At 34.8% G+C, this 115343-nt stretch carries 105 protein-coding genes, 1 tRNA gene and 2 pseudogenes (1 of these 108 only partly in view); 59 read left to right on the forward strand and 49 right to left on the reverse strand.

The annotated features are described in order from the left end of the window. A protein-coding gene (locus tag ACQ76T_RS06165; protein WP_431342449.1) for a PA2169 family four-helix-bundle protein crosses the window boundary here: on the reverse strand, positions 1-322 show its 5' portion. 131 nt of this gene lie to the left of the window's left edge; only the first 322 of its 453 coding nucleotides appear in the window; the start codon lies at positions 320-322; its stop codon lies off the left edge, out of view. A gap of 356 nt (positions 323-678) precedes the next feature. Between ACQ76T_RS06165 and ACQ76T_RS06170 the strand changes: the two genes are divergently transcribed. From ACQ76T_RS06170 to ACQ76T_RS06185, 4 genes and pseudogenes are all read left to right on the forward strand, one after another. Then, positions 679-942: a hypothetical protein gene (locus ACQ76T_RS06170; protein WP_431342450.1), complete on the forward strand. Its 264-nt coding sequence runs from the start codon at positions 679-681 to the stop codon at positions 940-942. 48 nt (positions 943-990) lie between these two features. Next, on the forward strand, positions 991-1128 hold the full coding sequence (locus ACQ76T_RS06175; RefSeq protein ID WP_431342451.1) for a hypothetical protein: 138 nt from the start codon (positions 991-993) through the stop codon (positions 1126-1128). 74 nt (positions 1129-1202) lie between these two features. Beyond that, positions 1203-1426: pseudogene (locus tag ACQ76T_RS06180) on the forward strand (cold-shock protein). Positions 1427-1716: 290 nt separating this feature from the next. Next, on the forward strand, positions 1717-1935 hold the full coding sequence (locus tag ACQ76T_RS06185; protein WP_431343722.1) for a hypothetical protein: 219 nt from the start codon (positions 1717-1719) through the stop codon (positions 1933-1935). Between the two features lie 225 nt (positions 1936-2160). On the opposite strand, the gene ACQ76T_RS06190 is transcribed toward ACQ76T_RS06185, so the two are convergent. The 4 genes from ACQ76T_RS06190 to ACQ76T_RS06205 all read right to left on the reverse strand — a co-directional run bounded on the left by ACQ76T_RS06190 (position 2161) and on the right by ACQ76T_RS06205 (position 3544). Next, complete coding sequence (locus tag ACQ76T_RS06190; RefSeq protein WP_431342452.1) at positions 2161-2424, reverse strand: heme oxygenase; 264 nt, start codon at positions 2422-2424, stop codon at positions 2161-2163. 154 nt (positions 2425-2578) lie between these two features. Next, complete coding sequence (locus ACQ76T_RS06195; protein ID WP_431342453.1) at positions 2579-2899, reverse strand: cupin domain-containing protein; 321 nt, start codon at positions 2897-2899, stop codon at positions 2579-2581. 126 nt (positions 2900-3025) lie between these two features. Beyond that, positions 3026-3244, reverse strand: a complete 219-nt coding sequence (locus tag ACQ76T_RS06200; RefSeq protein ID WP_431342454.1) for a hypothetical protein — start codon at positions 3242-3244, stop codon at positions 3026-3028. A 168-nt stretch (positions 3245-3412) separates the two neighbouring features. Then, entirely contained in the window at positions 3413-3544 is a 132-nt protein-coding gene (locus ACQ76T_RS06205; protein ID WP_431342455.1) for a hypothetical protein, read from the reverse strand. A 131-nt stretch (positions 3545-3675) separates the two neighbouring features. On the opposite strand from ACQ76T_RS06205, the gene ACQ76T_RS06210 reads away from it, so the two are divergent. The 5 genes from ACQ76T_RS06210 (at position 3676) to ACQ76T_RS06230 (ending at position 7245) form a co-directional block, all read left to right on the forward strand. Further along, positions 3676-4131 (forward strand): hypothetical protein, encoded by a 456-nt coding sequence (locus ACQ76T_RS06210; RefSeq protein WP_431342456.1) that lies wholly within the window; start codon positions 3676-3678, stop codon positions 4129-4131. A 76-nt stretch (positions 4132-4207) separates the two neighbouring features. Beyond that, on the forward strand, positions 4208-4405 hold the full coding sequence (locus ACQ76T_RS06215; RefSeq protein ID WP_431342457.1) for a helix-turn-helix domain-containing protein: 198 nt from the start codon (positions 4208-4210) through the stop codon (positions 4403-4405). A gap of 574 nt (positions 4406-4979) precedes the next feature. Then, positions 4980-5138 (forward strand): hypothetical protein, encoded by a 159-nt coding sequence (locus tag ACQ76T_RS06220; protein WP_431342458.1) that lies wholly within the window; start codon positions 4980-4982, stop codon positions 5136-5138. A gap of 167 nt (positions 5139-5305) precedes the next feature. Further along, on the forward strand, positions 5306-5800 hold the full coding sequence (locus ACQ76T_RS06225) for a CinA family protein (protein WP_431342459.1): 495 nt from the start codon (positions 5306-5308) through the stop codon (positions 5798-5800). 275 nt (positions 5801-6075) lie between these two features. Further along, positions 6076-7245 carry a DUF3945 domain-containing protein gene (locus ACQ76T_RS06230; RefSeq protein ID WP_431342460.1) on the forward strand — a complete coding sequence of 390 codons (1170 nt, stop codon included), beginning with the start codon at positions 6076-6078 and terminating at the stop codon, positions 7243-7245. Positions 7246-7544: 299 nt separating this feature from the next. On the opposite strand, the gene ACQ76T_RS06235 is transcribed toward ACQ76T_RS06230, so the two are convergent. Beyond that, positions 7545-9095, reverse strand: coding sequence for a T9SS type A sorting domain-containing protein (locus ACQ76T_RS06235; protein WP_431342461.1), 1551 nt, complete (start codon positions 9093-9095; stop codon positions 7545-7547). 492 nt (positions 9096-9587) lie between these two features. Here ACQ76T_RS06235 and ACQ76T_RS06240 point away from each other — a divergent pair, with 492 nt between their 5' ends. Further along, the gene (locus ACQ76T_RS06240) at positions 9588-10037 is read left to right on the forward strand and encodes a hypothetical protein (RefSeq protein WP_431342462.1); all 450 of its coding nucleotides are present in this window, start codon (positions 9588-9590) and stop codon (positions 10035-10037) included. Here ACQ76T_RS06240 and ACQ76T_RS06245 read toward each other — a convergent pair. Continuing rightward, positions 10030-11325: an AbiH family protein gene (locus ACQ76T_RS06245; RefSeq protein ID WP_431342463.1), complete on the reverse strand. Its 1296-nt coding sequence runs from the start codon at positions 11323-11325 to the stop codon at positions 10030-10032. The genes ACQ76T_RS06240 and ACQ76T_RS06245 overlap by 8 nt on opposite strands. A gap of 264 nt (positions 11326-11589) precedes the next feature. Continuing rightward, positions 11590-11715 carry a hypothetical protein gene (locus ACQ76T_RS06250; protein WP_431342464.1) on the reverse strand — a complete coding sequence of 42 codons (126 nt, stop codon included), beginning with the start codon at positions 11713-11715 and terminating at the stop codon, positions 11590-11592. A 362-nt stretch (positions 11716-12077) separates the two neighbouring features. Between ACQ76T_RS06250 and ACQ76T_RS06255 the strand changes: the two genes are divergently transcribed. The 5 genes from ACQ76T_RS06255 (at position 12078) to ACQ76T_RS06275 (ending at position 17460) form a co-directional block, all read left to right on the forward strand. Next, positions 12078-12230: a hypothetical protein gene (locus ACQ76T_RS06255; protein WP_431342465.1), complete on the forward strand. Its 153-nt coding sequence runs from the start codon at positions 12078-12080 to the stop codon at positions 12228-12230. A 70-nt stretch (positions 12231-12300) separates the two neighbouring features. Continuing rightward, positions 12301-12786: a hypothetical protein gene (locus ACQ76T_RS06260; protein WP_431342466.1), complete on the forward strand. Its 486-nt coding sequence runs from the start codon at positions 12301-12303 to the stop codon at positions 12784-12786. Positions 12787-12788: 2 nt separating this feature from the next. After that, positions 12789-13823 carry a serine/threonine-protein kinase gene (locus ACQ76T_RS06265; RefSeq protein ID WP_431342467.1) on the forward strand — a complete coding sequence of 345 codons (1035 nt, stop codon included), beginning with the start codon at positions 12789-12791 and terminating at the stop codon, positions 13821-13823. A gap of 524 nt (positions 13824-14347) precedes the next feature. Further along, on the forward strand, positions 14348-15283 hold the full coding sequence (locus ACQ76T_RS06270) for a HamA C-terminal domain-containing protein (RefSeq protein ID WP_431342468.1): 936 nt from the start codon (positions 14348-14350) through the stop codon (positions 15281-15283). Further along, positions 15280-17460 carry a DEAD/DEAH box helicase gene (locus ACQ76T_RS06275; RefSeq protein WP_431342469.1) on the forward strand — a complete coding sequence of 727 codons (2181 nt, stop codon included), beginning with the start codon at positions 15280-15282 and terminating at the stop codon, positions 17458-17460. Before ACQ76T_RS06270 ends, ACQ76T_RS06275 begins: the two co-directional genes overlap by 4 nt. A 66-nt stretch (positions 17461-17526) precedes the next feature. Here ACQ76T_RS06275 and ACQ76T_RS06280 read toward each other — a convergent pair whose 3' ends face one another. Next, positions 17527-17817 (reverse strand): hypothetical protein, encoded by a 291-nt coding sequence (locus tag ACQ76T_RS06280; RefSeq protein WP_431342470.1) that lies wholly within the window; start codon positions 17815-17817, stop codon positions 17527-17529. A gap of 210 nt (positions 17818-18027) precedes the next feature. After that, positions 18028-18279, reverse strand: coding sequence for a helix-turn-helix domain-containing protein (locus ACQ76T_RS06285; RefSeq protein ID WP_431342471.1), 252 nt, complete (start codon positions 18277-18279; stop codon positions 18028-18030). A gap of 725 nt (positions 18280-19004) precedes the next feature. On the opposite strand from ACQ76T_RS06285, the gene ACQ76T_RS06290 reads away from it, so the two are divergent. The 3 genes from ACQ76T_RS06290 to ACQ76T_RS06300 are packed head-to-tail and all read left to right on the forward strand — an operon-like array spanning position 19005 to position 26014. After that, on the forward strand, positions 19005-22124 hold the full coding sequence (locus tag ACQ76T_RS06290; RefSeq protein ID WP_431342472.1) for a SusC/RagA family TonB-linked outer membrane protein: 3120 nt from the start codon (positions 19005-19007) through the stop codon (positions 22122-22124). Positions 22125-22134: 10 nt separating this feature from the next. Continuing rightward, positions 22135-23526, forward strand: coding sequence for a RagB/SusD family nutrient uptake outer membrane protein (locus ACQ76T_RS06295; protein ID WP_431342473.1), 1392 nt, complete (start codon positions 22135-22137; stop codon positions 23524-23526). After that, complete coding sequence (locus tag ACQ76T_RS06300; RefSeq protein ID WP_431342474.1) at positions 23492-26014, forward strand: prolyl oligopeptidase family serine peptidase; 2523 nt, start codon at positions 23492-23494, stop codon at positions 26012-26014. Before ACQ76T_RS06295 ends, ACQ76T_RS06300 begins: the two co-directional genes overlap by 35 nt. 317 nt (positions 26015-26331) lie before the next feature. Here ACQ76T_RS06300 and ACQ76T_RS06305 read toward each other — a convergent pair whose 3' ends face one another. Genes ACQ76T_RS06305 through ACQ76T_RS06315 form a run of 3 tightly spaced genes read right to left on the reverse strand, consistent with a single transcriptional unit; the run spans position 26332 to position 28292 of the window. Further along, on the reverse strand, positions 26332-26592 hold the full coding sequence (locus ACQ76T_RS06305) for a DUF6520 family protein (protein WP_431342475.1): 261 nt from the start codon (positions 26590-26592) through the stop codon (positions 26332-26334). A 22-nt stretch (positions 26593-26614) separates the two neighbouring features. Beyond that, complete coding sequence (locus tag ACQ76T_RS06310; protein ID WP_431342476.1) at positions 26615-28105, reverse strand: MauE/DoxX family redox-associated membrane protein; 1491 nt, start codon at positions 28103-28105, stop codon at positions 26615-26617. Positions 28106-28121: 16 nt separating this feature from the next. Beyond that, the gene (locus tag ACQ76T_RS06315; protein WP_431342477.1) at positions 28122-28292 is read right to left on the reverse strand and encodes a hypothetical protein; all 171 of its coding nucleotides are present in this window, start codon (positions 28290-28292) and stop codon (positions 28122-28124) included. Positions 28293-28818: 526 nt separating this feature from the next. Between ACQ76T_RS06315 and ACQ76T_RS06320 the strand changes: the two genes are divergently transcribed. From ACQ76T_RS06320 to ACQ76T_RS06340, 5 genes are all read left to right on the forward strand, one after another. Further along, complete coding sequence (locus ACQ76T_RS06320) at positions 28819-30522, forward strand: helix-turn-helix domain-containing protein (RefSeq protein ID WP_431342478.1); 1704 nt, start codon at positions 28819-28821, stop codon at positions 30520-30522. Positions 30523-30598: 76 nt separating this feature from the next. Then, positions 30599-31411 (forward strand): RteC domain-containing protein, encoded by an 813-nt coding sequence (locus ACQ76T_RS06325; protein ID WP_431342479.1) that lies wholly within the window; start codon positions 30599-30601, stop codon positions 31409-31411. Positions 31412-31575: 164 nt separating this feature from the next. Beyond that, positions 31576-31869, forward strand: a complete 294-nt coding sequence (locus ACQ76T_RS06330; protein ID WP_431342480.1) for a helix-turn-helix domain-containing protein — start codon at positions 31576-31578, stop codon at positions 31867-31869. 287 nt (positions 31870-32156) lie between these two features. After that, entirely contained in the window at positions 32157-34517 is a 2361-nt protein-coding gene (locus ACQ76T_RS06335; RefSeq protein ID WP_431342481.1) for a TonB-dependent receptor, read from the forward strand. A gap of 8 nt (positions 34518-34525) precedes the next feature. Then, positions 34526-35728 (forward strand): hypothetical protein, encoded by a 1203-nt coding sequence (locus ACQ76T_RS06340; protein ID WP_431342482.1) that lies wholly within the window; start codon positions 34526-34528, stop codon positions 35726-35728. Between the two features lie 139 nt (positions 35729-35867). Here ACQ76T_RS06340 and ACQ76T_RS06345 read toward each other — a convergent pair whose 3' ends face one another. The 4 genes and pseudogenes from ACQ76T_RS06345 to ACQ76T_RS06360 all read right to left on the reverse strand — a co-directional run bounded on the left by ACQ76T_RS06345 (position 35868) and on the right by ACQ76T_RS06360 (position 40440). Next, positions 35868-37991, reverse strand: coding sequence for a TonB-dependent receptor domain-containing protein (locus ACQ76T_RS06345; RefSeq protein ID WP_431342483.1), 2124 nt, complete (start codon positions 37989-37991; stop codon positions 35868-35870). 10 nt (positions 37992-38001) lie between these two features. After that, a complete protein-coding gene (locus tag ACQ76T_RS06350) occupies positions 38002-39210 on the reverse strand; it encodes a PepSY-associated TM helix domain-containing protein (RefSeq protein ID WP_431342484.1) in 1209 nt (402 codons plus the stop codon). Between the two features lie 640 nt (positions 39211-39850). Then, positions 39851-39988 (reverse strand): annotated as a pseudogene (locus tag ACQ76T_RS06355) (PDDEXK nuclease domain-containing protein); the annotation flags it as partial. A 209-nt stretch (positions 39989-40197) separates the two neighbouring features. Beyond that, positions 40198-40440: a DUF1016 N-terminal domain-containing protein gene (locus ACQ76T_RS06360; RefSeq protein ID WP_431343723.1), complete on the reverse strand. Its 243-nt coding sequence runs from the start codon at positions 40438-40440 to the stop codon at positions 40198-40200. 850 nt (positions 40441-41290) lie between these two features. Here ACQ76T_RS06360 and ACQ76T_RS06365 point away from each other — a divergent pair. After that, positions 41291-41530 carry a DNA-binding protein gene (locus ACQ76T_RS06365; RefSeq protein WP_431342485.1) on the forward strand — a complete coding sequence of 80 codons (240 nt, stop codon included), beginning with the start codon at positions 41291-41293 and terminating at the stop codon, positions 41528-41530. Positions 41531-41874: 344 nt separating this feature from the next. Here the strand turns inward: ACQ76T_RS06365 and ACQ76T_RS06370 are convergent, their stop codons facing one another. The 8 genes from ACQ76T_RS06370 to ACQ76T_RS06405 form a co-directional block, all read right to left on the reverse strand. Further along, the gene (locus ACQ76T_RS06370) at positions 41875-43251 is read right to left on the reverse strand and encodes a site-specific integrase (RefSeq protein ID WP_431342486.1); all 1377 of its coding nucleotides are present in this window, start codon (positions 43249-43251) and stop codon (positions 41875-41877) included. A gap of 268 nt (positions 43252-43519) precedes the next feature. Beyond that, positions 43520-43593, reverse strand: a tRNA-Ala gene (locus tag ACQ76T_RS06375). A gap of 1274 nt (positions 43594-44867) precedes the next feature. Further along, entirely contained in the window at positions 44868-45446 is a 579-nt protein-coding gene (locus tag ACQ76T_RS06380) for a hypothetical protein (protein WP_431342487.1), read from the reverse strand. Continuing rightward, a complete protein-coding gene (locus ACQ76T_RS06385) occupies positions 45415-49113 on the reverse strand; it encodes a DUF6443 domain-containing protein (RefSeq protein ID WP_431342488.1) in 3699 nt (1232 codons plus the stop codon). The genes ACQ76T_RS06380 and ACQ76T_RS06385 overlap by 32 nt, the downstream gene beginning before the upstream one ends. Before the next feature lie 2 nt (positions 49114-49115). Then, positions 49116-52289 carry a hypothetical protein gene (locus ACQ76T_RS06390; protein WP_431342489.1) on the reverse strand — a complete coding sequence of 1058 codons (3174 nt, stop codon included), beginning with the start codon at positions 52287-52289 and terminating at the stop codon, positions 49116-49118. A 7-nt stretch (positions 52290-52296) separates the two neighbouring features. Then, entirely contained in the window at positions 52297-53889 is a 1593-nt protein-coding gene (locus tag ACQ76T_RS06395) for a T9SS type A sorting domain-containing protein (protein ID WP_431342490.1), read from the reverse strand. 2013 nt (positions 53890-55902) lie between these two features. Then, positions 55903-56082, reverse strand: coding sequence for a DUF2158 domain-containing protein (locus tag ACQ76T_RS06400; RefSeq protein ID WP_431342491.1), 180 nt, complete (start codon positions 56080-56082; stop codon positions 55903-55905). Between the two features lie 177 nt (positions 56083-56259). Then, positions 56260-56940 (reverse strand): hypothetical protein, encoded by a 681-nt coding sequence (locus ACQ76T_RS06405; RefSeq protein WP_431342492.1) that lies wholly within the window; start codon positions 56938-56940, stop codon positions 56260-56262. Positions 56941-57407: 467 nt separating this feature from the next. Between ACQ76T_RS06405 and ACQ76T_RS06410 the strand changes: the two genes are divergently transcribed. After that, positions 57408-57776 (forward strand): hypothetical protein, encoded by a 369-nt coding sequence (locus ACQ76T_RS06410; RefSeq protein ID WP_431342493.1) that lies wholly within the window; start codon positions 57408-57410, stop codon positions 57774-57776. Between the two features lie 37 nt (positions 57777-57813). Here the strand turns inward: ACQ76T_RS06410 and ACQ76T_RS06415 are convergent, their stop codons facing one another. Then, positions 57814-58506, reverse strand: a complete 693-nt coding sequence (locus ACQ76T_RS06415; RefSeq protein ID WP_431342494.1) for a hypothetical protein — start codon at positions 58504-58506, stop codon at positions 57814-57816. Between the two features lie 96 nt (positions 58507-58602). Here ACQ76T_RS06415 and ACQ76T_RS06420 point away from each other — a divergent pair, with 96 nt between their 5' ends. The 18 genes from ACQ76T_RS06420 (at position 58603) to ACQ76T_RS06505 (ending at position 74325) form a co-directional block, all read left to right on the forward strand. Next, positions 58603-59175 (forward strand): C40 family peptidase, encoded by a 573-nt coding sequence (locus ACQ76T_RS06420; RefSeq protein ID WP_431342495.1) that lies wholly within the window; start codon positions 58603-58605, stop codon positions 59173-59175. A 14-nt stretch (positions 59176-59189) separates the two neighbouring features. Continuing rightward, positions 59190-59519 carry a LytR/AlgR family response regulator transcription factor gene (locus ACQ76T_RS06425; RefSeq protein ID WP_431342496.1) on the forward strand — a complete coding sequence of 110 codons (330 nt, stop codon included), beginning with the start codon at positions 59190-59192 and terminating at the stop codon, positions 59517-59519. Between the two features lie 109 nt (positions 59520-59628). Further along, positions 59629-60000, forward strand: coding sequence for a DUF2255 family protein (locus ACQ76T_RS06430; protein WP_431342497.1), 372 nt, complete (start codon positions 59629-59631; stop codon positions 59998-60000). Between the two features lie 235 nt (positions 60001-60235). Next, complete coding sequence (locus tag ACQ76T_RS06435) at positions 60236-60847, forward strand: methyltransferase family protein (protein ID WP_431342498.1); 612 nt, start codon at positions 60236-60238, stop codon at positions 60845-60847. Positions 60848-60930: 83 nt separating this feature from the next. Next, positions 60931-61743 carry a 2,3,4,5-tetrahydropyridine-2,6-dicarboxylate N-succinyltransferase gene (locus tag ACQ76T_RS06440; RefSeq protein ID WP_422692281.1) on the forward strand — a complete coding sequence of 271 codons (813 nt, stop codon included), beginning with the start codon at positions 60931-60933 and terminating at the stop codon, positions 61741-61743. A 28-nt stretch (positions 61744-61771) separates the two neighbouring features. Then, positions 61772-62941 (forward strand): glycosyltransferase family 87 protein, encoded by a 1170-nt coding sequence (locus tag ACQ76T_RS06445; protein WP_431342499.1) that lies wholly within the window; start codon positions 61772-61774, stop codon positions 62939-62941. A 5-nt stretch (positions 62942-62946) separates the two neighbouring features. Further along, positions 62947-63876, forward strand: coding sequence for a glycosyltransferase family 2 protein (locus ACQ76T_RS06450; RefSeq protein ID WP_431342500.1), 930 nt, complete (start codon positions 62947-62949; stop codon positions 63874-63876). A gap of 1 nt (position 63877) precedes the next feature. After that, complete coding sequence (locus tag ACQ76T_RS06455) at positions 63878-64654, forward strand: polysaccharide deacetylase family protein (protein WP_431342501.1); 777 nt, start codon at positions 63878-63880, stop codon at positions 64652-64654. Between the two features lie 58 nt (positions 64655-64712). Then, a complete protein-coding gene (locus ACQ76T_RS06460) occupies positions 64713-65810 on the forward strand; it encodes a glycosyltransferase family 4 protein (RefSeq protein ID WP_431342502.1) in 1098 nt (365 codons plus the stop codon). A 246-nt stretch (positions 65811-66056) separates the two neighbouring features. Beyond that, positions 66057-66914: an ATP phosphoribosyltransferase gene (gene hisG / locus ACQ76T_RS06465; RefSeq protein ID WP_431342503.1), complete on the forward strand. Its 858-nt coding sequence runs from the start codon at positions 66057-66059 to the stop codon at positions 66912-66914. A gap of 25 nt (positions 66915-66939) precedes the next feature. Further along, complete coding sequence (hisD, locus tag ACQ76T_RS06470) at positions 66940-68214, forward strand: histidinol dehydrogenase (protein ID WP_431342504.1); 1275 nt, start codon at positions 66940-66942, stop codon at positions 68212-68214. A gap of 200 nt (positions 68215-68414) precedes the next feature. Continuing rightward, on the forward strand, positions 68415-69446 hold the full coding sequence (hisC, locus tag ACQ76T_RS06475) for a histidinol-phosphate transaminase (RefSeq protein ID WP_431342505.1): 1032 nt from the start codon (positions 68415-68417) through the stop codon (positions 69444-69446). Beyond that, positions 69443-70537 (forward strand): bifunctional histidinol-phosphatase/imidazoleglycerol-phosphate dehydratase HisB, encoded by a 1095-nt coding sequence (gene hisB, locus ACQ76T_RS06480; RefSeq protein ID WP_431342506.1) that lies wholly within the window; start codon positions 69443-69445, stop codon positions 70535-70537. The genes hisC and hisB overlap by 4 nt, the downstream gene beginning before the upstream one ends. Positions 70538-70539: 2 nt before the next feature. After that, positions 70540-71121: an imidazole glycerol phosphate synthase subunit HisH gene (gene hisH / locus ACQ76T_RS06485; RefSeq protein ID WP_431342507.1), complete on the forward strand. Its 582-nt coding sequence runs from the start codon at positions 70540-70542 to the stop codon at positions 71119-71121. Then, the gene (gene hisA / locus ACQ76T_RS06490) at positions 71121-71843 is read left to right on the forward strand and encodes a 1-(5-phosphoribosyl)-5-[(5-phosphoribosylamino)methylideneamino]imidazole-4-carboxamide isomerase (RefSeq protein WP_431343724.1); all 723 of its coding nucleotides are present in this window, start codon (positions 71121-71123) and stop codon (positions 71841-71843) included. The genes hisH and hisA overlap by 1 nt, the downstream gene beginning before the upstream one ends. Next, positions 71836-72588 (forward strand): imidazole glycerol phosphate synthase subunit HisF, encoded by a 753-nt coding sequence (gene hisF / locus ACQ76T_RS06495; RefSeq protein WP_431342508.1) that lies wholly within the window; start codon positions 71836-71838, stop codon positions 72586-72588. Before hisA ends, hisF begins: the two co-directional genes overlap by 8 nt. After that, entirely contained in the window at positions 72585-73172 is a 588-nt protein-coding gene (gene hisIE / locus ACQ76T_RS06500) for a bifunctional phosphoribosyl-AMP cyclohydrolase/phosphoribosyl-ATP diphosphatase HisIE (RefSeq protein ID WP_431342509.1), read from the forward strand. The genes hisF and hisIE overlap by 4 nt, the downstream gene beginning before the upstream one ends. A gap of 121 nt (positions 73173-73293) precedes the next feature. After that, entirely contained in the window at positions 73294-74325 is a 1032-nt protein-coding gene (locus ACQ76T_RS06505) for an RNA ligase family protein (protein WP_431342510.1), read from the forward strand. Between the two features lie 154 nt (positions 74326-74479). Here the strand turns inward: ACQ76T_RS06505 and ACQ76T_RS06510 are convergent, their stop codons facing one another. The 7 genes from ACQ76T_RS06510 to ACQ76T_RS06540 all read right to left on the reverse strand — a co-directional run bounded on the left by ACQ76T_RS06510 (position 74480) and on the right by ACQ76T_RS06540 (position 80900). Beyond that, a complete protein-coding gene (locus tag ACQ76T_RS06510; protein ID WP_431342511.1) occupies positions 74480-75658 on the reverse strand; it encodes a M28 family peptidase in 1179 nt (392 codons plus the stop codon). A 183-nt stretch (positions 75659-75841) separates the two neighbouring features. Beyond that, complete coding sequence (locus tag ACQ76T_RS06515) at positions 75842-77020, reverse strand: M28 family peptidase (protein ID WP_431342512.1); 1179 nt, start codon at positions 77018-77020, stop codon at positions 75842-75844. Positions 77021-77081: 61 nt separating this feature from the next. Further along, positions 77082-78260 carry a M28 family peptidase gene (locus ACQ76T_RS06520; protein WP_431342513.1) on the reverse strand — a complete coding sequence of 393 codons (1179 nt, stop codon included), beginning with the start codon at positions 78258-78260 and terminating at the stop codon, positions 77082-77084. 253 nt (positions 78261-78513) lie between these two features. Then, positions 78514-78858 (reverse strand): 50S ribosomal protein L20, encoded by a 345-nt coding sequence (gene rplT / locus ACQ76T_RS06525; protein ID WP_034694451.1) that lies wholly within the window; start codon positions 78856-78858, stop codon positions 78514-78516. A 122-nt stretch (positions 78859-78980) separates the two neighbouring features. Next, positions 78981-79178, reverse strand: coding sequence for a 50S ribosomal protein L35 (rpmI, locus tag ACQ76T_RS06530; RefSeq protein WP_034694453.1), 198 nt, complete (start codon positions 79176-79178; stop codon positions 78981-78983). 129 nt (positions 79179-79307) lie between these two features. Further along, a complete protein-coding gene (locus tag ACQ76T_RS06535) occupies positions 79308-79889 on the reverse strand; it encodes a hypothetical protein (protein ID WP_431342514.1) in 582 nt (193 codons plus the stop codon). Between the two features lie 189 nt (positions 79890-80078). Next, the gene (locus tag ACQ76T_RS06540) at positions 80079-80900 is read right to left on the reverse strand and encodes an alpha/beta fold hydrolase (RefSeq protein WP_431342515.1); all 822 of its coding nucleotides are present in this window, start codon (positions 80898-80900) and stop codon (positions 80079-80081) included. Positions 80901-81145: 245 nt separating this feature from the next. Between ACQ76T_RS06540 and ACQ76T_RS06545 the strand changes: the two genes are divergently transcribed. The 4 genes from ACQ76T_RS06545 (at position 81146) to ACQ76T_RS06560 (ending at position 86199) form a co-directional block, all read left to right on the forward strand. Next, on the forward strand, positions 81146-82627 hold the full coding sequence (locus ACQ76T_RS06545) for a hypothetical protein (RefSeq protein WP_431342516.1): 1482 nt from the start codon (positions 81146-81148) through the stop codon (positions 82625-82627). Positions 82628-82690: 63 nt separating this feature from the next. Beyond that, positions 82691-83158: an SMI1/KNR4 family protein gene (locus tag ACQ76T_RS06550; protein ID WP_431342517.1), complete on the forward strand. Its 468-nt coding sequence runs from the start codon at positions 82691-82693 to the stop codon at positions 83156-83158. A 199-nt stretch (positions 83159-83357) separates the two neighbouring features. After that, the gene (locus ACQ76T_RS06555; RefSeq protein WP_431342518.1) at positions 83358-85568 is read left to right on the forward strand and encodes a tetratricopeptide repeat-containing sensor histidine kinase; all 2211 of its coding nucleotides are present in this window, start codon (positions 83358-83360) and stop codon (positions 85566-85568) included. A 1-nt stretch (position 85569) separates the two neighbouring features. Beyond that, entirely contained in the window at positions 85570-86199 is a 630-nt protein-coding gene (locus ACQ76T_RS06560; RefSeq protein WP_431342519.1) for a response regulator, read from the forward strand. Between the two features lie 83 nt (positions 86200-86282). Here ACQ76T_RS06560 and ACQ76T_RS06565 read toward each other — a convergent pair whose 3' ends face one another. Further along, positions 86283-86849, reverse strand: a complete 567-nt coding sequence (locus ACQ76T_RS06565) for a hypothetical protein (RefSeq protein ID WP_431342520.1) — start codon at positions 86847-86849, stop codon at positions 86283-86285. 78 nt (positions 86850-86927) lie between these two features. Further along, positions 86928-88004, reverse strand: a complete 1077-nt coding sequence (locus tag ACQ76T_RS06570; RefSeq protein ID WP_431342521.1) for a resolvase — start codon at positions 88002-88004, stop codon at positions 86928-86930. Positions 88005-88162: 158 nt separating this feature from the next. On the opposite strand from ACQ76T_RS06570, the gene ACQ76T_RS06575 reads away from it, so the two are divergent. Next, positions 88163-88723, forward strand: a complete 561-nt coding sequence (locus ACQ76T_RS06575) for a hypothetical protein (protein ID WP_431342522.1) — start codon at positions 88163-88165, stop codon at positions 88721-88723. A 105-nt stretch (positions 88724-88828) separates the two neighbouring features. Here the strand turns inward: ACQ76T_RS06575 and infC are convergent, their stop codons facing one another. Then, positions 88829-89329 (reverse strand): translation initiation factor IF-3, encoded by a 501-nt coding sequence (gene infC / locus ACQ76T_RS06580; protein WP_027372223.1) that lies wholly within the window; start codon positions 89327-89329, stop codon positions 88829-88831. Between the two features lie 151 nt (positions 89330-89480). Then, complete coding sequence (gene thrS, locus ACQ76T_RS06585; RefSeq protein ID WP_431342523.1) at positions 89481-91400, reverse strand: threonine--tRNA ligase; 1920 nt, start codon at positions 91398-91400, stop codon at positions 89481-89483. 92 nt (positions 91401-91492) lie between these two features. Here thrS and ACQ76T_RS06590 point away from each other — a divergent pair, with 92 nt between their 5' ends. After that, a complete protein-coding gene (locus tag ACQ76T_RS06590) occupies positions 91493-92680 on the forward strand; it encodes a DUF4932 domain-containing protein (protein ID WP_431342524.1) in 1188 nt (395 codons plus the stop codon). A 20-nt stretch (positions 92681-92700) separates the two neighbouring features. Beyond that, the gene (locus ACQ76T_RS06595) at positions 92701-93675 is read left to right on the forward strand and encodes a dipeptidase (RefSeq protein WP_431342525.1); all 975 of its coding nucleotides are present in this window, start codon (positions 92701-92703) and stop codon (positions 93673-93675) included. A 174-nt stretch (positions 93676-93849) separates the two neighbouring features. On the opposite strand, the gene ACQ76T_RS06600 is transcribed toward ACQ76T_RS06595, so the two are convergent. Continuing rightward, entirely contained in the window at positions 93850-95394 is a 1545-nt protein-coding gene (locus ACQ76T_RS06600; RefSeq protein ID WP_431342526.1) for a hypothetical protein, read from the reverse strand. Positions 95395-95542: 148 nt separating this feature from the next. Here ACQ76T_RS06600 and ACQ76T_RS06605 point away from each other — a divergent pair, with 148 nt between their 5' ends. The 4 genes from ACQ76T_RS06605 (at position 95543) to leuB (ending at position 100051) form a co-directional block, all read left to right on the forward strand. After that, positions 95543-96706, forward strand: a complete 1164-nt coding sequence (locus tag ACQ76T_RS06605) for a 2-isopropylmalate synthase (protein ID WP_431342527.1) — start codon at positions 95543-95545, stop codon at positions 96704-96706. A gap of 28 nt (positions 96707-96734) precedes the next feature. After that, positions 96735-98123 (forward strand): 3-isopropylmalate dehydratase large subunit, encoded by a 1389-nt coding sequence (gene leuC, locus ACQ76T_RS06610; RefSeq protein ID WP_431342528.1) that lies wholly within the window; start codon positions 96735-96737, stop codon positions 98121-98123. Positions 98124-98337: 214 nt separating this feature from the next. Further along, positions 98338-98946 carry a 3-isopropylmalate dehydratase small subunit gene (leuD, locus tag ACQ76T_RS06615; RefSeq protein WP_431342529.1) on the forward strand — a complete coding sequence of 203 codons (609 nt, stop codon included), beginning with the start codon at positions 98338-98340 and terminating at the stop codon, positions 98944-98946. Beyond that, entirely contained in the window at positions 98927-100051 is a 1125-nt protein-coding gene (leuB, locus tag ACQ76T_RS06620; RefSeq protein ID WP_431342530.1) for a 3-isopropylmalate dehydrogenase, read from the forward strand. Before leuD ends, leuB begins: the two co-directional genes overlap by 20 nt. A 101-nt stretch (positions 100052-100152) precedes the next feature. Here leuB and ACQ76T_RS06625 read toward each other — a convergent pair whose 3' ends face one another. From ACQ76T_RS06625 to ACQ76T_RS06675, 11 genes are all read right to left on the reverse strand, one after another. Next, positions 100153-100338, reverse strand: a complete 186-nt coding sequence (locus ACQ76T_RS06625) for a hypothetical protein (protein WP_431342531.1) — start codon at positions 100336-100338, stop codon at positions 100153-100155. A 74-nt stretch (positions 100339-100412) separates the two neighbouring features. Beyond that, positions 100413-100559, reverse strand: a complete 147-nt coding sequence (locus tag ACQ76T_RS06630) for a hypothetical protein (RefSeq protein WP_431342532.1) — start codon at positions 100557-100559, stop codon at positions 100413-100415. A gap of 56 nt (positions 100560-100615) precedes the next feature. Continuing rightward, a complete protein-coding gene (locus tag ACQ76T_RS06635; protein WP_431342533.1) occupies positions 100616-100756 on the reverse strand; it encodes a hypothetical protein in 141 nt (46 codons plus the stop codon). A 17-nt stretch (positions 100757-100773) separates the two neighbouring features. Then, complete coding sequence (locus ACQ76T_RS06640; protein WP_431342534.1) at positions 100774-101379, reverse strand: DUF4230 domain-containing protein; 606 nt, start codon at positions 101377-101379, stop codon at positions 100774-100776. 3 nt (positions 101380-101382) lie between these two features. After that, positions 101383-101946 (reverse strand): TlpA family protein disulfide reductase, encoded by a 564-nt coding sequence (locus ACQ76T_RS06645; RefSeq protein WP_431342535.1) that lies wholly within the window; start codon positions 101944-101946, stop codon positions 101383-101385. 6 nt (positions 101947-101952) lie between these two features. After that, on the reverse strand, positions 101953-102420 hold the full coding sequence (locus ACQ76T_RS06650) for a hypothetical protein (RefSeq protein WP_431342536.1): 468 nt from the start codon (positions 102418-102420) through the stop codon (positions 101953-101955). A 98-nt stretch (positions 102421-102518) separates the two neighbouring features. After that, entirely contained in the window at positions 102519-102920 is a 402-nt protein-coding gene (locus tag ACQ76T_RS06655; protein WP_431342537.1) for an energy transducer TonB, read from the reverse strand. Beyond that, entirely contained in the window at positions 102921-103331 is a 411-nt protein-coding gene (locus tag ACQ76T_RS06660) for a hypothetical protein (protein WP_431342538.1), read from the reverse strand. Between the two features lie 11 nt (positions 103332-103342). Then, positions 103343-104059, reverse strand: coding sequence for a hypothetical protein (locus tag ACQ76T_RS06665; RefSeq protein ID WP_431342539.1), 717 nt, complete (start codon positions 104057-104059; stop codon positions 103343-103345). Between the two features lie 584 nt (positions 104060-104643). Further along, positions 104644-107577 carry a reprolysin-like metallopeptidase gene (locus ACQ76T_RS06670; protein WP_431342540.1) on the reverse strand — a complete coding sequence of 978 codons (2934 nt, stop codon included), beginning with the start codon at positions 107575-107577 and terminating at the stop codon, positions 104644-104646. A 430-nt stretch (positions 107578-108007) separates the two neighbouring features. Next, complete coding sequence (locus ACQ76T_RS06675) at positions 108008-109147, reverse strand: acyl-CoA dehydrogenase family protein (RefSeq protein WP_431342541.1); 1140 nt, start codon at positions 109145-109147, stop codon at positions 108008-108010. A gap of 191 nt (positions 109148-109338) precedes the next feature. On the opposite strand from ACQ76T_RS06675, the gene ACQ76T_RS06680 reads away from it, so the two are divergent. The 5 genes from ACQ76T_RS06680 to purF all read left to right on the forward strand — a co-directional run bounded on the left by ACQ76T_RS06680 (position 109339) and on the right by purF (position 115329). Next, positions 109339-111213, forward strand: a complete 1875-nt coding sequence (locus ACQ76T_RS06680; RefSeq protein WP_431342542.1) for an endonuclease — start codon at positions 109339-109341, stop codon at positions 111211-111213. 427 nt (positions 111214-111640) lie between these two features. Then, positions 111641-112246 (forward strand): SatD family protein, encoded by a 606-nt coding sequence (locus tag ACQ76T_RS06685; protein ID WP_431342543.1) that lies wholly within the window; start codon positions 111641-111643, stop codon positions 112244-112246. 2 nt (positions 112247-112248) lie between these two features. Continuing rightward, on the forward strand, positions 112249-112944 hold the full coding sequence (locus tag ACQ76T_RS06690; protein ID WP_431342544.1) for a DUF3307 domain-containing protein: 696 nt from the start codon (positions 112249-112251) through the stop codon (positions 112942-112944). Between the two features lie 36 nt (positions 112945-112980). After that, positions 112981-113703 carry a phosphoribosylaminoimidazolesuccinocarboxamide synthase gene (purC, locus tag ACQ76T_RS06695; protein ID WP_027372243.1) on the forward strand — a complete coding sequence of 241 codons (723 nt, stop codon included), beginning with the start codon at positions 112981-112983 and terminating at the stop codon, positions 113701-113703. Positions 113704-113829: 126 nt separating this feature from the next. Beyond that, complete coding sequence (gene purF, locus ACQ76T_RS06700; protein ID WP_431342545.1) at positions 113830-115329, forward strand: amidophosphoribosyltransferase; 1500 nt, start codon at positions 113830-113832, stop codon at positions 115327-115329. The last annotated feature ends 14 nt before the right edge of the window (positions 115330-115343 follow it).

The raw sequence follows: 115343 nt of genomic DNA on the forward strand, positions 1-115343 counted from the left end.
TAGCAGCATTTTCACCATATACAACATTTCCCAAGGTAGAACTGGCTGTATCTCCCGCAAAAGAATTCTTTACGTCAATCCATGCCCTGTGAATAGCTCCTGCTGCAGATCCTGAATGATCAGGCGTCCCGCCTTTGGCAGTAATAAGATCAGAGAGTTCATTTTTCATAGTATGAGATTGTGAAACCATTGTATTATATTCTGACCTCAGCTGAGGATAGTGATCCCATACTTTGTCCTCGACCTTAGAAAATCCTTTAATTCTGTCGTTTGTAATGTTCAGTAGATCATTCAATACTGATACTGTTTTTTCGTTGTTCATATTTTTATTTTTTAAAATGGTACTATAAGCTTTGCAACTGTTGTGCCTTAAATAATATATCAGATAAGATGTGGTACTTAAAGAAATCTTAAAATTTTGAACAGTATCTGTTAATTTTTTATTAGAAATCTACTCACCTATATTAAGGAAGTTGCTAGCTAGAGTTAGAATAAACCCTATTTGGGGAAAAGAACGAAATCATTCTCAGGGTTATAACATCTATGAGATAAAAAATCAATATGTGGTATCTATAATATAATCTTTCAGACAGATAGGCAGTATTCTTGCAATGTAAAATGAAGTTTAAATTCTGATCGCAGAAACTAACGTTTCAATCACCACTTAATAATACAGATATGACCATAACACAAGTACTTATTAATGATCTGAAAACAGATCCTCAAGAAATAAAAAGAGTTGAAGTTAAATATTCGAGAAAGGAAAAATATCAAGGGTTTATTAATTTTTTTCAACTTGTACCGCTGGAAGCTGTACTTTCTCTAAAAAAACCGATTAGTATCCATCATAGATTACATTATATTGACTTTGAAAGACTGGAAGAAATAAGTTTTTATTTCTTCGACGGCAGAATATCTGTACATAATGAAATAATAGAATAAGAAAAAACAAGAAAAGAATGTTTTTCTGAAAAATGGTACTTTATCAGAATGCCTATACTGGGACGGGGAAAAATGGCAGCCTTTGCAACGCTTATTCCGCAGCTGTTTGAAAAATATGACGGCTTACCAATTGGATTTATTGCAAAATGGAAATACGAGGGATTCACTGGTTTTTACCCGTACTAAAGTTCAGATCGTTTCACAAATAAAATCTGTAAAGTTTAAAGAAAATAATAAATAATTTTTTAATAATAATTACAATGCAACAAGGCATAGTAAAATTTTTTAATGAACCAAAAGTTTCGGATTTATTTATCGTATAGATGGGAGTAAGGACATATTTGTACATTCTTCAGGATTAGACACCAGAGCAATTCGTGAAAATGATAAAGTCGTCTTCGATATACAAAAGAGTGATAAAGGATTAAATGCTGTCAATGCTATATTGGTGTTAATTATCCTTAATATCATCTGTTTGAGATAAATATTATTTTCAATTTCAGTATTTTATTTTTTTAAAATTCAAAGTCCAGTAACCTTTGGAGTTTGAAGTATATTGTTTGAAAGAACATTGGTGTAAGTTTAATTACTGTTTATCTTCCACTATGTTCGTTTGCCTCTCACAGTGCGTGAGAGGTTTTTCAAGAAAGAATTCCAATCAGCTTAAATGTAAATACAGACAAACATGATTATCATTAACAATATTATGGATTATAAGGCTTTAGAAGAACAAGGGTTGGATTTTCTGACTGGCACATAGTAGAACAGAAGCAAATCAATAGGTTTGCAGAAGCGACTTTAGATGATCAGTGGATTCGTGTTAATGAAGAAAGGACCAAAAATGAGGATCCTTTTAAGTGTACCATTGCTCATGGCTATTTGTTACTGGTGCTAATCCCTTATTTATGGAAGCAAATTGCTGAGGTAAGGAACGTGAAAATGAAATCAATTATGGGATTGAGAATTTTAAATTTTGTCAAGCTGTATTTGTAGGTAGTGATGTAAAGTTTCAGGCAACTGTAAAATCTGTTGAAAACCTAAGAGGGACTATAAAAGTAGAGGTAGAAGCAAACTTTTAATAAGAAATCAGATTAAACCCACTTACACGGGAAACGTTATCTTTCTATATCACTTTTTTGGAAAAAAATAATAGTAATGACGGTATATTGTATTAATTATATTTATTTCTATATCTGCATGAAATTTGATTAAAACTTGTCAAATTACGTCATAGCCATTCACTCCCACTAAAAAGTAATGTTCAATTGTTTTTTGAGCTTTTTTGCACATTGATAAAAGATCATTTCCTGATGTGTTGTCGAAATTGAAGTCATCCTGGGTTTTCACGATATATTCAGTTACTATTTCGATAGTCAATAAATCAATTTCTGTTATATCGTCTTTCAACCTGTGTTTTTCTTCAAAAAAAGGAATTTTACGGAAGATAGAATCGTTAAAGCGAAAGAGATGTATTGTTTTCATTATAAAAATATTTAATAGGATAAAAAATTTAGTTTGAGGTTTTATTAAGGAAACTTATCTTTTATTTTCCTGTTGATCTTTTTTAGATAAGGTACGTTCTGAAGATCATGAGTAAATTTTTAAAATATCTTTTTCACTAAAATAAATATAGTGTTTAAATTGTTAATATCATCTTAAAGCGTTTATTTCCTTTTATCGAATGAGATTTATGGGCTGGAATAATTATACATTCACCTTTTTCCATAAAATAAGTAGCTCCGTCTATAATAATCTCGGCTTCACCTTCAATAATTTGGGCAAAAGCGTCATAAGGAGAGGTTTTTTCAGGTAATCCCTCTTTTTCATTAAATGACAAAGCACTTATGTTACCTGTGAGTTTTTCCAGTATTGTTTTGCTGACAACAGAATTCGGAATGTATTCTACAATCTGAGTTGTTATATATACTTTTGATTTCTCAAGTTCTTTATGATTCATCACGGTTGGTTTACGCATAAAAAGAGTAAAAGAGATTTTTAATAAAAGGGGATGGAACTATCTAATATTCCATCCCTTTATCCAGTTATACCTTTTTAATAGATTTTAACAGTTCTTTAAACCAATTTATGAAACATTAATTTCTTTGATAATATTGAGAACTTCTTCACGGTTTTTTCTTAATCTGTTTCCGATTCTTTCTAGCATTTCCTTTTCTTTACCTTTTTCAAGCTTCAGGTCTTGATCCGTTAATATTGAAAATTTTTCTTTCAATTGTTTTGAATGTTTAATCCAGTCTCCCGGAGTTTTGAAAAATTGGTCGCCTTTGTTGTGGTGTGTGTCCATAAAGTGGATTTTAGGGTAACTTCATTGCTACAGTACAAAGTTGGGGGTTTAATAATCTAGTGTATTATAGATTGTTTCTTTTATTTTGCACATATCACACTTTTACAAAATCGAAGTTTATTTTATGCATCTTATTGCCACTGATGAAGTAATAGTGGTTATTAAACTTTATGAAATCATTGCAAACTTAAAATACTGATATGTAATCTGAATAAGTGGTTGATTATTTGTATCTTGCGGTGTAACTACATTGAACTGATAATCCGGGCTCTTGATTCCGGTATATTCTCTTTTTTTCATTATTCAATATTCTCGGGTATATTTTTATCTCTAGTCTGATTCAAACCATGTACAAGACTGTTTTGAAAAGAAAATATAAGCCTGTTAATTTTTCCAGAGGGCAATTCAATTGTAAAAATTATTAAGCTTTTATGAGTATAAAAAAATATTTATGGATGTGGCCGTCTATGATTCCTATCCTGGCATGGCTCTTCTATGTTGGAAATACTGTTTTTTCTTCAGGATTCTACTCTGTGGTTCTTGCTTTATTTTTGATGGGTAGTGTTTTAGCTGCGGTGTATCATTCCGAAGTCATTGCCCATCGTTTAGGGGAGCCTTTTGGGACTTTACTTCTCGCATTTGCCATTACGGTTATAGAAGTAGGACTTATTATTTCTATTATGATGGGGGCGAAAGGGTTGGAAACTATTACTCTTGCCAGGGATACAGTTTTTGCCGCAGTAATGATAATCCTTACCGGAATTATCGGAAGCTGTATTGTAATAGGCTCTTTAAGATATAGAGAACGTTTAGGCATTGAAGCTTTTTCATTTCCCCACAAAATAAGCTATCCGAAAACCAGTCTGTACAGAATAGTCATGAAATGATTTCCCGAAAACAATTGTATATTCTTAATATTATCCCTGGGGATAGTCGTCTTATTGGCAAAGCACCTTTCCAAAGATGTTGAGCATAACCAACCTTTCGAATACCTTTTCTGAAGTGAAAGGAATGACCCTTCAGCATTTTATCATCATTAATAAAGTAGAAAAGGTAAAAGAATTACTGTTATATGACGGGCTCAATCTTACAGAAATCCCTTATAAACTTAATTACAGCAGTGTAGGCCATCTCTATAACCAGTTTAAAAAGATCACCTGACTATCACCCTCATTTTACAAGCAGTTGAAACAAAGACCTCTTGGAAATCTGGAAGACTTATAAAAAGTGGGATATATGTAAGAATATTTCAGATTTATATAGCTTAGTATATACTGATAAGGCCATCTTTGTAGTATAATAATCAGGAATTTATCAAATCCATTAAAGTTTTATCACCATAAAAAGTGTAATTTTTAGATTGGAAAATAGAGTGAACAGTTGAAGGTATATATCATACAAAATGCTGTTCTCCGGTATTTAAAAACATCGTAGTAGTAATTAAGACTGGAAAAGCCAATATAACCCATGATAAATTAACAAACTTAAGGATTCTCAACTTTGATAATGAGCATATTAAAATCTAGATAAAATAGTAGATCTGTTTTCAAAAGGTTTTAATTAATTAAGGATAGGAACCTATGGTTTCTGTCCTTTTTATCCATGCTGATGTGATCATGTATAATAAATACCATCAACAGAGCCCCAAAAAAGAGTTTGTCTGAATAAAAATGTGTAAGAAATTTTTTCACATACAGAACAGGCGGTTCTTCTTATTAATTCAATACAGGAAGTCATGAAAACAATACATCTTTTTCAGTTTAAAAATTCTATTACCCGAAAACTTCCTTTTTTTAGGGAAGAATGTAGATTAGATACTTTAAATGATTTAATGGCCTTTGATCTGATGAATACCGAAAAAGTGACTGAGTTCATTATTGAGGTTCAGGACTAGTTTATTTTTGAAGATATGATCAGAGAAGATCTTTTGTCAATATGCAGAAATGCAAAAGAAATGATTGAGCATTATTTTGTAACAACAATGAATGACTATGATGTTATCTGAGCATTGATTTCAACAGCGTACAAAGCTTTTTCAATCAACATTAAATAGTAAAACCCATGAAATTTCAGCAAAACTTACTTGATTATATCAGTACTTCACTCATAACAATGAATGAAACGGTTTCTATAGCAGAAAGCGTAACTTCGGGATTATTACAGCTGGCTTTTTCCCAGATGCCTTATGCAAAGCTTTTTTACAAAGGAGGAATAACAACTTTTACATTACCAGAAAAAGCTAGATTTTTAGATATCAATAGAATTGAAGTTCAGGAAAATGGTTTTGAGACCCAAAAAATGGCCGATACAATGGCTACAAAGGTTGCTGAATCATTTGGAACAGCATGGGGTATCGCTTCTACTGGTTATGCTGAATCTGTAAGAAATTCAGGATTCAAAGTGTATTCATTCTGTTCATTCAGTTACAAAGGAGAAGTCGTACTTTCCAAACAAATAGAGCTTCATAATAAGACCCAGGCATTAGATGCACAGTTATACTATACTGAGTTTATTTTAGGGTGTTATAAAAGTATATTGAATCAAATTTTAATTTAAACTTACCATTTGATGGCAGTGTAAAAGTACAGATATATATGACATACCCATTGTTAATGTTAAAGCAGGTTTTTAAGAAAAAACTTGGTTAACACTACATCTTTACTTATCATTCATTTTGAACTTTTGCCTTCCTATTGACACGGGAGGCTTTTTTATGCAGTAAGGCTGTTCAAAGACAATTGAAGTCTTTTATCTCCTGTTATTATAAAAAAGTTGCCCGGTTTTGTAATTTGAAATCCGCATAATTAAGAATGGTATGAATACAGAGACAAATGAACAGCCGGATATCAATTAAAAAGAAAGCTGATACTTTGCTGGTGTTACATCATAAAACGGGTACTGTGGGTATCGTTCAGGGATTGGGTGAGGATGGCGAATTGCATAAGGTGGACCCCAGGGAGCTGAACAATGCAGAAATAGTAAGTGTTGGTTCTAATGAAGATTCTTTTGCAGCGTTTTATGCTGGATTTTATCATCAGCTTAAAGAGCCTCTGGAGTTTTCATTTTTTAAGGTATCGGAATATGAAGCCGGGCAGACTGCTTTACACTTACAGAGGTATATTGATGACAGTTCTGATGGAGGAAAAAGGGAATTGAAAGACTATGAAATTTCTATTGAGAGCGTGGAGGCTTATAGGAGTTCTGGAGGAGAAATAAAAGGTGAAAGAGGGGAGGCTTCTAATAATTACTTATATAAACCTGAGCAGGTGAACTGGAAGATGATGGAGAAGCTGGGGCTCAGTAAAGAGATATTACAGGAACTTGGGGTTTTGGAATCTATGCTGAAAGGTTATAAAACGGATAAGTTAGTTCCGGTACATATTGATGTGGGAACAGTAAAGGGAATCATGGAAGCAAGGCTTTCTTTAAAGGCTAATGATTTTGGTGAAGTGGAACTTATGTTTCATCCTGTAAGAAGGGTGCCTGATTTCTCTATACCGTTCTTTGGGCATACATTTTCAGAAAAAGATAAAAGAAATCTTATGGATAATGGGAATATAGGAAGGGTGGTAGATTTGGTCCATAGGATTACAGGAGAGTTGGTGCCTTCACTTATTAGCAGGGATAGGCTGACTAATGAGTTGATTCAGGTTAAGACTGAGTTTGTTAGGATTCCACTGGTGATTAAAGGAGTGACGTTGGATGGACAGCAGAGAAAAATACTAAGAGAAGGAAAACCGTTGTATCTTGAAAATATGCTTTCTGCCAGAGGAACATTGTTTAATGCTGCGGTGCAGTATAATGCAGATAAAAGGTATGTGGAGTTTTTGCTGGATAAAAATGTAAGGAGATTGGGAGTAGGAGATTTCACGCAGGTTCCGGAGGTGTTCAGAGGGAAGAAGCTTAAGAAATGGCAGGTGGAGAAGTTGAATAAAGGAGAGGTAGCGTATGTGGATGGGCTGGTGGATAGGAATAGGAAGGAGTATCAGGGGGTATCTTAGGTTTGATAAAAGGATAGGGAAGTTTGAGTTTTCTTTTAGGAATTGTGGAAGGAGGAGCAGAAACAGGAGCTGGGGAAGAGTAGGAAGAGAGGGAGGGGGATTTGAAAGCCTTCTGGTGGGAAGGCTTTTGCTGTTGGGATGAAAGCAAGTGTTTAGGGGATTACAGTTTCATCCTTTATATTTCACTGCCTTTTAGGGAGCTGTTAATTTTAAATAAGGGTACTTTTTTTGATCTTTTTCATACTCTTAAAGTTAAAGAGTATAAGAATTATGTCCTAACAAAGTTAGCAACTCCAATATTACTTCTTTATCAATTTCTGAACAGAAATTTTATTTCCTGAATTGATTTGTGACCAATATACTCCTTGCTTTGAGATCGGTAGTTGCAGCTGTTCCGGAGTCTGAGAGCATCTGAAATTTTCTTTTCCATAAATAAGTTTACCAGAATAATCAAAAATACGAACGCTTACTTTGCTCTCTTTTTCACATTTTATATTAATATTGTCTGAAAAAATTGTCGGGAAAATCTTGAAGTTATCTGCTTTTTTAGACTCAACAATTCCTAAGTTATTGTATGTGTATTGTGCAAGTGCAAATTTGCTGTTGCTGGGAAAATCTGAAGAAGAAGCGAATCCTGCAAGAATTATTTTTGAATCAAAAACCAACGATGAATACGGAATATCCTGAAATCCTGAAAAATCTGTAATTACAACACCGGAATTTCCGAATTGTGTATCTAAAATCCCAGATAGATTAAATTTCATCATCGCAAAATTTTCATTACCATTGGTCGCCGAGTACGTAGAACCAACTGCGATAATATTATTTGAAGAATCTAATTTCATATTTCTCAGCTGACCTCCGATACTTGGAAGAAGTGTCTGTACAACACCGTTCGTTCCGAAAGAATTTTCAAAAGAACCATCTACATTGAATTTTATTATCGTAAAGTTATCTGAAACATTGTTATTGCTCGATGAGAACGATTCTCCGCCCAATAAAATACTTCCGTCACTTAAAACAATATTGGTATTTGACAGTGAGCTACCTATATTCGTAACATTAAAATATCTGTATCCTACGGAGGCAAATGAAGTATCCAAAGTTCCGTTTGGTAACAATCTTAATATAAACATTCTACCTTGGTTGGAGCCTGTCGTCAGCAAAAGATAGCCTGAACAAACGATTGTTCCATTTGGAGCAATATTTACGGAATTCAAATAATGGCGGTGATTAACAGGTGCAATAGTAAATAGTCCGGTATTATTAAACGTAGTATCAAATTGACCGTTCTGTAATAAACGCAAAACGTAACCTTCTGTCAATGCATTCGTGCCTCTTTTGTTACCGACCACAATTATTTTTCCGTCAGATTGCAGTTCACCGCTAAAGACATTGTCATCTGACTGAGCGCCAAAATTGATTTCCAGAATACCGTTTGTACCGAAATTTGTAACATAATTTCCATTTTCATCAACTTTACAGATGATGATGTTAAAATAGCCGTCGGTGGCAAGCTTAGTTCCGAGAATGATCATCTCGTTGTTGCTTGTCTTTAATATTTTTTCAATTGATTTAAAAGGAAGCTGTTTGATTCCGTTACTCTGAAAAGTAGTGTCAAAAGAACCGTCAGAATTGTGTCTCACAAGATAAGCGCTGGTATTGTCAGTACCTCCAACCAGTATTTTACTGTTACTCACAGCAACCATCGACCCTATTTTCTCAATATTTGAGTTTGCATTGATGTCATAAACCATTTTTCCATTGGTTCCAAAATTATTATCAAGTACCTGGGCAAAAAAGAGGTGTGCAGATGATAACAAAACAATAAATATTGCTTGATATTTCATGATTATTTATTTAACTAATTTCTGATATTTGACGATGGAGTCAGCGGTTTTATCCTGAAATTCAGCAGAATTAAACCACGCAAATATAGGTAAAAACTTCAATGAAAGAACATTGATCCCGCTTTTGAGAATGCTACCTCTTTAATCATAAAAAAGGTTGAAATATTTACTCCATCGGATAAGCCTAATGATTCCTCTATTACTTAGACCTAAAACCAGATCAATAATATTTGGTAATGATATACCTCAATGTACCAGCGCCTGAATCTTTATTAAAGATGATCATCAAATTAATTTTATAAATAAACTAATCTTTAATTTCGATACAAAATATGATATATTATAATTTAGATTGGATTATCATATAATAAACCTATTCCAAAACGCACTATACAATGGTGCATTCAAGTATATCGTTACCCAAGATTATTATTGCTGTGATTATTTCATTAATTATTGGTTTATTATGATAAAAAATATCAGTCCCAGGATATGCTTTTTGTAACATATATTACTGAGTGTAAAGGGTATTCGAGTACAAAAGATATGATAGGTTTCTATTTTGATGGGAAGAAGTATTACATGGAAGATAATTCGGAAAATGAAAATGTTTTTTATGTAATGAAAGGCAAACAAAAACAAATAGCTGATGTAAAAGCTAAAATCAATAGTCTTACCGCTGCTGAAAAAGATAGTCTTGACTCTTGGTCAAAAAGATTCTCGGAGGTATATATGCGCAAACTTAAAAACGAAGTTTACGATAGGATTTTCAGTAAAGAGAAAAATGGGATTGCCATCATTTCTGCATTTCCTACAGAAGATTATTCCTTTACAGGGGCAGAGTTTAAAATATTAAACTTCAGCAAAAAAACAATTAAGTATATCACTTTCAATTTTTATGGAAAAAATGGAGAACTAAATGTTCTCCATTTTACTATCTGAATAATGCATTTGTATATTTCTTATTTACAACTTTGTCTCGCATTGAAGCTTTATCAGTGAAATTTCTTGAAATATTTTTTATCATTTCACTATAATTATCAGTCCCATCATCTTTTTGTCGATAATATGGTTTTATTGAGGTGCAATTTTTATGCTCAAATAAAGTATTGAGTAAAGTTCTATCAGAAATACCACAAGAATGTCCAAATATAATTACTTGATAGTTATTGGAATTCATAAATTCCAATAATCTTTTATAAGAGTCACTTTCAAGATATTTCATTGATTTGATATTCTGTAAATATTCATTATCATTAAGATTTTCAATTTCCAAATAATCTTTATCAATTTCATCTCCAAAACCAAAAATTATTTTATTACCAGTTTTATTATTTAATACTCCATGAACATGAATAATATCTGTTGATATATCATTGCCAAACTCACTATCACTTGGAGGATTACTATAATGTGTTTCAGTTGATGTATAATTAAAATTTACAAATAATACTTCTTTTGGTCTATAACGGAAATAATTGAGCGAAGCCCCAGATATTAATAATTCTTTTATTTTTCTTTTTTTGTCCTTTAAACCTCCTAATGCATTATATAATCTTGTTTCTCTATCCGACAAATTAAGATCTTGAATGTGAATATTACCCTCTTCTAAATCTTTAATATTTGAATAAATGTTTTGAAAAATTTCTTCTGTTAAATGATTAATAGATGATTCAGAAAAATCTCGTAAATTAAAATCAGAATATATGACTTCATATATTGATTTTTTAAAACTCATTTCCTCAACTGTAATAGGAAAACTTTTTGAAAATATAGTTTGTATTTTAGTAAGATATTTTTCTAATAATAACTCAACAATTTTAAAATCTCTGTTCAAATCAGTTATTTTATAACGTGGAGGAGAACTAACTTTATAAGTGTTTTTAAGTAATTTATAGTATTCATTCTCAATATCAACCCAATTAAGTGAATATCTTTTTTGTGTCAAAGTATCTAAAAATTCATTTTTGAATCTTAATTTACTATTATTATATTTTAAACTTTTTAATAGAATTTCATGTTCAGACTCACCTGCAGCTGCTTCAGAATATATAAGATGAGGAACTCGATCAATAATAATACTATCGTCTTCATATTTAGTACCTCGATGTGTGTCATTTAAAACTTCCTTTCTTTTCTCAGCCCAATAATCATTAATAAAATCTCCATAGCTTGTTTTCATTCCATGAGCTAAGTCAAAACCATTCCCAATTAATATTATACGATTCATAAGTATTAGTTTTTAATAAGTAAATATAATATTTTATAAAGCTCAACCATCAATGGTATTATCTTTATCAATAACCTAACCTATTATCCTTATCATCTTTATCATTTTGAATATACATTTTGTATATCTAAAATGATATATTTAATACATTTTGTTATATATTTGCATTGTTGTTACACAACAACATGATTGACCAGAATACTTAGAAAGTTATCTAAAATAAAATACTCCTTGCATCAACAAGGAGTACTAAATAAAAGGAAATTATTTAATTTCTACATAGAAAACAAATAATCCTCCTTTTGGATGGTAAATAGTTTTACCATTCTTTTTAATTGATCTGGTAAAAACTTTTTTATAAGTTTTTCCATTTTTTTCAAAAGTTTCCATTGATCCGGATTTTTTGAATTAAACCAATTACCGAACGACTCAGGCTGCAACCTGAGTCGTTCTGATTACAAACTCAGCGTTATCGCCTGTAGAATACATCCACATCTGTATCATCAACTTTAGCAAAGATAATGAATTTAAAAATCAGTTTTACAATAGTTATTAATATATGTTGGTAACTTATGATATTTTATGGTTTAAAAACCGTTTTTATTACCATAAATAGAATTATTGGATTAGTTAAAATTGCATTATAATAATTTTTCAGTTGTCAGGATGTAATATGAATCATATATCCTAAACTTTAGACATAGTTTGTTACGAACCGATGAAGTTGCATACATATCTAAAATTCAATCATTATGAAATCATTAAAAGAATTCATCGTAGAAAATTTAGAAAATCCTACTGTTACAACTGTTCAAGAAAATGTTGAAAAACAAATTGATGAAAATGTAAATCAGAAAACTGTTCAAGAAAATATAAATTTAGAAAAAGAAACAGTAGAAAAATAATCATTACGGAAAACAGTAAATCCGATGTGAAGAATGTTTGTATATTGAAAAAACTAATAACAAATATTTCATGACAGTAATCGGTTTAAGAGTAAAATCCAATAGTAGGATTTATTGTTGCATTCTAGAAGAGTTACCAGATGGCTCACTCAACTATATTGATATTACACATCTAAAAATACCATTAGCACTTAATTGGCCAGAAGCTTTAAACTTTGTTCGTAATACAATATTGGATATTCTTCTTCAATATGAGATTAAGAAGGCAATAATAAGAATTTGTGAATTCGGTATTACTTTCAATAGTACAATAATTGAGAGGGTCTATATAGAGGGGGTATTACAAGAAACCATTGCAAGTTCTAATGTAGAAAAATATAAAGCGGGACAGATTGCTGAATTCACATCACTTTTAGGAATTAAAAGAGATGAGTTTAAGAAATATGCGCAAGCAGAATTGGATTATGAAAATATCCCAACAGAAATCAATTGGGATAAATTATCATTGGAAGAAAGAGAAACTATTTTAACTGCAAATGCTGCGCTAAATCTTTAATTATGTTTACAAACACCTTATTAAACTTCACACTTGGTAGCAGAATTGGATCTGGCGGTGAAGCTACTGTGTATAAAGCTATAGACACACAATTAAATGCTGAAATTGTAATTAAAAAGATTCCAAAAAGTAATTTTACTGACATTGATAAGTATTTTGAAGAATCACAAAAATTATATTTATCATCTCATCATAATGTTGTAAAAGTAATGTATGGCTGTCAAGATAATGATTTTATATATCTCGCTATGCCATTATATCCAAAAGGATCACTGAAATCTATAATTGATAATAAATTCTTAACATCCAGAGAAATAATTAGATATTCATTGCAATTCCTTTCAGGGTTAAACTTTATTCATTCAAAACAATTGATACATTATGATATCAAACCTGAAAATATATTAATTGACAACACCAATACTGCATCTATATCTGATTTTGGATTAGCAGAATACTTAGGTTTTTATGGATTTGCTAATATCAGAGGTACAACTAAAGAATTTGCACCCCCAGAATTATTTTCACAACCAGCACATAATATTAAATTTGATATTTATCAATCAGGATTAACTTTATTTAGAATGTGCAATGGTGATGATATCTTTTTTCAACAATTAGATGAATCTTTTACATCTAAGGGCGTTACTAATGATGGCATCTTTATCAATAATTTAATTCGTGAAAAATTTCCAATTAGAAATTATTTTTTACCACATATACCAAAAGGTATTATACAAGTGATTAGAAAAGCACTTAAAGCTGATCCAAATGAAAGATATGATTCAGTTTTAGAAATGTTGAATGATTTAAGCAAAATCAATAATAGCGATGATTGGGTATATTCAAAAACCACTAATATCGAAAAATGGGAGAAACAAAAATATTTAGTAACCTGTACATATAACGACACGAATAATAAATATACTATTGTTGCGTTAAAAAATAATAGAAGAAAGAAAGATTATTGTTTAACTTTGGATACTCAAAAACAGGCATATGATTTGTTGTATGATTGTTTGAATAATACATGGTAATGTCCTTAAGGAAAATTACATATAATTCTAAAACAAGAAATGATATTTCTAACCCTTATCATAAATTTTCTCACGAAGATTTATTAAGGTTAGCGAATATAAGTACCTTTAATGGCAATTTTGAAATTGAGAAATTACATAATGGTCGAATTAAAGTGAATGCGATTGTAAAATCAAAATCTTCAAAAAAATAATTAAAACCTTCTAAAATAGAGGGTTTTGCGTTTTTCAGCCTTAAATCTTTTTTATATATTTGTATTATTAAAATAAAAATCATTCCTAAAAGGAATGTAAAATAAATCGTGCTAATTGCATTATTGCTAACCTAAACTACCACAACGAAGTTTTCGAACTTCATCTTTAAAAGCAAATAATCTTTTACTGTTGTTTCAAATAAAATGGGTTTTCATGATCAAGATGTTTCGGGACATTTTCTAAGATAGTAGTATATGAAAGCATCTTTATGGTTTCCCGTAAAAGATTTAATTTAAAAGTTTTGTATATTTAGAGAAACTTAATAATCAGTGACTCCATTTAATTCACAAAAAATAATTACACACAAAATTAATGAAACTGAGCTTAGTACTTTTTTTGTCGGATTTGACATTAATGATACAGGAGAGATCCAGTATAGGATTAAACCATTAATTGAAAAATTGACGCATGTGATCCACGAATTTGCTTTTGGATTTCATGAGGGCGAAAGTACTGAAAATACTGAAATTTTACCTAAATTAATTGAAGCAGCCCAATCAATTTATAAAATTGATGCATTTCAAAAAGTAAAAGATCTGTGTCAAGACGGAGAGGGTCTTGGTGATGATGTTGAGGATAAGTATTTGAGAAGAGGTGAGTTTGGTGAATTGATTCTTCATTTATTACTGAGGGATTTCTATAATACGCTTCCATTATTGTCAAAAGTTTATTTTAAAGATTCATTTGGTCATACAGTACATGGATTTGATGCTGTTCATATTGACCCAAATACAAAATCACTTTGGTTAGGAGAATCAAAACTTTATAAAGATGGTAAGGCTGGTATTAGGGCTTTAATTAAAGATATAGAAGAACACTTTAAAAGTGATTATTTAAATTCTGAATTTTTGATTATATCAAAAAAATTGAAACACTTTGATAACATACCTGAAAAAGATTATTGGGTCGATTTAATGAATAAATCAACAAAACTAGTTGACCAATTGGAATCAATTAATATCCCATTACTTTGTACATATACTTGTAATTTGTTTACATCACATTATGATGAAAATAGCGATTCTTTTGTTAATGAGTATATAGAAGAAATGAGAGAACTTAAAAAGTATTTTGATGAGAATAATAATCATCCATTAAAAACAAAACTTAACATCATACTTGTTCTATTTCCTGTTCAAAATAAAATAGAGCTTGTGAAGGGCTTACATACAAAACTTTCGTTAATGCAACAATTAGGGGAATGATTGAAGATTTACTTACTGACATAACATCTAAAGAGCAATTTAATTTTGAAGAAACTTTTTTGATATACAAACTTTGTTCTGAGCTAATAATTGAAGAAGAAGAGGTTGCTCAAAAATTATTAGTTAATATTCTAGAGTCTAAAGAGAAATTTGACCCAAGCTTAAATCAAATACTAGTAGATTTAATTGAAGCTGTTGGATTTTATCCTTACATAAAAAAAGAGAACTTTGAATTAGATTCTACGGACTCTCTTATTAGAGAAATGTATCATTATTCAGATAATTTAAACAAATTTTTGCACGAAGATCAAAAACATTTACTATCGTTATTAAATACTGATAAAAATGTAATTGTTAGTGCACCAACTAGTTTTGGAAAGAGCTTGTTAATTGAAGAATTTATAGCATCTCATAAATTTAAGAATATAATAATAATTCAACCTACATTAGCTCTACTTGATGAAACTAGGAGAAAATTAAAAAAATATGATCAAAAATATAAATTGATTGTAAGGACATCCCAAGATTCATCTATAGAAAAAGGTAATATTTATCTTTTTACAGCAGAAAGAGTTAACGAATATAAAGATTTCCAGCATATTGATTTAATAATAGTGGATGAATTTTATAAGTTGAGTTCGAAAAGAGATGATGAAAGAGCAGACTCATTAAACAATGCTTTACATTTTATTTTGAAAACTTATAATAGTAAATTTTATTTACTTGGACCTAATATTGATCGAATATCTAAAGGCTTTGAAGAGAAATTTAATGCAATATTTTACAAAACAAAATCTTCTTTGGTTGATATTAAAAGTGTTGACATTTATTCTGAACATAAGGAAAAATTTGACATGCCCAGAAAGTATAAAGAATATAAAGAACAAGTTTTATTTGATTTGTTATTAGAAAATCAACATCAACAATCAATTATTTATTGTTCATCACCATCACGAGTAAGATACCTTTCAAAAAGATTTTATTCTTATCTGATTTCTAAAAACATCCAAAAGGAAAATGAAGGTCTAGATATTATTAAGTGGATTGAAGAAAATATATCTACTGACTGGAGTATGATTGATTTATTAAAATACAGGGTTGGAATCCATGATGGTGCACTGCAAAGACATATTACAACAACAATTATTGACTATTTTAATACTGGTTTATTAAACTATCTGTTTTGTACAACAACAATTATTGAAGGTGTAAATACCAGTGCTAAAAATATAGTTTTTTTTGACAGTACCAAAGGAACTAACACAAAGATAGACTACTTTGATTATTCCAACATTAAAGGCCGTGCAGGCCGTTTAATGATGCATTATACAGGAACAGTATATAATTTCAATCCAGTTCCTCCGAATGAGCAGGTTACCATAGATATTCCTTTTTATGAGCAAAACCCAATCTCCGATGAAATATTAATTAATTTGGACGATGAAGAAGTTATAGACAAATTATCTGATCAATATAAAGCAATTAAACAAATTCCTGAAAATGAAAGAAACATTATCAGGGATAATGGTGTCCAAGTTTTTGGACAGAAGAATATCATTAATCAATTAAGAAATGACTTAAATACTCAATATCATTTAATAGCTTGGAATAGATATCCAACTAAGGAACAATTAACATACGTACTAACATTAGCATGGGAAAATTTATTAAAGCCAGCTGAAACAGTAAGGCCCATGACTTTGAAAGCACTTATAACTGTTACTCAAATCTATGGTTTCAATCAGAGTATTTGGAATTTAGTAGAGAGCACATTTGAATATTTCAAGACATTGTCAAAATTTAAGGATCTTCCTGATTCTGAAATAAGGGATGAAGCTATTAGACAAAGTTTTCAAACATTAAAACATTGGTTTGAATATAAAGTTCCCAAATGGTTAGCAGTAATTGATTCATTACAAAAATTTGTCTGTTTAGAAACAGGACTTCGTCCTGGCAATTACAATTACTTTGCGAGTTTAATAGAAAATGATTTTTTAAGAGAAAATTTGACTATTTTATATGAATTTGGTATGCCAAGCTCCGCAATACGAAAACTTGAAAAATTAATTTCATCCGAAGTTTTGCAAGACGATGTTATTAAGATAATCAGGGACAATAAGCTTTTTAATAATAATATATTCATTGCTTATGAAAGAAATAAGCTAAAAGAGATATAATAATTGAAAACAAAGAGTAGATTTATATGTAATGACCACATATTAATAAGATTTGTTTCTCAAATGTTATACGTAAATATTAACGTACAATCCTACATAATTAGATGATTTGTTTTCTTTTTGTTGTTTATGTCTATAATGCCGCCATAAGAATAATATTCCAACAACTAATAAAATAATAGCAAGCCATCTTCCTGTCCATTCTATTAATCTGACAAATATGGATTTGTTATAACTTGAAAAACCTTCTAATCCACCAGAATTCCGTCTATTGAACTTTCTGCGTTTTATCCAATAGAGTATTCCAAATCCTGATAATATTGATGTAATTCCTAATATTAACAATACTGTTCCCATGATTTTAGGTTAATTCTAAGGAGTTTACAAATTTGTATTTAAATATAATATTGTAGATTAATAAAATCTTATTTTATTGGTTAAGACTTCAGATTTTATCATTGATGAAGATACAATATTTGTTTAAATGTTTTATTATTAATGTATTGTATCTTTAAAGACTATTTTCCTATTTAATTGATAAATTGAAAATTCTAACTATTCTTAGAATTAATTCTCAACTTTGTATTGTGTAATGTCAAATTCGAAATCAAATAATTCTTTTGGGTGGACTTGCAAGGCTGTTGCGAATTTTAAAATTGTTCTTAGCGTTAAATTTATTTTTCCTGATTCATATTTACTGATATCAGCCGTATCAATTCCTGTAAAAAATTCTAAATCTTGTTGAGTAAGTTTCTTTTTCGTGCGTAATACTGAAATTTGCTTTCCAATATGAATTCTCAGGTCTTTATTAATATCCATACTTGCTAATGTTTAAAGCAAAATGCAATATTTAAATAATAATATTATTGGGATATATCCCAATATTGAAAAATATCATTATATTTGTACAATAAGTTACAATAAATGTAACTTTGCGATACTTCAACGAAATATTAGAAGCTATTGCTTAGAATCTCGCTTTTGGAAACTGGTAATTTTTAACGTACGAGAAGATAAGCAGGAAGCTCACGACCTAGGCGTGGGCTCTCTTATCCGTACGTAAGGTATACCAGTGCCTCAAAAGCGGATATTGTAGAGTCCCATGCCGTTTTTTATTTTATGCAGTTCTGCTTTTCTACAATTATCTTTTTATTCTAAGCCCGCTTTACAAAATAGAGGTATACTGATACTTTACAATGGGGTGTACAATCCATTGCGGCTTTAGGGCTTTCACGGGAACACAAATTTTATTCATATTTTCAAGTTAATTTTTTTTTGATGGACTGGGACAGTAGGTTTTGCTGTTACCTCAGTTGGGCTTTTGTTCCTGGTCCATTTTTAAGATGATTAGGTGCTGTATGGAAGGAGTGTGAAGAGGAAAGGAATGATGGATCATTATAATTAATAGAATAAATACGAAGTAATAGATATGTAGGGTATAATAACCATAGAAATAGAGAAGATAAAAAGAAAAGCCCTTTCCCTGTAAGTTGACCGCTTGGCAGGAAAGAGCATTGTCTAATAAATTAAACTTATTCAAAAGTATGAAAAAAAACTTTTGCAGCCTGGGTCATGTTCAAATGGCTTTTGCGTTAGCATTGCTGGTGTCTTGCACCGCAATAGGACAGGTACGTGAAATTTCAGGTACTGTCACAGGGAAATCAGGTGCTTTAAGCGGGGTTTCGGTATTTCAGGAAGGAAAGGATCAGATAGTATTAACGGGAAGTTCAGGAGCCTATCGGATACAGGTTTCAGGGAAGAGTGCGGTACTGGTGTTCAGGTATGCTGGGTACCTGGTGAAGAGAGTGAAGGTGGGAGATAGAGGTAAGGAGGAAGGAGAAGAATGGAGCAAGGGAAATGGAAATAATGAAGTGGACAGGAGCGTGATCAATGTTTCGCTTGAATGGGATTCTGAGATTGATGATAAAGGTTCTGATAGGGGTACGGATAAGGCTTTGGTAACGGGAATTGGGGAGATTGTGCTGAATGCGGGGTATTATAAAGTTCGGGATAAAGAACGGACGGGGAGTATTGCGAAGGTTTCAGCAAAGGATATTGGGAATCAGCCGGTAGGAAACGTACTGGGAGCAGTGCAGGGGAGAATGGCCGGAGTAAGCATTACCCAGAGTGGAGGAATGCCGGGAGGTGGTTTTGATATTCAGATCCGGGGAAGGAATAGCCTGAGAACCTCTTCAAATAGTGAGATTGATGGGAATCAGCCTTTATATGTGATTGATGGGGTGCCTGTAGGAGGGGATATGAAGTCTGAGTTTTCAACTCTCGTTATTCCTTTGCGGGTTATTAATCCGTTAAATGCCATCAATCCTAATGATATTGAAAGTATTGAGATCTTAAAGGATGCGGATGCTACAGCGATATACGGCTCAAGGGGAGCGAATGGAGTCGTACTGGTGACGACGAAAAGTGGGAAATCCGGGAAAACGGAGCTGAGCCTTACCACCAATTACGGGATAAGTAAGGCCATGATTGGGCTTACTATGATGAATACAGGACAGTATCTGGGAATGCGGAAACAGGCCTATGCGAATGATGGAATCTCTGCCTATCCGGCCAATGCATATGATATCAATGGGAAATGGTCTCAGGATCGGTATACAAACTGGTCTGAGAAGCTGATTGGAAACTGGGCCGCTTCTTCATCCACTCAGCTGTCGCTGAAAGGGGGAAGTGAGACGACCAGTTTTCTGATCAGTCTGGGAAGAAATGAACAGGCTACGGTGTTTGAAAAGGATTTTAAATATGTGAGCCATACCCTTTCTGGGAATCTGTCACACCGTTCTAAAGACAGGAAATTCCAAATGACGTTTGCCAATCAGTTTTCCTTTCAGAAAAATAATGTGGTCAATGAAGATATTACCCAGAAATCACTGCTGCTGGCACCAAATGCTCCGGAGCTGTATAAACCTGATGGCAGTCTGAACTGGGAAAATAATACTTTTACCAATCCGGTAGCCGTATACAACAGTTCTTATCAGAATAAGAACATACAATTCATAAGCAGCCTTAATGCTCAGTATGAGCTGCTTCCCCATACGGTGGTTAAGTTAAACGGAGGTATTAATTACACCGCTTTTGAAGAATGGTCACTTCGACCCAATACCATTTATAATCCTTCCTTTGTGACAGGACAGTCAAGCTTTTATTCAAGTTCTTCAAAAAGTAACAATAACCGCTTTTCCTATATCGCAGAACCACAGTTAGAGTGGACCCTGAAAAGAGGAGGACATGAGCTGACAGCATTGCTGGGAGCGAGTATACAGGTGGAGGAAAATAGCAGGGAATCAATGCGGGGAAGTGGTTTTGCAAGCAATGCCTTATTACAGAATATCGGAGCTGCACAAACCAAAACCATTGCTGATCAGGTGACCACCCAGTACAGGTATGCAGCCGTATTCGGAAGACTGAACTATCAGTATAAAAACAGGTATATACTCAATATTACAGGAAGACGTGACGGGAGCAGCCGCTTTGGGGAAAACCGTAAGGTGGCATCCTTTGGAGCGTTGGGAGGAGCATGGCTGTTTTCTGAGGAACCTTTTTTTAAAGACAGTTCATGGCTGAGCTTTGGGAAATTGAGAGGAAGCTATGGGATTACAGGAAGTGATAATATCGGAGATTATCAGTATCTGGATAATTTCTCCGTGTCAACTTATATTTATAATTCAGTGACAGGACTGATTCCCTCACGACTTTATAATCCTGACTTCAGCTGGGAGAAAACCCGTAAGCTGGAAACGGCATTGGAGCTTGGATTCTTGAAGAACCGCCTGAATATGTCAGTTTCATGGTATCGTAATACGAGTTCCAATCAGCTGGTAGGCTATCAGCTTCCAGCAATTACCGGGTTTACCTCTGTACTGGCCAATATGAATGCCGTAGTGGAAAATAAAGGCTGGGAAATAGAGCTGAATGCAAGACCCATTTCCGGGGAGCTGTTAAAATGGTCATCAGGATTTAATATAAGCATTCCAAAAAATAAACTGCTCTCATTTCCTGGGCTTGAAGGATCTCCCTATGAAAACACATTTATTGTTGGGCAGCCTGTTTCGATCGTAAGGTTATATCAGCTGGAAGGTATTGATCCTGCCACAGGGCTTTACCGTTTTAAGGATTTTAATGGTGATGGTAAGATAACAGCTCCCGAAGATAATAAGGTGGTGGAAAATATAGGTGTCCGTTATTTTGGAGGCTGGAGCAATACCCTGCAGTACAGGAACTGGGATTTTTCCTTTCTGTTTCAGTTTGTAAAACAGAGAAATCTTAATTATAACAGTACAATGCCTTTGCCGGGAGGAATGTTTAACCAGCCTGTAGGGGTACTGGATGTATGGTCGCCTCAGAACCCTTCAGGAACTTATATGCCTTACAGTACCGGTACGGTAGGAGATCAGAATACGGCACAGAATAATTTCCGAAGCAGTACGGCAAGTGTTTCAGATGCCTCATTTATAAGGCTTAAAAATATTCAGCTGACCTATACCTTACCATTGAAAAGTACAGTCCTTAAAACGGTTAAAATATATTTTCAGGGACAGAATCTCCTGACATGGACGAAGTATTTTGGAATGGATCCTGAGTTTACAGTAGGAGGTTTTCTTCCTCCACTGAAAACCTATTCTTTCGGTACACAGATTAACTTTTAAAACAAAAATCATGAAACCAATTATAATGATATCTATAAGAAATATCACCGCTTTACTGATACTCCTAGGCATATTGGGAGCCTGCGAAAATATGCTCGAAGCAGATCCTCCTTCGGATCAGCTGGATGCAGCGCAGGTATTTGAAAATGTACAGACTGCAGATGCTGCATTGGCCGGGCTCTATGCCAATATATGGGACAGCTCGCCATTATCAGGCGGGACACAGGGAAGTGGAGTTCTGTTGGGAAGCTATACGGATGATCTGGTATGCTATTATACATCAGGAGAAAGCAGCGGAGCACTGGATGTTTATAATAATCTCCAGATTGCATCGAACGCCGCCATATATATGTACTGGTCATCAGCCTATAAGCAGGTCTATATGGCCAATGCCATTATAAAAGGACTGGAAAATTCAAAATCACTGCCACAGTCAGATAAAAATAGGATTAAAGGGGAAGCTCTTTTAGTGAGGTCCATCCTCTTTTTTTATCTTCAGCAGGTATTCGGTGATATACCAATGCCCTTAACTACAGATTATAAAATTAACCAGTCTCTTGGTAAAACATCTGCTTCTCAGGTGCTCTCCCAATTGGAGGTTGATCTGGAGGCAGCATCAGGGCTGTTGGCGGATGATTACAGGAATGCAGAAAGGATTTTCCCTAACCGTAAGGTGGCACAGCTTATACTGGCCAAAACTTATATGCTTGAGGAAAAATGGAGTCAGGCAGAGGATATCTTAAAGACAATATCTTCAAGTTCTCTTTATACTTTTGAATCTGATATTACCAAAGTTTTTCAAAAGTCTGGAACTCATATCTTATGGCAGCTAAAACCGAAAAATAATAATGATCCTACCAGTGAGGTCCAAACCTATTACTTTTCTGGTGCTGCTCCCACATTGTATGCTTTAAATAATGACCTTGTGAGTTCTTTTGCTTCGTTTGACAAAAGAAAGCAGAACTGGACAGTACCGGTAACCGTAGGTCAGAATACATGGTACAGAGCTGATAAGTACAAGAATAGGACAACGAACCCAACCGAGTATTCTGTCGTATTCAGAATTGAGGAAGTCTACCTTAATCTGGCAGAAGTATTGGTGATGCAAAATAAACTGACAGAGGCAGCATCGTATATCAACTTTACCAGAGTACGGGCAGGACTTTCGCCATTAACAGTTCTGACCTCAAAGGAAATGGCCCTGAGTGAAATACTTGCTGAATACCGTAAAGAGTTTTTTTGTGAAGCGGGACACCGCTTTATGGATCTTAAAAGGATAGGACGCCTCAATACACTCACCACCGTAAAACCGAATTGGAAAGAGAATCACAAGGTTTGGCCTTTACCACAGAAAGAACTTCTTCTGAATGTCAATATTAAACCACAGAATAATGGGTACTAGATGGATGATGAAACTTTTTTTTATTCTTATTTTCTGGTTGATGAAAGCTCAGTTTTCAGGCCAGAAGATGTCTGGAGACACTCTGGATACATGGATATCAAAGTTTTATGCAGTGGAAGGAGGAACCGTTTCTCAGGATGGAAGATGGGTAACGCTGAGGAAAGTGTATCAGAATAATGACAGTCTGCTTATTTTTGATACTCATGATAAACGGAGACTGCCTAAAATAACAGAAAAGGCTTCCATAGGTAGGGTGTATTTCGGACATTATGCTATGCTTTCAGCAGGGAGTAAAACAGTATGGCTGAATCTTAACACAACCCAAAGAAATGAATATCAGCAGGTGAAAAAGGCAGGCATCTGGTCTTCAGATGGATACTGTATCTTAACTATACAGGGAGAATTGCAGATATATAATGCAGAAGGTAAGCTTTTAAATCAGCTGGCAGGGGTAGCCACTTATAATACAGATACTAAGGGTAATCTTTTTATACAGAAAAAGACAGAGAATGGATTTGATATCCTTAAGTTTGATGGGCTGGAATTTAAAAAACTCCTATCTCTGGACTCTGCCGAGCGTATCGAACTCACTGATTCCGGAAGGTATCTTATCGTGTATAAAAAATCAGAGACCACAGGACTTCGTAATCTTATAGTCATGAATACTTTTACTGAAATCTGGTCTTACCCCTTAGGAGAACAGGATATGAAAGCCGACTTCTTTATCTTTAGGGAGATCGGGGAAGGTATATCCTGTATGATTGAAGCAGTGCAGTATATCTCATATCCTGAGAAAGACGTGGAGATATGGTATGGAAGTGACCGGGATCTTGAAAGTAGGGAATGGGGAAGAAAACCTTCAAGAAAGTATTGGATATGGAATGCGGTAAACAAAAAAACAGTTTTTTTTCATACAAAAGAAAAAGAAATACTAAGTTCAATAGGAAACGATCGTTATTTCGTAGTTTTTGAAAGTGACAGATTACAGGACTATATACATCATATGGCGGACCTCTTTATCTCTATTTATGATCAACATACAGGGGCAAGAACCCCGATAGGAATAGTCAGCCCCAATCTGATCAGCTCAAAGGATGGCCGCCTGATTTTGTTTATGGATTCTAAGGTAGGATGGCAGATTATGAACGTCGAAACTTTAGAAAAACGTACAATTACCGGTAAAGGATTGAAAAAGCCCTATTTCAGTAAGGATTCCAAAATGATTTATTTTGAAAGTGAAAATGGATTATGGATATACAATCTGGAAAAAGAGATTTTAAAAGCTTATAGGTTTGAGAAAGGAGGCAAGGTCGAGATTCTTGGAGGGAAACAGAACCCGCTCTGCACCGGATATAATTTTTATCAGAATTTAGTGGATGACAAGGAAGGGTTGCTCCTTAAAGTCAGCGATACTGAAAAAGGGGGAGTATCTTATTACCGTTTCAGAAATGAAAAAGAAATCATGCTCTATACTTCACATCAGAATGTAACAGCAGCACATTTTAGTGCCAATAGAAAGAAAATGATCGTGTTGGAAGAGAATTACAATGTACCTCCCAGGCTCTGGAGGGTGGAAACCAACACAAAAAAGCGGAATCTTCTCTTTGATGCTGCCTTATCTGATCCAAAGGCAAAATTGATAAAACAACAAATCGTTTCATACACTACCATATCAGGTATACCGTTAAAAGGGATTTTGTACTATCCTATGCATTATCAACCTGACAGGGAATATCCTCTTATTGTCCATATCTATCAAAAGCAGTCGGATAAAGCCCAATTGTATCTGCTGCCCAGATACGATGAAGTAGGTTTTAACATTCGGACATTGTTGGAAAGTGGATATTTTGTATATCTCCCGGATTGTGTTACTGAGAATGGTTCTCCGGGATGGTCAGGGTTAAGTTGCGTGGAACAGTCTCTGGCAGCATTACATCATTATCCTATTAAAATTGGGAAATTGGGATTAATGGGACATTCATTTGGCAGTTATCTTACGAATTTTATAGCTACTCATACAAGGTCTTTTTCGGCCTTTATCTCAGGATCTGGAGTAAGTGACCTGATAAGTTCATACTTCTCATACAACACAAATTATTCCAGTCCCCATTATTGGCAGTTGGAGACAGGGCAATATGACATAGGACGATCCTTTTTTGAAGATAAAGAGCTCTATCTGAAAGGCAGCCCGGTTCTCAATGCCGAAAAGGTGAATGCACCGGTATTACTGTGGACAGGTCTAAAAGATAGAAATGTTGTACCTGAACAGACTATGGAATTTTATATCGCTTTGAAAAGAAGTAATAAACAGGTTATAAATTTACAATACCCTAAGGGTGGTCATGATCTGGGAATAGGTTCCAGAGAGGCCAAGGATTTAAATACTAAAATACTGGACTGGTGGGACTATTTTTTAAAAGGGAAAACAGAGATTCCCTGGATTGATAAAGAAATGAAGCATACTGATGATGGATACCATATACATTAGGGCACTCATGTAATTGGATTTCTTAAAGCAAATAAAGTATATAGAACAATTAATGTAACAAAAGATGGTTCCATACCATTAGAATATACAAGCATTAGTATGCTTTAGATAAAATGTTTGTGCGTGTTTATTTTAAAACTTATTACATATATCCTTAATCTTTAATTCGGTGCAAATATATTGTTAAACATCCTTCTAAAATTTAAACTGGTTTATGGCATCCTCATGTCACAAATAAAAACAAGCACAGCTGATAATAATGATCAGCTGTGCTCTTTACTAGAGTGGTGTGTTTTAACAGCCACTATTAACATACATTAAGGTTTGAATAACACACTGCCGCACTCTGTTGGGCTGCTGGGAGCACTGTGAAGTGGGGTTACACCATCTGCAGTCCATCTGCAGACCACATTCTGAAGGGTACTGCATTCCTGGCCCACCTGTACACATAATCCGGATTCAGGATCCATACGGTAGGTTGGGATGACCGTACTTTTGTTCGTGTTTGCTGCTTTAGTGGCAAAGGCAGCGCCTGTGCCCAGTAATACTAAAGCAGCAGGAATCATTAACTTTTTCATAATAAAAAGAATTTTGTGATGCCTACTCTGATGTAAGGTTTTCGGCTTCCCCTTGTAATGGTTTTCTAAATTGATATCTTATTAATTGTTTTCCTGATAGGATGTACAGACCATGCTCAGTCACCATGATATCATTAATCTTTTGCTCTGGAAGATAAAAGCTTCCCGTATATTCATTCCGGTCTATTCTGTATATATCTACTGCTTTTCTTCCTTTACGAGTTCTGGTGGGTTCATACTTTCCGGGTAATGAGGACACATTATAGGCATGATTTCCATATAATGCAGTATGGAGATTAACCCTCAGTGGGGGAGCTTCCATCATATGGGTTCCGTTTGAGAGCGTAGTGATATTTATCTGTGCTCTGGAAGTGGGATCAATAGTAGTCTGTCGTTTTATCTTACGTAGGTTTCCGCTCATGGTGATCAGCTGATTCCGGTAGAAATAGGTATACATAAATTCATCCCTACGCTGTGTGTTTTCGACAAGGCTGCCGTCACAATCAAAAATACCGTCAATCTGCTTCTCAAGGATAGAGGGAAATAAAATCACTTTATTATTTTCATTAAGATCAAGACGCGCAATCTCATACTCATGAGTTCTGCTGTCCTGAGTGCGGATGATGAAGTTCATGGAATCTATGACAGACAATTGTGAAAAGAAAGCGTCACCCTTACTGATCGTACTGGCATAATGGTTATTTAATCTGCCCCTGTAAATGATAGGAACCGTTCCATCATACAAATAATAATAAGGTTCTTTGACCGTGATCCGTAAATTCTTAAAAGGGTGATTACTCTGATCAGTAGTAATTTTAATAGGGGCAATACCCTTGAGTTTATAATCAGTTTTTGTGAGAATAAGAGGAGTACTGCGACTTCCCAGGTACACCCCCTGATTATCTTTTCCCGCAAAGTAATAATGGTCATGATCCAGCACTCTCTTCTCCTTTATAATTAGGTAATTAGGGAGGAACTTGCGGGTGAAATTATTTTCTTTTTTGATAATACGTTCAGATTGTACGAAGAGAATGATAACGAGAAAACACGAAGCCAGAATGCAAATACCCGCATATAAAGTATATGTAAAGATTCCCGTGCGCTTCTGTTTTTCAGAGATGATCACCGCTGTTAATGAAATAAGTATACACATAATATTAAACAGTAAATGCTCAGACCAACTCATTTTTTCTAAAATCCCTCCACAGGAGCAGGGAATAAAATCACTGTAATTAAGAATAATGTAGATATAAGCAGTGAAGGCCGTCATAATGCCTAAAGATGAGTATAAGCCAGCTAAGCGGAGCTTTGGAACCAGCAGAAATAAGGCAATAATAAATTCTGCAAAAATTACACTGTATGAGGTGAAGCCCGCAAAAGCAGTAAGCAAAGGAGACTGAGCGATCTGAACCTGAAAATTTTCAAATTCAAGGATTTTGCTGATAGCAGCATACACAAATAACAGAACAAAAAAATAGCTTATGATGCTGACGAGTATTGATGATCTTTTCATGGTATAATTTTTTTATTTATAAAGCTCTTATCAGGACCCATTGTACTTTTTCACCACAGTAATAAGGCATCTTAGAACCTCGGGAAATAGTACAGGTGGTTTTAAAATTCCCCATACTTTCCCAAATGCCGCTTTGAGGGCATGGTAAGCCTGTTTTGCAGATCAGAGATGAGTGATGGAGAATCATAGCTTAATTTTTAAGGGGTATTTTCAGATATCCGCCAATCATGGGTGTCTTTTATGGGTGGATCTGATGGTGGGTCTTTTTCTTTTTTTAAGGTATCTTGTTGTTTTGAGGAAAAACCTTCAGTGTATTCACTGTGATGGATCTCAGGGGACAAAGACTCATCCTCCATACTATCATTTTGTCTGCAACTAAAAACTAGTATGCATACGAGCAATAAAATTATAATAGGAATATACTTTTTCATATTGATTTTGATTTAAGTTATTCCCGACCGGTAGGGGTGCTTTCTTAGAATTCTTAAGCCAAAGGTATTTTGAAAGAAGGTTTGAAAAAATTGATGTTGGGCTTGCTTTTCAAAAAAAGACGTCATCATTTATAAATGACGACGGGTAAAAAAGAGGGTAAATCAATTTATAAGTGCTGTATTGGAGGTGGCTGATATATATTATTGTAATTTAGATTGTTATATGGCAGCAGTTGTCTTTTTTTGTCTAAATTTGATTCTTTGAGCTAAAAACAAATCACCATGACAGCCTCACATTTTATTATTCTCCTGCTGTTTTTTTCAATCACTGATCTTCGTGCTAAAGAAAGTATGGAAAATTATGTTGGATTGAGAAATCAGTATGTACATCTCAAAAAGAATGATTCTTCAGCGTTTGCATCCTTAAATAGGTTTATCGCAAAAGCAAAGAAAGAATCGGATTTTGTGAGGCTTTCCGAGGCATATAAATATGCAGTCTATTTCAGTCCCTCTGACACCAGAAAGCTTGCCTATGCAGACAGTACTATAGTTGCAGCTCTGAAATCGAAACAGCCTGCGCTGATCAGCGATGCTTATCTGGGTAAAGGGATCTTTTATTACTTTAATCTTAAAAAATTTGAACCGGCTCTTGCAGAATATCTCAAAGCTTACCAATATTCAAAAAGTAGTGATGATGAGTACTTACGTCAAAAAATAATTTATCATATGGGGGTGGTAAAAAGTTATCTGGGTTTTTATGAGGAGGCGTTGGAATTATTTCATCAATGCACTGTATTTTTTGAAGGGAAAAGCCAAGAAAAAAATCATCCCAATATTATCTTCAACTTTAAGAGAGGATACTATAACTCCATTCATCAGATGATTATTTGCTATCTGAATCTGAAACAGTACCAATTAGCGGAAGATCTTCTTGATAAAGGATTGAGAAATCTTAATGAGGATGATGATTTTGTATTGGAAAAAAGTTATCTGCTTAAATGTCGTGGAATTTTAGAATATTCTCGTAAAAATTATAATGGCAGTATTCATGATTTAAAAGGAGCATTGAAAGAAATGATAAAATCAAATGATTTTTCATGGCTATCTGTAATTTATTATTATTTGGGAAAAAATCACATGATTCAGGATGAACATACTGGCATATCATATCTTCAGAAAGTAGATTCAATTTTTAATAAACACGCATTTATATTTCCTGAAGTTAGACCTGCATATGAAGATCTTATCACCTATTATTCAGAAAAGAAAGATGTAGATAAACAGCTCTATTATACTAATCAGTTATTAAAGGTTGATAAGATTATCGGTAAAGATTATACTTTTTTATCCTCCAGAATCCACAGGGAATATGATACCAGATTACTGCTGGAAAGTAAAAGTAATCTGGAAAAAATGAGCAGCAGAAGAATGGTATATGTCTGGATACTGATTACACTGGCGGTATCATTACTGTTCTTAGCCGCAGTAAGGTACAGACGGGAGCAGAATATCAAAATGAAATATTTATTACTCCAGGACAGACTTAACAACAGAGAATATAAAACTTTGGGAATTGAAAGAAAAAAAACGGATTCAGATGCATTGAAAACAAGTCTCCCTGAACCACTATATCAAGAACTTGATCAGAAGCTTTTGAATTTTGAGGTAAAAAATGGTTTTATACAAAAAGGATTAAGCTTGAGTATTCTGGCTTCAAAAATGAATACAAATACCTATTATCTTTCTACATTTATTAATGAAAATAAAGGAAAAAATTTTAAAACCTATATCAACGATCTTAGAATTTCTTATATAACTCATTTACTTAACTCAGAAAAAAAATATCTTCTTTATACTATTGAGGCTCTGGCGCAGGAAGCAGGGATCTCAACAAGACAGCACTTTTCAGATTTATTTTATCTGGCTAATGGTGTAAGGCCAACGGATTTCATCCGTAAAAGAAAAAAGGAGCTGAAGATCGAGTAGAAGCTGTCAGGTAATCTTTGTAATTTTCTGAAAAAAGAATATGGTAGCAAAAACATTTTTTAGAAAAATTGAGCAGATGCAAAGGGAATTGGAAAATGAACTGAACGTACTGAGCAAAAATGAGATGAATGTTATTTTTCTGTCGGAGCAGTCATTGATGAAAATTGATCATGCCATCCACAATATTAAGAAGGTTTTTAAAGAGACTGCCTTGGAAAGCATTGCAGATGAAGTCCAGTTTTTTAAACACTATAAACCCTTTTTTATTTCAAAATTTATTTACTATTCAAAACTCCTGGAAATTGAAACTTCCAAACCATCCGCAGGAAGCAAAAACCACCGTAAATACTACAACGCTGAATTATTGAAAATTAAAAATTATCAATCCGAACAACATGATTTTTATGATTATTACAGGAGAAATGCAACGTATCTTGACTATAAATATTTTACCAGATGTGCATATGACCTAAAAATGAAACTGTCCTCCAATCTTTATGATTTAGATCAAAACTTTACAACCACCCACGATCATAAGATTGCCGTTTTTATAGCTCATGATGCATTGGAAAGTTATTTAGTAAAATGCATTAAAGAATCAGAAGGATATCATTTTACCACCTTTAATAAATACTCATCATTACAGTGGACTTCTTCAAAAGTAGCCCTTCTGGAACTCCTATATGCACTTTATCTCTCGCAGTGTTTTAATGCAGGGAATGTTGATTTTAGTGAAATTGTACGCCAAACGGAAAGAAATCTGGGTCTTACACTGGGGAATGTTTATAAAACTCTTGGTGAAATAAAGAACAGAAAATATAATAAAAAACGCTTTTTGGAACTGCTCAGTACTAATCTGGATAAATTATTTGACGAAGACCCTACTTAATAATATACATAAAAAATTCACTCCGTGAAAAATGAAATAGACTTTTAAAATTAATGTCCATCCTGGAGGCCCATACGAAACAATCGTTCGGTACTACCTATAATCTAACGATAAAAATTCCTGGTATTTACTAAAATTTGTATTGAACATAAAATACAAAGGTTATGAATATTGACAGATCAGAATTTTTGATATGGATGGAACGAATCATGGAACGTTTCAATATTTTGAGTGAGCATATCAAAGATAAAAGCAATCAAAAAAGAAGCATTGACGGAGAAGAACTTATAGATAATCAAGATGTACTACAGATTCTTAAAATCAGCAGCAGAACGCTTCAACGATACCGATCTTCGGGAAGAATACCTTATTATACCATTAGTGGCAAATTATATTATAAGCTGTCAGATGTTCATCAGCTTATCAGAGATAGCTGGAGTGGATATTCTCCTAAGTAAGTTCCTGAAGGGTAAATAGTAATAGTCAGCAGTATTAACAAACTTTCCAGTTATTTCTTCCAAGAGAAAAAATGAAATCAAAATCTTTCGGAGAATAAATAAATTATGATGCTAACTCCATCAACATTTAATATTTGTGATCTATTTTTCTATTTGAATATGAATGATTTATAAATTAACGTGATTTTTTTTCATTATTTTAATTAGAATAATTAAAAATAATAGTCTTTTTCTTTGGCTAGTTACTTAGCAACATTTAATTTTGTTATTTATAATAATTATAAATAATGAAATTGTATCAACGTATTTTTATCTTTCTTATTTTTACTCACACAATTTCCCTCATTAAAGCACAAGATGCTAATTTTACGGTTCAGGGAACTGTAAAAAATAACACAATTCAGGGATTAGCTGGAGTAAACATTTTTGTTGAAAACACAAAAATAAACACAAAAACCGATCAAAACGGAAATTTCAGAATTAGCTACAGGAAAGGAGAAGCTATATTAGTTTTCAGCCTTGATGGGTACAAAAAACTCAAAAAGAAAATAAACTTCGGTAGCGAAGTATCTCCGGTAAATATTCAGTTGACTGAGGATAATGCGGTTGTGCAAGAAGTTGTAGTACACGGCAAAGGTAAAGTAAAAGCACTGCAAGACGGTGCTTTTACTGTTAATGCTATTGATGTTGCTAAATTGGCCAATACCACGGCAGATCTTAATCAAGTTCTGAACAGAACCACAGGAATTAAAGTCCGCCAACAAGGGGGTATAGGTTCCGATTATAATTTTTCTATCAACGGAATGTCTGGTAAAGCTGTGAAATTTTTTATAGATGGCGTTCCGTTGGAAATGCTTGGAAAAGGAGTTGACCTGAGTACATTGCCTGTAAATATGGCAGACCGTGTTGAGATTTATAAAGGGGTAGTTCCTATCCATCTGAGTACAGATGCAATGGGCGGAGCCGTCAATATTATTACACCGTCAAGCAGCAAAAATTACCTGGATGCAAGCATTAGTCTAGGTTCTTTTAATACACAGCGTATCAATCTGAATGGACAGTTTAAAGATGAAAAAACTGGAGTCATTATGCGTCTAAACAGTTTTTATAACCATTCGGATAACGACTATCTAATGAAAGATATGAAAATCTGGAATGCTGCTAGAAACGAATATGAGCTAAAAGACCTGAAACGTTTTAATGACAGATATCAATCTATTTTTGGGATGGCAGAGGTAGGATTGGAAAACAAAAGCTGGGCAGACTCTTTCTTTGTCGGAATGTCACAATCAGTTTTTGATAAACAGATACAGACAGGTTCTAATCAGGAAGTAGTATATGGTGGGGTAAAGCAAAATGGAGAGGCTCATAATTACTTTATGAAGTATAAAAAAACAGGTCTATTCAATGATCATCTGGATGTGAATGTGTATGCAGGTTTCTCAAAAAGCGTTCAGAAAGCAACAGATACGCTTATGCGTAAATATAGCTGGGATAACACTTTTGAACCCTCTGCTACCAGTGAAAAAGGGGGAAGAACGATCATCATGCAGTATGAAGATCGTCTTTACTCACAGCTAGGGGCAACTTACAAAATAATTGAACATCATAAACTTATCTTCAATTATGTACTAGACTATCTTAAAAATACAACATTCAATCAACTTGAAGAGGAAAAAAAGAATGTACCTCCGGCGAAGATGACCAAGCAGATCTTGTCTATGGCATATCAACAGGAGTTTTTCAATAAGCATTGGACAAACATTTTCTTTGCTAAATACTATCAGGTAGGACTTCAGAAAATGGTTTTCGATCCTGTGACCAGAACCGATAATCCGGCAAAGGATCATTTTAGCAGCTGGGGCTACGGCTTCGCTACCACTGTGAAAATCACAAAAGAATTGGGAATAAAAGGATCTTTTGAACGTTCTTATCGTTTGGTTGAACCACAGGAAATTTTTGGAGACGGAGTAGCAATAACCAGCAATATGAACCTGAAGCCTGAAACCAGTAATAATGTCAACGTAGGGTTTTACTATGGTCACCATTGGGGGCAGCATGCTTTCCGCATAGAAGGAACGGGATACATTCGTGATACAAAGGATTTCATTTTTACTGTTCCCAACTTATATAACAGTACTTTCAAATATGAAAACCTGTCTAATATCTTTACACGCGGACTGGAAGGAGAAATGAGTTATCAATACAAAAGACTCCTGAATGTGCTAATGAATGTGAGCTACAACAAAGCTTATGACAATACAAAATTTACCAACAACAGTGAAGATGTCGTTTCGGCTACTTACAAAAAGGATGTTCCCAACCAGCCTTGGCTATTTGGAAATGTAAATGTAAGCCTTGGTAAAGACGACTGGTTTCAGAAAGATAGCAGGATAGAGCTTTACTATGGATTACAGATGACAGAATGGTTCTACAAAAACTGGAAATCTTATGGAAATCCACGAAACATTCCGATTATTCCAAGACAGACCCTTCACAATATAGGGATAAGCTATTCTATGAAGAACGGAAGATATAATTTGGCGTTCGATGTAAGTAACGTTGGGGATGCACTGGCTTATGACAACTTCAAACTTCAGAAGCAGGGACGTGCTTTCTATTTAAAATTCAGATATCTACTTAAGTAAAAAAGACCATGACACAATATTTCAAAAACAGTATACTTTTAATACTTGCATGTTTTACCATTTTTAGCTGTGAACGCGAACCTGGTTTCGGTGACTCTGAAAGCGGTGAAAAAGACTATAAATATTTTTTGCTTTCCGCTCTCGGAAGCTGGCCCAATACTGTACATTACATGACGGCTACCAACGACCTTACAAAGGGCGAAATGGATATTACCAAAGAAGGAGATGAAATTAATTCCAAAGGAACCTACTCCTACATTGTAAAAAATGGCTTTATCTACAACTATAAAACCGATCAGGGTATTTTCAAAAAATTTAAATATACACAGGATAGGCTGACGACTGTAAAAGAAGTGCCTTATACCTATATCAGTGATATTGCCAGCTATGTTTGGATAGATGACAATACTTTGGTGATTGTAGGAGATACAGGGGATGGTCAGCACGTACGCTATACTGTTTTCAATGCTGCTGACCTTAGTATTATCCGTCAGGGCGAGATCGAAGGATTTCAGCCTTTCCCAAATGATTATAATTTCTATTCGCTGGGTGCTATGACTTATATGGATGGGCAGATCTATCTGCAGTACAGCTTCCGAAATGGTAAATGGCTCACTCCTGAATATTACAATTTTGCTGTAATAGATTATAACACCTTCAAAGTAAAAAACTCTATAACGGATAACCGAAGCTCTGGTATAGCCAATGGTTCTCCTTATTTCAAAACTACTTTTACAAAAGATAAAGAAGCTTTTTATTATACCTGTTTTCCACGTGCAGGAGCAGGGACAAGTGATATTTTCCTTTTTAGGGCTCTTAAAGGAGCAACTATGCCTGATCCAGGATATCATATCAATCTTACCAGCCTTGTGGGGGGCAAGTCTCTGGAAACAGTTATCGATTATATTGGTAATAATAAAATGGTAGTTCTGTACCGCGATCCGGCATTAGGAGACAGCTACAATGGCCGATATGCTATTATAGATATCGAAACCAAGCAGTTGGTAAGGGTTCTGGGCGAATTGCCGGGAGATGAACCTTATGAACAGGGGATGTTTGTTCAGAACAGCAAATTATACATCGCTGTCAATGCCAGTAAAGGAGGAAACTATGTTTGGATTTATGATCAGCAAACAGATAAAGTAACTAAGGGAATGAAGCTTCCCAATAGTATTTCCGGATTTGCCCGTTTCGATAAATTATATGACTGAGTATAGCAGATAAATTTTATAGAAATATAGAATATTTATTTGATTAAAAAGCGGTTCTCAAAAAATTTGAGAACCGCTTTTTGTTAAATCAGTTATTGTAAGCTGGCTAAGAGCTTTCATTTCTATAATTTGGCCTTGATTAAAGTTTATAATTGAATGACAGCGTTACCACCCGGCTGTCCAGATTGTATTTTTGCCGGATGGTAGAGCTGAAGTTATTCCCTGTAACACGGTAATTATTGGTCTTTAATAAGTCTGTCACTGCAAGTTTTACGGTTGCTTTATCCTTTAATAATGTTTTAGAAACGCCCAATGTCAGGTCAAAATAAGCATCTCGGATAAACAAACCAATATTAGATTTCGAAAAATACTGTCCATTAGCCTCTGCCTTCAATCCTTTTGCAATGTTAAAGCTATTTTGTGCGTTCAATGTAAATGACAGTTGTGAACTGTTGACTGAGTAATTCTGATAATTGCCCTTATATTCATTGTTAAATACATTCAGCATAGAAGTAAGCGACCACCATTTGAAAAGCTTTGTAGTAGCTGTAATATTGGCACCATATACATAAGATTTGTTTAGATTGTCCTGAGTTTTTACCAGGATTCCTGTGTCTGGCTGATAGTTGTATACTTCCGTCATTACATCGTTTGTAACACTAAAATAAGCCGATGCAATAATGTATTTTCCCCAGGTATATCCCAATTCTGTTGCGTGCGTAAATTCCGGATTCAGATTCGGATTTCCTTGCCAGTAGTTGAAAGGGTCATCATAAAAACGGAACGGATTCAAATCAAAGTGACTTGGTCTGTTGATTCTTTTACTGTATGAGGCATAGAATCCATGTTGATCATTCATCTGATATTTGACTGATGCACTTGGGAAAAGGTTTGTATAATCTCTTTTTCGTTGTTCCTGAGAAGTTTTCTGGTTGATATTCGTATGGGTTATTTCGGTTCTTAGTCCCAGTTGGAATGTCCATTTCGTCAGATTAAGTTTGTAATTGGCATACAATGCATGTATCTGCTCTTTGTATGCATATTCATTACTTGCTTTATTATCATTAATCCATTCATTATCCTGCTGTATAAAATACTCTGAAGGATTGTTATTAGACTTTATAGTAGATTTCAAACCTGTTTCCAGATTGTGCATTTCGCTAAAAGGCAACGTAAAGTCTACCTTAGCATTAAAAACTTTCAGGCGGGAAGCAATGCTGCCTCTTCTGTTGTTGAATTTCTCTGTTCCCAAATTCACCAATGCATCTGAAATCTGATTCTGGCGAGAAGAGAAACTTGAAGTTTCGTATTCCAGATCCACATCTACCTTATAATCCTTATCGTTGAAAATGTGTGTCCCCTTCAGATTATAGGTATAATCGTACCAGTTTTCCTTGCTTTTATTATCTGAGAGTACATGAGCGAACAGGTTATCTATCGGCTGAAATATCCTGTTTTCCCCTTTCGAAAAATCTTCATATCGACCTATTTTAGCATCAAATAAAGCACCAATAGTTGTTTTGTCATTGAAAGTATAATCAGCGCCAAATTTAAAATTATTAGAAGTTAAAGGCTCATTGGTCATTGAATTCTGATCTGTTTTCCGGGTCATTTGCTGAGGTTGTTTTTCATCGAAGAAAATCTGACTAAAGTCCCGTTTTTCTTCTTCACCACGAAAAGTATAGCTGTAATCTCCGTGTAGAGAGAGTTTACGATGAGTATAGTTCAGGCTTAATCCTGTATTTACCCTGTTTTTGCGGCCTCTTCCTCCGTTCAGGTAATAGTTGCCACTCAGCCCTTCTGATGAGCTTTTTTTCAGTACAATATTAATGATGCCGGCATTTCCCGCAGCATCGTATTTAGAGGAAGGATTGGCAATTATTTCAATATTTTTTACCAGTGTGGAATTGGTAGAACGCAACAGGTTGGCAAGTTCCTTTGCTGATAGCGAGCTGAGCTTACCGTTGATCATTACACTTACTCCTTTTTTGCCCCGTAATGAGAGTTCACCTTCTTGCGAAACTACCACGCCGGGTGTTTTGCCAAGCAATTCCAAAACAGTGGTACCACCAGACAACACACTATTCTCTACATTAAAGATCATTTTATCAGCTTTTTGCTGAAAAACGGCTTTACTCCCTTTTATTACGATGCCATTAATCTCTGAAATTTTATCTGTCTGTAAAGAATCATTTTGACTTTCTGTCTGTCCGTAGGCATTCAAGCTCGCCATTAAAGGGAGCCATATATAGTGTTTCTTCATGATAATAGATTTAAGTTGTTGGTTTTTTTTTATTTTTTCTTCCCCACCAGATCATAAATCCGGTTATGGGCAATGAGGCACAGAATAAACTCATGATAAATGCTAAAATTTTCCCGGGCATTCCGAAAAAAGCTCCCACGTGAAGATCATACGTAGCATCTGTAGCTCTTTCGGCCATAGGTTTGTCTTCGTGGGGATGGTTAAATAGAAGTTTCCCAGAATGCTCATCGAAGATCATCATGGAAGACTCGGCATAAGTGAATTCTTTATCCTTGATCCAGATGCTTAAATTATCGTGCTTATGATCTGCTTCAGCATGGTCTTCCAGATCAATTCCAAAAGAGTAAGCCTTCGGATAATGAGTTTTTACCTGTTCTATGATACGGTCTATGGTTGTTACCGTTTCCACAGATTCCGGAGCGGTTGTTTTATATTGACTGTAATCTGGTGTAGCAGTGGAAAAGCCATTGAGAAGTGCATATAACCACACTTGGGTAATACGAAACGAATACATGATACCGGTAATGGCTACAACAATTGCAAGGAAAGAGGCATAGAATCCAAGAATATTGTGTACATCGTAATTTTTGCGTCGCCAGCCTTTTACTTTCTCCCAACGGAACCATAGGCGCTGTTTACGCATTTTTTTATTCTTCGGCCACCATAGGATAATTCCTGTAATCAGCATTATTACAAAAATAATGGTAGATATTCCTACGATAGTACCGCCAATTTTATTGCTTAGCAGTAACGAGCGGTGCAGGGTCATGCAGATAAAGAATGGATTATTTTTTACATCATATATTGCGAGTACCTTCCCGGTGTATTGGTTTACATAAACGTTTTTATAAACAATGAATGTGTTGAAATGATTCCAACCATCTTGATTAACTTTAATCAGTCCGAACTGATAAGAGCGGGCAGGGTCTATAGGAATAGTTGCTTCATCTGTTTTTACGATTTCATTTTTCAGCTGGGCATTCACCAGATCTTTTAATTCGCGTATAGGAATTGGCTTCTTATGCTGAATATCTTTTTCACCATGAAAGGTCGTTTCCTTGCGCAATGCAGCGGTAATATCTTCATTGAAAACAAAAAATGCACCCGACAATGAAACTACCAATACAATGATACCTGAAGACAATCCGAGCCATAAATGAGCTTTCAGAATATATTTTTTGAAGGTCCCTTTGGATTTTTTATGATCGTTCTGTCGCATTTTATATCTATTTAGTCTTATTAAAAATAAAGAAGCAACAAATATAACTTTATTTACAGTAATTGTATTTAGAACTAAAGCTTTATTTTAATGATGAAACCTGATTTTTATTAGGATTTATAAAATTACATTATTGTTTAGATTGGCTTTTGTGATCGTTATTTTAGCTCAAGGACTAAGCTTATTGATTGTAATGTGTAATCAATTCCAATTGTTCATTTATCAATGATGCCATAAATTTTGTATTTTTACACTTTAGAGTTATGAAGATAATTCTTTGAAATCAAATTGAAATGTGCAAAACCTCAAAAACATTTATTCAATAATATTTCTGTAGAGAATGTCCTACTTATATATTACATTATATTAGGCTAAAATATATTTGTAGAGCGTAACTAAAAATTCTTTGAGTAATTAATTAAGAATTTTATAGTTTATGATTTTTTGCAAAAATTTAGATTTAATAAAGTTTCTTTTACATATAAAAAGAAGTTCTGGTTTTTAAAAGTAAGGAATAATTATGGCAAATTCGTGGCAATTTGCATTTCGATCTAATAAAAACTTTATAAATGCAGGCTTAAAATAGGGGAGTTTTAGTCCCGTATCGTAATCATCTCCTTTTTTAAGATCATTATGTATTCTAATATATATATATCCATCTGTGGGTTAATTTATGTGTTTTTAAATCAACAAGGACAAAACAGTTTAGATAATAATTATAGAAAACAAGATCTATGAAAAAATCGGAGGTATCGGTAACAATGTGCTGCTGCCTTGCAAGTGAAGATAAGTGCTGTTTCTATTTGGGTTTTTGTCTGTGTGGTATCAGTGGCAATCCCAGAAATTCAAATATGTAGGGATCTTTGATGAAAGATGAAAGTTCTTTCTCATTATTATAATCTGGAAATTTTAATAATCTGCCCAAATATTGACTGTCAATATTTCGTTGCAGTGTTCTTGTGCTCCAGTTACCTTCAATGGCATGATTTACGTATTGAATTCTGTGATCAGGGTTGTCAATAATCCTATAATGAGTCCACTCAATTCGGTACGCACAGCGTTCCAAATTGGAAAAGAGTTACAGAATGCCCTCATACTATTCAGATTTCTTTCATTGAAACCTTTTCCAAACTCAAGAGATAGCTGGTTTGCTAAGTTTTTAAGTATATGTTTTCGATAACCTGCACGTTTTTCGCCATTTTGCTCATACTGAACAATAAGTTTACCGATTTCTCAATACATATTTAATAATATTGTATTTGTCGTTCTGTAGAGACTTTATTTTGAATTGACAATAATTTTGGCAATAGAATGATAAAGTTCTTGTTTAGGCTCCAGATGTTGTTCTTTCATGTTTTCAAAGGTACAAAAATTAGAAGTTTTTAATAAAAAATACTATCGTTAAATACCTGTAAAAGAAGGCCATCAAATAAACTACGAAGATACTTCAAAAGATTCCAGGAATGATGATTTTAAATTAATAGTGATTTATAATCATTAAGCCAATCATTATGAAAAATCATCATAAAGAAAACAATAAAGTTCTATATTCTGAGAGTAAAAAATATATCCCATCTATATGAATTAAAAAAAAATTCTCCTCAAAAAGCATTGCATTTGCTAAGAAAAGCTGGCTACGATATTAATGAAGAGCAGTCCGAAGAAATAATAGAATTTATATATATTATTGTAAAACTTTTACCTTACATCAAAGGCGAAACTTTGATAAAGATGTTTGATAAAGATGGGAGTGATATTTGGCAAAAAACTAAATTTTGAATTTATATATCCTCAAAAAGAAACATTTTTTGAGATAGGCTTATAGAAGGAAATTATTTACCTTAATCATAACAAAGATCTAATTAATGTAATACATTCGAATACATCCCTTTCATTTACCTATTATTTAAATAGTTTTCAAAAAAAGGAGAACTTATTATCATATCAATACTTATCAATAGGACAACAAAGGACAAATAAAGTCAACACATCTAGTATTTCGTTTCTATTTCTTCATTCTTCATTTTTTTAATCCATAAATTTTTGAATTATGGAACCAATAACTAGACAAGACCTCGAGGTGCTACGAGTCCAAATCGTTCAGGATATAGTACTTTTATTAAACGCTAAGGATGATAAAAATGAGCAGGACAGTCAATTTGAATGGATACGCAGTAAGAAAATCAGGAAATTGATGGATATTTCTCCTGCAACACTTCAAAATTTCAGGATTTCAGAAAAGATCAGACACAGAAAGATAATGGGATCTTATTACTATAATAAGACAGACTTAATTAGTCTTTTTGAAGATGAATGCTAATCTTACGCAAGGTTGGTTGGAGTACATGTCAAAAGTAACACGGGATCCACGTTTAAACGTCTGGCATATTTCATTAATTTATGCTATTGTTCAGCTTGCTTATAGACAGAATGAAAAGGAAATAATACGGGTAAGTAGAAGTAAGTTAATGAAACTTTCCCATATTGCCACTTTTCCGACCTATCATAAGTATTTCCACCAATTACAGGATATGGGCTATATTGTTTATGAACCTTCATATCATCCAGGGTTTCGTAGCATTATAAGAATAACTAAGTTCAAAATTGTCTGAATATAGAAACCTCAATACCAAATATATTGAGGTTTCTATGTTATTTATTTGATTAGATACCAAGTCGCATTCTATTAAGCACAGATTGGATCTTGACTATATTAGTCTGAAAACATGTATCATTGGTGAAAGCTTCCATCTGAACTAATGAATATAGTTCAGATTCAAGTTCCTCCATCATTTTCTTAAGAGCTTCCCTTTGATCATTACTATTACCATTTCTTAATCTTAATTCCAGTTCTTTCATTTCTTTACCAATAGCCTCTTGCTCAGTAATTGCATATTCTTCTGTCTGCTTCACAGAGTAATGACCTAACATTTCCTTGACAACATGAATAGGGACACCATTATTGAGTGTCACAGTGCTTGCAAAAGTTCTACGGGCCTTGTGTGTATTGAGATTTGTCGAAATCTCACATACATCAGCAATCTCCTTTAAGTATGCATTCATCTTTTGATTAGACCGAACAGGTAAAACACTCTTTCTTTGTATACAGATCGGATCGTTTTTATATTTCGCCATAATTTCAACAGCTTTAGGGAGCAGAGGAATATCAGTTTGAGATTTTGATTTCTGACGGCTACTCATAATCCATAGCCTTCCATCGTTACCATCCTTGATATCTTTCCATTTAAGTTGGTAAACATCGATGTAAGCTAGTCCCGTGTAACATTGAAAGATAAATATATCTCTTATTACATCTAGTCTCTCAGAATCAAAAATAAAGTCTTCAAGCCTCTTAAGTTCTAATCGTGTTAAGGGTTGCTTTCTCACTTTCGTCTTTTTTCCTATAAAAAGTTTGAAAGGATCTTTAGTGATGAGATCTTTAGCAACAGCCCTAAGAATGATTTTTTTGAAATTATTTATGTATTTAATTGCCGTATTATTTGAACAATTCCTAACTGTTCTCAAATACATGTAATAGTTCTTCGCGAATTCATAATTCAATGTAGTAAATTCAATATCATTCCGCTCAAACTTATACTTTATAAAATCTTGGACATGGGATCTTGCTGTGACATAACGGGTATGAGTTCCTTTGGAATATTCTTTCTTTCTAACCAGAACTTTGATTTCCTCATTATGCTCTAAAAATTCCTCAAGGACTTTGTTCCGTCTTACAGAACGGCCATTTACAAAATTGATAAGGTCTACTGAAGAAACAGGAATACCCTTGTTAAATAACTCTGTTTTGAGGCCGTTGATTTTAGTTGTCAATGATTCAAGGAAAGTATTTAAAGTCCTTGCGTCTTCTTTGGTTCCAATTGCTTTACCTTCTTTCTGATCCCATCTATTGAGATCCCACTGCCTTCTTGTAGAAGCTTCTTTCGGTACACCATCCACGGTAATCCTTACATACACTGTACGAATTGTTTTGTTTTTTGCACTCTTTAAGAAATAAAAGAGGCCATAACTTTGCTCTAACATAATTCAACATTTTAAAGTTTATAAAAGTCGAACTAAAAATCCTTTGGGTCAAGTCGTTAAAGATGTTTACATGTTGTAAATCAAATAGTTGTGTAAAGATCAATATGGCTTTTTTGAAATTTTCAATTGCCACGATTTTGCCACAAACTTTATGAGTTTATTTGAAAATTTTGCGATTCTGTAAAACAAAAAAATCCTGCAAATCTTTTGAATTTGCAGGATTAATCAAGCTTTTAGCGTATTTTGAAGATTTCTTCATTTATACCAGTGGAGAATACGGGATTCGAACCCGTGACCTTTTGACTGCCAGTCAAACGCGCTAGCCAACTGCGCCAATCCCCCCTTGTTTGCTTAAAGCGTTACAAAAGTAAGTATTTAATCGGTATTTCCAAGGATTTTCTTTGTTTTTTGTGAAACTTAGTTGCAGTTTTCATAATAGCAAAACGTAAGTTCTTGTTTATCTGAAAAATAATGATTTGTCAATAAATGTTGTTTTAATTACTTAATAAGAAAATATTCTAAAATTCTTCGATCTATAAAAATGCCTACGATGAGCATCATAACAAAAAAAGCTCAAAAATGAGAGATCATATTTTAAAGTTTTGGAACGCAAAGACAAGAACATTCAAATAGATCTTGTGCATCATCACATTGACCTACTGAAAGACACTGAAGATAGTATCCAGGTGCTTAGGTACCACCATTAACTTGTTTTAATTGTTCTCTTGAATACTTTCTTTAAATTTTGCATTGCTATAATTTTAATTGAGTTTCAATATAATAAATAATCTCCAATCAGAGATATAAAATAACAAATAATTCAGTAATTACGGTAATCCATAATAGGTTTACTGACAATAATAGTACTTTAGATAAATGAAATTCACATTCCAGAACTTTATTATTCTTACTATTATAGATGCTTTAAAAAATACGTCCTATGGTCAAGGAATTAGAATTTTACACGAAATTAAGATAATAAGAGGTCCCCAGCAGTCATCTATAGAATTTACACGGAAAGATGGTAAAAAAATAAAGTTTAATGAATTCTTTATGATGGCATTAATATGTGAGTGGTCGAAAAAGTAATTAAGAAAATTGTCTTTTAATCTTGTAGGAAGTTTTCAAAAGAATCTTGAAACTTCTTATTTTAAGCCTTTAGCTAATGCTATCTCGCGCCATAAATTCCTGCTTTCGGTTAAATTTGATGTTGTAGTATACAATAATATCAACTGCAAATAATAATTAATCTGAGTTGAACGAACTAAATTATCTTTACAAGTATTTGGAGATAGGTCCATCCTGCCTCAAATATCATATAAGGCCAACTAAAAACAGTTGGCCAATTTTTATTTACACTGAATAATTGTGTTGATGGTACATTCAAATATATTGTATCTTTCAGTTAAATATAGCTCTTGGGAAGCAATATCTAAAATCACAAAATTACCAACACTTTTAAGACACTCTAATTTTAAGAAAATTACCAAGTTAACAACTTGTACACTAGTAAATTTTAAAACAAAAAATCATGTTGAACAATATCAATTTAGAGGCTTTAGTAAATTATTAAGATATCATTTTAAAAAAACCTCTCTTAGTTTGTGATGAATCTCTCAACGAGCTTTATATTTAGGATACAAAAGCATATACTTACCAATAATAACATCATTAATATTCTTTTTCACGATTAATACTTCACTATTTTGATTAAATGTATATGAAGAAAGCTCATTCCCTTTAAAATTCTGAGAAACAATTTTTGATTCTTTTACTATATTGCATATAATATCCCTTAGATCTTTATCTTCAATATAATAGTATGATTTATCACTTGAATGAATTTTCTTCTCTTTTTTTCTTTCTTCAAAGAGCTTCTCAGTATTATAAATATATAACCTTTTATTAGCTGTTGATATAGCGCTATCTTCAATAGGATAATTAATAAAATAATTGTCATTACCTTTTTGAAAATAAAAATACATTTCTTTTTCTTTAGTAAGGACTGGTTTAAGTCTGAACTCTACATCAATATATTTAACATTGTTGCTTTCACTTAGAGTCAATATTATTTTTTTTACGAGGGGTTTTTCATTTTTTTCATCGACTGGTAAACATTTCTTATAATTATTATTTGAATTACAACCTAATAATAATATAGTACTAATCACCACCATTTTGTTGATAATATTCATTGTCTGCATTTTGTTGAGTTATAGATGTATTTTTATAATATGGTTTTGACCTTTGAAACTCTATTGAAGATCTTTCTTTTGCTTGTGGATCGGAGCTATTTACAAGATCATTAACATTTGCTCCATTATTTAATGATGGCTTAAGATCTAAATACTCTTTATAGTGATTATATTCATGATCGGTTACTGATACAATATCGAAAAAGGATGAGCCTCCTTTTTTTAATCTCCCGTTCTCGTCTAACAGAAATCTTATACCTGGATTAATTGTGTCATTTGAAAAAATATTATGTTCGGCGCCCGGAAACGTATACCATATTGTGCCTGGCTTAACATCAACGTCTTTTTCATTTATAACTTTCGAAGGAAAGTTAATTCCTGGGTTAAGCTCATTATAGGCTGAATGTAAGATTGTATTTAATTGATCTTCATACCCTCTCCAGTCAAATTGAGTAATATTAGAAAATAAACCTTCATTATAGGGACTTATATTAGAAAGATTATTGTCATTAGGGAAATAGTAAGATGTTCCTATATCAGATGTTTGACTGAATCTAGCATAAATTGTATTAGCTGAATAACTAAATATACTGTTCTCAAAAGGATTAATCATATGTAGATTTGTTGGATCTGCTTGTGTTGAATAATACATGACGACCTTTGTGCGGTTTATAATTTCATAGAATAAATAATAGCTTGGTGGATCTTCTGGCCCCATGCCAGTAGGGTCAACAAATCGAATAGGATTATTGAAAGTATAATTATAGGGTGACCAACTTAGATATTTTTCTGCCAGTGGGTCTAAAACACCCCATCTTCCAATATCAGCCATGTACATTCTTGCTCCATAATCATACATTCCACTCTCTTGAAGTTCTTTACCACTATACTTATAATTCTTGTATGAACTTGTTCCGAAAAAAGAAAATCCGCTCTTCAAATGATTCATTCCAAAAGGGTAATAATCATTTACATCAACAATTTCAATAGTGTTTGAACTGTTTCTTCCAAAACTTAATCTTACATTTCCCAAGTAATCTTTATATTGGTAAATATACTGATCTTTAATATAATCATAAAATCCTTCTGCTGTGGGAAAGAATTGTAAATCAACTGTTTTTACTCCTGTTGGTCCAAGAACTACTGAAGGTTCATTGTTAATAGAATAAGCTTCTGTCTCTAGCGCTTTAGCTGTTTGTAAATTTAATCTTAAAGATTCTGACCCTCCTCCCGGTCCTCCTGGAAAGGTAGGATTACTAACTACTTCGCTTTTTAGATATTGAAATCCATTTAAATAGTCAGTTGTTTTTTTAGTAACAGTCATCCCTATAATACCCATTATTCCTGTTGTATTGATCTTTTGAACCTTTTCTCCATTGGCACTATATTTAGTTACAATTGAAACATTTTCGATATCCCTACTGTAGTCTACTTTATGCGGTAGATTAAGATAGTTATATTGTATTTCCATTGTTTTATCCGGTATTGAAGTCATATTACCATTCAGATCATAACCAAATTCCTGACCTCCTCCTTCGTATCCCGATGGATTGTAAGAATAATCATTTATACTTTTGAGAGTATTGCTTTTATTTGAGTTTGAATATGTATATTCAAGACGATCAATTAATGTTGGGGTTGTATTCCCAGATCCAGTTGTAGAAGTTCTAAATAGTTTTGTAATATTCCCATTTGCATCATAATTTATTGATTCTGTATTTTCTTTGCTAGATGGATTTTGAGGGTTTTGAAAATATCCCGCTGTTAATCGATTGAGTTTATCATAAGCATAACCATATCTTTTCGGAATAAGTGATGGATTATTCCCTATATTTTCTACGTTTCGCCAATCTACTTCTGCAATATTTCCATTGTATTTTGGCATGACATTTTTACCAGAAAACTCTGTAGTATCAGGATTTTCTATTCCTAACCTATCGTTGTATCTTATTTTATAAGAAAATAATTTTCCTCCAAGATTAGAAACTGAAATCTTATCTTCATTAATTCCCTTCAACCATCCTCTTATATTATAGGTATAATCTATGCTTTCCAGATTATTTCCAACCTTTTTATTGTTAAGCTGAGAAATCTCATTATAAGTATATTCTCCTAAAATAACTTCCGGCTTATCATCTACTTTATGGTAATGTTGTAAAAGTCTGTTTTGATTATCATAAATAAACCTTTCAGCTATAGTTACTCCCGTTTCTCCTTGTTTTCTTAAATGATAAGTATCTGTTCTTTGAGGAATTCCTGCAAAATCAAGTTTCGATTTCGTTTCAGTATATCCTCCTAAGTGATTAATTGAATAGCTTCCTATAACTTTTCCTTTTTTATTATACCATGTATAATTTTTTGTCCAGCTATCATCGTCAATGTTTTTACCTAAGCTCATCACAGGAAGGCCTGTAGTACTTATCCCGTCTACCAGAGAATTATCAGTTAATGTAGTTTCTCCTAATATATCACTAGGAAAAGTTGGGTTGAAATTATAATTAGGGTAAGAGTCATAATAATTAACACTTAGAATCGTAGGAATTTCTCCGACAAAATATCCATCCGTATAGTACACAGTCATTCCATTTCGGGTAAATCCTGTAGTATCTCTACTTTCAGTAATAATTAAATTAGCAATTTCATTTTGTCTTGTAATTCTCTCACCACCTGTTAAGAAACCCGTATAAATGACTCTTCCAAAGCGATCGTATTTTGTGATAAGCCATTTACCTTGATTTTTTAAAATCTCATCCCTGGATAAAATCAAACGATCAGCTTTATCATATACCATATATTCCTTTCCTTTACCAGGGAGCTTTTTTTCAACTAAACGGTTCTTTCGGTCATATTTATATTGATAACAAAGATTGTTTAAAATATCATCTGGTATTAAAGTCCCTGGAATTAAGTTTTTTGTTTCTTCCGCTGCTTTTGGAGAAATGATAAATGCAAGCTGATTATACTCATTATAAACATAATAAGTATCGACACTTTCTGTAGAACTAATTATTTTTCTCTCTAATAAAACTTGTCCTTCTCCATTTTTAAATTGTACCGTCTGGTTACCATCTTCATCGGTCACTGTATTTTTATAAAGTTGACCTCCAATATAACTACCATTAACTTTTATCTCAGAAGAAGAGGCTCCATCTATCCATACTGTTTCTGTAACATATTTTTTAACTTCGTCATTTACATTCGCCTCATAATTCATCTGAACCGCATGTCCCTGCCATGACGTTCCTGGTTGTATTTGTGAAAGAGGCCTGTCTAACGGAGAATTTTCAAGTTCTTTATGTGTAAAAGGTCGGGCATCATTATGATAGGTTTGAACATTTCCTTGAACACTAGACTGTATTCCTCCGTTTAATGTTGTCATAGGTGTTGGTAGCCATGTATCCACCTGTCTTCCAAAATTATCATAAGGAATAGCGGTTACCAAATCATTCCCTAAAGGAGTCGATTTTATACTAATAATCTGTTTAGGCTTACCTAAACCATCAAAATATTGAACATTTTCAGCCGTTTTAAGAATTTGACCTGGATCTGTAGGACTTGGATAATTAATATATGTTTTAGTGTAAATATAGTTTTCCGTTGTTGCTAATTGAGCTTGGATCGATACTGATAAAAAAATAGTACTTATTGGAACGAGTATTTTTTTCATGATTAGTGTTTATAATTATATTTGAATTCTTTTAAAAGTTTGCCTGTTTGATTGTTTTCTCTGATTTCCATTAATCTTCTGGCATCATCATAAAAATATACTTCTCGAATTCCGGAAGGGGGGGTAATACTTCTTACTCCAATCAAAGGATCATAGGTATAAGTAGTAACCTGATAATTAGTGAGATTATCTCTAAATGTTTTTAAACTTTGTAAAAGTAACGTTTCATCATTATTGGGAAGTGCAGCTGCATCTGTGTCTGAAGCAGCAACAATTGATGAAATTAAAGATGTATTAATTTCAGAAAGTTTCGCCCCAACAACAGTGGCAATAGGATGTGATAAGTTATATCCCCAAATAACTGTAGTTGAAACACCATCCTTAGTGGTATACTGTTGGATATTTCCTTTAGCATCATATAGATCATAAATAGTTTCTTCTGTTGCAAAATTAGTATCGGGTAAGCCCAATGATGAAAATGCTGAAACTATCTTGTCTTCGGTATAAGATAACTGTTTTTTTGGTAGAGTAAGAACGTTATTATTTTGATTAAACTCATAAAGAGTCTGCGTTCTATTTAAAAAAATATTATTCTTGTAATTTGTAGTTACTAAAGGTACACTATACATATTTTTCATGAACATATTTATCAGAAACGCATAAGGTACTACAAATGTATTTGGTTGATTTGGAGATCCATGAAAAATATCCGTTAGATATTTGTAACTGGTTTTAAGCTCAGTATTATCGCTATTTCTGACAATTTGCCTTGACAAATTTAAATTTTTGGTACTGTCATAAAAATACTCTATTTCTGTTTTGACTTCAGTTCCATTAAAATAATCTTTAATTGTTTTTTTCTTTATATATGAAGAGTTCATATACTTCTTGTATGCTTGAACCCACTTACCTGACATGTGATTAATAGAGACATATCTATCATTGTCAATTAAATTATTAGGGTTGAATTCAATATTATCAGTATAATCAAAGTTTACTTTTCTAATTGGATTTATAAAATCATTTTCCGAATAAGTCTTTTGACTCAGTAATTTACCTCTTATTACACTCTTATCAATACCATATAAATTATTGAAATTTTTATATAGGTTCACCGGTTTAATATTAGCATAAGAACTAACATACTCTCTAATATTATCCGTATCAGGAGTTATTTGATCAGGATGGGTTTCATATGTTGAAAAATCATATTCAGTATATCCTTTGCCTTGCTCTACTTCAAAGACTTTGCTATATCCAACATTATAACTATCTAAACTGGACGAAATAATATTTGAGCTTGTACGGATACCTGTCTTATACCATTCGGGGCCAAAACCTCCTTGTTGCGTAAATTCCCAGTAATAATAATATCTGGGCCAGTGCATTAGCAATCCAGAACTTGTTGTTTGGTTCAATGCCGTTGTATATTTGTATTCTTTTTGGCTAGTAAGAATTCCCTCAGAAAAACTCTTTATTTCCTTGATTCTTGTTCCTCCCACAAAACCATTATTTGTTGTCAGTGTAGGTAAAAAATTACTCGTAGAATTTCGCTCCACTCTTTTTCCGTAGTATTGTGGTTCATATTCAAAAGTAGTGGAACCTTTAGTAGGATATGTGATTTGATTTAGCAATCCTTGATTAAAGTAAAACAGACTGGGATCCCGATAGGTATTAACTAATGTGTAATCTCCTGTAGCACGGTTGTAATCTGATACAGGAGCAAGGCTTGTATTACCGTCTAGTCCATTCCAATATCCCCAATGATCAATCCCCTTTGTATAGTAAGGAGGCAGAGAATAAACAGTATTGTATGCGAATGTGTATTCCTGATTACTGACAACATCTTTCACTGATTTAAGAAAAGGACGTTTGAATTCCCCCCCTAAATGATCGTAAGAAAACTGCGTTTTCTTAATTAATTTAGAGTTACTGTAAGTTTCAACGTTATTGATAACCCATTCATTTAGGTATTTAGGAGCTGAGTATCTATGTTTTATGGGATATCCTGTATTGAGGTAATTAATTTTTATTTCATTATTATCATATTTTATTGAAGTTAATACTGATTTTTTTAATACTGAAAAGCTCTCAATCGGGACTGAATATCCATCAGTTCCACCAGAACAGGCCATGGCAGGTCCACCGGGAGCAAGACAGAACCACCAATCATCACTTCTTGCACCTTCTTGATAATATGCTTCAATTGCTATAGCAGGATTTAAATCAACACCGCTCAGAATATTGGGATTATGGCAAAAATCATATTGATACTTTAAAGATCCTTCATAATATTTGAACTCTACAGTTTTGCCGTCATTAAAAATAATCTTTGAAAGACTAAAAGAATTAATTGTTGGGAACCCTTTAAAGCCCTCCTGAAACAAAACATTGCTATTATAATAAGAAAGTTCATACTTAGATAGGTCTCCACCAAAAATATATTTGTTTCCCTGACCATCCATGATTGTAATGACAGATACCACATCATTTCCACAAAAATTTGCTCCACCATACATTGCCATTTGTGATAAATCAACTTTTATATTTGGATCATCTGATTCCACTAATGCATTTCCATCATTGCCTATCACAAATTTTCCAGAAATTCCCATCATATTAAAGCTGAAAACATCTGGAGTCCCTTCATATGCATTTGATGGGTCTGATGCTGGTCCCATGGTCCAGCTAATAGTATTATTATTGGTGTCAATTTTTCCTGTTCCTCCATATAGATTATATGCATTTATATTGGAAGAAATATTAGTTCGAACTCCTTTTAAAAAACCATGAACATCTCTTGGAGAACCAAAAATGCCTGGGTAATTTGGATTTCCGACGTATTCATCTGGGGTGCCATTTAATGTTCTAGTTATTCTTCCTCCAGCAACTAAAGTCCAGTTAACTCCCGCGACCTCGTTTTTTTTATGAGGAATAAATCCTGAAGAGTCGTAAGATAAAGTGACTGGAATCTTAACCCCATTTTCATTAATAGACGCTACAGGCACTGTTAAATCGATTGCACCAGTATATAAATTTACTGGTACATTTCCATATTTTTCAAATGCATAACTTTCTGGTGATTTTACCTCAGATCTTTGCATTGTTTGTGCAGTTATACTGCCTGCAAAAAAAAATGCAGCTAGCTTTGCTATATTTATTACTTTTTTATTCATCCTAAATTTATTTCTTAATCAGTTTAGCATTCGCTGTTTTATTCGTGTCCGTTTTTATGACCACCAAATAAGCTCCCTGTACCAATGCCTGGGTATTAATCTTGGTGACTTTATTCTTGGTTTTTATATTCTGAAGCTGTCTACCTCCCATATCATACAGTACAATATCTGCTTCTTTGAAATCAAACCCGATTTCTACATAAGCATAGTCGGAGACTGGGTTAGGATAAATCTTAATATCTTGTTTCTCTATCAGCTTATCAACCTGCTTGTCTCCCAGTTTGACGATCTTCCAGTTCTCTTTTCCCAGTTCTTCGGCGCTGGTTCCGGCCAGAATAATTGAACCATCTCTGTTGAGTTTTAAGTCAGATAACCTTTCTTCTCTCTTTCTGGATTCTCCCGTGATGTATTTTTTCCACTGTTCATTACCATTCTCATCAAGATATAGCATCCAGAAGGTTTCATCATCCTTTTCTATTCTTCCTTCTGCCTGAGTATAACCGCCCAATAAAATTCCTTTGGAAGATTTATCATCTGCTGCATGCAGTACACTCATACTCATCAGAATATCTCTGTTTTTGAAATTGTAGGATTTTTGCCACTGCTCATCACCTCTTTCATTAAGAGAAATCAACCATAGATCAGTTCCTTCTTCAATACCAACCGTTTTGTTTCCGGACCTCTCTGATCTCGATTCCCCTCCGATGATAAATCCATTCGAAGTCAAAGCCAATGTTCGGATATGATCGTCTCCTTTTCCTCCAAAGTTCTTTTCCCATTCTACTTTTCCGTTTTTGTCCAATTTGACAATCCAGTAGTCACCTTCTCCAAAATTGCTGCTGGCTTTTGGCATCTGGCTAATGGCTGTTGAAGTAGCAGATCGTTGTTCGGATCCCGAAACACGAACTTCGGAACTTCTTGAATATATTCCCAATAAAGCACCTCCATCCTTTGTGGGAATCATTTTCTCCACTTCATCAAGACCTTTTCCGCCTAAAATAAGTTGGGAAAGTTCTTTTCCGTCTTTGTCCAGCCTGATAATCAGTACATCTTTAGAACCGTAGCCTTTGGAAGAGTTTTGGGCATTTCCGGCTACAAAGAATCCTAAATCTGTTGTTTGAATAACCGATCTGGCTTCTTCATCAGAAGAGGTTCCGAGTGTTTTCTGCCACAATTCATCCCCAAATTCACTGATTCTGATCAGCCAGATGTCTGAGCCTCCTTTGGAATCATCCTTTTTATCCAACCCTTTTCCGGAATAAGACGTTCCCGCTAAGAGAAATCCTCCGTCCTGAGTGGTTATCGTGGCTGATAGATAATCATGATTATTTCCTGAGAAATACTTTTCCCAAGCCTCTTCTCCCTGCTGATTCAGTTTAATGAGATGGAAATCGTAACCGTTATTCTGTTTACTTCCCTGTTGAAGTTTGTTACTCTGGATAGAACTTCCTGTGATAAGGTACTGCTGATCAATCGTCGTGGTCACCTGGCTTAGAAAATCCTGCGTTGAGGATTTGAGATCTTTTTGCCACACAACCTCCTGAGCAGAAATACTCAAGACCGCGCATAAGGTAGATGCACCGAGATAGAGTTTTTTCATTTTAATTAGTTGAATTTTCAGTTATTAGGGCGCAAAAATATTGATTTTAATTGAAAGTCTAAAGATTGCTAATCATTTTATAAAAAAAACATTAATTATTTATGGTTTATGTTGGAATTATTCTCTAAGTTGATGAATTTAGATATTGATTTATAATTTTCGGTATATCATAATATTTAAATTATATAGCACAGAAATTATTTCAATCGTCCTCCCAATAATTCGATTTTTCTCATTAGAGAAGGGCAAACATGAACATGATTTAAAGATTTATTATTTCAATAATAAACGTTATTAATTTTTAAGAATTAAATAGCCATAAACAAAAATTAAAAAATTATTTGATAAAAACAGAGCTTATAATTTTTGTTTAGTTTTAATCAATCGAACCAAATCATCTATAAAAGTGTTTGAAGATACGCTCGTCTTGGTCACTTGACAGGATTAATACTTTTCACAAAAAACATTTGTTCTAAAGTTCTAAATTCAAAAAATACTTCAATAGTATATTTTGGTATATTTGTATATTAAACTAAAGTGTTCTTTGGATTATAGTTAAAGACTTTTGCAGATTATAAAGTAGTCTGGAAAGATAGAGGATCGAACCGCAAGTAGCGCGATAGATTGTGGCTAATTCAATGGCAATAAAAATACTAAACCTATTTAAAAACCACAAAATCAATTACTTATTACTACAGGTCTCGAATCCCTTCCTTTCCGCAAATGCGCTTTGAAGACGTTTAAATGAAGGTTTTTTATAAAGTGTGGCAAAATCGTGGCAAACAAAGCCTCAACCACTGAAAAACCTGATAAATATACAGAAGAAACGGAAAAGTTCGAATCCCGTATTCTCCACAACGGCAAACCACGCCAATAAAGGGTTTGCCGTTTTTATTTTCTCCTTTAGTTGTATTAATCGTGTACCAAATAATTAATACAATGTATATTCAAAAATCAAGTGCCGAACGGATGTAGCTATACTGATCTGTTCATTTATCCGAATCCGGAAAAGATTTCCAGTAAGAAAATTCTTTCAGAAAAAGACATTTTAGAAAAAAAATCACCATTAAAGATCCTTTCAAACTTTTTATCGGGAAAAAAAAAGAAAGTGAGAAAGCTGCCCTTGACACGGTTAGAACTTAAGAGGATTGAAGACTTTATTTTTGATTCAGACAGACTGGATGTAATAAGAAGAAATATTTATCTTTCAATATTACACTGGACCCACATACAGTGATGTTTACCAACTTAAGCGGGAAGACATCAAAGATGGTAACGATGGAGGGTTATGGATTATGAGTAGCTGGCAGAAATCACAATATCAAACTGACATTCCCCTTCTGGCAAAGGTTGTTGAAATTATGGCAAAATATAAAAACGATCGGATCTGTATACAACGAAAGAATGTTCTGCCTGTTTTGTAATCTTCAACCAAAAGAAAAACTGATAAATATACAGAAGAAATGGGGAAGTTTGAACTGTATTCTCCACTACGGTAAACCTCTTGAAATAAGGGGGATCGTTTTTTTTCTTCTAATTGTATACAAAATAACTAATGAGGTATTATTTCCACACTTACTATAAAATCGTCTACACTTACTAATTGATTCTTGATTAATTTTTAATAACAGTGTAATTTCACATCCTAATCAAAAATAAATCATTATGAAAAAATTATCAAGAAATACCTTAAAATCAGTTAGTGGCGGATTTTCGTGTACCTGTGGAACAAGATACATTGGTGAATTTGGATCCATAGAATCCTGCGTTTTTGCATGTAGTGTGATTATTAAAGCACCAACATACCCAGTAGTACATTAATTTACAAAGGCCGTTAATTCGGTCTTTTTTTTTAAAATGGGTAAGGTTACTCTTACCATTCAAATCTTAAACATTGTAAGAATGATCATGAATCATAGAGAAATCGGTAGGAAGACTTGCTAAATATATTGTTGATACAGACAGTAAAAATATAGGTGTAATTCACAAAAAAAGCCCTGATAAAGGGCTTTATTACTTTTCTCTGTCATATTTTACCAGTGTATCTTTATGGAAGTGGCCAATCTGTAAGAGTTCCTGTGAAAACCATACACATTCATAGTAGCCGTTACCTTTTACAGAAGTATCATTAATGGTCATTATTGTTCTTGCATCTGATTTTAAATAAACTGTATCTCCAATTTTTAAGTCCATGTGATTTGATTTTGAAAGTTAACTCAAATATAGCAAAATAGACCGCTATTTCCTTTTTATTTCTTCTCTTTTTAAACACCTTTTATAATATTAACCTGCAAATTCATAAGGTCTATATAAAACAAACCCGCCGTACTTAAGAGTTGCAGCGGGATATATGAAATCAGATCGTTTTTATTATTGCGTTCTGGAGCGGGCGATATTGATAAGGTAAACAAGATGAGCGTACATGCTTCTTTTTACTGATTCTACTTTTATATCTCCGGTTGTCTGGTTGATAGTTGTAGTGATATCGGTATTGCACTGTCCGCCAAAGCTCCCACTTCCTAAATAGTTAGCGAGATTAGTGGTATAGGTAATTCTAGGATAATCCGGTGACGTTTGGTTACCTGTAGAAGTGGCAGAAACCAATCCTTTATTGTCTACATATCGTGCTGTCCAGGTACCTGAAAACTGGCCGTTACTTGTGTTGATCAACTGACCTATAACCACTTGAGTATCCACGGGGTTTGTAAATCCGGCACAAGAAGTGTAGTGGTTCAGAGTAACTGTACAGGAAGAGGCATTGTCTGTAGGTTGAAAACATTTTCCCTCATATATCGTAAATCTTTGTTCAGCAGATGACATTGAGGTGTTGAGCAGAGCTTTCGGTGCAAAAATTTCTTCTGGAGAAATTAAGGTCAAAACTCCCTGAGCATTAGCCGCTACAATTTTATTATCAGGGTTTGAAAGTGCTCTTACCCTTACCAACCCGTTAACATCTAAAGTTTGAGTAGGAGAGGTGGTGTTAATTCCTACTTGTGCGTTTATACTTCCACAAAATGCCAGTAAGGACAGTGCAAATGTCTTTGTTTTCATGTTATAATTTGAATAAGTTTATTTTTTTCACTAAGGTAAGAAATATCTTGTAAATGGGAATAATAATTTGTTTTAAAATTGATTTGAGTAATATTATAATTAAAAATATTTTATTATAGTAAAATTTAAATTAAAACGAATGGAAAAAGGCGGTAGAAGTATTTGGAAGAAAAGCCATTATATCCATTCTGAGAATAAGTGTACTTTTTCCATCAAATTTTCAAAATAACTCAAAATTTCCACATCTTAAATTTGTTTGAAAAATATTTGTATTTTAGCCGGAAAATGTTGTTTTTTAATAAACATATTGACCACTAATTAAAATTCAGACAATTTGAAGAAAAAATTAGTAGATTTGCACGGAACAAAAAAAATAATAAATATTAAATACTATTCTTTGTGATCCATTTTTCAGGAATGAAAACAGAGAATAAAGGGAATTTTTAGGTTATAAAACTACTGAAACTATGAAGAAATTTTTTTTACTTTTTTTAATGACGTTTTTATTTATCGGTTGCAGCTCCAATGATGATACCATTTATGATTATGTAGGAAAATGGTCTGGTACATATGACGGAAGTGATAAGGGAGTCTGGAACATTGTAGTAGACACCAATGGTAAAGTGGTGGGAACAATGCATTCCGATGTAAATCAAGAAAACTATAATATTTCCGGAAATTTAAGTGAAACAGGAGATCTTAATGCCTCAGTAGGACTTCCTTCAGAAGGAGACTTCAAAGGAAAACTGGGAATAGATAAAAAAGGAAGCGGAAACTGGTCCAACTCAATTCCAACGCCTTCGAGATCAGGTTCATGGAAAGGAGGAAAAGAATAAAACAAAAAGTCTGCAGATCACTGCAGACTTTTTTATTTTACACAAACCCCATACAGATAACTACGTCATTTTCACTTTTCAGCGCTAGAAAATAAAGAAGAACATCATCTTCAGAAAAAGGGTTCTTTACATCTATTTTTTGTGGTGGATTCAGAACGGTTTCTTCTGCCAATTCGGTAGTATAATTTTCAGCATCCAATTTTAAGGTTAACACGACAACTTTATGTGCAGTATAGCTTTCTTTCAGATGTAATGTTTGATTTTCAATGAGAGTATCTGAGGATATATTCTTTACTTCTCCAAACTGAAATGCTCTTAAAAGTTTTTTCCCTTCCGGAGTTTTCAATCCGTTTTTTACATTTCTTTTTCCTCTTTCAGAAATGATATCCAGATCTTTTATTTCGGTCATTACCTTGGCGAACTTCTGGTAGAGTAGGGGATCCCCCGCATTTTTGATATACATGTCAAGACTTTTTCTAATCGCTTTTCCAATTTTAGAACAATGCCCGAACTCCGAACTGTTCTGGCGTACCTTTTCATAAGAAGGATTTTTCTTAAAAGCGGTTTTATTAAATCCGCTTTTCTTCCGAACCACATTCTTCCCGTTCAGATTATAAAATACAAGGTCGCCCACAGTTCCTGTGATCTTGATTATGCTTTCATAAGTTGCCATATCTTCAAAATAGAAATCAAAGATACCAATAAATAATGAAAAATAAAATTTTAACATATATTTATAATATAGTTGTAGTATAGTTATAGTATAATTAAAATATATAATGTATATTTGTTGTGGTTTTGTTAATTAATTATAAATCAGAAGAGTATGGGAACGGAATTATTTCAACAAAAAAAGAAAATAAAGCAGATTGTTGTTGTACTGGCAGCTTCTGTTTTTGTAGTTTCCTGCGGGTCGTCCAAAAGCGCTTCCGCAAGTAAAAGTTCGAATACGAAGAACGTAGCAAGATCTGAAAACCTCAGAAAACTGGATTCAAGATTTGATGGTAAGGTATCCAGATCCATCAACGATATCTTGAAGGATGCTGAAAAATACATTGGAACACCCTATAAATTTGGGGGAAATACCTCTTCTGGATTTGATTGTTCTGGTTTTACAGTAAAAGTATTTGAAGAAAATGATTTCAACCTTCCCCGAAGATCTTCTGATCAGGCTGATGCAGGAAAAAACATTGATATCAAAGAAGTGAAACCTGGAGATTTATTATTTTTTGCAACCGCTGGAGGAAGCAGAGTTTCTCATGTGGGAATTGTTCACGATATTGGTCCGGACGGTGAAGTGAAATTTATTCATGCGTCTACTTCAAAAGGCGTTATTATTTCGTCTCTGAACGAAAAATACTGGAACAAGGCCTATCTTCATGCTCAAAGAGTACTGTAAGACATCTTCTCAAAATGATAGAAAACCGGACATTTGCGTTTATTAAAACAGATAAAAAGCTGATTAAGCTTTTCTATCATGATATTGCAGTTATCAAGGGACTGGGAAACTATGTGGAAATTTATACCAAAGATCATAAAAAGTACATTTATTACAAAACACTCAAAGATCTCATTGAAAGTCTGCCGGACGAGTTTATGCGTGTTCATAACTCCTACATCGTCAATCTTGCCAATATAGAGTCTTTTGAAGATAATCACTTGATCTGTGGCGAATTGAGAATTGCCGTTGCCAAAAGTTATAAAGAATGCTTACTGGAGGCCTTGGGTAAAATGATGCTTTAAAAGATAAAGTACATCAAAAAAGTATTCAGTTACATTCCATTTTCGACCTCCTAAATAAATAAATTTTTATTCATGTTTTCATGTTTTAGTTTTACTGAAAATTTAAATAATGAATAAAGAAACGGCATTATATTACATTCAAAACAATACGATTATTGGAATAAAAGCAGGAAATGAAAGACAAGAATTCCTGGAAATATGGATGGTTGTCATCCAAAACCGAATATTCGCGCGATCCTGGGGACTGGCCGAAAGAAGCTGGTACAATGTTTTTTTAGAAAATCCGGAAGGAAAAATTCAATGCGGGGAAAATAGATATTCTATACAAGCTATTGTCCCGGAAGATATTGCAGAACTTACTGAAGAAATTAATCAGGCTTATTTGAAGAAATATAATAGTGATCATAATACTCCCTATTCAAAAGAGATTATTCGTGAAAAACATATTGCCAGGACGATAGAGTTTGTTATTTTGGAGTAAAAGGATTTGAAAATCTGCGTCATCTTGTCAGTCTGTGAGATTAAAGTAATAATGGACTTTGGCTAAAACTTATATAATTATCTTCTTAAACCACCCCGTCAAAAATTCTTTGAATTTTCGCCACCCCTCCGGAGGAGGGGAATTTTTACGTTTCCAATGGTAACTTCTCTGTAAGTTGTCATTGCAATAGCATTGCATCGCGAAACTTAGGAAATTTGCTCAAAACTATTATCATATGGCAGATTTCATCCAATTATTTATTCCTATATACTTTATATGTTTCTTTTTTATTTCCTTTGTTGGGATCAGTTATAAAGTCGCCAGACAGATTGGGAAAAGTCCAAATGTTCTTCCAAGAGACGGTTCGGCATACGCGCTTGTAGGAAGCTACTTCAAGCTAATCTTACTTGCCCTTTTTGTCTATACAATGCTGATATTATTTCTTCCGGAGTACATATTTACAATGTTTAAAATCAATTTTTTAGAGATTTGTGCTCTTCAGTATGCAGGTGTTGTTTTAATGATTGTTGCTTTAATATGGGTTATTATAGCTCAACAGCAAATGAAGGATTCATGGCGAATCGGGATCGATAGTACGACAAAAACAGAGCTGGTAACGCATGGATTATTCAGAATTTCAAGAAATCCCATATTCCTGGGAATGACTATCAGTCTTGTTGGTTTTTTTCTTGCTTTTCCAACCGTCATTGCTCTTTCTTTTCTTTTGATAGGAAGTATGTTGATGCAAATTCAGATAAGGCTTGAAGAAGAGTATTTGCTGAAAGAATATGGGCAAAATTATCTGGCGTATAAAAAGAAGGTAAGACGCATATTAAACCTTTATTAAAACCATAATGTTAAAAACTGTTTTGCTGAACTTTTTTGTATCTTTGGCCGGTATAATTTTTCAAACTAATTTAAATAAGAAACATGTCGTTACAACAAACTATTGAAAATATTTGGGATAATAGAGATCTATTACAAAATGAAGACAGCCAGAAGGCGATCAGAGAGGTTATTTCTTTAGTTGATAAAGGTGAACTTCGTACTGCTGAACCTACAGAAAACGGATGGCAGGTAAATGAATGGGTGAAAAAAGCAGTAGTAATGTATTTCCCGATCCAAAAAATGGAAACTATTGAAGTAGGTCCGTTTGAATTTCATGACAAAATGCCTTTGAAAAGAAACTATGCTGAAAAAGGTGTTAGAGTTGTACCCCATGCGGTGGCGAGAGAAGGAGCTTATATTGCTCCGGGAGTAATTATGATGCCATCTTACGTAAATATAGGTGCTTATGTAGATTCTGGAACAATGGTAGATACTTGGGCTACAGTAGGAAGCTGTGCACAGATTGGTAAAAATGTTCACCTAAGTGGTGGTGTAGGTATCGGAGGTGTATTGGAACCATTACAGGCTGCTCCGGTTATCATTGAAGATGATTGCTTTATCGGTTCAAGATGTATTGTTGTAGAAGGAGTTCACGTAGAGAAAGAAGCCGTATTGGGTGCGAACGTAGTGCTTACCGCTTCTACAAAAATTATCGATGTTACAGGAGATACTCCCATTGAAATCAAAGGAAGAGTACCTGCACGTTCAGTGGTAATCCCTGGAAGCTATACTAAACAGTATCCTGCAGGAGAATATCAGGTTCCTTGTGCATTGATCATTGGTCAAAGAAAAGAATCTACAGATAAGAAGACGTCTCTGAATGATGCATTGAGAGATAATAATGTAGCTGTTTAAGATTATATTTTAAACTAATTTACACATCTTGAAAGAAAAATTTCTTAAAATACTTTTAAACCCTAAATATATATTTGGGGTTTATCTTATTATATCGGTTGTTACAGCAATTTCCAAATACTTGAGAGGAGATTATGCGATTAATAATTATCTGATTTTTAAAAACGTATTCCTGAATACAATCCATCAGAAAAACCTATTCATCCATTATCCGGACCTCTATTTTGATTTAAATCATTACGGAGTCTTTTTCAGCGTATTAATTGCTCCTTTTGCCATGATGCCTGACTGGTTGGGAATCTCTCTCTGGAATATTGCCAATACATTCATCTTCATCTACGGAATTTACAAGCTTCCTTTTTCCGATGCTAAAAAAGCGATTTTCGGATTGCTTTGCCTTCAGGAATATATTACGGCAGCTTTAAGCTTGCAGTTTAATGTGGCATTAACAGGGCTTTTACTACTATCTGCAGTATATATTTACGAAAGAAAAGAAGTAAAATCGGTTACAGCAATATTGGTAGGTGTGTTTGTGAAAATCTATGGAATTGTAGGACTTACCCAGTTTTTCTTCATTAAAAACAAAACCAAATTTATTCTTTCAGGAATTGGAATTGCCATTTTATTCTTTGTACTTCCTATGGCTTATTCAAGCCCTGGCTTTGTCATTCAGTGCTACTCAGACTGGTTTCAGTCTATTGTAGAGAAGAACAATGAAAATCAGGTCTTGGGTAATATGCAGGATATTTCCTTAATGGGCTTTGTAAGAAGAATTTTGGGAGATGCATCTATTTCCAATCTGGTATTTCTGGCATTCGGATTACCGCTGTTTGCATTGCCCTATATCAGGATAAAGCAGTATAAGCATTATGCTTTCCAATTGATGATCCTTGCTTCCACATTGCTGTTTCTGGTTCTTTTCAGTTCCAGTTCAGAATCTCCAACATACATTATTGCTGTGGTGGGAGTTTTATTATGGTTTTTCCTTCAAAAAGAAAGAACACCGCTTATTATCGGATTGCTTGTTTTTGTGATTATTTTCACATGCTTTTCAACTTCCGACTTATTCCCGAAATTTGTAAAAGAGAATTATATTATTAAATATTCATTAAAAGCAGTACCTTGTATTGTAATCTGGTTGAGAGTAACTTATGAGCTTTTAACAAAAGATTTTGAGAAAAATTACAGCCTGAACTAGTACACATGAAGAAAATTTCAATTGTAATTCCTGCCTATAACGAAGAAGGAAACGTTGCTATGATCCATCAGAAAATAAAAGAGGTTTTTGAGGGTCTGCACAACTATGACTTTGAAATCATATTTGTAAATGATGGCAGCCGTGACAATACACAACAAAAATTAGAAGAACTTTCCCGTCAGTATAACGAAGTCAAATTCATTGAATTTTCAAGAAACTTTGGACATCAACCAGCCGTAAAAGCAGGAATGGACAGCGCGAACGGAAATGCCGTAATTTCTATGGACGGTGATCTTCAGCATCCACCAGAACTTATTCCGGAAATGATCCAGAAGTGGGAAGAAGGATATGATATTGTTTTTACCGTAAGAACCTATCCTAAAGAAATTTCGTATTTTAAAAGAAAAACCTCGGACCTTTTCTATAAACTTCTATCAAGTTTGTCAGATGTTAATTTAACCAAAGGTGGTGGATCAGATTTTAGGCTCATGGATGCCAACGCTGTTGAAGTGATGAGATCCTTTAATGAAGACGATCTTTTCCTGAGAGGGCTGACGAGTTGGATGGGCTTCAAACAAGCAGGAATAGATTTTAAAGCCAATGAAAGACTATCCGGACAAAGCAGTTATAATCTTAAAAAGATGTTTACCTTTGCCTTCACAGGAATTACAGCTTTTAGTGTAAAACCCCTTTATTTAGCAGCTTATTTAGGATTTCTGTTCTCCGCTATTTCAGTTATTGGCTATGGAGCATATGTTTTGCATTCCTTCATCGCGGGAACCGAGATATCCGGTTGGGCGTCACTGATTATGACCATTGTTTTCTTTGGAGGACTTCAATTGATCATCCTCGGAATCATGGGGATTTATTTAGGTAAAATATTTAAACAGGTGAAAGACAGACCTAATTATATTATTAAAAACAAAAATTTTTAGAATGGTTTTATTGAGTTTTGATATTGAAGAATTTGATATGCCATTAGAATATAAGGGTGAAATTCCCTTTGAAAAGCAAATTTCAATTTCACAGACAGGATTAGAGAGAATTCTTGACATCCTTAAAAAACATAGTGCCAAAGCTACTTTCTTTTCCACAGTTGTTTTTGCAGAAAACAGCAAATATCTCATTGAAAGATTATTGAATGAGGGGCACGAACTGGCTTCTCATACTTGGTTTCACTCAGAATTTGAAAACAGACACCTAAAAGAGTCACGTGAGAAACTGGAAGAATTATTTTCAACAAAAGTAACAGGATTAAGAATGCCGAGAATGATGCCTGTTGACCACAAAGAAGTGGAAAAAGCAGGATATTCTTACAATTCTTCTATCAACCCGACCTTTTTACCGGGAAGATATAATAATTTGAAAGTATCCAGAACCTACTATAAAGAAGGAAATGTAACACAGGTTCCGGCCTCTGTATCACCCAATTTCAGGATTCCTCTATTTTGGCTGAGTTTTCATAACTTTCCTCTTTCAGTGTATAAGAAACTGGCGTCAGATGTCCTTAAAAAGGATCAATACCTGAATATTTATTTCCATCCCTGGGAATTTGCGGAAATTAAAGATGAAGCCTTTAAACTTCCTGGTTTTACAGTGAAAAATTCAGGAAAAGACATGGTAGAAAGATTCGGTTCATTTGTTGGATGGCTTAAAGAAAAAGGACACACCTTTGGAACATTTCAGGAATTTCAGAAACAGATAGAACGTTGATGCTATTCGTTACATTTCAGTGTAAATAATTATCAACGATATAAAAAAATAAAAAAACATGAAAATTGCCTTCGACGCAAAACGTTTTTTCCATAATACGTCCGGCCTGGGCAACTATTCAAGAGATCTTGTAAGAATACTCTCACAATACGAACCGGACAACGACTATTTTTTATTAAATAAAAATAAATCCGAACGCGGAAAAGATATTCTTGAGCGTCCGAATGTTCAGTTTGTAGCCACTTCAAAAGGGAAATTTTCCCGTCAGCTTAAAATGGGAAAAGATGCTCAGACACTTGGAGCTGATATTTTTCATGGCTTATCCGGTGAATTACCTTTACAATGGGACCAGAAAAAGATCAGAAAAACGGTTACCATTCATGATCTGATCTTTGTAAGATATCCACAGTATTATTCTTTTTTCGATCGTAAAATCCATTTTTGGAAATTTAAAAAAGCGGCAGACATGGCAGATAAAATCATTGCTATTTCAGAGCAGACAAAAAGAGATATTGTACAGTTTTTGAAAGTTCCGGAATCTAAAATTGAAGTGATCTACCAGGGATGTCATCATGCCTTTAAAGAGCAGCAGTCTCAGGAATTAACAGAAAAAACAATACAGAAATATAATCTTCCGAAAAGATTTATTTTGAATGTAGGAACCATAGAAGACCGTAAAAACCTGTTGAATGTAGTGAAAGCCATTGACGGAAACGAGATTCCTTTGGTTGTGGTGGGAAGAAAGACCAACTATTATCAGAAAATTGCCAGTTTCCTCAAAAAAAACAAAATGGAGAAACAGGTTCTTTTTCTGGAAGGCGTTTCCATGGATGAACTGGCTGTTATCTATAAACTGGCTGATATTTTTGTGTATCCAAGTTTCTTCGAAGGTTTCGGAATCCCCGTGATAGAAGCTCTTTTCTCAAAAACTGTTGTGGTAACAAGCAATACAAGCTGTCTGCCGGAAGCAGGAGGGAAAGACTCCGTTTATATTGATCCCAACAATGAATTGGATATAAGAGCCAAAATAAAATTTCTGTGGGAAAATGAATCCGAAAGAAAACGCCGTGAGGAAAAGGGTTTCGAGTTTGTTCAGAAGTTTAATGACGAACCGATTGCGAAAGAACTGATGAGTTTTTATCAAAAATTAATCTAAAAAAACTTTGCAATTTAAAAATAAGTCCTACATTTGCATCATAATTCAATGCAATGAAACCAACTATTTTAGCATTACATCATTATTATCATCATCTCTGTTAGGCGGAATTGATTGATATAAGTTTGTGCTAAAATCAAAAATAATTAAAACCGTCTGAGTAAATAGGCGGTTTTTTTGTTTCCTGAATTCACCTCAGAAATATTCTAGATCAGTTTTTATTTACTCGGACCCAAAAAAGGCGAAATGAGTAAATTAAAAATTGCGATTCAAAAAAGCGGCCGGCTTTACGAAGAATCCCTACAGCTTCTCAAAGATTGCGGAATATTCGTCAATAACGGAAAAGACCAGCTTAAAGTTTCCGTAGACAATTTCCCAATGGAAATTATGTACCTGCGAAATTCAGACATCCCACAATACCTGGAAGATGGAGTGGTGGATATTGCTATTGTCGGCGAGAATCTTTTGATTGAAAAACAAAAGAATATCCAGATCGTGCAGAAGCTTGGTTTTTCAAAATGCAGAGTATCCATAGCGGTTCCAAAAGAAATAGAAACCGATGATCCCGCTTACTTTCAGGGAAAAAAAATTGCGACTTCTTATCCCAATACCCTTAGAAATTTTTTAAAAAAAGCAGGAATTACTTCTGATATTCACATTATTTCCGGTTCTGTAGAAATCGCTCCCAATATTGGTTTGGCAGATGGGATCTGTGATATTGTAAGCTCGGGAAGTACTTTATTCAAAAACGGATTGAGAGAAACGGTTACCTTGCTGAAATCTGAAGCTGTTCTGGCAAAAACGCCTCAATTATCTACCGAAAAAACAGCCATTCTTGAAAAATTTCTCTTCAGAATCAAAGCCGTTTTAAAAGCGAAAAAATCAAAATATATTCTGATGAATGTTCCTAATGATAAGATTAAGAAAGTAGCTGAAGTTCTTCCTGTTCTGAAAAGCCCGACAGTCATTCCATTGGCAGAAGAAGGTTGGAGCAGCATTCATTCCGTCATCGATGAAGAACGCTTTTGGGATGTTATTGACGAGCTTAAAGACAACGGAGCTCAGGATATTTTAATCATTCCAATTGATAAAATGGTCATCTGAAAATATAAATTATACTAAATATACAATGAACACCTATAAATATCCTACAAAAGATACCTGGAAAGAACTGGTGAAGCGCCCTGTTCTTGAACAGCAGGAAATTTCAGATCTTATCAGAGACATCTTTAATGAGGTGGAGAAAAACGGAGATCAGGCCCTAATCGAATTTAATAGAAAATTTGACAAAGCTGAAACAGAAAATATCGCTGTAACATCCGAAGAAATTGAAAGTGCTGAAAATCATATTGAAGAAGAGTTAAAAAAAGCCATTCAGCAGGCCAAAGAGAATATTTCAAAATTTCACCAATCACAAAAAGCGGAAATTGAGAAAATTGAAACAATAAAAGGAGTTGTTTGCTGGAGAGAAAACCGTGCGGTGGAAAAAGTCGGAATTTACATTCCCGGAGGTACTGCTCCTCTGTTTTCAACCGTACTGATGCTTGCTGTTCCCGCCAATCTCGCAGGATGTAAAGAAATAATACTTTGTACACCACCGGATAAGGAAGGTAATATCAATCCTGCTGTTTTGTATACCGCAAAACTTTGTGGAATTACTCAGATATTCAAAACAGGAGGTGCTCAGGCTATTGCTGCTATGACATTAGGAACTGAAACCGTTCCTGAAGTATACAAAATTTTCGGTCCGGGAAACCAATTTGTAGTAGCTGCAAAAGAATATGCACAACGGTATGGGGTTGCGATCGATATGCCGGCGGGGCCCAGTGAAGTTCTTGTCATTGCAGATGAAAATGCAGTCCCTGAATTTTGCGCTGCAGATCTTCTTTCCCAGGCAGAACATGGAGGTGATAGCCAGGTTGTTTTTGTGACAACAGATCTTAAAGTTTTTGATGAGACAATCAGTGCTGTTGAACAACAAATCAGAGATTTACCAAGAAATAGAATGGCTGGATTAGCATTGGAAAACAGTTCGTTTATAGTAATCAATTCTCTGGAGGAAGCGTTGGAGTTCAGTAATCAATACGCTCCTGAACACCTTATTTTAGCGGTAACCGATTTTGAGAAATATATTCCTATGGTTCAGAATGCAGGTTCTGTGTTCCTTGGAAATTACTCCTGCGAAAGTGCCGGAGACTACGCGAGCGGTACCAATCACACACTTCCGACCAACGCATATGCAAAGAATTACAGCGGAGTGTCTCTGGACAGTTTTGTAAAGAAAATAACCTTCCAGCATCTGTCTAAAGAAGGGCTTCAGAATTTAGGAAAAACAATAGAGCTTATGGCAGAAGCAGAAGGCTTGCTTGCTCACAAAAATGCAGTATCAATAAGATTAAAATAAGTAAAGGTTGGAAAACGCAAAGACATAAAACAATATTGTAAAATACATTTTTTAATACGAAAGGAATTGATATCCAATAAAATTGAAATCCATTTAACTTGCTGAAAATCTAAGATTTTCTTGCGTCTTGAAAAATAAAAAGGAATTAAAAAGCTTTGCGCCCTTGCGTTTACCCAAAAAATATTAAGACAATCAATACAATGAAAAATAACAGTATAAAGACTTTAGTAAGAGAAAATATTTTAAAATTACAACCTTATATCAGCTTCAGGGATCATAATGAGTTTAGCGCACCGGTACTTCTGGATGCGAATGAAAGTCCATTCGGGGAATGTAATCGTTACCCGGATTCTACACAGAAAAAGTTGAAGAACCGTTTGGCTGAGCTTAAAAAACTATCATCCGGCCAGATCGCAGTAGGAAACGGAAGTGACGAATTGATTGATCTGATCATCAAAATCTTCTGTGAACCTAAAAAAGATTCTATTCTGATGATGAATCCTTCCTTTGCCATGTACGGGTTCTATGCTACCATCAACGAAAACAGAGTTTTAAAGCTTGATCTGGATGAAAATTTCAATATTATAAAAGAAGATTTTCTCAAAACTGTAAATCAAGAAGACATAAAGGTATTCTTTCTCTGCTCGCCCAACAATCCTACCGGAAACAGTGTGGAAGATGTTGAGTTCTTTCTTCAGAATTTTAACGGAATTGTAGTAGTAGATGAAGCTTATATTGAGTTTTCAGGAAATAAATCAAGCATTGAGCTTCTTGATCAATATCCCAATCTGATTGTTCTTCAGACTTTTTCAAAAGCATGGGGAATTGCAGGAGCCAGAGTAGGAATGGCGTATGCTTCAGAAGAAATTATCACTTTAATCAACACGGTAAAAGCTCCTTATAATGTGAATGTCCTGAGTCAGGAGCTGATTTTAAAAACACTTGACGATGAAAGTATTCTTTCTGAAAATGTTAATATGATTTTGAAGGAAGTAAGCTGGTTGCGGGATCAGTTTGAAAATATAGACTGTATTGAAAAAGTATTTCCAACGGATGCCAATTTCTTTCTGATCAAAATGAAGAATATTGATCAGGTATATGGAAAAATGCTGGAAAAAGAAATTCTTACGAGCAGAAGAGATCCTGCCATCCCGGGTTGTATAAGAATTAACGTAGGAAACAGACAGGAAAATGAAATATTGATTGATCTTTTAAAAAATATTCAGTCATGAAAAAAGTACTCTTTATAGACAGGGATGGAACATTAATTATTGAACCTCCTGTCGATTTTCAGGTCGATTCCTTAGAGAAACTTGAGTTTTACCCGGGAATATTTCAGAATCTTGCCAAAATTGCCAATGAACTGGATTATGAATTGGTAATGGTGACCAACCAGGATGGCTTGGGAACGGAAAGTTTTCCTTTTGAAGATTTTAGCCAACCTCACGAAAAAATGCTGAAAGCTTTCGAAAATGAAGGAATTATTTTTAGTGATATTCTTATAGATAAAAGTTTCGAACATGAAAATCTACCGACTAGAAAGCCCGGAATAGGAATGCTAAGCAAATACATCTATGGTTCTTATGATTTGGAAAATTCATACGTAATCGGAGATCGAATCACAGATATCCAATTGGCTGAAAATTTGGGAACTCAATCTATTTTTATCAATCAGAATGATAATGATAAGGCAGAGCTCACAACGACTTCCTGGGCAGAAATTTATCAGTTTCTAAAAAAAGGAATGAGAAAAGCCAAAGTGTCCAGAAAAACGAATGAAACTCAAATAGAGGTTGAAGTAAATCTCGATGGTCAGGGTAGATCGGAAATTTCCACAGGACTTCATTTCTTTGATCATATGCTGGATCAGATTGCGAGACACGGCAATATGGACCTTACCATTACAGTAAACGGAGATCTTGAAGTAGATGAACACCACACGATTGAAGACACCGGAATTGTTCTTGGAGAAGCCATTGTTAAAGCATTGGGAAAGAAGAAAGGTATTGAAAGATATGGTTTTTTGCTTCCAATGGATGATTGTCTGGCTCAGGTGGGTATAGATTTTGGCGGCAGACCGTGGCTGGTTTGGGACGCTCCTTTTAAAAGAGAAAAAATTGGAGATGTTCCTACAGAAATGTTTTTTCACTTCTTCAAATCTTTTACAGATTCTTCCAGGTCCAATCTCAACATCAAAGCAGAAGGAGATAACGAACACCACAAAATAGAATCTATCTTCAAAGCATTTGCAAAGGCTGTGAAAATGGCGGTAAACCAATCAGATACCAATTATAATTTGCCTTCCACAAAAGGAAGTTTATAACAATGATCGCAATAATAAAATATAACGGTGGAAACGTAAGTTCCGTTCAGAATGCCCTCAACAGATTAAAAGTTGATTCGATAGTGACAGATGATCCAGAACTTATTATAAAAGCTGATAAAGTGATCTTTCCGGGAGTTGGGGAAGCTTCTTCAACAATGAAACTTCTGAAAGAAAAAGGACTGGATCTGCTGATTCCACAGCTAAAACAGCCCGTATTGGGAATATGTCTTGGAATGCAGCTGATGTGCAAGGAAAATGAAGAAGGCAATACCGAAGGACTTGGAATTTTTGATATCAGAGTCAAAAAATTTCCTTCCGTAGACATTGTGCCTCATATGGGTTGGAATACGATTTCTGAACAGAATTCCCTTTTATTTTCAGAGATCGAAAATAAGAGCGATGTATACTTTGTTCACAGTTACTATTGTGAGTTATCCGACTATACAACGTCGGTTTGTGATTACATTTTGCCGTTCAGTTCTTCTTTGCAGAAAGATAACTTCTATGCGGTACAGTTTCACCCGGAAAAGTCAGGAGATATAGGAAGTACAATCATTAATAACTTTATCAATTTGTCATGATGAAAATTATACCAGCCATTGATATTATCGACGGAAAATGTGTCCGTCTGTCAAAGGGAGATTACAATACCAAGAAAGTGTATAACGAAGATCCGGTGGAAGTTGCTAAGGAATTTGAAAGTTTTGGAATTCAATTTCTACACCTGGTTGACCTTGATGGCGCCAAATCAAAACACATCGTCAATCAGAAAGTACTGGAAAATATAGCCCGCTCAACTTCTTTGCATATTGATTTTGGAGGCGGATTAAAAACACAGGAAGATATAGAAACTGCTTTTAATTCCGGGGCAAAACAGATTACATTAGGAAGTATCGCAGTTCAGAACCCGGAATTTTGCTACAATGCCATCCAAAAGTATGGGGTGGAAAAGATTATTTTGGGGGCAGATTTTGATAACAGAAAAATAAAAACCTCAGGCTGGCAGGAAGAAAGCGATAAGGATATTATTGATTTTATTCTTCAATACCAGAAAAAAGGCATTCAAAACGTTATATGTACTGATATTTCAAAAGATGGAATGCTAGAAGGCCCGTCAACAGGTTTATATATTGAAATTTTATACAAAACGGCGATTCAGCTTACAGCAAGTGGTGGAATTTCAGGTATCAAAGACGTGTATAAAATGAAAGATATCGGATGTTCCGGCACCATCATAGGGAAAGCTATTTATGAAGGGAAAATAAGCCTTCAACAACTTCAAAATTTTATTGAAAATGCTTAAAAAAAGAATTATTCCATGTCTTGATATCAAAGATGGAAATACTGTAAAGGGAATCAATTTTGAAAATCTTAAAAATGCAGGCGATCCTATAGAACTGGCTAAAAAGTATGAACAGGATGGTGCAGACGAATTGGTTTTTCTGGATATTACGGCTACCATTGAGAACCGAAAAACATTTGTAGAGCTGGTAAAAGAGATTGCAAAAGAACTCAGTATTCCATTTACAGTGGGAGGAGGAATTTCTTCGGTAGAAGATGTGAGGAAGCTTCTGGAAGCGGGGGCAGACAAAATCAGTATCAATTCTTCAGCAGTGAAAAATCCTCAACTCATTTCTGATCTGGCCAACGAATTTGGAAGTCAGTGTGTAGTGGTGGCTATCGATACAAAACAGGTGGGAGATTCAAATCTTGTTCATATCAAAGGCGGTAGACAGGCAACAGATCTCAAAACTGTAGAATGGGCAAAACAGGTCGTCTCTCTTGGTGCTGGAGAAATTCTCTTAACTTCGATGGATGGCGACGGAACGAAAAAGGGTTTTGACTTGCGCATTACAAAGCTAGTCTCAGAAAATGTCACTATTCCTGTTATTGCCTCTGGGGGAGCGGGTTGTGCGGACGATTTTGTGAATGTTTTTTTGGAAACGAAAGCCACAGGAGCTTTGGCAGCCAGCATTTTCCACTTTAATGAAGTAAGCATTCAAGAATTGAAAGAAGAATTAAAAAATCAAAAAATAGAGATCCGATGAAAATTAATTTTAATAAAGATAAAGGGCTTGTTCCTGTGATTATTCAGGATGACAGAACATTGCAGGTTCTCATGCTGGGGTATATGAACGAAGAAGCCTTTGAAAAAACAGAAAAAGAAGGAATTGTTACATTTTTCAGCCGTTCCAAGAACAGATTGTGGACAAAAGGAGAAGAATCCGGCAATTTTTTAACAGTAAAAAGCATTGATATAGATTGTGATCAGGATACTATTTTGATCAAAGTGATTCCCAGGAATATAGTTTGTCATACAGGAAGCTTCAGTTGCTTTGGAGAAAAGAAATCTAAAGGTTTTTTGTATGAACTGGAAGAGAAAATATCCCAAAGAATTGATCAGAAAACAGAGGGATCCTATACATATTCATTATTCCAGCGGGGCATTAATAAAATTGCTCAAAAAGTAGGAGAGGAAGCGGTGGAACTGGTAATTGAAGCGAAAGATAATAACGAAGATCTCTTTAAAAATGAAGCCGCTGATCTTCTTTATCACTTCCTTATTTTATTGAAAACGAAAGGATTCTCATTGGAAGAAATTGAGCAGATTCTTCAGGATAGGAATAAATAAAATTGTTGAATTTTTCAAAATAGTTTATATCGGAAAGCATTTTGTCACCCAACATGATGTTAATGATATTATCTATCTTTGTCCTCTTATATTAAAAACTAATACAAAAATAACCATTCTCATGAGTGAATTTTCCGGATATGAAAAGATGCCTGATTCCTTAAAAAAAACAGGACTTAATGAAAAAGATTTATCTAATATGGATAAATTAAAATGGGTGGCCACAGAAAAAATTCATGGAGCTAATTTTAGCTTCTCATATGAGGAAGGTCACCTAAGATACTCCAAAAGAAGAGATTATCTGTCCTGGAATGATGATTTCTTTGGTTTTCAGCTTGTTGTAAGCAAGCTGGAAGATGCTGTCCTTCGATTGTTTGAGCATGTAAGCAATACGGTCGCAGGAAATCAATATATTCTTTATGGAGAACTTTTTGGTGGAAAATATCCTCATTCCGAGGTTGAAATAACAAATAAAAATCTACAGGCTATTCAGACAGGGGTTTATTATGCTCCCGATATTCATTTTTGTGCCTTCGATATTGCTGTGGTGGACGAGGCTGGAAATAAGTCTTATCTTGATTATGAGACTGTGATATCATATGCTGAACAATTTGGTGTTCCGTATGTAAAACCCTTATTTATAGGTAAATTTAATGAAGCTGTTAATTTCAACATCAGAATTAATTCTCCAATTCCAAAAGAATTGGGACTTCCCGAGCTGGAACATAATCTGATAGAAGGAATTGTAGTAAAGCTTTATCAGAAAGACCACTTTTTGTTTTCAAAACGTCCTATTATTAAAATTAAAAATCCGGAGTTTGAAGAAGAAGAAAAATTTCATCAGGCTGAAAAATGGTCATTTGTACCCAATATTTCTTCTAAATCTGAAGATCTGTCTTTTATCACTTCCGAAATAAAAACATATGTGTCACCCAACAGATTAGAGAGTGTGATTTCAAAAGTCGGAGCTCTTGATTTTAATAATCCTCAGCGTATTCTGGAAATTCAGAAAGAGTTTTTGCAGGATGTGCTTACAGATTTCAATGAAAATAACAGCGACCTTCTTACAGAATTGAAACAGGAAGATATGAAGTGGATCATAGAAAGAATTCAATCCGATATTCAAAAAGTATTGGTTGCAGCTCAATCATGATTTTGGTACAATTATATATTTTATTTAACTTTAATTAATACATGTATATTGTTGTTTTATAATGCTTTGATTTTATTTGTATAAATAATACTTTAACAATAAAAAACAGAGCAATTTTGCTCTGTTTCTTCGTTTTTTATCTTTTGGAAAACACTTATCTTGCAATCAAAATATGCTTTGTGACAGTTTGCTCACCTACTTTTAAAACCCCAATATAGACTCCATTTTCTAATGCAGATACATTGATCTTTGTTTCGTTGTTTGTCTTTAGCATAGATCTTCCTGATGAATTGGTTATTTCAAAGCTGAAGCTGGATCCTTTGAGGTCGAGAAGATCAATATTCAAAATACTGCTCGCAGGGTTGGGGTAAATTTTTACCGTTTCCAGAGATTCTTGTTGTGCTGTTTTTGCGGCGAAAGAAGTGGAAGTAGAGGCAACAGCGAAATGTTGTAAAGCACCTACAGTAGCCTTTCCAATATTATAAACATAAACAGGATCTACGTTAGCAAAAGTATCTTTAGCAGTATGAGGGTAGCTGCTTCTTATTCTTTCAAAAAAACCGGTAATCACTTCACCTTTCTGTTCAAAAGGAATATAATCGGTAGATTCTGCTGGATCTACAGCCGTCTGAAGAGGAGAGTACAGCGCAGTGCAGTTTCTAAGTTGTTGAGTAATGGCAGCAGAGGCCGCATTGTTGCTGGAAACTCCACCCTGATCTTCATCACAGTAAACGGTATTGTTGTTATTACCTTTTACCCCGCCAACCTGGTCAAGATTGAATACCAATTTAATATCTAGTTTTCGTACGCTTCCCTGATACACTACATTGTTTACATAATGAGTACTTCCTCTCAGGCCCTGCTCTTCACCAGAAAAATGGATGAATTTGATAGAGTATTCTGTAGGAATGTTCTTCAGTATTCTGGCAGCTTCCAAAATAATAGAAGTTCCACTGCCATTATCATTAACTCCTGGACCAACAATGGTATCAAAATGTCCGCAAATAATCACGTATTTATTAGGATAAACAGTTCCGGTTTTAGTGATGATAAGATTTTTAGAGCTTGTACTTCCATAGGTAAACGGATTTTCCTCAATCTGGCTGGCGGTATATCCATAAGACAGATATTTGTTTTTGATCCAGTTTAAGGTATTGGCATTGGCCTGGGAACCGGTAGTTTTTACTCCTAGATTGCCAAACTCCTGCAAATTGGCAGTAATATTGGCTTGGGTAACCATATCTGCCCTGTTTTTATAAGCCTGAATGAAAGATTGGGCTCCAATGGTTGGCATAGCCATAGCAGCACATAGTAATGTGGTGATTTTTTTCATATTATTTATTTTGTTTTGGTAACGCGAATGTAATAAATAAATCACAATAAAGTGTTTAATATAATAAGAAATGCATAGTAAATTATATATATTATTGATTAGTAGCTGTAAATAAAAAACCTTTGAAAATAAATTCAAAGGTTTGTATGGTAAGCTTAGCTGTTTATGAATCACAGATGGAGATTATCTTTCAATAAGAACTTTCCTTACTACAGTCTGGTCTCCTGATTTTAGAGTACCGATATAAGCACCGTTCTCTAAGCCTGAAACATTAATTTTGGTTTCATTTTTAGTTGTAAAAATAGATCTTCCTGCAAAATCTGTAATTTCAAAACTGAAATTTTTTATATGGGAATCCGGAAGTTGAAGATTAATGATATCTTTTACTGGGTTAGGGTAGATCCTTAAACTTTCCAAAGAGTTTTTGACAGTTGTTTCCTGAGTTGCAAGCGCGCTTGTGGTAGCCACTGCAAAATGTTGCAATGCTCCTACAGAAGCTTTTCCAATATTATAAATATATACAGGATCTGTATTGGCAAAGGTATCATTAGCGGTGTGAGGATAGCTGCTTCTTATTCTTTCAAAAAAACCGGTAATTACTTCGCCTTTCTGTTCAAAAGGGATATAATCGGTATCTTCTGCAGGGTCTACAGCAGTTTGAAGAGGAGAGTAAAGTGCGGTACAGTTTCTTAACTCCTGAGTAACAGTAGCGGAAGCTGCATTATTGGAAGTAAGACCTCCCAAATCCTGATCACAGTATACCGTATTGTTGTTGTTCCCCATAACGCCACCTACCTGATCAAGGTTAAAAACCAGCTTGATATCAAGAACGCGGTTACTACCTTGGTACACCACATTGTTTACATAATGGGTGCTCCCCACAAGTCCCTGTTCTTCTCCTGAGAAATGAATAAATTTAATAGAATATTCCGTAGGAATGTCTTTGAGAATTCTTGCAGCCTCCAGGATAATAGAGGTGCCACTTCCATTATCATTCACGCCTGTTCCGGTGATGCTGTCAAAATGCCCGCAGATAATAACATATTTGTTGGGATATACGGTTCCGGTTTTTGTAATGATAAGATTCTTAGAGGTAGCACTGCCATATGGAAACTGATCTTCCTGCATTTGGCTTGCAGAATATCCATAGGAGAGGTATTTATTTTTAAGCCAGGTTAATGCGTTGGCATTAGCTTGAGAGCCTGTAGTTTTAACCCCTAAACTGGCAAACTCCTGTAGATTGGTTATAATATTGGTTTGAGTAACCATATTAGCTCTGTCCTGATAAGCCTGAATAAAACTCTGAGCACTGATGCTCTGGTAGGTTACTGCAGCTAATAAAAAAGTAGCGATTTTTCTCATATGTAGACAATGACTTGCAGATTGAAAAAAATAGATTCAGATCAGCAGGTCATATTTTGCATTATTTATTGATGATTATCTTTTTTGTGGTGTTTCCTTTCTCCGTTTTTATAGTAACGGTATACACTCCATTTTTAAGGCCGGAAGTATTTATTTTTTGTTGATTTTCTGACTGTAAAAACATATTTCCCGCCATATCGGTGATTTCAACTTTAAACTGATTGACTTTTTGTGAAAATTCAATATTTACAGTATCTTTTGCCGGATTGGGATAAATTCTAACGTTTTCTGATGGTTTTTGTGGAGTTTCTTTTGTCCCTAATAGATTATTAACTGTAGAAGCTACGGCAAAATGCTGTAATGCTCCTACGGTAGCTTTTCCTACATTAAGCACATATACAGGGTCAAGATTTGCAAAAGTATCATTTACTGTATGTTCATTTTCACTTCTTAGATATTCATAAAATCCTGTAATGGTATATCCTTTTGCTTCAAACGGCATATAATCTGAGCTGTAAGCATAAGAAAGATTGGTCTGAAGAGGAGAGTAAAAGGTCGTACAGTTCATCAGTTCCTGTGTAGCGGTATTGGATGCCGCATTATTGGAGGATACACCTCCTGTATCTCTTTCGCATGTAATCGTATTATTGTTATTTCCTATAAGACCACCTACCTGATCGATATTTAAAACCACTTTAATATCTAATTTTTGTACACCTGCTTCATAGGCAACATTGTTTACATAATGAGTACTTCCCACAAGCCCCTGTTCTTCTCCGGAAAAATGAATGAATTTAATAGAATATTCAGTTGGGATATCTTTTAGAATTCTTGCTGCTTCCAGAATAATAGAGGTTCCGCTTCCGTTATCACTTACGCCTGGTCCTACAATGGTATCATAATGCCCGCAGACAATAACGTATTTGTTGGGATATAATGTTCCTGTTTTGGTAATGATTAAATTCTTTGAATTAGCACTTCCGTAGGTGAAAGTATCTTCAGTAATTGTATTGGCTGCATATCCATAAGACAAATATTTGCTTTTTATCCAATCTGAAGCATTACTGTTTGCTGTTGTTCCAGTCTTTTTTACTCCGAAACCCGCAAAATCCTGAAGGTTGTTTGTAATATTGGTTTGGGTAACCATATCAGCTCTATCTTTATAAGTTTGAATAAAGCTCTGTGCAGCAATGCTTTGCACGGTAATGGAAGTCAGCAGTAACGCTGCAGTTCTTTTCATTTATTTTAATCTTTAGAGATTGCTAATATAATAATAAATCACTATTTTTTATTATTAATTAAGGTACTTAATTCTGTATTGCTTAGGGTTTCAATAATAATCCTTCGCATTACAAGGGTTATTGTTATAATCGCCTGAAGCTCACAGAATAAAAGGCAGTATATTGTATACTCTCAAAAACTCAAAATAATAACCATAAAAAAATCCCGGGAAAACCCGGGACTTATATTGATAACAAAAATAGTATTCTACATTATTTTACTTGATCTACAACAGCTTTGAAAGCTTCAGGGTGATTCATTGCTAAATCTGCTAAAACTTTTCTGTTAAGCTCGATGTTGTTCTTTTTAAGAGCTCCCATAAATTGAGAGTAAGACATTCCGTGCTCTCTAGTTCCCGCGTTGATACGAGTGATCCAAAGTGCTCTGAAGTTTCTCTTTTTCTCTTTTCTACCACGGTAAGCATATTGCATTGCTTTTTCTACCGCGTTTTTAGCTACAGTCCAAACGTTCTTTCTTCTTCCGAAGAAACCTTTAGCTTGCTTAAAAATTTTCTTTCTGCGAGCTCTTGAAGCTACTGCATTTACTGATCTTGGCATAATTTAAATTGTTTTTTTGAAATGTGCGGCAATCTGTTTCATTGCACTTAGCTGCACCATTTCAGGGTTAAAATTTTGAATTTGTTTTGAATTCTTATAAACCGAATATAGATTTATAAAAACTACTTAATTGCTAATTGACGTTGAACGCTTTTCTCATCCACTTTAGCTACGTAAGAAGTGCTGGTAAGATTTCTCTTCTGCTTAGTTTCTTTCTTAGTTAAGATGTGGCTTTTGTAAGCGTTTTTTCTTTTGATCTTACCTGTTCCAGTAAGAGCAAAACGTTTCTTAGCACCTGATTTCGTTTTTAATTTTGGCATTGTTTTGCTTTTTTATTGTTTTTGTTATCAATATCTGTATTGGCTACTCCTAAGGACATTAGGAATAATAGTGTGCAAAGATACAAAAAAAATCAATTCAAATTTTTATAATCTGCAATTTTATTGCATTTACAAATGAACCGTAGTATCTTCAAAATCTACCTGGAATACATCATTAAGATTTTGATTATTCCCTCCCAAAACAAATTTAATTCTATATCCTGAGTAACCTAGTATATTTGTTTTTGAAAATAACTGGAGCTTCATATGAGGATCATTCACAAAAAAGTTAACTGTTTTATTGGTATTCCAGAGAGGAATTCCATTGTTATAAATCACCATATTTCCGTCATTTTGTGCAATAAGCTGTGTAGAACCACCTGCAGGTTTGTAACTGTTAGATTTCCATAGTACAAAAATGGAACTTCCTGAATATTTGTATAATACCAGATTATTATCATACTGCATAACGAGCTGGTATTTTATACCGTGGTCCTCTAAAGTAATCGCCTCTCCGGCATTTAATACAGAAGTATGAAATTCTTCCTTGATTAATTTTACAGTTGTAGTACCAATATTAATACGCGAAGCATCGGCTCCGTTTACTGCAACTGTTTTTTCAGCTGACATTACATTATCGCGAGTCTCATCCTGAGCGCAAGATGCCAATAGCATCGAAAGACTTAAAAAAGTCATTAATTTCAATTTCATAGATTATTTTTTGACGAGGCAAATATAGAGTTTTGCTGCAATAATTCACTTATTGTAGAAATTTAAATTTCGTTAAAGTGTTTACTATAGCAGTTTTACAATTTTATTTAATACACTTTTTAGTGTTTAAAAATAAAAAAGGTGCAACTGAATTCAATTGCACCTTTTTAAATATAATAGGATAATTAATTATGATTGAAAAAACTCTAAAAGATCTCTGTTGATGGTTTCTGCTTCCGTTGTTGGCATCCCATGAGGAAAACCTGGATAAGAAATCAATTTTCCATTTTTAAGAAGAGTAGCAGCTACTTTCCCTGTTGTTTCAAAAGGAACAATCTGATCATCTTCACCATGCATTACCAATACAGGAACATCTACATTTTTAAGGTCCTCTGTGAAATCCGTTTCAGAAAAAGCCTTTACACAATCATAATGCGCTTTGATAGAGCCGCTCATCCCTTGTCTCCACCAGTTTCTCTGAATTCCTTCAGAAACCTTAGCACCTTCTCTGTTATAACCATAAAACGGGAAGGTAATGTCAATGAAAAACTGTTGTCTGTGTTTTGCCGTATTGTTTCGGATATCATCAAAAACTGAGATAGGAACTCCATTCGGGTTATTTTCATTCTGAACCATAATAGGAGTTACAGCACTTACCAAAACAGCTTTAGCTACTTTTCCGTTGCCGTGCTTGGCTACATATCTGATAACTTCTCCGCCACCGGTAGAATGTCCAACATGGATTACATCTTTTAAATCCAAAGCCTCTACAATTTCCGCAACATCTGAGGCATAAGTATCCATATCATGTCCATAAGGAGTTTGTTCGGATCTTCCATGACCTCTTCTGTCGTGTGCAATAACTCTGTATCCTTGTTCAAGAAAGAAGAACATTTGTGCGTCCCAATCATCACTGGATAATGGCCATCCGTGGTGGAAGAAAATAGCAGGACCTTTTCCCCAATCTTTGTAATAGATCTCTGTTCCGTCTTTTAGTCTAAGTGTGCTCATTGTATTTATTTTTATTAATTGATTGTGTATTTGGATTTTTATATTCACAAATTTAGATGGAATATCTTCTTAGTATCTTGATGTAAGATAATAATTGATTGAAACATATAAATAGTAAATAAATATTATTAACGTTAATTTAACAGCTCATTCAGAGAGAGGAACGCCTTATGATAAAAATATAGCTGATAATCGGGATTGTTTCATTCTTCACTTCTTTCTAATATTGATTTATATTTCGAAGTATGAAAACAGTAATATTGAGAAGCCTATTTACGCTGACTTCTTTCATAGCCTGTACACAGGAAAAAAAAGATAATTCAACATCAATTCCTTCAAACAGGAGAACGATAAACTGCATTCCGTTTCTAACCCAACAGAATGACTTTATATATGTAGATAAAATAACTCTAAAGCCCATTATTGGTCAGAAATTCAAAGGCGCATCATTATTTACCCCTACAGGTTTTGCCATTGTGGGAAATGAAAAAGGTGAATCTGCCATCATAGACGAAAAAGGAAAAATAGTGTTGGATTTTTCCGCTGATGAGATCAATATAGATGTTATTAATGGTCTTACATTTTATAAAAGAGAAATTGAATATGAAAAGAAAATGCCCGCCTGGAAATGGGACTGGAATATTTTAGGAAGCGGTATTAAAAAAGAACAGACCTATCACAAAGTTGAGATCGGTGTTGTAGAAACCAAACAAATTCTACTTAATGAGGACGTTCCTTATTTGGAGGATAGCTATTATCTGAATTTTGTTTCTGTAGATGAAAATCATGTTTTTTGGAACGGTAACCTTTACGAAATCAAAAAAGGACGTTTGTATAAGACAAATGATAATATTACAGAATTATTAGAAAACAAACGCTTTATCAAATCTTCAGATAAAACGTTCTCTATATACGAACTCAACCAAAAAAAGGCAGTTCACAGCACATTAAAAGGAACACAAACACTTTCCATCCTTTGGGGAAAAGAAACAATAACATTGAAAGAAGTGAACAAAGAACGGTATGAGCCAGAAGTTCCCAAACTTTTAGCAGAAAATAACACAAACACTATATATGCTTTTCCGCAATATGAAAAGGTATTTCCCAAAGAAATTACAAAGGCAACAGCTGAACAGATTGATTTTATTAAAAAAACGTCTTTGGTATATTCAATAACCAATTCGCCTTACTTTTTATTGGGAGTTTTTAATTACGACGAGGATGTATGGGCTTACAGCTGGCTTTATCTTGATACGAAGGGAAACGTCGCAGATTCTATTGGAAACTATGATTTTAAGGTATTGGATCAGGTGGGAAATTTGGTTTGGCCGGACAGAAAAATGATTTTACCCGATCAGTTTGTGGGCAAAAGCTGGAAATTCGGAAAAATAAATTGGTACCAGGAAATGAATGATTTATACCTGATAAGGATTGAAAACGAAAAACAACAGAGAACGATGGGTGTATGGAACCGGAATGCAAAAAAGTGGGAAATACAGCCTGAATACCATGATACTTCTGTTTTGGATACGGAAAAACAGATCTATGCTCTCCAGAAAGAAGAAAATGGGTTGTATCTGCTTTATGATCAGAAGAATAAGAGAAATATTGGATCAAAAGGGTATAAATCCATTGGCTCAGATGGATTGGTGACCGTTACAACAGATTCCGGGAAAAGTATCTATTACTATATCGATATCTACTCGGGAAAAGAATATAAAGAATGATCGTATAAATATTTCTTATCCAATTGTAAACAAACCGTTTTAGCTTATATACTTGATTTAGATATGCTTGAAGAATTTAGAGAACTGATTAGAAGAATCGAAAATCTGGATGAAAAACCAGAATTTCACGGACCAAATTCCAAAAAAAATATTACAAAAATTGAAGACGCTTTACAGTTGAAATTTGATGATTTTCTGAAAGCCTACTTATTAGAATTTGGTGGTGGCGGAATTCCTGAACTATTGTATACCAATGGAATCGTACCGGATAATCCACTGAGTGGTAATATAAGTACACTTTTTGGCGCCACTGTTTTTGCAAGGCACAAGTTTCAGTTGCCCTATAATTTTTTGGTGATTAATTCCAGTTTCCCATCAGACGTTTTGGTTTTAGATTGCCAGTCCGGAAAAATTTATCATTATGATATGGTATCAAAAAATAGAAGCTCAACATTATTTTCGAGCTTTGAAGATTACCTTCTGACAGAATGGGATGCTCTGATTGAAGAATATGAGAAGATCACTCAATAAAGTTCGGATCTAAGGGATTATGTATGGAATTGCGAAGACACAGTTTTTTGTAAAACAGAAAATTGAAGAACCACACCTATCAATAAAAAAATAGAAAGTGGAAATCTTTAGCTGAGCAGCATGATTGTGGCGTAAATTAGTGTGTATTTTGCCTATATTTACGTTCTTTATTATAACACAACTTAATAGATATAAAAGTTTGGTCTACAGATTACTATTGCTATTTACTTTACTTATTTCTCCTTTTTTCATCAAAGCACAGGAAGTTTTAATAAAATTAGAAAAGGAATATAACAATGCTTCAGATAAAACAACAGAGCAGCTTAATCTGGCTCCTAAATATGCGAAAGCATTATTTCTGCAAAATAATAAAGAGAAATCCTATCAGATTTTAAAAACGAATATTTCTATCGCAATAAAGCAGGTTGACGGGAAATATGCTACGATTTTGTATGCGGTGCAGGCTATAAACTACCGACTAGACAATAAGAATTCTGAAGCTTTGAAAAGTCTGGATTTAGCCCATCTGTATAGCTTAAAAACAAATAGTAACGAAGCAAAAGGTTATCTTCAATACGCAAAAGGCTGGATTCTTTCGCGTAATAACAAAACAACTGATGCTGTAGCGGCTTACCTGAAAGCCATTAATTATTACGAAAATTCGCCAACGACTTCCACTTTATACGGAAGATTCGCCACCGCAGTTAAAGAGCTCTCTACAGTATATTCCAATCTGAATGAATATCAGCTTGAAGAAAAGTACAGTAAACAGTTTTTGCTACTCGCCTCAAAGCAAAATGATCCTAATCTGACCTTCGATGCCTATATGAGAATCGGCTATGTATACGAACAGAAATATGCTCAGAATCCTTCAAATGTTGAATTTCGAAATAAAGCAGAGCAATATTATCTGCTGGCTGTTACCACTTTCAACAAAAGTAAAGAGGTGATGCTCAACAAGAGCAATTTATCGTATGCCGCTATCAATTTGGCTAATCTGTATATCAGCTTTAACAGAGATAAAGCTATGCATTACGCCCAATTGGCCAACAAAATAAGTTTGGAAACGGGAGAAGCTATTCATATTGCTTCTTCATTTGGAATTTTAGCGGAGCTGGCTATACAGGATAAAAATTATGATGTAGCGAAATCTTACTTTCTGAAAGCATCCATGGAAATTGGAAAAAGCCCGGTTCGGGATCAGAATATTGAGTTGTCCATCCTTGAATCTCTGTCTGGAATCAGTGAACAGCAAGGCAATTATAAAGAAGCATTGATGTACTATAAAAGTTTTGTAGACAAATACAAAAGTGTGTACGACCAGGAAAAGCTTGATATTACGAAAAGGCTGGAATCTCAGTTTGAAAAAGAAAGACAGGAACAGAAGTACATAAAACTACAGCTGGAAAGTGATAAAAAAGCACAAAAGATCAAGCTGATGAATATCTTACGCGCACAACGCGAACAGGTTTATAATAACTTAAAACTGACAGAAGAAAATCAGCGCGAACGGTTAAAATTTTCTGAACTCGAATCCGAAAAAAGAGCGCAGCAGCTTCGTTTGGCAAAATTGGAAACCGAGCGAAAGAACAACGACATTAAGAATTATAAAGAACTGTTGATATTCAAAGAAAAGATCAATACATATTACTTTGTATTTATAATCATTTTCATTGTTTTGATCATCTTATTGCTTTATGGTTATAAACAGCGTGTAAAGTCCATGAAACAAAGGGATGAACTGCACGCTCTAGCCATGGAAAAGGAAAAGCAGAACACAAAAATAGCTACCCTTACAGCACTTTTAGAAGGGCAGGAGCAGGAGCGTGGCCGTTTAGCCCGGGACCTTCATGACGGATTAGGTGGATTGCTCTCCGGAACCAAGCTGCAGCTGTCTTATCTTGATCCTCATCAATCTGAAACTATAGAAAAAGGAATCTCGAAATCGATCAACCAGATTGACGGTGCTGTAGAAGAACTGAGACGCGTAGCACACAATTTAATGCCCGATTTATTAATAAAATATGGGTTAGAAGCCGCTATTAAAGAGTTTGCCAGCCGAATGTCGACAAATGTATTGAATATCCATACCGAATTCATCAATTACAGCAATTCCATTTCAGAAGAAAAACAGCTTATTGTGTACAGAATTATTCAGGAATTGGTTAATAATGCTATAAAACACGCCAATACTTCAGAAATTATTATTCAGATAAGCGAAGAGGAAAAGGTACTCAATATTACCGTAGAAGATAGCGGAAATGGCTTTGATCCTGCAAGCCAGAATATGAAAAAAACAGCAGGTTTTCACAATATAGAATCAAGGGTTCAATTTTTAAAAGGAACGATGAATATCACATCCGAATTGAATATTGGGACCAGTATAGAACTTCAAATTCCTATTCATTGATATGATAAAAGTAGCCATAACAGATGATCATCCACTTCTATTGGAAGGGCTGAAAAATATTTTAGGAAACAGTGATACAATAGATGTAGTAGATTGTTTTAAAAATGTCACCGAAATGAATGCAGGTTTAGAAAAGCAGTCCATTGACATTTTGTTGCTGGACATCAACCTGGCAGATATCAACAGCATCGAGCTTATAAAGCCTTTAAAGAAAAAATACAGTAATCTTCAGATTATTATGCTGAGTGTTCACAATGAGCTGCCTGTTATCAACAGTACTCTTGCGGAAGGCGCATTAGGGTATATTCAGAAAAATGCCTCAGTTTCCGAAATATTGGAAGGCATCAGTACGGTATATTCCGGGACGCGATTTTTATGCTCACAAACGAAGTCGGTATTAGAGAAGAAATCATCGGATGGTTTGAACCAGGTTCCCAAGCTGACACGGAGAGAAAAAGAAATTTTAGCAGAAGCAGCGAAAGGGCTTACAACCAATCAAATGGCAGAAAAGCTTTTTATCAGCCCACATACGGTAGAAAGTCACCGAAAGAATCTTATTGAAAAATTTCAGACTTCCAATCTTAGTTCTGCGATTAAGCTAGCCATAGAATATGGTTTGATAATTGAATAATATAGGTATAGCAAAAAGGCCTGCTCACATCACGTAAGCAGGCCTTTTTTTATATAATCAAATACATTCGGTGTCTGAAATAACTAATTGTTGAATTTCAATATAGCCTGGAACAGATTTTTCTTGCCTATAAGATCATATTCGTCATTATATGCAGGTTCATACATCAGAACATAGGCATTTTCATTAAAATCTTTTAAATTGACAGCCTGATCTGTCATAATATCATAAAACCTTGTGATGGTACGCGTGGCTGTCCATTGTTTTGTATTTCCTTTAGGTGTCTTATCAAACCTGTGATCCTTTGCATCTGTATAGTACCAATACGAAGGCGCCTGATCCATCAGAAACATTTCTTTGTCTTTATTATAAAGCTCTTCCGCCATCCCTGTATTCTGAAACCATGGAACTTCCGCATTGTAAAGACCTGAAGCAGCTGTATAAATATCTTTATTCGTGGTAGCTCCAAGTAAAAAGCCTTCAAGTCCTGTAGAGGTAATTTCGAATTGAAAGGGAGATTTTTTTAGCTCATAAACATTATTTACGGGCTCAATTACTTTTCCATCCTGTTTGATCATTACTTTTAACGACTGTGCAAAAGCCAAACAACTTAATAAACAAAAAAGGATTGCTAAACTTATTCTTTTCATTGTATATTTTTAAAATATCTGCTGCAAAGATATTCGACTTTAGTTCGATAAACACTGGCTGGTTTCAGGGGTTTTTGTTTAGAAAAGATTCGTTTTCAGTTGAATTTTAATGTAAGCAGCCTTTCGCTTTTTATTGAGAGCCGATTCTGAATTAAGAGGATATACTTCTGCATAATAGGTGTCATGATCTGTCCAGAATGCTTTTTTATCATCAGCTATTTTGAAATTGGTAAAGTTAACATACAAAAGATTGTCCTGCTTTTTAGTGGACGGAATATAGGTGCTGATCAAAAAATTACTCCCCACATCATTATTGGATGAGACAGCGGATATCCAGTTTTTCGAAGGAATAATTTGTGGATAGCCCTCTGTTCCCAAGTCATACGTGATCGCATTTTTTATATTGAAAAAAGAATAATAAGAAGCGATTACTTCGTCAGAATGTTCTTTAAAAACTTCCAGATCCAAATGCGGGGATCGCCCTATGTATTCATTAGCGAGAAGTCCGGTTTCTGTGGATACGCTTTCGTACTGTGTAATGAATTCATTTTTTCCATTTCCAGTATATACCCAATTGTTATCCTTCACTATTATATGTGGATTTTTTACCAATACTTCATCAATCCGTTTTTTTGACGCTATTTTAAATTCTTGTTCCGAAACTTCAGCAATTGTGCCGAATTTTGCAAAAGATTTATTTTTAAAGTCATCGGATTCTTTAAACGTACTGCTTCTAATCTCATAGAGATTAACTCCTTTTAAAGTCAGTTCAAATGCCGCCTGAAATTCAGATTTCAACACAAAAGCTTCAATGCTGTTCGAAATATTATTATTGATGCTGTAATGAATGGAGTAGAAGTCATCAAATTCTTCAAATCCATAATAATTGTCAAGTTTATTGTAGGCGATCTTCAGATGAGCTGCATTTTTATTTGGAGACACAAAAAACTGTACAGAATCCATTTTCGTAAATACCTGAAATGGTACATCCTGTATATTATCTACTCCTTTTATCTTTTTAAAATCGGCAAACGTTATCTTTTTTTGTGTAACTTCAGATTTTGACGGGATATTTCCTGTCGTTTTATCTTTTGGACTGCATCCCGCCAAAACAATAAGTGTAGAGGATATGACGAATTGATTGAATATTCTCATTGCATATTTTTTTGGTAAAGGTATCAGTATCTGTTGCAGCAACCAACAAAACACCCTGAAATAGGCAATAAATGGCTGAAAACAGGGATATTTTGAATGAGAGATTTTGAAGAATTTTACCAAAGAAAAACTAGAATATTGTAAATTGTTTTATTAACATGAAAAATGTAATCATCAACTTTTCAGTTGTAATGGCCTTAATGGCTTCCTGTTCACCTTCCTCGGAAAAGAAAGCAGTGGAAAATGTTGCAAAAAGCACAAAGACAGATTCAATTTCTATATCGGTCCCCGAAAAGAAAGAGGATAAAGAATCTGAAATCCCAGACGAGCTTTCATCATTAGTGCCTATTGATGTGCTAGAAAGTAAAAGTACTAATGTATTTGAAAAATATGGGATTGAATTTTCTGGAAACTGCTATTCATGTGACTTAGCAGGTTTATCCATCACAAAAAATAAGATGACCTGGACCAATATCTGTGATAAGAAAGATGCTTTCGAAGTTCATGATTTTACATTTTCTGTTGAAGGGAAGAAAACCATTATCAAAACAGCAGAAAGAACTTATATTCTGACTCAGATCGATAAAGCACCTGTTTATGAACTTGTGATTGAAGGTCAAAAGCTGAAATTGGATAACAAAAGAATTTCCAAATATTTTACCACGAAGAAAGCTTTGCCTCTTTTCAAAGAACATGATTGCGGAGATTTTGAGGGATAATTCCGTCCTTATCTGTAACAGGGTATAATAGAATTATTTAGCCTAAAAAAGTACAAAAAAAGCCTCAAAGTAATTTGAGGCTTTTTATATAAAATAATGACTTAATTATTTTGCTGGTTTTTTAGGACTCATCATCATAATCATCCTTTTTCCTTCAAGTTTAGGAAGCTGGTCTACTTTACCAACATGCTCTAGTTCCTGAGCCAGTTTTAAAAGCAGGATTTCTCCCTGATCCTTAAAGATAATCGAACGTCCTTTAAAAAATACGTAGGTTTTCAGCTTAGAACCTTCTTCAAGGAATTTTTCAGCATGCTTTTTCTTGAATTCATAATCGTGATCATCTGTCTGAGGTCCGAAACGGATCTCTTTTACAACCACTTTTACTTGCTTAGCTTTTAGTTCCTTCTGTTTTTTCTTTTGCTCATATAAGAATTTTTTATATTCTAATACTCTTGCAATAAATGGTTCTGCCTTGTCAGAAATCACTACTAAATCCAATTCTTGTTCCGCCGCAATTTGTCTTGCTTTGTCAATTGGATAGATTCCTGGCTCTACGTTATCGCCCACTAAACGAAGCTCTCTCACACGAATTTTATCGTTGATCAAGTGTAAGTCCTCTTGTACCGGACGTCTCTGTGGGCCCCTGTTGTTAAATCTTTGTGCTATTGTATTATAATTTTATTGGTTAACTTTCTATTTATGTAAAATATTGAGAGATTACTGATTGGTACATCTCTCAATACTTCAATTCTTTTTTCTAAATGGCTGCTTCTTTCTTGAAATAAGCTACAAAATCTTCCATTTTCATTACTCCAAGATCTCCTTCACCACGTCTTCTTACAGAAATCGTGCCTTCTTTTTCTTCATTTTCTCCTACAACAAGCATGAATGGAATTTTCTTCAATTCAGCATCGCGGATCTTCTTACCAGTCTTCTCGTTTCTGTCATCAATCTGACCGCTAATATCGTGATTTTCCAAAAATTGTGAAACTTTTTTTGAATAATCTACATATTTTTCACTGATCGGTAGAATTATAAACTGATCCGGGCTCAGCCACAATGGGAAATCTCCCGCCGTATTTTCCAGTAAGATAGCGATGAAACGTTCCATAGAGCCAAATGGTGCTCTGTGGATCATTACCGGTCTGTGCTTCTCATTATCATTTCCAATATAGTGAAGATCGAATCTTTCCGGAAGGTTGTAATCTACCTGGATGGTTCCAAGCTGCCATTTTCTTCCTAAAGCATCTTTCACCATAAAATCAAGCTTAGGACCATAGAATGCTGCTTCACCGTATTCAATTACAGTTTTTAAGCCTTTCTTCTGAGCCGCATTAATGATTGCACTTTCTGCTTTTTCCCAGTTTTCATCAGAACCGATATATTTTTGCTTGTTTTCAGGATCTCTTAATGATACCTGAGTAACAAAGTCCTCAAATCCTAAAGACTTGAACACATAAAGTGTAAGGTCAATTACTTTTTCAAATTCTTCAGAAAGCTGATCCGGAGTACAGAAAAGGTGAGCATCATCCTGAGTAAATCCACGAACTCTTGTTAACCCGTGAAGTTCTCCACTTTGCTCATATCTGTAAACAGTTCCGAATTCCGCATATCTCTTTGGCAAATCTCTGTAGCTCCATTGTGAAGTTTTGTAAATTTCACAGTGGTGAGGACAGTTCATTGGCTTCAACAAGAATTCTTCTCCTTCATTTGGCGTTTTGATAGGCTGGAAGCTGTCTTCTCCATATTTATCCCAGTGTCCTGAAGTTACATATAATTCTTTTGCTCCGATGTGTGGAGACATTACAAATTCATACCCTCCTTTTTTCTGAGCATCAGAAAGGAAATTCTCCAGTTTTCTTCTTAAAGCAGTTCCTTTTGGCAACCAAAGTGGTAAGCCGGCACCTACTTTTTCAGAGAATGCGAAAATTCCAAGTTCTTTACCTAATTTTCTGTGATCTCTTCTTTTGGCCTCCTCTAATCTTTCAAGATATTCTGTAAGATCTTTCTGCTTAGGGAAAGAAATACCATATACTCTTGTTAATTGAGGATTTTTTTCATTTCCTCTCCAGTAAGCTCCTGCTGCATTTAAAATCTTAACAGCCTTTACAATTCCTGTATTGGGAATGTGGCCACCACGACATAAGTCTGTAAAGTTATCATGCGTTACAAAAGTAATTTCTCCATCATTAAGATTAGAGATCAATTCTACTTTGTAAGGATTGTCTGCATATGTTTTTAAAGCATCTTCTTTAGATACCGGATATAAAGAGAATGTAGACCCTTTCTTTGCATTTTCAAGGATCTTCTTTTCAATCTTTTCAAAATCTTTTTCAGATAAGCTTTCATCCCCGAAATCTACATCATAGTAGAATCCGCTTTCGATTGCCGGACCAATGGTCAACTTAGCATTAGGATAAAACTCAAGGATTGCCTGCGCAAGCAAGTGGGCAGAAGAATGCCAGAAAGCTTTCTTTCCAAGATCATCATTCCAGGTCAAAAGTTGTATCGTAGAATCCGTGGTTATAGGTGTGGTGGTTTCTACTTGTTTGTCATTAACAATTGCGGAAATGGTGTTTCTAGCCAATCCCTCGCTTATAGATTTCGCCACATCGAGAGGAGTAACTGCTCCTTCGAATTCTTTGACACTATTGTCTGGAAGTGTAATTTTTATCATTGTTTACTAAGAAATTTTAAGATGCAAAAATACGCATTTTTTAGATAATATACTATATTAGCATATATTTAGAATGAGAATTAATATTAAAAATGAAAAAGATCCCGGTTGTTTTTATCTCGTTGGGTTCCATATTCGGTTTTTCCCAGAAAAATAGCTCCAGATTTTCGGTTTCTTACCATAAAAACGTTGAGACTTATTTTCTTGCTGAAATTCTTTCTGCAGACCATAGGAAAATCAATAAGGATTTTGAACTCTATAAGATCAAAGAATGTTCTGCCTATCAGCCTATTGTTAAAAATGCTTTGCAGAAATTTGAGCGATTGAAAAATTCAAAAATAGCTTTTTTAACAGCCGAATTGAATGATGTTTTACTGGAAAAATACGGGATGGGAAATGATATTTTGATGAAACCATTAATGTATCACCGTGAATTTCCTGCCGGAGACTGGCTGAATGAATATCAGGTTGACAATAATAATTTAACCAAGGAACAAAATAAAGAAGCGACAGATTTAATCAAAAATTATCTTTCAGAACTTTCAAAATTCTATACAGAAGAAAATATTTCTCAATTTTTTGCCGAAAATAAAGACTTTTACACGGGCGGAATCAAAGAATATAACCGACAGATTCCTGAAGGATTTACCAATGCTATGGAACAATTCTACGGAGAAAGCTTTAATAAATACACAATTCTGATTTCACCTATGATGATGTGGCCTATTGAAGATAATGAAGGAAGAGGAATTGCGACAGAAATGATTCTGAAATCGGGAAAAAAGGATATTTACGAGATCGCAAGTCCGTTTATGAAGGTAGAAAAACCTGGAGATTTTGGTTACGACAATCAGTTTCAGGCAAGGTTTTTAAGCATTCATGAGTTTGGGCATTCTTTTGTGAATAAAGAAGTGTATGCACACAAAGATCAATTGACCCGATTTAAAGATTTGTTTGAACAGTCAAAATTAAAAGAAACCATGATCAAAACAGGAGGGTATGGAGATTATCAGACTTGTGTTGCTGAGCATCTTGTAAGATTGGGAGAAATCCAGACGGCAAAAATTCAAAAAGATGTTGAAAGAGCAGAAAAGCTTGAGGCTTATCATGTAAAGAATAGCTTTATTTTCATTCCCTTATTACAGGAGAAACTGAAAGAATATAATGCCAACCGACAAAAATATAAAACATTTGGTGAGTTTGTTCCTATATTGTTGAAAGTTTTTGAAAACAGCTCTGTGGAGTTTATCAATAGTGAACTCAGTAAAATAAAAAAATAAATACCAACAATAATCCTAATATGAATATGATAAATATTGATCTGCACTGTGATCTGTTGTATTACCTTTTAGATCCAAAAGCAACTATTGATGACAGGGAAATCGGATGCTCACTCCCTTATCTGCAGGAAGGAAATGTAAAGCTTCAGATCATGGCGATGTATGCAGGAACGGGCAAGAACAGTACAATGTACGGATTGGAGCAGAGTAAACTGTTTTCAGATCTTATTAAAAACGAAAATTTTTTCCTTTTTGATGGAGACAATGACCAGCCAGAGGACAACAAAAATAAAGTAGGTGTTCTGGCTTCTATTGAAAATGCTTCCGCTTTTTGTGATGAAGATCAAAGTCTTGAATCCGGGTTTAAAAATCTCGAAATGATGATTGAAAATACCCGGAAAATCTTTTATATCGGAATTACACACCATACAGAAAATCGTTTTGGAGGAGGAAATAATGCGACTGCAGGTTTAAAAGAAGACGGAAAGATCCTGATAGACTATATCTCCGACAAAAAAATAGCCATTGATCTTGCTCATACAAGTGACCAGCTGGCGTACGATATTTTTAATTATATCGATCAGAGAAATTATTCAATACCTATTCTGGCAAGCCATTCCAACTACAGAACTGTTTATAAAAACAACAGAAACCTTCCAGATGAACTGGCCAAAGAAGTGATTAAAAGAAAAGGACTTATTGGGTTGAATTTCATCAAAGATTATGTGGATATTGATCAGCCGGAAAGACTTTATGAGCACATTCAGTATGGGCTGGATCTGGGTGGAGAGAACAGCATTGCATACGGAGCCGACTATTTCTACTGGAAAAATCATCCGGAAACATCACGGCATCCGTTTTTCTTTCCGGAGCACTCAAATGCGTCTGTTTACCCTGCCATCAACCGGGAAATTGAAGAAAGGTTTTCCTCAGAAATCGTAGAGAAAATCAGCCATAAAAATGTTTTGGATTTTATAAAAAGTATTTGGAAATAAAGATGTGTTCAATGAAGAGACTTACATTAATTATTAAAGGTCTTTATTGAAGGAGGGAATTGTTGTGAACCACCCCGTCAAATCTTCGATTTGCCACCCCTCCGGAGGAGAGGAATTGTCACTCTTTCGTTTGTGATATTGAGGGGAATCGAAGATTTTTCGACGTTGGATGGTTTAATTTTTTCGTTTATATTTCACTTTTCGTTTGATAATTTCAATAACATCCACATTCTGAACCTTAGACTGTATCCAACCGTGAATGTCGATGTAAAATAATGATCTTCTGTAGTATTCATTTTGAGAAAACTCATCAAGTTTTTTATCGAATTTTTCAAATGCTTTCTGTTGCTGATCCGGAACCTGGTTATTCAGGTTTTTGAAAAACTGAATGCTTTCAAAGTGAAACTCTTCCGGTTTTTTCATCTTTTTGGCAAATTTGAGAGTGGAAGCAATAAATTCATCATAATCTTCATCATGCCCGGATTCATACTTGGCCATTAAGATCAATATTCTGGTATGGAAAAGAAGGTCTTCCTGAACATTTCCTTTAGATTCCAGCACTCTTGTAGAATATTCGATAGATTTTTCGAACATTTTACTTCCGAAAAACATAGCAGCCATTTTAAGATAAAGAATCATAAAGTGGTGTTCATCAATACGTTCTCTCAGTTTTTCCATTTTGAGTTCAATCTCGGGAATCAGCTTTGTACCCGTGAAAAATTCTCCTTTTACAAAGTGAATATTCATTAATGTATTATACTGTGTGAGAAAAATAAGAGACTGCAGGTTTTCATTCTGGGCAAAACTTTCGGCATGAACCGTTTTATTGAAATTTGCAAAATGTTCTTCAAGAATATCAATATTTCCATACAGGAACAGAATTTTGAGCAGATACGTGTTTCCTTTAATATACCAAACAGGATGACTGAAAATCATTTCCGGTTTTTTATGAAAAAGATCCACCCATTGATAAGCATATTTTAAGGTATATTTATAATCCTGAAGCAGTTGGTTTTTCCATACATGAGCTTTAAAATACCAAAGCTTTTCAGTAAAATTAAGCCTGTCAAACGTGATATTTTTGATCTGAGAGTTGAAAATTTCAAGAACTTCTTCCCGGTCGGCATCATTTTTTACATAGCCATGAGTAAGCATTTCACTGTATAATCTCAGCGAAAGATTTGATAGTTTTGTCGTATATCGGTTCTGTCGGCTTATTTCCTGAGATTCACGGATAAGCTCATCCGCACGACCTTCAATACTTCGGGTAATGAATTGTGATTCAATTACTTTTTCAAGATCGATAACTTCCGAAGCAATACTTTTTTCATCCAGCTCCAAGGCTGCCTGTTTCGTTTTGTCCAATATTTTTAAGGCCTGTTTATAAAGCCCTTTTTGGTATAAAATATTAGCAAAATCAAGCTGCTCGCGAAGCTGAATTCTATAGTTCTGATGACTCGGGTTCATGCGGAGGCTCACCAGAATTTGTTTGTAAAGATGAGCCTTCAGGTTAGAAAGCTGTTGCTTGGTCGAAATTTTCTTTTCGATAATAATGCTTTCATCATACTCCTTCATCTTGTCTATCTCTGAAAACAACAGGAGAAATTTGGCATCTACGTTGATTCCGAGACGGTTGACATACAGCTTAAACTGTCGCTTCTCAGAGGTGGTCAATGACTTTACCAGTACAAACAAAAAATCTTTCTGCAATTCTGCCATTGTAAATTTTTAATTATTAAAATGTTGATTAACAAATAAATATGGGTATTTCTTCAACTATTGGATATTGTAATTTTCAGAAAAAGCGAAAATAAAAAAATATTGCAAGCTGTAGTTTTGAGCCAAAATTAAGTAAAAAACTTCATTTATGAATTCCGAAAAAATTGAAATTTTTGATACCACACTGAGAGATGGGGAGCAGGTTCCGGGATGTAAACTGAACACGGGACAAAAACTGATTATTGCTGAAAAGCTTGATGAGCTGGGAGTTGATATCATTGAAGCAGGATTTCCTATTTCCAGCCCTGGAGATTTTGAATCTGTTTCAGAAATTTCAAAACTGGTAAGAAATGCAAAGGTTTGCGGATTGACAAGAGCCAATAAAAAAGATATTGATACAGCCGCAGAAGCTTTAAAATATGCCAAAAGACCAAGAATACATACAGGAATCGGAACTTCTGATTCGCATATCAGATATAAATTCAATTCCACAAGAGAAGATATTATTGAGCGTGCGGCAGAAGCGGTAAGATATGCCAAAAGATATGTAGAAGATGTGGAGTTTTATGCAGAAGACGCCGGAAGAACAGATAATGAATATTTAGCGCAAGTATGTGAAGCAGTCATCAAGGCCGGAGCGACGGTTCTCAATATTCCGGATACAACGGGGTATTGTTTGCCTGAAGAATACGGCCAGAAAATAAAATACCTGAAAGAAAACGTAAAAGGCATCGAAAAAGCGGTCTTGTCTTGCCATTGTCACAACGATTTAGGCTTGGCAACTGCTAATTCTATTGCCGGGGCAATCAATGGTGCCCGTCAGATCGAATGTACTATTAACGGCTTGGGAGAAAGAGCAGGAAATACAGCTTTGGAAGAAGTGGTGATGATTTTAAAACAGCACAGAGATCTAAACCTGTATACCGATGTTAATTCCAGAATGTTGAATGAAATGAGCGTGATGGTTTCTGATCTGATGGGAATGTCCGTACAGCCTAATAAAGCAATTGTTGGAGCCAATGCTTTTGCGCACAGTTCAGGAATTCACCAGGATGGGGTAATCAAAAACAGAGAAACATACGAAATTATTGATCCTGCAGAAGTAGGAGTAAATGCATCATCTATTATTCTTACCGCGAGAAGTGGCCGTTCTGCATTAGCGTACAGATTCAAACATATCGGTTATGAAGTAACCAAGAATGAACTTGATTTCCTATATCAGGAATTTCTAAAGATTGCTGATCTAAAAAAAGAAGTATGTAATGATGACTTAAGTCTTATGATGGACACTTTCAGCAGAAAGATAGGGTAGGTTTGATTTAACATTGAGAAAAAGAAAAATGAAGAATAATAGAAAGACACTTTTTGATAAAGTTTGGGATGCTCATGTTGTGGAAACAATTCCCGACGGACCTCAAATCATTTATATAGATAAACATTTGATTCACGAAGTAACCAGCCCACAGGCATTTGCAGAGTTGGAATCCAGAAATTTGAATATTTTCAGGCCAGAGCAGATTGTTGCTACAGCGGACCATAATGTTCCGACCCTAGATCAGGAATTACCGATTCGTGATGATCTTTCAAGAAATCAGGTACATCAGCTTACACAGAACTGTGAGAAAAATGCTATTGAACTGTTTGGTTTAGGACATCAGTACCAGGGTATTGTACATATCATCGCTCCTGAGTTGGGAATCACGCAGCCCGGAATGAGTATTGTGTGTGGAGACAGCCATACTTCCACTCACGGTGCATTTGGCTCAATCGCTTTTGGAATTGGTACCAGTCAGGTTGCACAGGTATTTGCCAGTCAGTGTTTGCTTTTGAATAAGCCGAAATCTATGAGAATTACGGTAAACGGTAAGTTGAATGAAAATGTTCAGCCTAAAGATGTTATTCTTTATATCATTTCTAAAATAGGGACCGATGGAGGAACAGGATATTTCTGTGAATATGCCGGAAATGTTTTTGAAGAAATGTCGATGGAAGGCAGAATGACTGTTTGCAATATGAGTATTGAAATGGGAGCCAGAGGAGGAATGATTGCGCCGGATGAGACTACTTTTGAATATGTAAAAGGAAGAGAATTCGCACCAAAAGGTGAAGAGTGGAATGAAAAAGTAAACTACTGGAGCACTTTAAAAACAGACGAAAATGCTGTTTTTGATAAAGAACTTACATTCGAAGCTTCAGAAATTTATCCGATGATCACTTATGGGACTAACCCGGGAATGGGGATTTCTCTTCACGAAACTGTCCCGGCTCCTCAAAACGAATCTGAGGAAAAAGCATTAAAATATATGGGATTGGAAGCCGGACAGGCTCTTTCCAGTATAAAAGTGAACTATGTTTTCATTGGAAGCTGTACCAATGCCAGAATAGAAGATTTCCGTTCAGCCGCACAATATATTAAAGGAAAAAGTAAATCGGCGGCAGTAAATGCTCTGATTGTACCCGGTTCTCAGCAGGTTGTAAAACAGATTTATGAAGAAGGGCTGGATAAGATATTCAGTGATGCAGGATTTCAGATTCGCCAACCGGGATGTTCAGCGTGTCTTGCCATGAACGATGACAAAATTCCGGAAGGGGAGTACTGTGTTTCCACTTCCAACAGAAACTTTGAAGGCAGGCAGGGGCAGGGTGCCAGAACGATTCTCGCAAGCCCGCTAACAGCTGCAAAAGCAGCTATAGAAGGTAGAATTTCAGCTTTTGAAAGTTTAAATTAAAAAGGAATTTAACCACATAGACACAGAAAGAGATAATCCGTAAGTAAAAAGAAAGTTCCATTTGCTTGCCAAAAAGAGCCCTTACGCTTTTTGAAAATTTTTTTGATTTTAATTCTTATGTGAACTTCTTATATGAAGTCTTTTATATCTCTTAAATAAATTGAAATCTCTTTTGTGTCTTTTTGTGGTTCTAAGTCTAAACAATATAGAATACATGCAAAAATTAGTTGTTATAAAATCCAGTGCAGTTCCACTGCCTGCAGAAAATATAGATACGGACCAGATCATTCCGGCAAGATTTTTAAAAAGCATAGATAGAAAAGGCTTTGGAGAGAATTTATTCAGAGACTGGAGGTTTAATATCCATACCGGAGAGCCCAATCCTGATTTTGTACTCAATAATCCAAAATTCAAAGGAGAAATTTTGGTAGCCGGTAATAATTTCGGTTGTGGAAGCAGTAGAGAGCACGCAGCGTGGTCTTTAACAGACTATGGTTTTAAGGTGATCGTTTCCAGTTATTTTGCCGATATTTTTAAAGGAAATGCTTTAAACAATGGACTTCTCCCTGTAAAGGTTTCTGAAGAGTTTTTAAAAGAGATTTTAGAAGGAATTAATGAAAATCCTGATAATGAAATTGCTATTGATGTAGAACTGCAATCCATTAGTTTCAAAGATACTACTGAAACTTTTGAGATTGATTCCTATAAAAAAATATGCCTTTTAAATGGGTATGATGATATTGATTTTCTCATCAGCAGAAAACAGGCGATTACAGAGTTTGAACAAAAAACACAAAAAACAAATGAGCGACAATTATTTTAACATCGCAGTTCTTCCAGGAGACGGAATAGGTCCGGAAATCATTGGTGAAAGCATCAAAATATTAGATGCAATTGCAGAAGCTTTTCAATACAAATTTCATTTTGAATATGGATTGATAGGCGCAGATGCTATTTTTAAAACAGGGGATCCTTTACCTGACGAAACGTTAAAAATTTGTAAGGAATCTGATGCTGTTCTTTTCGGGGCGATTGGTGATCCTTCATTTGACAATAATCCGGAAGCTAAAGTAAGGCCGGAACAAGGACTTTTGAAACTTCGTAAGGAGCTGGGGTTGTTCGCCAATATCCGTCCTTTAAAGACTTATGATTCATTGATCGAAAAAAGTCCACTTAAGAGAGAGATTATTGAAGGAGCTGATATCCAGATTTTCAGAGAACTCGTAAGCGGGATCTATTTCGGGGAAAAGTATACAGATCCTGATGGCGAATATGCTTATGATATCTGCAAATACAGCAGAGAAGACATCATTCCGATTGCTCATATGGCATTTCAGGAGGCTCAAAAAAGAAATAAAAAACTGACCCTTATCGATAAGGCTAATGTACTGGATACTTCCAGACTTTGGAGAAAGATCTGCCAGGAAATAGCTCCAGAATATCCTGAAGTACAGCTAGATTATATGTTTGTAGATAACGCAGCCATGCAGCTAATCCTTAATCCTAAGCAGTTTGATGTTATTGTAACAGAGAATATGTTTGGAGATATTATTTCTGATGAAGCAAGTGTCATCGGAGGTTCTATCGGTTTGCTTCCTTCGGCGTCTGTTGGAGATAAAAATGCTCTGTTTGAACCTATTCACGGATCTTATCCTCAGGCAAAGGGTAAAGGAATTGCGAATCCTATAGCCTCTATTCTAAGTGTGGCTATGATGCTGGATCATCTTAATCTGCATTCGGCAGCAAGTAAGCTAAGACAGTCTGTAGAACACGCTATTGAAAATAAATATGTGACGATAGATTTGAATACTAAGCAATATTACAGTACGAGTGAGGTAGGAAGTTTTATTGCTGATCATATCAGATATTCTGAAAAGTCTTATTACAATTTCGAAAATGTAAAGATCGGAAAGTCAACCATTGTATAAAAACAAAAAGTTCAATTAGATAGTTAGAAGAAAGGTTCCGTCTCGCATGAGACGGAACCTTTCAATTTTTATTTAATAAATAAGAAAGCTATATTTTTTATTTATTTTTTAGTATTATCCGTTTTCCCTGATTTGTTTTTGGAAGCTTTTTGTACATCTTCTTTATCAATATCAGGCGGGTTGGTCTTCTTTGATGAAGCAGGAATATCCTGAAAATCCTGATTCTGCTTTTTAGTTTCTGCGGTGTTGGCAGATTCTTTCTTTTTACTGTTTCCGTTTGAATCCATAACTTTAAATTTTTAATGTCAAGAATATTGGTATTATCATTCAAAGTGTTTGCCAAAATGGGAAAAGTAAGCAATTATCCTCCTCTCGTTCCTGATTTAGATGTTGAAGACTTTGGAAGTTCTTCTTTATCAGATCCGGACTTCTGTGGAGAGCCGTTTTCAGGATTCTGGTTTTGCTGAATTTCTCCAGACTGATTTCCTGTGTTTTCTTTAGGATTCATAGGTTTTGGTTTTTAAGTTGAAATCATTGTTTTCTTTCTTATCAGCCATTGACCCATTAGCCGCCAGTCTTTCCGGATTTATTCGTAGAAGATTTTTGAATATCTTCTTTTTCTACTTTTTTCGGTGCCGGGCTGCTTTCCGAATCTTGGTTCTGCAAGGCTTCTTCCGCAGCTTTTTTGTTTTCTTTAGGATCCATGGTATTTGTTATTTAACTTAGAGTCCTAATATACCAATTTTCCCGGTCTTATCCTCTATTGAATAATTTAAAGCCTTAGCTAAAACGAAAACATTGTTAAGATTTTCCATTAACTGTTTACGGCCTTCACTTCTCAACTGGTTCTGATCAATAGATTTTACAGCCGTTTCCTTCGCTTTTTCAGTTACACCTTTAATATCTTTTTCGGTAATTCTATTGAAAAATGAATCGTCCAGTGACTGTATCTCAACACTTGGAGTGATTCTTATGTCTGCATCAGGAAGTTCGGTAATCACCAGTTTTTTGTTGATGGAGTCTACCTCAATCTTCATTTTATTAAGATCATAAGAAACCTGCGCATTGGTTTTGGTGTATGTAATAATACTATTGCTTGAAACTTCTTTTCCAAATACTTCATAACCCATCTTGGTTTTCTGCATGCTGGAAGTGTTCTGTTCCATTACTACCATCTTGTTCATCTTGGAGATCTGGTTGGTAAGGATATAATAATCCGACTGTTCCGTTTTTCCACCAAGGTTCAGACATGACTTTAGTCCGAAAAACAGAAGTACCATCACTCCTGCTCCGGCCACAAAGGATAAGATTGCTTTATAATTTCTCAAAATCTATTTAAAAATTTCTTTGATTACTGATGAATCATTTTTTTTCAAAATTTCTGCCAAATCTCTTTCGATATAGCCGGAAGTAGGCATTTCGACAATTCTTCCCACTTCTTTTCCGTATCTTTTAAGAATGATTGTTGGAACCTTCTGTATGTTGTAAAGGCTTTCTTCACCTGAAGGCGATTCTTTTTTACGGTTCACTGCAATGATGGTCAGCTTGCTGTCCGGATAGTTGGATGCTTCAAGGATCTTCATTAATCTTGGAAAATCTCTGTGGCTGTCTTCGCACCATGTTCCCATAAAAACGATAACATCATAAGACCCGATCTTTTCTTTCTTCAGCTCACTCACTGCCTTTTGATCAAGTGCATATTCATCATGTTCCTTTACGTACCAATCTGCATAAGGAGCTTTTAAAAACTGTTCTTTTCGTTGGTTTCCCAAAAGCATTTTACCATCTTTCTGAGTGTCTACCTCACGGTTTACCACCACTTTCTGAGCGCTCAACTGCTGTGCAGCGAAAAAGAGGCTTGAAAAGGTAACAAGATTTGTAATAAATTTCTTCATATTGTATTATTTCTCAATAATTGATTGTAGATCAGCAGGAGAATAGTATTTGTTTTTTAATACTTTATGATCAGCCTGTCGGTAAACATTAAATTTTTCACCAGACTTTTCATAAAAAGATTCTACTTCTTTTTCTTTGTAAAATTCAACTGTTTCTTTTGCCTGATTTTCATTGTCACATGCCTTCGACATATTAGAACGCTGAACTTCGTTGAATAACTCTACAAATTTATTGCCAAGTCCGAATTCAAGTACCGCGCCACTCAAAACATATTGCAAATCACACAGTGCATCAGCAATTTCTACGATGTTATTGTCTGCAATGGCTTGTTTTAATTCGTTTAATTCTTCCTGAAGAAGCTCTACTCTAAGGTTGCATCTTTCTGGAGAAGGAATTTGTGGGGTATCTAAAATAGGGGCTTTGAAAGTAGTATGGAATTCTGCTACTTGGTTCAGACTATCAATTTTATCCATGAAATTTTTTATTTCCTACAAAGATAGAAAAGGATTTGTAAAATGGGAAATGTACAGAAACAAAATACATCGTTGAAAAGGATAGGCTATAAAGTGTTTTAATCTAAATCCGTGGTTTTGAAATTGAAAGGTATTCTGAATTTGGTGCTTACAGGTTTTCCTTTAATTTTTGCAGGATTCCATTTCGGTTTTATTTTTTTCATAGCAGATTTTATATCCTCAAAAAAACGGTCACTATTTTCTACTTTAGGTTCAATATCTATATCTGAGATCATACCTTCAGGATTGATAATAAAAGAAATGATGAATTTTCCTTTGGCTTTGTAAGATTTCGTGTCCACATAAGTTTCAAGTTCCTTATTGATCTCTTTTCTTAATTCGGACATACCTCCAGTCATCGTAGGGTACTGATATAGTTTTGATAAATCGTAATCGGATTTGTAAAAAAGTCCACAATTTAGAATTTGTGGACTTTTAATATGATGTAGAAAGTATTTCAATTACTCGTATTTCCAGATTCCGGAGATTGTCAGTGCCGTTAATCCCGGTTGTTTTTCCCCATAGCTGAATACACAGAAATAGTGGGAATGACAGGAAGAGCAGTCGGTGCCAAAATATAAAGTTGGTAAATTATTCACCGTCAACTCTCCAAAATGAGACATTCCTTGGGAGGTTCTATTGACGATTTTCTGTTCCAATAATGTGCTTTCGGATACTACTTTATCCTCATGATACACCTGGGAAATTGGAAATCCTGACTGATAGGGAGTTATTTCAATTGTATTTTCATGATGGCAATTACAGCACGTAAAAGTGGTATTAGCAGAAGGAATCGTTTCATCATTGATAAAAGAATTTTTGCTAACGAGTGCTTTTTTAACAAGGGTTATTTTTCTTGAAATTGAATACATTTGAATACAATTTATGGCTGAATTACAGTGCCTACTAAGTTAGGATATTTTCCACTTGGGCTTTTCTTAATAGTAACTTTTATATAACCTTCTTCTGCCAGTTTGTTCCATGTTTTCTGGTAGCCGGTATTGATGTCGATAGGAATTTTCCACATGGTCTGTTTTCCTTTTCCTGCCTGGTTGAACCAAGGGATGATATCTGCTGTTTGGGTTTTGAACTGCATTGCATTATTCAAGACATCAATCTCATAGTAGAAATCGTACTTGTCTTCTGATTGGTTGAGAGCTCTTTGTGTGAAAGTGTACACATATCCATTGATAATCGGGCTCGTGAAGCTTCCCCCCAAAGTAGGTACGCCTGTTCCGGTATAATTACCAACAGCTCCGCTGTATCTGTCGAATTTTTGTCCAGCCTGTAAAGGAACATCATCAACAATATTATAACCGCCGTTTGCTGGTGGCCAATTACCGTTCAGATTGTTAGCTTTAAACAGAGCTTCTAATTCACTCCATTTCCCTTGTTTGTATAGGTCGTAAATCTGACTTCTGAGAGTAGCGTTTACGGTATTTCCGGGATCGTAGGTTGTTGCAAGTTCATCACCGTTTTTGTAAAATACAGTGGTGACCTCACTGGGTGGATTGCTGATTTCCTCTTCTCTGTCTGAGCTACATGCTACCGAAAGGGAAGCGATGGTTAATACAAAAAAGTACTTAAATAGATGTTTCATATAAAAAATTTAAATTGTTTTCAATTCAATGAGGTATTGTGGGACATACGATTTTAGTACCTCTTATGAAACACGATTCTTGGGATAGTTGATCAGTATTGTTTTTGTGAAAAAAGGTGTATTGATTTTTTGATTTCCAATCAGTAAGATTCAGGGAAATTCAATCAATAAAGACATAAAAGGTCATCCATCGTAGAAAGTGATTTCTGTGCCTTTAATACCAGCGAGTAAACAGTACAATATGGGGAAATATTGAGTGATAAAAATAAATTAAAAATATTAAATATCAGTAAAATAATTCAATATAATTAATTATTAGTGAATATAATTTCAAATAAAAGAAATATTTTATTAAAATAATCGCTTTTGAAAAACGTAATAAAAGTGAGGTATTTCGAAGGTTTAAAAAAGACAGCGTGCTAACGTTTTGATTTTGTAGGTTTTAATTGCAGCGTTTGTAGGAAAGACTTGTTTGTCATTTTTTGAAATATTTTAAAGTTTCCTTTCTCAAATTGATTATAAAAAAACAAGGCAGTCTCTTTCTGAGACTGCCTTGTTATCGCATCGTTTAATTTTAAAGGGAATTAGTTTTTAATGAATCTCTTGGAGTTTTCACCTATCTGTATCATATAAGCTCCTTTAATAAGGCCACTTACATTTACAGAGCCTCTTTGAAGTTTTCCTGAGTCAATTAGTTTTCCACCCATATCGAAGATTTTGTAATCTTCCGAAGTCGTATTTGAAACAGATAGCATATCTTTCACTGGGTTAGGGTAAAGTTTGATATCTGTGATCAGATCTTTTGTATTAGACAGCTCAGCCTTTCCGGAAGAAACAATATTTACGGTATAATCCTCAACTTGGCCGTAAGTATAAGCTTCACAAGACGAAGTAGGAATTGAGCTGTATTTCATCATCACTCTCATTCTTGTTGAACCTATAGCTGCTGTTGACGGAATGGTAACGGATCCTGTAACAGGCGTTGTTGTAGAGCCGGCTTTAGACCATACAAGCTCTCCGCTGTCTGCAAAACTTCCGTTTCCGTTGTAGTCGATATATACCGCATAAGCTTCACTGTAATTTGTTGAAGTCCATGAAGGTGTAATAGAGAGTGTGTATGTGTTTCCTCTCGTTACATTCGTAGATATTGACGTGAAGTTTTCATAACCCGCTGTTCCTGTTGATGTATTGTTGATGGTTCCGAATTTCACATTTCCAATTCTTTCATCAGCTGTATTGGATGCGGAAGCTGAGCAATAGGTTACTGTTCCTCCGCCTGCAAGCGTAGTTACGCTTACTGTATTGCTTGAAACCGAAGTATTTCCTGCAGCATCTTTTGCTTTAACAGAGAAAGAGTACGTTGTAGATGGGCTCAATCCCGTTACTGTATAAGTTGTGGAAGCTGTAGAACCAATTAATGATGCTCCCTGATAAACATCGTATCCTGTAACACCTACATTATCTGTGGCTCCCGACCATGAAAGATTGGTTGTGCTGGAGGTTGTTCCAGAAGCAGCAAGGGTAGGAGCAGTAGGGGCAACAGTATCTGTAGATCCGGAACCTGCATTTACAGAGATGTTTGCATTATTTACATCAAAGAAGATATGATTGGAGCCTTTTACCATAATTCTTCCTGTAGTAGTTGTAGAATTAGGAATCGTTACAGCCTGTGTTCCGTCATTGGGTGTTGCTGACAATAGAGTTGTCCATGTATTTCCACTGTCTGTTGACCAAAGAATATCAACATTGGCTGTATTTATGCCATTTGCAGTAGTTCCTGCTACATCCCAGGTAACGGTTTGTGAGCTTCCTCCTGCGTAAGTAGTGGTTGAGTTTTGAGATGTTACGGTAAATGGTCCTGCCGTAGAATTTACAGTGATCACCGCATCATCTGAATTATTTCCTGAACCGCCGGCTTTGTTGTCTCGTACAGTAAATCTGAAATTCAATGTTCTGGCTACCGAAGATAGTGCTTCCACGGTTATTTCTGAACCTGCTGTAGTGGTTGCGCCCGCTAATACAGAAGCCATTCTTGGGAAATATCTTACCGGAACCGTAGTTGGCGTCCATGATCTGAAGTTAGGTCCGGAAGCTTTCGTTGCACTGGCAGCTGAGCTGGCACCTGTTTGAGAAGATGAAGCGTTATCCATCTGCTCCCAGATGTAAGTTAAAGAATCTCCGTCTGCATCTGTTCCGGACCCGGTAAGTACAAATGGAGTTCCTTTTGGAATTGTATAATCTAACCCTGCATTTGCGGTAGGAATTGAGTTTCCTGTGCTTGTATTCACAGAGCAGGTTTTTGCTTTAATATTGTTGGTAATTTGTTGAATGCTTATCGCATGGAAAAATGCGTCAGAATGAGGCTGAACATCCTGGCTGGTAATTCCCGCATATCCCATGATGGTTGATCCTGAACCAGGTTCCATATTCGCGCCTGTACCTTCATTGTTCATCGAGAAAGTATGGTTTCCGCCGAATTGGTGTCCCATTTCATGAGCTACATAATCAATATCAAAATTATCTCCTGAAGGAATAGCATCTGCCGGGGAAGTGTATCCGCTTCCTTTAGATCCGTTGGTGCAAATACAACCAATACATCCTGCGTTTCCTCCGCCTCCTGAAGCTCCGAACAAATGTCCGATATCATAATTAGCCTCACCAATAACTGATGTTAAGGTGCTTTGTAGCTGAGAATTCCAGCTGCTCATTCCTGAAGCGGCAGAATAAGGGTCGGTAGAAGCGTTCGTGTAGATAACAGCGTCGTTATTAGCGATCAGAACCATCCTTGCTGCAAAATCTTTTTCAAAAACACCGTTTACACGGGTCATGGTATTGTTCATTGCTGCTAATGCCTGTGCTTTTGTTCCTCCGAAATAAGTAGTGTATTCTCCTGTACAAGATAATGCAAGTCTGAAAGTTCTTAATTTAGCATCATCAGCATTAGGTCTCGCTGCCAGTGACGAGTTGGCAACCCCTTTTTGAGCAGCGTCTACTACTGTACATTCAAATTTGTTCAGGTTATCTTTTTTATCGGACTTTCTGTATACAACATACGTAGAAAGATCTTTAGAATAAGGCTCAATGAATACGGCGGATTTGTCACCATAAATTTCCATTGAAGATAAACCAAGAGGAGAAACGCTGAAGTAAACAGTAGAATTAGGATCATCAAGGCCTTGGCCTACATAAGATTTGATCTCCGGAAATTTCGCGGCCAGTTCCGGTGCGAAGTTAGAATTTTCCCTTACTTTGAAATTTTCCATTTTTCCTTCAGAATTTGGGAAAGAAATGATAATTTCTGATTTTTCGCCGGCTGCCAGTCTCTTAGGAGCTTTTGCCAGAACATTTTTTAATCCTTCAATATTTAGGTTGTACACCTTAGGATTAGTAATGCCTGACTTGTTTTCAAAGATCTCTGATGAAGATTTTCTGGAGCCTTCAGACCATAGACGATCCGTCTGAGCGAAAGAAATGCCACTAATAAGAAGCATTCCAATCAGGGTTAGTTGTTTTTTCATATTAAATATAGATTTTGATTGTGGAATATCAAATCTAATAAAAAATATGTTATTGAAAATAAAATTTTTTAAGAAAATTTTAGACTGTTTTTTTAATGTATTATGCGATGCATTGCGTATAATTGAAAACTCCTTTCTTTAAAAGAAAAATGACACATACCGAAGTACATGTCATTCTTTTTTTGTTTGATATAATATTTATTTAATTATATTACATATTATCATCAGGGCATCTTATCAAAAATATCCTGATTAAAATTGGCGGCATACCAGTTATAGATTTCTCAATATGAGAAGCTAACTGACCTGTTGTCCATTTTTTTTAAATGATTTCCAATGTAAAGCGCTGTCGGGAATTGCTGTTTTCTGCCTCATGTATAAACTCATCTCATCAGGCGTGTTTACTCCTTTCCGTGCTTACAAATTGAAATTATTTTGTAATATCTCTTCCGATTACGAGTCTTTGGATTTCAGAAGTTCCTTCACCAATTGTACAAAGTTTTGAATCTCTGTAGTATTTTTCAGCGGGGAAATCTTTTGTATACCCATATCCACCGAAGATTTGAACGGCATTGTTAGCAATTCTTACACATGCCTCAGAAGCATATAGTTTTGCCATAGCTCCTTCTTTGGTCATTTTTTGCTTTGCGTTTTTCAGGGTAGAAGCTCTTTGGATAAGAAGTTCTGCTGCATCTATTTCTGTAGCCATATCAGCAAGCATAAAGTTGATCGCCTGGAATTCAGAGATTGATTTTCCAAACTGCTGTCTTTCTTTAGCATATTTTAAAGCTGCTTTGTAAGCACCTCTTGCTGTACCTAAACTTAAAGCTGCAATAGAAATTCTACCGCCATCCAAAATTTTCATCGCCTGCTTGAAACCTTCACCTACTTCTCCAAGACGGTGAGAATCCGGCACGCGTACGTTATCAAAAATAAGTTCTGCGGTTTCTGAGGCGCGCATTCCTAATTTGTTTTCTTTTTTTCCTGAAGAAAATCCAGGCATTCCTTTTTCTAAAACGAAAGCTGTAGAGTTATTTTTGGCTCCTTTTTCTCCGGTTCTTGTCATTACCACGGCAATATCTCCTGAAATTGCGTGAGTGATGAAGTTTTTCGCGCCGTTGATGATCCAGTCGTCACCATCTTTTACTGCGGTGGTAGACATTCCTCCCGAGTCTGAACCTGTGTTGTGTTCTGTAAGTCCCCATGCTCCGATTACTTTTCCGGTAGCCAACTGAGGAAGCCATCTGTTTCTCTGTTCTTCGTTACCAAATTCATAAATATGGTTAGTGCAAAGTGAGTTGTGTGCCGCTACAGAAAGACCGATAGAAGGGTCTACCTGAGAAATTTCATCAAGAATGGTAACATATTCATGATATCCTAAACCGGAACCTCCATATTGCTCAGGAACTACAACTCCCATAAAGCCCATTTCACCCAACTGGTGGAATAGTTCTTTGGGGAACGTCTGGCTCTCATCCCATTCCATAATATTCGGACGGATATTCTTCTCTGCAAATTCTCTAGCTGTCTCCGCTATCATTTTGATGTTGTCAATAGTCTCTGTGTTCATATAGATAATAGTTAGTTCCCAAAGATAACCAAATTGACGGAATGCTAAAGAAAATTATTTCATTCGTAGTGTTTTAGGGCTGATGCATTTAATTTTCAATTTTTTATATTTTTATATTTAATGATTTGTTAATAAAATTTTCATGCTTATCCGTATTTTATTTTACTATTTTAGTCGCCCAATTTTAAAGCATGAAAAAAATTCTACTTCCTATTATTTTAATTTCCTCTTATATTACTGCGCAGGTTCCTGCCGGATATTATAACGGAACAGCTGGATTAACAGGTTATGCTCTGAAATCTAAACTGCATGACATCATTTCAGATAAGAATGTAAACTGGAATTACAGTGACCTTCAGGATTATTATAACCAGACAGATCTTGATATTTATTATGATCATAATGCCAGCAATACTACCTTGCTTCTGGATATTTATTCTGAAATCCCAAGCGGACCGGACGCTTATGAATATACCAGCCAACAGATGATTGGAAGTGCTTCTGCAGAAGGGCAGGGCTGGAACAGAGAACATATGATGCCTCAGAGTACTTTCTACAGCAATTATCCAATGTATTCTGATCTGTTTTACGTAATTCCTACAGATGCAAGAATCAATCAGTTGAGAAGTAATTATCCTTATGGTATTTCTACAACCACTCCTTCTAATATCTACTATAATTTTACGAATTCCTCTAAGATAGGTAAAAGTGCTATTCCGAACTGGGTGTATACAGGGCGTGTTTACGAACCTATTGACGAGTTTAAAGGAGATGTGGCGAGAAGCTTATTGTATTTTGCGGTAAGATATGAAGGTAAACTAGGTACTTTTAATTATAACAACAGTGCTAATCCAACTTCTGATACCAACCCGTTGGATGGAACAGAAGAAAGAGCTTTTGAGCCGGCTTATATAGCTATGCTTTTGCAGTGGAATCAGCAGGATCCGGTTTCACAAAGAGAAATTGACAGGAATAATAAGGTATATGCCCTTCAGAAAAACAGAAATCCATTCATCGATAACCCAGGATGGGTGAATACAATTTGGGGGCAGGCGGCTGATGCTATCGCTCCGCAAACTCCTTCTAATTTGATTTCTACGCAGAATAGCGCTTATTTTACAACCTTAAGCTGGTCTCCAAGTTCGGATGCTGATGTTATTGGATATCAGGTTTTTCAGAATGGAACTTTAGTGGCAACCACTAAAAATACGTCGATCAGTATAGATCATCTTACCCCGTCTACAGCTTATAATTTTACCGTAAAAGCTTATGATAATGGGTATTTGCTTTCTCCTGACAGTAATATAGCGTCTGTTACTACGTTGGCTTCCGATATATATGCAAAAGATCTTTATGTTTCTAAATATTTAAAAGGATCTTCTAATAATAAAGGAATTGAGATCACGAATAAAACAGGGCACCCTGTGAATCTTAGTGATTACAGATTATCTATTCAGTTTCCAAGCAGTGGTAATTATTATTTCCCTGCACCTTATGAACTGGAAGGAACTGTTCAGAATAACGAATCTTTTGTTATTTTAAACCCTGGAGCCAATTTTTCATGCTATACAATCAGTCAGGCTAAATTTGTGACTGCAGCTCCTCAAATGACCTTTACCGGAAGTCAATATCTTGAACTGAGATACAAGTCTACAACTATTGATGCGATTGGTATAAAAAGTCAGAGTAATACTTCTACTTTAAGCAATGTTTCTTTGTATAGAAAAGCGTCTGTAAATCAGCCTAATAATATTTTTGACCTGAATGAATGGGATTCTTACGCCTCCAATTATTGCCAGGATCTTGGAGGTACATTGTCTACCAGAGAACTGACTGCTTCTAACAGTGGGTTTGCTATTTATCCGAACCCTGTGTATGATAATCTCTATGTAAACGGAGCAACGGAAAAGGTAAAAACAGCCCAGATTATAGATGTTTCAGGAAAAGTAATTTATACTGAAAAAGATCCATTCAAGAATAAGAAGAATATATCGGTACAGGGAATTCCTACCGGAATGTACTTCCTAAAGCTTGATGAGAAAGCCCATCAGTTCATAAAAAAATAAATGTTCTTAGGAATTTAAACACTATTGTTTCGATGAGAAACCAAACCTCACAGGTTTTTAAAACCTGTGAGGTTTATTTTTTTAGTACATATATAAGAAAGATGATGGAGTTCTATTGTAAATATATAGTTATCCTAGCCCTGATAGCAGCGGTTACCCCGCAGCGGAAGAGAAAAAGGAGAGGGGCGAGGAGTATGAGCGGATAGCAGGAACAGCTTCTTATCTAAAAAAGTAGAGTTAAAGTAAATATAATCTTAAAAGATGAATTCTGTTTTTTACTTTTTAATAATTTTATTATTGTATATAATGTCTTAAAAACCTTTTGTTTAGCAGATAATCGATATAAGCAGATTCACTAATAATTAATATCTATAAGGGTTTTTGCTTATATTTTTTATTTATAAGTAATTATGCTTATATTTGCAGTATGATAGCGGTCATTACCGGTGATATTATAAATTCACAACATTCAGATACTGAAGTTTGGATTACCAAGCTTAAAAATCTTCTCGAAACCTGGGGAAGCGCTCCCGGCACATGGGAAATCTACAGGGGGGATGAGTTTCAGTTCAAGTGCAGTATTGGTGCTGTCTTCTGGCATTTTCTAGCCATAAAATCTCTTATTAAAAGTCAGGAAAATCTGGACGTAAGAATCGCCATAGGAATTGGTGAAGAAAGTTTCTCTTCTGAGAAGATCACAGAATCTAACGGAACAGCTTATGTAAACTCAGGCAGGCTGCTGAATGATCTTAAAAGTGACGGCCACACTGTGGCCATCAAAACATCCAGCGATGCTGTGGATAGAGATTTGAATATTTTGCTGAAATGGTCATCAAAAGATTTTGATAACTGGACGATGGCGACATCGGAAATTATTCATGAGATGATTATGAACCAGGATATTACCCAGGAAGATCTTGCCAAGAGATTTGCTATTTCACAGTCCTCTATCAGCCAGAGACTGAAACGAGCCAACTATGAGCTCATCGTGGAAACCAACCAGTATTTCAGAAAGAAAATCTCAGAATTATAAGCATGATCTTTATCAAACTCATATTGGCACATCTACTCGGAGATTTTATACTTCAGCCAAATTCATGGGTTGCAGATAAGGAAAACCATACACTGAAAAGTAAGTTTTTATACCTTCATATTCTGATTCACATTGTTTTAAGTCTTATTTTTCTTTGGGACATAGAATTTTGGTGGGTGGCTGTGTTGGTAGGAATTACTCACTTCATTATTGATGCTGCGAAACTGAGTTTCCAAAATGTAAAAACTAAAAAAACATGGTTTTTCATTGATCAGTTGCTGCATGTTCTTGTTATAGCCGGAGTTTCTTTTTATTTTGGAGAATTCAGCTTCGGATTTTTACAGGGTCAGGAATTTTTAAAGATACTGATGGCAGTTTTGTTTCTTACAACACCTGCTTCTATTGTTATCAAAATTCTATTGTCATCATGGACGCCCGCTCCGGATGGCCCTAATGCTATTCAAACCGAATCTTTAACAAGTGCCGGAAAATATATCGGAATTTTAGAACGCCTGCTGGTTTTCACTTTTATAACAGTGAATCATTGGGAAGGCGTAGGTTTCATGGTGGCTGCCAAATCTGTATTCAGGTTCAGCGACCTTACACAGGCAAAACAGAGAAAACTTACAGAATATGTACTGGTGGGTACACTGCTGAGTTTTGGACTGGCTGTCTTAACAGGAATAATAATAAAATAAATCAATAAATCTAACTACAATTTAGAAAGTAAAATTATGAGTCAAAAGAAAGAAATGTTGTACGAGGGTAAAGCGAAACAGGTATTTGCTACCGATAATCCAGATGAAGTAGTAGTACGTTTCAAAGACGATGCTACAGCATTTAACGCTCAAAAGAAAGGTCAGGTAGATCTTAAAGGAGAGATGAATAACGCTATTACAACTCTTATCTTTGAATATTTAAATGAAAAAGGGATCAAAACTCACTTCATCAAACAATTGGATGAAAGAGAGCAGCTGGTAAGAAAAGTATCTATCATTCCTTTAGAAATGGTGGTAAGAAACTACTCTGCAGGAAGCATGGCACAAAGATTAGGGGTTGAAGAAGGAATCAAATCTCCGGTAACTATTTTCGATATCTGCTATAAAAAAGATGAGTTGGGAGATCCGCTTATCAACGATCACCACGCTGTTTTCCTAGGTGCAGCAACTTACGAAGAGCTTGATGAAATGTATGAGCTTACTTCAGATATCAACGAGATCCTTATTGACCTGTTTGATAAAATCAACATTATCCTTGTAGATTTCAAAATCGAATTGGGTAAAACTTCAGATGGAGAGATCATCCTTGCTGACGAAATTTCTCCGGACACTTGCAGACTTTGGGATAAAGATACCATGAAGAAGCTTGATAAAGATAGATTCAGAAGAGACTTAGGAGAAGTAACTGAGGCGTACGTAGAAATCTACAACCGTCTGAAAAATCTTTTACAGAAATAAGATTTTAGAGAATAGATAATATTCTGACAACAATTTGTTATTCAAAAACAAAATTAAAAACTGAAGTTAACTTAGACTAATTTCTAACATCTAATATCTAACTTCTAATCATTAGAAAAAATAGAAATGAAAAGTTTAGACATTCATAAAAGTGAATATTTAAAACAGTTTGAAAACCAGGTTTACGGAAGGAATCTTTTCAGAACTCAGGAAGAGGAAAGATTAGATGCTCCCAACGAAGAATGTGGGATCTTCGGATTGTATTCGGATAATGATCTTGATACATTCTCTCTTTCGCAGTTTGGCCTTTTCGCATTACAGCACAGAGGTCAGGAAGCGTGCGGTATTTCTGTCCTGAAAGAAGGCCGAATTACCAATATGAAAGACGAAGGGCTGGTTTTGGACGTTTATAAAGACATTCAGGAACCTGAAACTTTTATGGGAAATTCTGCAATCGGACATACCCGTTATACGACTGCAGGAGATAAAAAGAAATATAATTTCCAGCCATTTTTCGCTAAAAACGAATATGACCAGATTATACTTTCCATAGCGCACAATGGTAACCTTACCAATGCGAAAGAATTAAAAGCTGAGTTGGAAGCTGAAGGCGTTGTTTTCAGAGCAACCTCCGATTCGGAAGTTATTTTGAGATTAATTCAAAAAAATCTGGATCTGGGTCTTCGTGGCGCTATTAAGGCAACTATGGAGAAGATTGAAGGTGCTTATTCTGTAGTCGGAATGACAAGAAATAAATTCTTTGCATTCAGAGATTTCAATGGAATCCGCCCTTTGGTATTAGGAGCTATTGATGAGAATTCTTATGTGGTAGCATCAGAATCTGTTGCATTAGATGCTGTAGGAGCTCAATATGTACGTGATATTCTTCCTGGTGAAATCATTTATACCAATGAAAATGAGCCCGGAAAACTTCACTCTTATATGATGGATGAAGCCAAAGGAAAACAGAGAATCTGTTCTTTTGAGTACATCTATTTTGCAAGACCTGACTCTACCTTAGAAAACATTAATGTTTATGAGATCAGAGAAAAATCCGGAGAAAAAATCTGGGAGCAGGCTCCTGTAGAAGCGGATCTTGTGATTGGAGTTCCCGATTCCGGAGTTCCCGCAGCTATCGGTTTTTCAAAGGCATCAGGAATACCTTTCCGTCCTGTTCTGATTAAAAACAGATATATTGGACGTAGTTTCATTGTTCCTACTCAGGAAATGAGAGAAAGAGTGGTAAACCTGAAACTGAACCCGATTATCTCGGAAATGAAAGACAAGAGAGTTGTCATCATTGATGACTCCATTGTTCGTGGAACAACTTCTAAGAGATTGGTTAAAATTCTTAAAGATGCAGGAGTAAAGGAAATCCACTTCAGAAGCGTTTCTCCACCAATTATTGCCCCTTGCTACCTGGGAATTGATACTCCTTCAAAAGATGATTTGATTTCTGCAAATATGTCTACAGAAGAGCTTAAAAACTATTTAGGCGTTGATTCTCTGGAGTTTTTAAGTATAGATAACCTGAAAGTAATTTTAGGATCCTCTAATCACTGCTTTGGATGCTTCACTGAAGAATATCCGGTAGGAAAAGGAGAGGAGGTAGAATTATTCAATTAATCATACTTATCCAA

It is taken from the genome of Chryseobacterium sp. JK1 (assembly GCF_050632815.1).
Taxonomy (GTDB): Bacteria; Bacteroidota; Bacteroidia; order Flavobacteriales; family Weeksellaceae; genus Chryseobacterium.

Bases quoted from the DNA above. Each gene is read 5' to 3' on its own strand.
- ACQ76T_RS06170 (WP_431342450.1), top strand. From the start codon at position 679: ATGACCATAACACAAGTACTTATTAATGATCTGAAAACAGATCCTCAA.
- ACQ76T_RS06175 (WP_431342451.1), top strand. From the start codon at position 991: ATGCCTATACTGGGACGGGGAAAAATGGCAGCCTTTGCAACGCTTATT.
- ACQ76T_RS06190 (WP_431342452.1), bottom strand. From the start codon at position 2,424: ATGAAAACAATACATCTCTTTCGCTTTAACGATTCTATCTTCCGTAAA.
- ACQ76T_RS06195 (WP_431342453.1), bottom strand. From the start codon at position 2,899: ATGAATCATAAAGAACTTGAGAAATCAAAAGTATATATAACAACTCAG.
- ACQ76T_RS06200 (WP_431342454.1), bottom strand. From the start codon at position 3,244: ATGGACACACACCACAACAAAGGCGACCAATTTTTCAAAACTCCGGGA.
- ACQ76T_RS06205 (WP_431342455.1), bottom strand. From the start codon at position 3,544: ATGAAAAAAAGAGAATATACCGGAATCAAGAGCCCGGATTATCAGTTC.
- ACQ76T_RS06210 (WP_431342456.1), top strand. From the start codon at position 3,676: ATGAGTATAAAAAAATATTTATGGATGTGGCCGTCTATGATTCCTATC.
- ACQ76T_RS06215 (WP_431342457.1), top strand. From the start codon at position 4,208: ATGTTGAGCATAACCAACCTTTCGAATACCTTTTCTGAAGTGAAAGGA.
- ACQ76T_RS06220 (WP_431342458.1), top strand. From the start codon at position 4,980: ATGAAAACAATACATCTTTTTCAGTTTAAAAATTCTATTACCCGAAAA.
- ACQ76T_RS06225 (WP_431342459.1), top strand. From the start codon at position 5,306: ATGAAATTTCAGCAAAACTTACTTGATTATATCAGTACTTCACTCATA.
- ACQ76T_RS06230 (WP_431342460.1), top strand. From the start codon at position 6,076: ATGAACAGCCGGATATCAATTAAAAAGAAAGCTGATACTTTGCTGGTG.
- ACQ76T_RS06235 (WP_431342461.1), bottom strand. From the start codon at position 9,095: ATGAAATATCAAGCAATATTTATTGTTTTGTTATCATCTGCACACCTC.
- ACQ76T_RS06240 (WP_431342462.1), top strand. From the start codon at position 9,588: ATGCTTTTTGTAACATATATTACTGAGTGTAAAGGGTATTCGAGTACA.
- ACQ76T_RS06245 (WP_431342463.1), bottom strand. From the start codon at position 11,325: ATGAATCGTATAATATTAATTGGGAATGGTTTTGACTTAGCTCATGGA.
- ACQ76T_RS06250 (WP_431342464.1), bottom strand. From the start codon at position 11,715: ATGGAAACTTTTGAAAAAAATGGAAAAACTTATAAAAAAGTTTTTACC.
- ACQ76T_RS06255 (WP_431342465.1), top strand. From the start codon at position 12,078: ATGAAATCATTAAAAGAATTCATCGTAGAAAATTTAGAAAATCCTACT.
- ACQ76T_RS06260 (WP_431342466.1), top strand. From the start codon at position 12,301: ATGACAGTAATCGGTTTAAGAGTAAAATCCAATAGTAGGATTTATTGT.
- ACQ76T_RS06265 (WP_431342467.1), top strand. From the start codon at position 12,789: ATGTTTACAAACACCTTATTAAACTTCACACTTGGTAGCAGAATTGGA.
- ACQ76T_RS06275 (WP_431342469.1), top strand. From the start codon at position 15,280: ATGATTGAAGATTTACTTACTGACATAACATCTAAAGAGCAATTTAAT.
- ACQ76T_RS06280 (WP_431342470.1), bottom strand. From the start codon at position 17,817: ATGGGAACAGTATTGTTAATATTAGGAATTACATCAATATTATCAGGA.
- ACQ76T_RS06285 (WP_431342471.1), bottom strand. From the start codon at position 18,279: ATGGATATTAATAAAGACCTGAGAATTCATATTGGAAAGCAAATTTCA.
- ACQ76T_RS06290 (WP_431342472.1), top strand. From the start codon at position 19,005: ATGAAAAAAAACTTTTGCAGCCTGGGTCATGTTCAAATGGCTTTTGCG.
- ACQ76T_RS06295 (WP_431342473.1), top strand. From the start codon at position 22,135: ATGAAACCAATTATAATGATATCTATAAGAAATATCACCGCTTTACTG.
- ACQ76T_RS06300 (WP_431342474.1), top strand. From the start codon at position 23,492: ATGTCAATATTAAACCACAGAATAATGGGTACTAGATGGATGATGAAA.
- ACQ76T_RS06305 (WP_431342475.1), bottom strand. From the start codon at position 26,592: ATGAAAAAGTTAATGATTCCTGCTGCTTTAGTATTACTGGGCACAGGC.
- ACQ76T_RS06310 (WP_431342476.1), bottom strand. From the start codon at position 28,105: ATGAAAAGATCATCAATACTCGTCAGCATCATAAGCTATTTTTTTGTT.
- ACQ76T_RS06315 (WP_431342477.1), bottom strand. From the start codon at position 28,292: ATGATTCTCCATCACTCATCTCTGATCTGCAAAACAGGCTTACCATGC.
- ACQ76T_RS06320 (WP_431342478.1), top strand. From the start codon at position 28,819: ATGACAGCCTCACATTTTATTATTCTCCTGCTGTTTTTTTCAATCACT.
- ACQ76T_RS06325 (WP_431342479.1), top strand. From the start codon at position 30,599: ATGCAAAGGGAATTGGAAAATGAACTGAACGTACTGAGCAAAAATGAG.
- ACQ76T_RS06330 (WP_431342480.1), top strand. From the start codon at position 31,576: ATGAATATTGACAGATCAGAATTTTTGATATGGATGGAACGAATCATG.
- ACQ76T_RS06335 (WP_431342481.1), top strand. From the start codon at position 32,157: ATGAAATTGTATCAACGTATTTTTATCTTTCTTATTTTTACTCACACA.
- ACQ76T_RS06340 (WP_431342482.1), top strand. From the start codon at position 34,526: ATGACACAATATTTCAAAAACAGTATACTTTTAATACTTGCATGTTTT.
- ACQ76T_RS06345 (WP_431342483.1), bottom strand. From the start codon at position 37,991: ATGAAGAAACACTATATATGGCTCCCTTTAATGGCGAGCTTGAATGCC.
- ACQ76T_RS06350 (WP_431342484.1), bottom strand. From the start codon at position 39,210: ATGCGACAGAACGATCATAAAAAATCCAAAGGGACCTTCAAAAAATAT.
- ACQ76T_RS06370 (WP_431342486.1), bottom strand. From the start codon at position 43,251: ATGTTAGAGCAAAGTTATGGCCTCTTTTATTTCTTAAAGAGTGCAAAA.
- ACQ76T_RS06380 (WP_431342487.1), bottom strand. From the start codon at position 45,446: ATGAATATTATCAACAAAATGGTGGTGATTAGTACTATATTATTATTA.
- ACQ76T_RS06385 (WP_431342488.1), bottom strand. From the start codon at position 49,113: ATGAAAAAAATACTCGTTCCAATAAGTACTATTTTTTTATCAGTATCG.
- ACQ76T_RS06390 (WP_431342489.1), bottom strand. From the start codon at position 52,289: ATGAATAAAAAAGTAATAAATATAGCAAAGCTAGCTGCATTTTTTTTT.
- ACQ76T_RS06395 (WP_431342490.1), bottom strand. From the start codon at position 53,889: ATGAAAAAACTCTATCTCGGTGCATCTACCTTATGCGCGGTCTTGAGT.
- ACQ76T_RS06400 (WP_431342491.1), bottom strand. From the start codon at position 56,082: ATGGACTTAAAAATTGGAGATACAGTTTATTTAAAATCAGATGCAAGA.
- ACQ76T_RS06405 (WP_431342492.1), bottom strand. From the start codon at position 56,940: ATGAAAACAAAGACATTTGCACTGTCCTTACTGGCATTTTGTGGAAGT.
- ACQ76T_RS06410 (WP_431342493.1), top strand. From the start codon at position 57,408: ATGAAGAAATTTTTTTTACTTTTTTTAATGACGTTTTTATTTATCGGT.
- ACQ76T_RS06415 (WP_431342494.1), bottom strand. From the start codon at position 58,506: ATGTTAAAATTTTATTTTTCATTATTTATTGGTATCTTTGATTTCTAT.
- ACQ76T_RS06420 (WP_431342495.1), top strand. From the start codon at position 58,603: ATGGGAACGGAATTATTTCAACAAAAAAAGAAAATAAAGCAGATTGTT.
- ACQ76T_RS06425 (WP_431342496.1), top strand. From the start codon at position 59,190: ATGATAGAAAACCGGACATTTGCGTTTATTAAAACAGATAAAAAGCTG.
- ACQ76T_RS06430 (WP_431342497.1), top strand. From the start codon at position 59,629: ATGAATAAAGAAACGGCATTATATTACATTCAAAACAATACGATTATT.
- ACQ76T_RS06435 (WP_431342498.1), top strand. From the start codon at position 60,236: ATGGCAGATTTCATCCAATTATTTATTCCTATATACTTTATATGTTTC.
- ACQ76T_RS06440 (WP_422692281.1), top strand. From the start codon at position 60,931: ATGTCGTTACAACAAACTATTGAAAATATTTGGGATAATAGAGATCTA.
- ACQ76T_RS06450 (WP_431342500.1), top strand. From the start codon at position 62,947: ATGAAGAAAATTTCAATTGTAATTCCTGCCTATAACGAAGAAGGAAAC.
- ACQ76T_RS06455 (WP_431342501.1), top strand. From the start codon at position 63,878: ATGGTTTTATTGAGTTTTGATATTGAAGAATTTGATATGCCATTAGAA.
- ACQ76T_RS06460 (WP_431342502.1), top strand. From the start codon at position 64,713: ATGAAAATTGCCTTCGACGCAAAACGTTTTTTCCATAATACGTCCGGC.
- hisG (WP_431342503.1), top strand. From the start codon at position 66,057: ATGAGTAAATTAAAAATTGCGATTCAAAAAAGCGGCCGGCTTTACGAA.
- hisD (WP_431342504.1), top strand. From the start codon at position 66,940: ATGAACACCTATAAATATCCTACAAAAGATACCTGGAAAGAACTGGTG.
- hisC (WP_431342505.1), top strand. From the start codon at position 68,415: ATGAAAAATAACAGTATAAAGACTTTAGTAAGAGAAAATATTTTAAAA.
- hisB (WP_431342506.1), top strand. From the start codon at position 69,443: ATGAAAAAAGTACTCTTTATAGACAGGGATGGAACATTAATTATTGAA.
- hisH (WP_431342507.1), top strand. From the start codon at position 70,540: ATGATCGCAATAATAAAATATAACGGTGGAAACGTAAGTTCCGTTCAG.
- hisA (WP_431343724.1), top strand. From the start codon at position 71,121: ATGAAAATTATACCAGCCATTGATATTATCGACGGAAAATGTGTCCGT.
- hisF (WP_431342508.1), top strand. From the start codon at position 71,836: ATGCTTAAAAAAAGAATTATTCCATGTCTTGATATCAAAGATGGAAAT.
- hisIE (WP_431342509.1), top strand. From the start codon at position 72,585: ATGAAAATTAATTTTAATAAAGATAAAGGGCTTGTTCCTGTGATTATT.
- ACQ76T_RS06505 (WP_431342510.1), top strand. From the start codon at position 73,294: ATGAGTGAATTTTCCGGATATGAAAAGATGCCTGATTCCTTAAAAAAA.
- ACQ76T_RS06510 (WP_431342511.1), bottom strand. From the start codon at position 75,658: ATGAAAAAAATCACCACATTACTATGTGCTGCTATGGCTATGCCAACC.
- ACQ76T_RS06515 (WP_431342512.1), bottom strand. From the start codon at position 77,020: ATGAGAAAAATCGCTACTTTTTTATTAGCTGCAGTAACCTACCAGAGC.
- ACQ76T_RS06520 (WP_431342513.1), bottom strand. From the start codon at position 78,260: ATGAAAAGAACTGCAGCGTTACTGCTGACTTCCATTACCGTGCAAAGC.
- rplT (WP_034694451.1), bottom strand. From the start codon at position 78,858: ATGCCAAGATCAGTAAATGCAGTAGCTTCAAGAGCTCGCAGAAAGAAA.
- rpmI (WP_034694453.1), bottom strand. From the start codon at position 79,178: ATGCCAAAATTAAAAACGAAATCAGGTGCTAAGAAACGTTTTGCTCTT.
- ACQ76T_RS06535 (WP_431342514.1), bottom strand. From the start codon at position 79,889: ATGAAATTGAAATTAATGACTTTTTTAAGTCTTTCGATGCTATTGGCA.
- ACQ76T_RS06540 (WP_431342515.1), bottom strand. From the start codon at position 80,900: ATGAGCACACTTAGACTAAAAGACGGAACAGAGATCTATTACAAAGAT.
- ACQ76T_RS06545 (WP_431342516.1), top strand. From the start codon at position 81,146: ATGAAAACAGTAATATTGAGAAGCCTATTTACGCTGACTTCTTTCATA.
- ACQ76T_RS06550 (WP_431342517.1), top strand. From the start codon at position 82,691: ATGCTTGAAGAATTTAGAGAACTGATTAGAAGAATCGAAAATCTGGAT.
- ACQ76T_RS06560 (WP_431342519.1), top strand. From the start codon at position 85,570: ATGATAAAAGTAGCCATAACAGATGATCATCCACTTCTATTGGAAGGG.
- ACQ76T_RS06565 (WP_431342520.1), bottom strand. From the start codon at position 86,849: ATGAAAAGAATAAGTTTAGCAATCCTTTTTTGTTTATTAAGTTGTTTG.
- ACQ76T_RS06570 (WP_431342521.1), bottom strand. From the start codon at position 88,004: ATGAGAATATTCAATCAATTCGTCATATCCTCTACACTTATTGTTTTG.
- ACQ76T_RS06575 (WP_431342522.1), top strand. From the start codon at position 88,163: ATGAAAAATGTAATCATCAACTTTTCAGTTGTAATGGCCTTAATGGCT.
- thrS (WP_431342523.1), bottom strand. From the start codon at position 91,400: ATGATAAAAATTACACTTCCAGACAATAGTGTCAAAGAATTCGAAGGA.
- ACQ76T_RS06590 (WP_431342524.1), top strand. From the start codon at position 91,493: ATGAAAAAGATCCCGGTTGTTTTTATCTCGTTGGGTTCCATATTCGGT.
- ACQ76T_RS06595 (WP_431342525.1), top strand. From the start codon at position 92,701: ATGAATATGATAAATATTGATCTGCACTGTGATCTGTTGTATTACCTT.
- ACQ76T_RS06600 (WP_431342526.1), bottom strand. From the start codon at position 95,394: ATGGCAGAATTGCAGAAAGATTTTTTGTTTGTACTGGTAAAGTCATTG.
- ACQ76T_RS06605 (WP_431342527.1), top strand. From the start codon at position 95,543: ATGAATTCCGAAAAAATTGAAATTTTTGATACCACACTGAGAGATGGG.
- leuC (WP_431342528.1), top strand. From the start codon at position 96,735: ATGAAGAATAATAGAAAGACACTTTTTGATAAAGTTTGGGATGCTCAT.
- leuD (WP_431342529.1), top strand. From the start codon at position 98,338: ATGCAAAAATTAGTTGTTATAAAATCCAGTGCAGTTCCACTGCCTGCA.
- leuB (WP_431342530.1), top strand. From the start codon at position 98,927: ATGAGCGACAATTATTTTAACATCGCAGTTCTTCCAGGAGACGGAATA.
- ACQ76T_RS06625 (WP_431342531.1), bottom strand. From the start codon at position 100,338: ATGGATTCAAACGGAAACAGTAAAAAGAAAGAATCTGCCAACACCGCA.
- ACQ76T_RS06630 (WP_431342532.1), bottom strand. From the start codon at position 100,559: ATGAATCCTAAAGAAAACACAGGAAATCAGTCTGGAGAAATTCAGCAA.
- ACQ76T_RS06635 (WP_431342533.1), bottom strand. From the start codon at position 100,756: ATGGATCCTAAAGAAAACAAAAAAGCTGCGGAAGAAGCCTTGCAGAAC.
- ACQ76T_RS06645 (WP_431342535.1), bottom strand. From the start codon at position 101,946: ATGAAGAAATTTATTACAAATCTTGTTACCTTTTCAAGCCTCTTTTTC.
- ACQ76T_RS06650 (WP_431342536.1), bottom strand. From the start codon at position 102,420: ATGGATAAAATTGATAGTCTGAACCAAGTAGCAGAATTCCATACTACT.
- ACQ76T_RS06660 (WP_431342538.1), bottom strand. From the start codon at position 103,331: ATGTATTCAATTTCAAGAAAAATAACCCTTGTTAAAAAAGCACTCGTT.
- ACQ76T_RS06665 (WP_431342539.1), bottom strand. From the start codon at position 104,059: ATGAAACATCTATTTAAGTACTTTTTTGTATTAACCATCGCTTCCCTT.
- ACQ76T_RS06670 (WP_431342540.1), bottom strand. From the start codon at position 107,577: ATGAAAAAACAACTAACCCTGATTGGAATGCTTCTTATTAGTGGCATT.
- ACQ76T_RS06675 (WP_431342541.1), bottom strand. From the start codon at position 109,147: ATGAACACAGAGACTATTGACAACATCAAAATGATAGCGGAGACAGCT.
- ACQ76T_RS06680 (WP_431342542.1), top strand. From the start codon at position 109,339: ATGAAAAAAATTCTACTTCCTATTATTTTAATTTCCTCTTATATTACT.
- ACQ76T_RS06685 (WP_431342543.1), top strand. From the start codon at position 111,641: ATGATAGCGGTCATTACCGGTGATATTATAAATTCACAACATTCAGAT.
- ACQ76T_RS06690 (WP_431342544.1), top strand. From the start codon at position 112,249: ATGATCTTTATCAAACTCATATTGGCACATCTACTCGGAGATTTTATA.
- purC (WP_027372243.1), top strand. From the start codon at position 112,981: ATGAGTCAAAAGAAAGAAATGTTGTACGAGGGTAAAGCGAAACAGGTA.
- purF (WP_431342545.1), top strand. From the start codon at position 113,830: ATGAAAAGTTTAGACATTCATAAAAGTGAATATTTAAAACAGTTTGAA.